Raw genomic sequence first — 92,816 nt, 5'->3', positions numbered from 1 at the left:
CGTCCCCCCCCCCCCCCCCCCCCCCCCCCCCCCCCCCCCCCCCCCCCCCCCCCCCCCCCCCCCCCCCCCCCCCCCCCCCCCCCCCCCCCCCCCCCCCCCCCCCCCCCCCCCCCCCCCCACCGCTGTGGAGCTCCCGCCGCTGTGGAGGCCCGGCCCGTACGCCTCCCCCTCAGCCGCCTGCGGGCCCCGCCGCACTGGCCGTACCGGACAGTGCCTCCAGGTCGCTCTTGCGCACCCGGACCAGTACCACGGCGGTGACCAGGGCGAGCAGGGCCATGGCGACGGCCGGTATGAAGGCCGTCGAGATCCCCTGGGACAGCACTTCGGGTCCCCAGGGAGCGGGCAGCTCACCGGTCTTGGCGAACGCGGCCTTCTGCTGCGGCGACGCGTGCGCCATGAAGTCCGCCATCTGTTCCTTGGCCTCGTTCCGGCTCGCCGTGCCGAACACCGTGGTCAGGATGGAGAGGCCGAGTGAACCGCCTACCTGCTGTGTCGCGTTGAGCAGGCCCGATGCCGCGCCCGCCTCGTGTGGGGCCACTCCGGAGACGGCCGTCAATGTAAGGGTCACGAAGTTCAGACCCATGCCGAAGCCGAACACCAGCATCGGGCCGAGCACTCCGCTCACGTACGAACTGTCCGGGCCGATGAGGGTCAGCCAGCCGAGTCCGAGGGCCACGAGGGCCGAACCGGTCACCATGAACGGCTTGGGGCCGAGGACCGGAAGGAGCCGTTGGGAGATGCCCGCGCCCGCCACGATCGCGACCGTGATCGGCAGGAAGGCGAGGCCCGCTTCGATCGGTGTGTAGCCCAGTACGTTCTGGACGAAGAGCACGATGAAGAAGAACATGCCGAACATCGCCGCGGCCAGGCTCAGCATGATCACGTACGAGCCCGAGCGGTTGCGGTCCGCGAACATCTTCAGCGGAGTGATCGGTTCCTTCGCCCGGCTCTCGATCAGGGCGAAGGCCAGGAGCAGGACGATCGCCGCGCCGAACGACGCCAGGGTGAGGTTGTCGCGCCAGCCCTCCTCGGCCGCCCGGATGAATCCGTAGACCAGGGAGGCCATGCCGAGGGTCGACGTGAGGGCGCCCGCGATGTCGAAACGGCCCGGATGGCGCTCGGACTCGTTGATGTAGAGCGGGGCGAGGAAGGCGATCAGGATGCCGATGGGTACGTTCACGAACAGCACCCAGCGCCAGTCGAGCCACTCCGTGAGCATGCCGCCGGTCAGCAGACCGATGGCGCCGCCGCCCGCGGAGACGGCCGCGAAGACACCGAACGCGCGGTTGCGCTCGGGGCCTTCGGGGAAGGTCGTGGTGATGAGTGCCAGGGAGGTGGGCGATGCGATCGCGCCGCCCACGCCCTGCAAGGCCCGCGCGGCGAGCAACTGCCAGGGTTCCTGGGAGAATCCGCCCAGGAGCGAGGCGAGGGTGAAGACCAGGATGCCGGTCATGAAGACCCGGCGGCGGCCGAGGATGTCACCGGCGCGGCCGCCGAGGAGCAGCAGTCCACCGAAAGTGAGCGTGTACGCGCTGACGACCCAAGTGAGGTCAGTGGTGGTGAATTTGAGCGCGTCCTGAATGTGCGGGAGCGCGATGTTCACAATCGTCGCGTCGAGGACCACCATGAGTTGGCAGGCCGCGATGACGGCTAGCGCGATTCCGGGCCGGCCTGCTCGGCGGGCGGCGCCGGGCTTCTGATCTTGAGCTAACTGAGAGGTTGTCACTATGGGTCCCCCACAAGAGCATTAGTGAACGCTCCCGTTCACTGTCCCGTCCACGGTAGTGACTCCCCATCAGTGAACGCAACCGTTCACTGACACTGCCTCGAATTGCGCAACGGAGAGATATCGATGGTTACTTCGCGCTGGAGCGCCGCCTCCGCTCAGACGGCATCCTCGCGCCGACGGGGCCCTGTGCTGGAGCGGGCGATCCTCGAGGCCGCGCTCGAGCAGCTCAGTACCGTCGGCTGGAACGGCCTGACGATGGAGGGGGTGGCGGCAGGCGCGCAGACCGGCAAAGCCGCGGTCTACCGCCGGTGGCCCTCCAAGGAGGACCTCGTCGTGGACGCGCTGCAGGCCGGCCTCCCGAAACTCGACTCCGCGCCGGACTGCGGCGGAGTCAGGGAAGACCTCCTCCAGCTGTGCAGGCAGATGCGTGCGGCGATGTTCTCGCGGCCCGGTTTCGCTCTCCGGTCCGTGCTTCACGAATGCGACACGGTGACGGCCGAGCGGTTCCATGGAGTGATTTTCGCGGGGGTCGTCGAGCCGAGCGTGGAGTTGATCAAAGAGGTCGTACGTCGTGGAGTCGAGCGCGGAGAGGTGCGCGCCGAGGCCGTGGACCCGTACGTGTGCGACGTCATTCCGGCGATGATGATGTACCGCTCCAAGGTGTGCGGGAGCGAATGGGGCGACGAGGAATTCGCCGAACTGATCGACCAGGTCATGGTTCCGCTGCTCCGTCGGTAGACCTGGGTGTCGCGGGTGATGTCCGGCGGCGTACGCTGTCTGGCGCCATGCCGTACGAACCTCCCACCCACACCGTCGAGCGCTCCCTTCGCGCTACCACCGGAGCGAAGATCGTTGCCGGCGTCGACGAAGTCGGGCGCGGCGCGTGGGCGGGACCGGTGACCGTCTGTGCGGCGATCACGGGACTGCGCAGGCCGCCCGAAGGGCTCACCGATTCCAAGCTGATCAGTCCCAAGCGGCGCACGACGCTCGCCGGGGAACTGGAGAGCTGGGTCACGGCGTATGCCCTGGGGCACTCCTCGCCCGAGGAGATCGACGACATGGGGATGACCGCCGCCCTGCGGCTCGCCGCCGGGCGCGCCCTGGAGGCGTTGCCGGTGCGTCCGGAAGCGGTGATCCTCGATGGGAAGCACGACTATCTCGGGATTCCCTGGCGGGTTCGTACGGTGATCAAAGGCGATCAATCCTGTGTGGCCGTCGCCGCGGCGTCGGTGATCGCCAAGGTTCGGCGCGACAAAATGATGGCCGAACTGGGTATCGAACATGCAGACTTCGGTTTTGCGGCCAACGCCGGCTATCCGTCGCCGGTGCACAAGGCCGCGCTGGCGGAGCGGGGGCCCACCCCGTACCACCGGATGTCGTGGGCGTATCTTGATGCGCTGCCCCAGTGGCGGCACCTCAAGAAGGCCCGCAGCTGGGCGGATGGAAGCGTTCCGGAAATCGAGGGCCAGCTTGGCTTCGACTTCTGACACTTCCGGCAGTTCTACTCGCACTCATGTGCCACCCGCCGGTGCCACTCGCACCGGCGTCTGATAAATAACAACGCATGCCTCTCAGTCCCGAGGAGCCTCAGATTCACGAGAGTGCCCAGGGTCCCCGCGTGACCCCGGCCAGTGGCCGCATCACGCCGACCCCCCGCCCCGTACCCGGCCCGCGTCCCGCGGCTGTGCCGCGTCCCGGCCGACCGGGCCCCGCCCGGCCGACGCCGCCGGCGCAGCGCACGTCGCAGGAACCGGCCGCCAAGCCCGGGCCGTCCGCCCCGGCTGCTTCCGGACCTTCCGCCGTTTCCGCCGGTTCCCCTGCGGGCTCCGCGACGGATGCCGGTGCTTCGGTTCCGCAGATCCAATTGATCCCGGCTTCCGCCGAGGGGGCGCTCGACGCCGCCGAGGAAGCAGTCGACCTGCTGCTCGACTCCGGCCGTGCTCCGGGTGAGGTCCTGGTGATCACCACCGGCGACCCGCACCCGTGGGCCACGCACGAGCTGTCGTTCGGCGAGGCCTCCTACTGGGCTCAGCACGACGCGGGTGACGACGTCTTCTACGCCGACGCCGCCGCCCTGGGCCGTGCCGTGTCCCGCCCCGTGGTCGTCGTCGCCATCAACGGCGGCAGCGAGGAGATCGCGGTCGGCGCGCTGCCGACGGCGCTCACCCGGGCCGGAACCCTGCTGATCGTCTGCGGTGACCCGCAGCGGATCAACGCGATGCTGGGCGCGGGCGTCTGACATTCACTGTCTGACACCTGCGCGCCGGGTCCCGGCTTCGACTGCCTGTCTCCGAAGTCGGGTGGTCGGTGTCCGTCTGTGGCATGGCCGGGTGAGCTTCGAGCCGTGTGCGTCGCGTACCGCGTGACGCGGGCGGCGAGCGCTCCGGTCCATGCCTGTGGCCCGCCCGGCGCGGCGGGTCGAAGGACGCCTCAGCGTGCCGCCGCCCGGCGCAGGACGTCGGACGCGGGGCCGCCGGTGCGGGGTGGCGGCGGATCGGTCTCGGCGAAAGCCTCCGGGAGCGAGCCGGAACTCGGCCGACGGCCGCCACGGCCCTCGCCGAGCACCTGCCAGCCATCACGGGTCAGCGTGATGTAGGCACCGCACCGCAGCCCGTGCAGTGTGCAGGCGTCCCGCAGACCCCACATCCACGCCCCGTCCTCCTGCGTCCAACGCGCGTCACCGTCACGGCAGTAGAGCAGGACGGCGGTGCGCACCGGGGTGCGGCGCCGCAGGTCGTGCGGGATGACCCGACGCAGCTGCGCGAGCAGCGCGTTACGGAACACCCAGCCGTCCGCCGCGCTCGGCCGTCGGGGGAACGAAGCGCTCGCCCGGAGCCGTTCCTCCGGATCGAGGACAGCGACGACGGCTGTCCCGGGCATCGGGCGATGCCGGGCGTGCAGGCCGCTGACGACCTCACGCGGATTGCGCAGCAGGGGAATTCCCGCGGCTGACCACTCCGCGGGCTCTAGCATCCGGGCCAGTCGGTTGGTGGAATCGGCGGACATCTCAGCCGACGTCGAAGACTCCGACATCGATGCCGCAGCGAACGGAGCGAATCCGAAGGTCACGGTCCTCCCTTCGGCTACGCGCCCATAGGGCGGGTCGGACTGGGGAGCGCACCGCGGCACAGCCCTGCCGGACCACGGGGAGGCGCGCGGGGAGCAGCACCAATTCTTCCCGTCGTACTGCCTTGCGGCAACGAGCAATCGGGTCCGCCGACCAGTATCTGATGATGCGCCGCCTATATCCCTGCCCAAGGCGGCCCACATCGACGCTTGCGTCAGCCTTGTACGGCCAGGACCAGCGGCAACACCCCCTTGGCACCGGCCCGGCGGAGCATGCGCGCGGCCACCGCCAGGGTCCAGCCGCTGTCCGTCAGATCGTCGACGAGCAGAACGGGACCGCCCGCTTCCTGGAGTGCCGCCGCGAGCTCGGGGGGCACGGTCAGCGCCCCGTCGAGGGCGCGCAGGCGCTGCGCGCTGTTGCTCCTGGGCACATGTGCCGTATCGGCTCCGGCGGCGTACTCGATGGAGCCGAGGAGCGGGAGACGGCCGATCTCGGCGATCCGTGCGCCAAGTGACTGGATCAGCTGGGGCCTCGTGTGCGAGGACATGGCCACGACACCGGCAGGCCGCGCCTGGGCGTCGGCGTTGCCCGATGCCCAGCCGCCGGGGCCCTTCGCCCAGTCGGCGAGCACGCCGACCACGGCCGTCGCCACGTCGTCGGGCACCGGTCCGTCAGGGGCCTGCGGGGCGAGCATCGGCCGGAGCCTGTTGCCCCATCCGATGTCAGAGAGCCGTCCCAAGGCCTTGCCCTGGGAGGCCTGTTCGCCCACGGGGATACGCCCCTTGAGGTCGACGCCGACGGCGGCGAGCCCGGTCGGCCACATCTTCCGGGGTTCCACGTCAACACCCGCACGGACCAGTTCGCCCCGAGCCGTGTCCAGTGCCCCGGAGGACACGGCATCGGTGAAGCGCGCGCCCGCGCAGTTGTCGCAGCGCCCACAGGGTGTCGCTGCCTCGTCGTCCAGCTGCCGCCGCAGGAACTCCATCCGGCAGCCGGGAGTCGTGGCGTAATCACGCATCGCCTGCTGCTCCGTCTGCCGCTGCTTGGCGACCCAGGCATAGCGCTCGGCGTCGTACGCCCAGGGCATCCCAGTGGAGGTCCAGCCGCCCTTGACGCGCCGGACGGCGCCGTCCACGTCGAGGACCTTGAGCATCGTCTCGAGCCGTGACCGGCGCAGCTCGACCAGCGGCTCCAAGGCGGGCAGCGACAGCGGCCTTCCCGCCTGCGCGAGGACGTCCAGCGTGCGCCGGACCTGCTCCTCGGGAGGGAAGGCGAGCGAGGCGAAGTAGTTCCAGATCGCTTCGTCCTCCTTGCCCGGAAGCAGGAGCACCTCCGCGTGATCGACACCACGGCCCGCGCGGCCGACCTGCTGGTAATAGGCGATCGGGGACGAGGGGGAGCCGAGATGCACCACGAAGCCGAGATCCGGCTTGTCGAAGCCCATGCCCAGGGCGGAGGTGGCTACCAGGGCCTTCACCCGGTTGGCGAGGAGGTCTTCCTCGGCCTGCTGCCGGTCCGCGTTCTCCGTCTTACCGGTGTACGAGGTGACGGTGTGCCCGCACTGGCGCAAGAAGGCGGTGATCTCCTCGGCGGCGGCGACGGTGAGCGTATAGATGATTCCCGAGCCCGGCAGCTCGTCCAGGTGGTCGGCGAGCCAGGCCAGCCGGTGCGCGGCGTTGGGAAGTTGGAGCACGCTCAAGCTCAGGCTCTCGCGGTCGAGAGGCCCGCGCAGCACGAGCGCGTCCGAGCTGCCGCCGGTGCCCAGCTGCTCGGCCACATCGGCCGTCACCCGTGCGTTGGCCGTCGCGGTGGTGGCCAGCACGGGGACGCCCGGCGGCAGATCGGCGAGCATGGTGCGCAACCGTCGGTAGTCGGGCCGGAAGTCGTGGCCCCAGTCCGAGATGCAGTGCGCCTCGTCGACCACGAGCAGGCCGGTCGCCGCGGCGAGCTTGGGCAGGACCTGATCGCGGAAGTCCGGGTTGTTCAGCCGCTCCGGGCTGACGAGGAGAACGTCCACGTCGCCGGAGGCCACCTCGGCCTGGATGGTCTCCCACTCCTCCGTGTTGGAGGAGTTGATCGTGCGGGCGGTGATTCCGGCTCGCGCGGCCGACTCCACCTGATTGCGCATGAGCGCGAGCAAGGGGGAGACGATCACGGTGGGGCCGCTGCCACGCTCCCGCAGCAGCGCGGTCGCGACGAAGTACACGGCGGACTTTCCCCATCCCGTGCGCTGTACGACCAGGGCCCGGCGCTTGTCGGCGACCAGCGCCTCGATCGCGCGCCACTGATCCTCGCGCAGTCGTGGACCGTCCGACGGCGCCGCCTCGCCGTCTTCGGGGGCGGGGCCGCCGACGAGGCGGGCGAGTACGGCATCGGCCGCCGTGCGCAGATCTTCGTTGGTCATGCCCCCATGCAACCCGATGGGTCTGACATTAGGCGAACGAGTCCACCGGCCTGTGGATAACTCTTGGCGTGCCCCTGATCGCAGTTATCCACAGGCCAAACCGGAATCTGGCGATCCGCGGGAGAGTCGGCGCATGGCGAACCACAGCGAACAGAACGACCCGATCGATTCCATCGACTCCACCGATTCCATCGATTCCACCCGCTCCACTGATTCCGGCGACGAGACCCTGGTCACCCTGCGCACCCCGGCCGAACTCGCGGATGCCCTTCCGTACTTGCTCGGGTTCCGGCCCGAGGAGAGCGTCGTCCTCATCGCTCTGCACGGCGAGCGGGGGCGGTTGGGTGGCCGTGTGCGCCTCGGTATCCCCGGGCGCGCTGAGGACTGGCCACCCATCGCGGAGCAGCTCGCCCAGTGTCTGGTGGGCGGCTGCGAGCGGCGCGGGGCCCGGCCTGACGGCATTGTCGCCTTCCTGTGCGCGGAGCCTGTGGGTGCCGAATCCGGACGGCAGGTCATGGAGCGCCTGCGACCGCTTGCGCAAGTGCTCCGCACCGCCTGCGGAAGCCTCGACGTCCCCGTGTTCGAGGTCGTGTGCATCTCGGCGGACAGTTTCTGGACCTACTGCTGCCCGAACAAGGAGTGCTGCCCGCCGGAAGGCGTATCGCTGATGCGGCCGGGCACGTCGGTCCTGGCCGCGGCCACGGCCTACGCCGGCGTCCAAGTGGGTGTCACACCAAGGGAGATGCGGGCGCGCCTCACCCCCTGGGAATCCGTCGCCGCGGCGGACCAGGAGGCCGCTCTCGACGCGGCGGGCCTGGCGATCGTGCGCCGGATCCTGGACGAGGACGGGCACGCCGAGGTCGCCGCTGACACGCTCGACCTGGCCCGCCGGATCATGGCGCGTATGGCTGCGGCACCGACGGTCGTCGACAGGCTGGAGGCGGATCTCCAGGACGACGAACTTCTCGCCCACGACGAAGCCGCGGCGCTGATCCTCGGGCTGCAGGACCGTACGACTCGTGATCAGGCGGCGGAATGGATGGAGGGCGACGCCGCGGCGACGGCACTCCGTCTCTGGAGGGTCCTGGCCCGCCGCTGCGTCGGCGCCTACGCAGAGCACGCCGCGGCTCCCCTGTCCCTCGCTGGCTGGGTCGCCTGGTCCCTCGGTGATGCCACGGAGGGGCAGGAAGCCCTGGCCATGGCGCTGTGTGCCGACCCCAGCTACACCTTCGCGCAACTCCTGCACCATGCCTGCGCCGGAGATCTGGACCCTGAGCCGATCCGCCGCTGCTTGCGAAGGGAACGAACTGACCGTGGCGCGTCGGGTGTGCAGACCGAACTGCCCGTACCAGTGGAGACCTTGGACTCCGCGGGAGGGCCGCCGGTGGGTGCCGCCTCCCGACGCCGCAGCCGCCCCTCACGGCCGAAGAGCGGCACTGGTGCACGGGCCGCCGAGAGGCCGAGCACAGGGCCGCGGAACCGCCGTCACACCACCCGGCGCGCGGCGAGGAACGACACATGAACGCGGGAGTTCGTCGCCTGAGGGCAGCCCTGAGGGCAGTCCTGAAGGCAGCCCTCAGGGCAGGCTTCAGGGAGGGCGAGCGGGATGGGGCGAGATGGGTACCGGCGTGGGTGCCTCGCGGGGGAGACCGGGGCCGACCGAGTGGCTTCGTGTTCCGTGGGCGTGACCTGGGGCGGGGGCGGTCCGTTCACCTGAGTGGCGGTACCTGTGCCTGGGTCGAGCCGCCGTACGACCTCCGAATCCCCGTAGCGCGGACAGCGCGGAAGAAGCCGCCTCATGTCCCTGCCCGCCCCGTCTCCTGTCTCCGGCAGAGAGGGTCCCCAGCGACCCGCGCCGACTCCATCGCGCCTGCCCGGCGGGCAGGCCCCGGCTGCCGCGCCGCGTCGCCCCGCCCAGCTGCCGCCCGCGCACGACGCGCTGATCTGTGTGGCCATGCCCGCGCTCGCGATCTCTACGGATCAGGGGCAGCTGACCGGCCGCGGACTCGAGGGGTTCTACCGCGCGGGGCGCAGGCTGTTGTCCCGCTGCCAAGTGCGGGTGGCGGGGCGCGAGCCGGTGGTCGTGCAGGCCCGGATGCTCTCGGCCGACCGTGTCCGCTTCGTCGCGACACTGCGTACGTCCGCGGACGGCGGTCCGGATCCGGATGTGATCGTCGAGCGGACCCGGTACGCGGACGGTACGGAGCGGATCGTCCTGACCAGCGGCACGGGCCGTCTCCTGCGGCTGCCCGTGGAGGTGTCCCTCGGCACGGATCTGGCGGAGCTCGGAGCGATCGCGTCCGGCAACACCGGTCCCGAACTGCCCGCCAGCGTCCACGACTCCGGCATGCGCTGGTCCTCCCCGGCCGGCCACTGTGCGGTTACCGCGCATCCGGCGCCCGCGGACGCGCTGGCCTCCGCGGGGCTGTTGCGCTGGGAGGTGGAGCTGCCACCGGGCGGCACCTGGAGTCTGGAGCTACGGGTGCGTACGGAGGGCGCGGGTCCGGTGCGGGCGGTCGGACACGGCGCCTCGCGCTCCCTCACCACGGCACGGGCAGCGGGCGACGATCCCAGGGCCCGGGCTCTGCTGGAACGATCAGTGGAGGATCTCCAGGCGTTGCTGATGCGGGACCCCGAGCACCCGACCGATGTCCATCTGGCCGCGGGGGCACCATGGCGCTGTGGTCTCGCTCCGGCCGAGGCGCTCGCGGCCGCCCGGATGACCTTGCCGATCGGCACCCGGATCGCGTTGGGGACGCTGCGTACGCTCGCCCGCCGTCAGCTCGCGGGCAAGGGGCCGCGGGCGGGCATGATCCCCGGACCGGTGCGCAACAAGGGTCTGCATCTGCCGCCCGGGTGCACGGGGATCGAGGCGACACTGCTCTTCCCGGTGCTGCTGGCGGAGGCGTGGCGTTGGGGACTTTCGGCGCAGGAGACGGAGGAGTTGCTGCCGACGGCCGAGCGCTGCCTGCGATGGCTGCTTGCGGCGGTCGGCGACGGAGTACGGCTGCCGGACCCGTATCCGGGTGGCCCCGCGCGATGCGAGACCCAGGCCCATGCCCACCGAGCCGCGCTGCTCGGAGCCGACCTGCTCGACGCGCACGGCCGTGCGGGCGGCACCGACCTGCGGCAGTGGGCGGAGCGACTGCGAGGCGCCTTCCGGGAGAACTTCTGGGTGGAGGACCGGACGGGCGGCCGACCCGCCGCGGCCTGCATGCCCGACGGCCGCCCCGTTTCCCTCCTCACCGGTGGTGCCGCCCACCTCCTCGACACCGGCCTGCTCGGGTCCGGTGCGCTGGCACCGGGGCTGCTCGACAAGGTGCAGACCGAGCAGCTTGCCCGGCTGCTGGGCAGCCCCGACATGGACTCGGGGTGGGGGCTGCGGAGTTTGGGCGTCAAGGAACCCGCGTACAACCCTTTCGGGCATCGTGGCGGAGCGGTCCGTATCCATGAGACGTCGGTCGCCGTCGCGGGTCTGGCCGCCGCCGGATACGAGAAGGAGGCGAGTGGACTACTGCGGGGGGTGATGGCGGCGGCCGAGACGTTCGGCTACCGGCTGCCTGAGATGTACGCGGGGGAGCAGCGCACGGAGGGCGGCGCTCCGTTGCCGCATCCCGCTGCCTGCAGTCCGTCGGCTGTCTCCGCGGCCGCCGGGGTACAGCTCCTCACGGCGCTCGCCGGGATCCGGCCCGACGCCCCGTCGGGCACGGTGACGCTGAGGCCCGTTAGCAGCGCACCTTTGGGGGAGCTGGGGCTGACGGCGCTGTGTGTCGCGGGTGCCCCGTTCGCGGTGCGCGTCAGCAGGCTCGGTCTCGCCATGGTCGAGGAGGCCGCCGACGGACTGCAGTTGGGGGTCTGACCCGCGGGGGGGAGGCCTGCGGCGGGTGTGGGGTGCACACATCTGACGCAGGACTCGGTGACTTCTGACGCAGGACCCGGTGACTCCAGCCGGGCGGGGAGGGAGGAACAGCCCCGCGCGCACGGCGAGGGTCGAACAGCGCCGCGCGCACGTTGCAAGAGAGGAACAGCGCCGCGCGCGCGTCAGGAAGGGCGGCCGATCTCCCAGGCCGCCTCGATCATGCGGAAGATCTCGTCCACCGCGGCCTCCGGATCGTCCGCCTCACGGGCCAGCGCATAGGCGTCGATCACGAACCTCGCGATCGTCCGGCAGGCCGTTGCGGTCTGTGACAGGTCGAGATCGGCGGCGATGGCCGTTGCCAGCGACTCCGCATGGCGCAGCTGCATCGACTCGTCGTACTTACGCAGGGCAGGTGATGCGTCGATCATCCGGAAGATCGGGGCGGCGTCGTTCGCCGTGCAATGTCGCACCAAGGCCTGGATCTCGCGGTGCAGCGCAGCGATGAGCGGTTCATGCGGCGCCCGGCCGGTGACTGCCTGAGTGAGGCGTTTCTCGAAGTCTTCGTCCTGCTCGAACACCAGGGCCTCTTTCGAGGCGAAGTGGGAGAAGAGCGTGGTGACGGCCACGTCGGCCTCGGCGGCCACGTCACGGATGCCCACCGCGTCGTACCCCCGTTCCAGGAAAAGCTGCAGGGCGGTGTCAGCGATCTTCTGGCGGGTCGCGGCCTTCTTACGCTCTCGGCGTCCGGACGGCACTGTCATGCGCTGATGCTATCAGGTACGAAACACTAACCGTTTTTAAAGACTAACGGTTAGTGCTACGGTCGTCGGTATGAAGAGAGTGAGCTTCGCCGAGTTCGGTGGTCCGGACGTTCTGCAACTCCTGGAAGCCGAGGAGCCCCACCCGGGCCCCGGCCAGATACGTATCGCCGTGCGGGCGGCAGGTGTGAACCCCGTTGACTGGAGGGTCCGTGAAGGTCAGGTCCTGGGGGCCCATCCGATCGAGTTGCCCGCCGGAGTCGGTCTTGACGCCTCCGGGGTGGTGGACGAGGTCGGCGAGGGCGTCGAAGGGGTCGAGATCGGCGATCACGTGTTCGGTGAAGGTGGCAGCACCTATGCCGAGTTCGCCGTGCTGTCGGCCTGGGCGCGTATGCCCGAGGGGCTGACGTTCGAAGAGGCGGCCGGTTACCCCTCCGTAGTGGAGACCGCGCTGCGCATCATCCGCGAGGTCGGTGTGCAGCCCGGGCAGACGCTGCTGGTCAGCGGCGCGTCGGGGGGAGTCGGGTCGGCGGTGCTGCAGATCGCCCGCGACCGCGGCATCGCGGTGATCGGCACGGCCGGGACCGCGAACCAGGACTATCTGCGTGGCCTGGGAGCCGTCGCCACGACGTACGGCGAGGGCTGGGTCGAGCGGGTGCGGCAGCTCGGCCGTGTCGACGCGGCTCTCGACCTGGCCGGCTCGGGCGTGATCCGCGAACTCGTCGAGCTGACCGGGGATCCGCAGAAGGTGATCTCCATCGCCGATCTCGGTGCGCCGGAGTTCGGTGTCCGATTCTCCGGCGTGGCCGGGAGCGTGCCGGCGGCGCTCGCCGAGGCCGCCGGTCTCATCTCGCGGGGGAAGCTCCATATCCCGGTCGAGAAGTCGTACACGCTCGCCGAGGCCGCTCAGGCGCACATCGACAGCCAGGCCGGTCACACGCGTGGGCGCCGGGTCGTGGTCATCTGAGCCGTTGCCTGCGGGGCTGCACTGCCCGGCCCTGCCCGGCGAGGCCCGGCAAGCTGATTTCCTGGTAGCTCCGATTCGGCGAAGTCTCTCAACCGCGTTTCATTGAAACGGACTTCGCCGAGTCGACCCGTCCGCATGCCGAATCGGCGGCGTGGGGCTCTTGTGCGCGCTCCGGCCTTTTCCCGGGCGCTCCGCCGCGTTCGAGTGGTGCTCATGGTCGCGCGGAAATGTTCTTGAGGCCGCAGAAGCTGGAACCAGGATCGGATGCCGGAGGAGCTGTTTATCGTCAGGCAGACGACTATGATCGCGGCATGTCGCCCTACGACCCGTCGGCCTTCCCGCCCTTCGCTGTCACCGTCGATCTGGTCGTGCTGACCGTGCGCAGCCACGCGCTCTGCGCGCTTGCCGTGCGGCGGGGTGAGTCGCCGTTCCAGGCCCGCTGGGCGCTCCCCGGCGGATTCGTGCGCGACGACGAGGACCTGTCGGCGGCCGCCGCGCGGGAGCTGGTCGAAGAGACGGGGCTGTGTGCCCACGATCGGGACACTCCGGTCCAGGCGAACGGCGCGCACCTGGAGCAGCTCGCCACGTACGGCGATCCCAAGCGCGATCCGCGGATGCGGGTCGTGAGCGTCGCCCATCTCGCGCTCGCCCCCGATCTGCCCGCACCACGAGCCGGTGGTGATGCGAAAAGCGCACGCTGGGCGCCGGTCGAGGCACTGCTCCATCAGGGCGGATACGGCCGTGAGGGCGAGCAGGCGGCGCCGCTGGCCTTCGATCACGCGCAGATCCTGGCGGACGGCGTGGAGCGCGCCCGTTCGAAGATCGAGTACTCGTCCCTCGCGACGGCCTTCTGCCCGCCCGAGTTCACCGTCGGAGAGCTGCGCCGGGTGTACGAGGCCGTGTGGGGCGTCGTGCTCGACCCGCGCAACTTCCACCGCAAGGTGACCGGGACGCCTGGCTTCCTCGTTCCCACCGGCGGTACGACCACCCGTCAGGGCGGCCGCCCCGCCCAGCTCTTCCGCGCGGGCGGCGCGACGCTGCTCAACCCGCCGATGCTGCGCCCCGAAGTCTGAGGTCCGAGCCGCGCGGCACGCGCTGGTCACCCGTCGGTCTGACCGCGCGATGGTCGCGTGATGGACACCCGCGACCCACGCCCTGACCGAAATGACGGAAATATCGCGTTATCTTGCTGAAGTACCCACGGGGTTCGTCCGTCCCCGACCCGGCGGACGAACCTTGGCCGCCGAGCGGTCGCACATCCCGCGAGAGAAGCGATGATCCAGGCCATCGGACTGACCAGCAATCTCCGCCAGGAGCAGCCACCCGCCGTCGACGACGTGTCCTTCGAGGCGCGAACGGGCCGTGTCACGGCGCTGCTCGGCGCACAGGGCGCCGGCAAGACGACGGCGCTGAGACTCATGCTCGAAATCCAACAGGGCCGAGGGGTCACCTACTTCAGAGGGCGTCCGCTGCACCGCATCGCCCACCCCTCCCGCGAGGTGGGCGTCCTTCTGGGCGAGGTGCCGGGGCATCCCGGCCGCACGGTCCGCGGCCAGCTGCGCATGCTGTGCGCTGCCGCCGGTGTTCCCGTCCAGCGCGCCGACGACGTACTCGAAGTCGTCGGTCTCGTCAGCCTCCGTGATCAGCGGCTCGGCACGCTCTCGCGCGGCATGGACCGGCGTCTCGGCCTGGCCTGCGCGCTGCTCGCCGACCCGCACACGCTCGTCCTCGACGGTCCCGCCGACGGGCTTTCGGCCCGGGAGGGCGGGTGGCTGCACGACGTGCTGCGCGCGCACGCCTCCCAGGGGGGAACGGTCCTGTTCTCCACGGCCGACCCCAAGGAGGCAGCACGGAGCGCCGACCGGGTCGTCACGCTGGAAGCGGGCCGTCTGGTCGCCGACCAGGAAGCCGGGGATTTCGCCCGCACCCGGCTGCGCCCCCGTGTCGCGGTGCGCAGTCCACACGCGGCGCGCCTGGGCGCCCTGCTGTCCAAGGAGGCCCGCGCGGGGCGGCGCTCCATCGAGGTGGTGAAGGAGGACGGCAACAGGCTTTCGGTGTACGGCAGCAATTGCGCCGATGTCGGAGAGACGGCGTTCCGCCACGGAATCCTCGTCCACCAACTCGCCGATGAGATCGGGGATGCGGGGCCTGCCGCTGTGGCGCCGACGCCGTCGGCCACGCCCGCGACCGAACGGAGAGTCGAAGTCTCCGGTGGGGCTGCTGCGGCTGCTGGCGGCACGGGCGTGGATACGGGGCAGATGTCACGCGGGGGCGCGGCAGGAAGCCTGGCAGGGAAGCCCCCGGCGGGGGACAGGCCGGCCGAGGCGGCTGACGTGCTACCCGGGGCCGGTGCCGGGTCCGAGACCGGCCCCGGCCCCGGCCCCGGCCCCGGATCCGGCACCGAGACCGTGTCCACGACCAAGATCCTCATCCCGCTCGCCACCACGGAGCCACCCGCCACCACCGATCCCCGTGCCACCACTGCCCCACAGGCCCCCGTGGCCCCGTCCTCCTTGCCGCCCCCCATCTCGATCCGCCCCGCCCGCGGCCCCCTTCGTCCCTTGCGCTACGAGCTGCACCGCGTCGCCGGTGTCGGCACCGGGTACCTCACCGCGGCCGTCGTGCTGGCCGTCTCCGCCGTCCTCTGCGTCTTCCTCGCAAGGAGCGGTCACACGCCGCAACCGCTCCTGCTGGCCGCCTGGCCCCAGGAACTCCCCTTGCCGCCCGCAGCGCTTGGCGCCGGACTGCTCGGCGCGCTCGCCTTCGGTGAGGAGTTCCGTCATCCCGCCCTCGCCGTCGACCGGGGCACCGTCCCCCGCCGCTTGGGGCTGCTCTGTGCCAAGTTGATCGTCGCGGCGGCCACGGCTCTCCTGCTGAGCCTGCTCGTCCTGGCTTCCGACACCGCGCTGCTCCACTTGGTATACGGCGACGAGCTCGCGAAAGTTCCCGCTGACTGGCTTTCCCTGAGCGCGAGTTGGATCGCTCTGGTGGTGGGCTGCGCCTGGGCGGGGGTGCTCGCCGGCGGAGTCTTCCGGTCCACGACGGCAGGCCTCGCCGCTGTTCTCGCGGTGCCGATCGTCGTCGTACCGCTCGTACAAAAAGCCTTGGAGGGACCGTCTGTGCGATCGGCGGCGGGGCTGCCGGGGAGGCTGCGCGACCTCGCGCTGGTGCAGTGGCCGTTCGGTGTCGAGCGATATCTGGCCGGCGGAGTCCGGATGGTCGCCCAACCTGTTGGCAGCGCACTGATGTTGTCACTGACCGCTCTGCTCTGCGCATATCTGCTCACGGGGATGCGCAGCAGAGCTCGATAATGATCACCCGGCGCTTCCGTTCCCGTGCTGCGCACAACTCCTGGGAGAACGGCCATTTCTTTCCGACAAGGCGTCAAGTGCGGCGGGGTAAGCGATCACCCTTTCGTGTGCTTTTCACCAAAGACCTCAAGGGACTTGGGAGCCACGCCGACAAAGGATCCGTGAGTACCCTTGCGCACACCATGATGACCGCCGCCCGCTCCGCAGACTCCGGTCTCGCCGGCCCGGGCGAACTCGACCGCTACCCCTACGCGGAGGCCCCTGGTGCCGACCGCGTCGTCGCGCCCCCGTGGGAGGGCGCCGACCACGACCTCGGCCGCGTGGGCCGACGCACCGCAGGAAACCGTGGCCGTGGACTGCACGGCCAACTCGTCCAGCAGCTCGGTCAGATGATCGTCTCCGGCGACCTGGGCGCCGACCGTCCGCTGGTCCCCGAGGAGATCGGCCAGCGTTTCGAGGTCTCCCGCACCGTCGTGCGGGAATCGCTGCGCGTACTTGAAGCCAAGGGCCTGGTCAGTGCGAGGCCGAATGTCGGCACGCGCGTGCGCCCCGTCAGCGACTGGAACCTGCTGGACCCGGACATCATCGAGTGGCGCGCGTTCGGGCCGCAGCGCGACGACCAGCGCCGCGAACTGGGCGAGCTTCGCTGGACGATCGAGCCCCTCGCCGCCCGGCTCGCCGCGGGCCACGGCCGCGAGGAGGTGCAGCAGCGGCTCGCCGACATGGTCGAGATCATGGGCCATGCCCTGAGCCAGGGCGACGGGATCACCTTCTCCCGCGCCGACGCGGAGTTCCACTCGCTGCTCATCCAGCTCGCGAGCAACCGCATGCTGGAGCACCTGTCCGGCATCGTCTCGGCCGCACTCCAGGTCTCCGGTGGCCCGATCACCGGCTGCGACCGTCCCACCGAGGCATCGCTGGCCCACCACTCGCGCATCGTCGACGCTCTGGGGGCGGGCGACGGACCGGGCGCCGAAGCGGCCATGCGGCAGTTGCTCACCGTCCACCCGGAGGTGGAGCGCGTCGTGCCCGCCCCCCGCGAGCACTGACCGGCCGGGTCTGCGTCCGTACGGCCGGCTCATGCGCCTCGCGGCCCGACCTCATCACTCCGTCGGCGCGGTACCGTCGCCGGGCCTCTGTGGGGCCCTCGGGGATCAGGCAGAGACCCGGCGACGCGGTCGTTGCCGTCAGGGCGGTCACCAGAGCCTAGATTTGGACACTTCTGACCGCATCTGGACGCTTTTGGGTGCTTACGGGGTGTGACTCGGGCCACGTAGATTGGGCGTAACGCTCCTCGGGGCAGCGCGATGACCTAAGAGGTGATAGCCGAGGAGGGAATACAGCAGTCGTTCGCGACGCTGTGTAGCTCCCCGGCCCCGCCTGCGCCGTCGGCCCATCCCCAGTCGTCGGTCGTCGGTCCTGGTCCACAATGGACGGGGCCGGAAGCCGTTTTCCAACGTTCCGAGAGGTTGTTCGTGTCGGCCAGCACATCCCGTACGCTCCCGCCGGAGATCGCCGAATCCGTTTCTGTCATGGCGCTCATCGAGCGGGGAAAGGCTGATGGGCAGATCGCCGGCGATGACGTGCGTCGTGCCTTCGAAGCTGACCAGATTCCGGCCACTCAGTGGAAGAACGTTCTGCGCAGCCTCAACCAGATCCTCGAGGAAGAGGGTGTGACGCTGATGGTCAGTGCCGCGGAGCCGAAGCGCCCCCGCAAGAGCGTCGCAGCGAAGAGCCCGGTCAAGCGCACCGCGACCAAGACCGTCGCGGCCAAGACGACCACGGCTAAGCAGGCCACCGCGACCGCCGCCCCCGAGGCGTCGGCCGTAGATGTCGCAGCTGAGGACTCGCCCGCGAAGAAGGTCGCCGCCAAGAAGACGACGGCAAAGAAGGCCGTCGCCAAGAAGACCGTCGCCAAGAAGGCGACGGCGAAGAAGAGTGCGTCCAAGCAAGACGACGAGATCCTGGACGACGAGGCCACCGAGGAGACGCCCGCCAAGGGCAAGCCCGGTGAGGGCGAGTCCACGGAGGAGGGTCCCCAGGCAGGCTTCGTGCTCTCCGACGAGGACGAGGACGACGCCCCGGCCCAGCAGGTCGCCGCGGCCGGTGCCACCGCCGACCCCGTCAAGGACTACCTGAAGCAGATCGGCAAGGTCCCGCTCCTCAACGCGGAGCAGGAGGTCGAGCTCGCCAAGCGCATCGAGGCCGGCCTGTTCGCCGAGGACAAGCTGGCGAACGCTGACAAGCTCGCACCGAAGCTCAAGCGCGAGCTGGAGATCATCGCCGAGGACGGGCGCCGCGCCAAGAACCACCTCCTGGAGGCCAACCTCCGCCTGGTGGTCTCCCTGGCCAAGCGCTACACCGGCCGCGGCATGCTCTTCCTGGACCTCATCCAGGAGGGCAACCTCGGTCTGATCCGCGCGGTCGAGAAGTTCGACTACACCAAGGGCTACAAGTTCTCCACGTACGCCACCTGGTGGATCCGTCAGGCGATCACTCGCGCCATGGCCGACCAGGCCCGCACCATCCGTATCCCGGTGCACATGGTCGAGGTCATCAACAAGCTCGCGCGCGTGCAGCGCCAGATGCTCCAGGATCTGGGCCGCGAGCCCACCCCGGAGGAGCTGGCCAAGGAACTCGACATGACCCCGGAGAAGGTCATCGAGGTCCAGAAGTACGGCCGTGAGCCGATCTCCCTCCACACCCCCCTGGGTGAGGACGGCGACAGCGAGTTCGGTGACCTCATCGAGGACTCCGAGGCGGTCGTTCCGGCCGACGCGGTCAGCTTCACGCTCCTTCAGGAGCAGCTGCACTCCGTGCTCGACACCCTGTCCGAGCGTGAGGCGGGCGTGGTCTCCATGCGCTTCGGTCTCACCGACGGCCAGCCGAAGACCCTCGACGAGATCGGCAAGGTCTACGGAGTGACGCGTGAGCGCATCCGTCAGATCGAGTCGAAGACGATGTCGAAGCTGCGTCACCCGTCGCGTTCGCAGGTTCTGCGCGACTACCTCGACTAGTCACCAGCGCTCCACAAGAAGGACCCGAAACCTCGTGCGAGGCTTCGGGTCCTTCTGTTTGTCCGATGAGTTCGCCCTGGCTCGGACGTGCGTGGCGCGGGTGCGGGGTGTGCCGCACTGGATCACTGTGGGTGTGCCATGGCAACCCAAAGTGAGGAGATCGCATGCCTCGTCCTTTCGCCCGAACATTTACGGCGGCATTGGCCCTTGTCGCACCGGTGGCGGTGCTGCCGCTGGCCTCTCCGGCCCCCGCGGCGGCCGACAGCATCGTCATCGGGGGCAGCCCGGTCCGGGTGGCCGACAACCCCTGGGTGGTGGCGCTGTCCAGTCGTGACCGGTTCGGGGGTACGCGCTCGGGGCAGTTCTGCGGAGGTGTGGTGGTCGGTCCCACGACCGTCCTCACCGCGGCGCACTGCATGGGCGAGGAAGTCCTCGGAGTGCCGCTGCGCAAGATGAGCGACCTGAAGGTGATCGCGGGCCGTGACGACCTGAGTACGTCGGCCGGCCGCGAGATCCCGGTGCGCGAGGCGTCGGTCAACCCGGAGTACGACAGCTCCTCGAACTCCGGAGACGTCGCGGTCCTGTCTCTCGCGAGCCCGCTTCCGAAGAGTTACGCGATCAGCATGGCCGGGGAGGGTGACTCGGCGTACGAGCCCGGCACGCGCGCGGCTGTCTTCGGGTGGGGTGACACGACGGGGGCGGGTGATTACGCGCGTACGTTGCGCTCCGCGCCCGTACGGGTACTGCCTGACTCGACGTGCGGGAAGGCCTACCCGGGCAGCTCCGACGGTACGTACGCGGCCGCGTCCATGCTGTGTGCCGGGGAAGTCGAGGGCGGGCGTGACGCCTGCCAGGGGGACAGCGGCGGCCCGCTTGTCGCACACGGGCGGCTCATCGGCCTCGTGTCGTGGGGCAGCGGCTGCGGGCGGGCTGGGAGCCCGGGGGTCTACACGCGGATCTCGGGCGTCGCGCGGGACATGCCCCTGCAGGGCTGAGACTGCGGAATTCGCAACGCGGGGAGAGTGGAACGCCGCGTGGGACCGCCGAGAAGGTGCCTGGGCGGCCGTGTGACGAGAGCGGGCGGCCGCCCCTGGGGTTGGCAGGGTCGGCCGCCCGGTCACCGGCCTGGAGTGCGCCGGATGGCTCGTCGTGGGGGCGAGGTGTCAGCGATCCTCGTCATTGGTTTCCGGGACGGCCGTAAGCCGCTCCGTCTCGTCCTGTATCTCAGCGGCGATCTTCTTGAGTTCCGGCTCGAACTTGCGGCCATGGTGGGCGCAGAAGAGCAGTTCACCGCCGCTCAACAGGACGACGCGCAGGTATGCCTGGGCGCCGCAGCGGTCGCAGCGATCAGCGGCCGTCAGGGGGCTCGCGGGGGTCAGAACAGTAGTCACGTCGCCTCTTCTCTAGCTCGACGAGCTGTCGTACCAGGGTCAACATCCAACCAGGCCGAAAACGTTCCCGCTCGTGGCTTTTCCTCGAAGTTTTTTCCGAGGCGGCTGTCTGCTGCCGGTTGGCGGCGAATGTGCCGTATTACGTCTCTTACGTGTCGTACGGTTTCGCGCTGTCTGTCAGGTCGGTCGTCCACCGGCTGGGTTGCCGGTTGTTCATGAGGACGTGCCCGGAGCCTAAATGGTTCATGCCTGGAAGGGAACGTGACGTGCGCTTCACTCCATTGAGGGATCGAACAAGCGTGCGGCACTGGACTAGTGTGAGTTGAGACGAGGGTGGCGTTACAACGGCTCTACCAGGCCTCGGTACCCTCTGAGCGGCAACCGAAGTCGGGGCCGTACCCCAAAGGACCCCATTTGAAATTCAGCGAGGAGCGAACCGCGTGACCGCCGAGACGTCCGTGCCGTCCACAGCGTTGCTGACCGGAGCAGACCGGGACGGTTCCAACTACACCGCGCGGCACCTGCTCGTCCTGGAGGGGCTCGAGGCCGTTCGCAAGCGTCCGGGCATGTACATCGGGTCGACGGACAGCCGTGGCCTGCTGCACTGCCTCTGGGAGATCATCGACAACTCCGTCGATGAGGCCCTGGGCGGCTACTGCGACCACATCGAAGTCATCCTCCACGACGACGCCTCCGTAGAGGTCCGGGACAACGGCCGAGGCATCCCGGTGGATGTCGAGCCCAAGACCGGCCTCTCCGGAGTCGAGGTCGTCATGACGAAGCTCCATGCGGGCGGCAAGTTCGGCGGTGGCTCCTACGCCGCCTCCGGCGGCCTGCACGGTGTGGGTGCCTCCGTGGTGAACGCCCTGTCCGCGCGCCTCGACGTCGAGGTGGACCGCGCTGGGCACACCCACGCGATCAGCTTCCGCCGCGGTGTCCCCGGCGCCTTCGCCAAGCCCGGCCCCGATGCCGACTTCGACTCGTCGGCCAAGCTGCGCAAGGCGAAGAAGATCCCCAAGAACCGCACCGGCACGCGCGTGCGCTACTGGGCCGACCGGCAGATCTTCCTGAAGGACGCCAAGCTCAACCTGGACACGCTGCACCAGCGCGCCCGGCAGACCGCCTTCCTGGTGCCCGGCCTGACCATCGTCGTACGCGACGAGTACGGCCTCGGCGACGGCGGCAGCAAGGGCGAGGAGTCCTTCCGCTTCGACGGCGGCATCAGCGAGTTCTGTGAGTACCTCGCCCAGGACAAGGCCGTCTGCGACGTCCTTCGCCTCACCGGGCAGGGCAGCTTCAAGGAGACCGTCCCGGTCCTCGACGACCATGGTCAGATGACCCCCACCGAGGTCACGCGTGATCTCACCGTGGACGTCGCCATGCGCTGGGGCACGGGTTACGACACGACGCTGCGGTCCTTCGTCAACATCATCGCCACCCCCAAGGGCGGCACCCATGTATCGGGCTTCGAGCGCTCCCTCACCAAGACGATGAACGAGGCGCTGCGCACCCAGAAGGTGCTGCGCGTCGCCGAGGACGACATCGTCAAGGACGACGCCCTGGAGGGGCTGACCGCGGTCGTCACGGTCCGTCTGGCCGAGCCGCAGTTCGAGGGCCAGACCAAGGAGGTGCTCGGCACCTCGGCGGCCAACCGCATCGTCGCCAACGTCATCGCCAAGGAGCTCAAGGCGTTCCTGACGTCCACCAAGCGCGACGCCAAGGCGCAGGCGCGCGCCGTGATGGAGAAGGCCGTCGCCGCGGCCCGCACGCGCATCGCGGCCCGTCAGCACAAGGACGCCCAGCGCCGCAAGACGGCCCTGGAATCCTCCTCGCTGCCCGCGAAGCTCGCCGACTGCCGCAGCGACGACGTGGAGCGCAGCGAGCTCTTCATCGTCGAGGGCGACTCGGCGCTCGGCACCGCCAAGCTGGCGCGGAACTCCGAGTTCCAGGCCCTCCTGCCCATCCGCGGCAAGATTCTCAACGTTCAGAAGGCGTCCGTGACGGACATGCTGAAGAACGCCGAGTGCGGCGCGATCATCCAGGTCATAGGGGCAGGGTCCGGCCGGACCTTCGACATCGACGCGGCGCGCTACGGAAAGATCATTCTCCTCGTCGACGCCGATGTCGACGGCGCGCACATCCGGATTCTGCTGCTCACCCTCTTCCAGCGCTACATGCGCCCGATGGTGGAGGCGGGCCGGGTCTTCGCGGCCGTGCCGCCCCTGCACCGCATCGAGCTGGTGCAGCCGAAGAAGGGCCAGGACAAGTACGTCTACACGTACTCGGACAACGAGCTGCGCGAGACGCTGCTGGAGTACCAGCGCAAGGGGATCCGCTTCAAGGACTCCATCCAGCGCTACAAGGGCCTCGGCGAGATGGACGCGGACCAGCTCGCGGAGACCACCATGGACCCCCGCTACCGCACCCTGCGGCGGGTCAACATCGGCGACCTGGACGCCGCCGAGCAGGTCTTCGATCTGCTGATGGGCAACGACGTGGCGCCCCGCAAGGAGTTCATCACGAGCTCGGCGGCGACGCTGGACCGCTCGCGCATCGACGCGTAGCGCTCGCGTGAAACGGGTGCGTCCCGCCCGTGCGAACGCACTCCACCCGTGGGTGGAGCCCTCGGCTCCACCCACGTTCCACCCCTGCTCCGATGTCCTGACCAGGTCTTTTCCGTAGCGTCGAAGGCGTCGATCCTCCTCGGATCGGCTCCGAACTCTTTCGCCCCACGGAGGCCGTCATGTCTGGGCTCGCCAATGTTTTGGTGGTCTGCGCCGTCGTCGCGTTGGTGATCGTGCGCCAGTTCAAGGCGCAGCAGATCACCGCGGACAGGCGCTGGTGGGTCATACCTGCCGTGCTGGTCTTCATGGCCGTGCGCAAGCCCGACGTGCTGGATCCCCATCACCACGCGCTGTCCGTCGCCCTGCTCGGTGCGGAGCTGGTGGTCGCTCTGGCCATGGGCTTCGGCTGGGCGCGGACCACGTATGTGTGGACGGCGCCGGACGGTGCCGTGTGGGGCAAGGGCACCAAGGCCACCGCCCTCGTCTGGGGGGTCGGGATCGGGCTGCGGCTCGGCCTGTTCGGTCTCGGCGCGCTGCTGGGCGTGCGGCAGGGCAGTGCCGCTCTGATGCTGGCGCTCGCGGCCACGCTGCTTGTGCGGAGCGGCATGCTGGTGCAGCGGGCCGGCCTGTTCCGCCCGTCGTACGGTGTTGCGGACGCGGCATACGAGCCGATGCGGAAGGACCCCGTGTGATCTCGGACCGGTGGATGAGATGGCCCTCCCGGGAAGGGCTCACCCGGGGAGGGCAGAGCGTCGCCCGGCTGTGGTTCGTCAGAGTCCTGCGGGTGGTGATCGCCGTCGGCCTGCTGTGGAACGCGTTCCATCACGACAGGGGCTGGCGCCTGGTGGCCGGGGTCGGCCTGGTCCTGCTCTGCTGCGGGCTTGCCTGGGCGTTCTTCCGCACCTCCTTCGATCGTCGGTTGTGGCCCTCGGTCACTCTGCTGCTCCTGCTGATGGGGGCCGGGTATGCCGCGCAGGCGGGCGACTGGAGGGTGCTTGCGCTCGTCCTCTGGTGCAGTACGGGGGTCCTGGCCCTGGAGCGGCTGCCGCTTCTGGCGGCCGCGGGTTGCGCGCTTGTCGCGCTGGCCGGGTTCGCGGCGTACAACAACGACAACTGGCTCGTCACGAGCCTCATCGTCATCGGGCTCGCGCTGGCCGGGTACACCCTGCGGCTCGACGCCGACGCGCGGGGCAATGCCCAGAGGCTGCTGGCCCAGGAGCGGGCCGCTCGCACGGCGGAGGCCGAGACGGCCGCGCTCGCCGAGCGGGCCCGCATCGCCCGGGAGATCCACGACGTGCTCGCGCACAGCCTCTCCGCGCAGATGGTCCACCTGGAGGCGGCGCGTCTGCTGATCGAGGGGGATGCGACACGCGATCAGATTCTCGATCGCGTGGTGGCGGCGCGGTCCATGGCCCGCGAAGGGCTCGCGGAGACCCGGCAGGCGCTCTCCGCGCTGCGCGGCGAGATGACGCCCGTCGAGGATTTCCTTCACGAACTGGTCGCCTCGGACAAGGCCTCGGTGTCCGTGACGGGGGCGCGGCGCCCTCTGCCCGCCGAGGCGTCCCAGACGGTGCGCCGTGTCGCGCAGGAGGCCCTGACGAACGTCCGCAAGCACGCGCCGGGCGCCACCGTGTTCGTACGCCTGGCGTACGGGGAGGGTGAAGTGACCCTGGACGTAGAGGATTCGGGCGGGCCGCCGGGCGAGCTCGCCGCTTCCGGAGCCGGGTACGGTCTGCTCGGAATGCGGGAGCGAGCCGAGCTGCTGGGCGGGTCCCTGACGGCCGGGCCTGGCGAGGAGGGCTTCATCGTGACGCTGAAGGTGCCCACATGACGGCGGAGGGCGGCGCCAAGGCGCCGGCGCGGGTGATCGTGGTCGACGACCAGACAGTGGTGCGCGAGGGGATCGTGATGCTGCTGGGGCTGCTGCCCGGCATCGAGGTCGTCGGTTCCGGGGGAGACGGCGAGGAGGCCGTCCGGCTCGTCGCCGAACTCGCGCCGGACGTCGTCCTGATGGACCTGCGCATGCCCAGGGTCGACGGCGCGGAGGCCACCCGCCGTATCCGCGCCGAGTACCCGGGGACACAGGTCGTCGTGCTGACCACCTTCGCCGACGACGACTCGCTCTTCCCGGCGCTGAGAGCCGGCGCACGGGGCTATCTCACCAAGGACGCCGGTGGGGACGAGATCGTGCGGGCCGTCGAGGACGTGCTCTCCGGCAACGGGGGTCTCTCGCCACAGATCCAACGGCGGTTGCTGGAGCGGCTCTCGGAGTCCGAGCAGCCCGCGCCCGCGGTGGAGCCGCCCGACGGTCTCACCACGCGCGAGACCGAAGTGCTCGTCCTGATCGCCGAGGGAATGACGAATCAGGAGATCGCCCGAGAGATGTGTGTCTCCACCGCGACGGTGAAGACGCACATCAACAACCTCTTCGCCAAGACGGGGCTCAAGGACCGAGCGCAAGCTGTTCGTTACGCCTACGGGCACGGTCTCGCCAAGCCGCCGAGCGCCAGGTCCACGTGAGTGCGGTCTTTGACGAGGTCCGTCACCTGATGGGGTGAAGTGAAGGGAGAGAAGAGTCAGGGATCTTCCCGTTCTGTCCATCCTTGGGCACGCGGCCGAACCAGGCTGCGGACAAGGAGAGTTCGGTGGAGAAGCACGACGGGCGCGATGCCGGGCAGGCGCGGACCGGTGATCCCAGGGATCCCTGGTACGACGCGCTTGCGTCCGGCTGGGGCGAGTTGGACGGCACAGGGGCTCCGGCGCCTGTGGCGCCGCCCCGATCCGCGCCGGAGCGGGGCGCGAGTGCGGCCGACATCTATCTGGAGGTCCAGCGCAGTGCTGCCTTCCAGGAGGTGCGCGGCCGGTATCGGCGGTTCGTCATCCCTGGTGTGGCCGTCTTCTTCACCTGGTACGTCGCGTATGTCGTGACGGCGACGACGGCGCCCGGGTTCATGGCACGGCCCGTCACCGGATCCGTGAACGTCGCGATGCTCGCGGGTCTCGGACAGTTCCTCACGACCTTCCTGCTGACCTGGGCGTATTCCCGGCATGCCCGGCTGAGGAGGGATCGCGTGGCGCTCGATCTGCGCTGGGCCGTGTTCGAGCAGAAGCGGGAGCAGGACCAGAAGAGGGTCCAGGCCCAGCGGGAACACGACCAGTTGAGCGAGCAGGAGTCGGGCCGGGGGAGCGAGCGATGACCGGGGACCATCAGACGCTGGCGCTTCTGCTGTTCGGTGTGTTCGTGGCCGTCACGCTCGCCATCACGACGTGGGTGAGCCGGAACCGGCACGGCTCGGCGGAGGAGTTCTACGCGGGTGGGCGACTCTTCTCGCCCATGGAGAACGGATTCGCCATCGCGGGCGACTACATGTCGGCCGCGTCCTTCCTCGGCATCTCCGGACTGATCGCCCTCTTCGGGTACGACGGGCTGCTCTACTCGGTGGGCTTTCTCGTGGCCTGGCTGGTCGTGCTGTTCCTGGTGGCCGAACTGGTGCGCAACTGCGGTCGGTTCACGCTCGCCGATGTCGTCGCCGCCCGGATGAGGGAGCGGCCCGTGCGTATCGCGGCGGGAACTTCCTCGGTGACCGTGTCCGTTCTCTACCTGGTGGCGCAGATGGTGGGGGCGGGCTCACTGGTCGCGCTGCTGCTCGGCGGGACGAGCGGGGCGGCGCAGGCCTGGACCGTGATCGGCGTCGGCGCGCTCATGGTCGTCTACGTGTCGTTGGGAGGGATGCGGGCCACCACCTGGATCCAGATCGTCAAGGCGGTCCTGCTGATGTGCGGCACGATCGCGCTGACCGTGCTCGTTCTGGTGCGTTTCCACGGCGACTTCGACCAGTTGCTGCGGACGGCGGCCGACCGCAGTGGACACGGCAGCAAGTTCCTCGCACCCGGCTTGAAGTACGGCGGGGACTGGACCTCGCGCCTGGACTTCATCAGCCTCGGGCTCGCGCTCGTCCTCGGCACGGCCGGTCTTCCGCACATCCTCTCCCGCTTCTACACGGTGCCGACCGCGCGCGCCGCCCGTCGCTCCGTCGTCTGGTCCATCGGTCTCATCGGAAGCTTCTACCTGATGACGATCGTCCTTGGCTTCGGCGCCGCCGCGATCGTGGGGCCTGGAGCCGTACGGGGATCGAACACCGCGGGGAACACGGCGGTTCCGCTCCTCGCGCTCGATCTCGGGGGCGGCGCGAACTCCACAGGCGGAACGGTTCTGTTCGCGATCGTCGCCGCGATCGCCTTTGCCACGATCCTCGCCGTCGTCGCCGGGATCACGCTCGCCTCATCGGCGTCCGTGGCCCACGATCTGTACGCGTCGCTACGACGGGGGCATGCGAAGCCGCGCAGTGAGGTGGCGGTGGCGCGCCTCGCCGCGGCCGGGATCGGCGTGGTGGCGATCGGCCTGGGGCTGCTCGCCCGAGATCTCAACGTGGCGTTCCTGGTCGGACTCGCCTTCGCGGTCGCCGCGTCCGCGAATCTGCCCGTGCTGCTCTACTCGCTGTTCTGGCGGAACTTCACCACACGGGGAGCGGTCTGGTCGGTCTACGGGGGCCTGGTGCCCTCCCTGGTGCTTGTCGTGCTGTCACCCGTGGTCTCCGGAGGGCCCGGATCCCTCTTCCCGGGGGTGGACTTCCAGTACTTCCCGCTGGAGAACCCGGGGCTCGTCTCCATCCCGCTGGGCTTCCTCGCCGGATGGCTGGGCACCGTCACCTCGCCGGAGCCGGCGGACGAGGCCAAGCACGCGGAGACCGAGGTGCGGTCGCTCACCGGGGCGGGAGCGGTGTAGCTGCCCTTTGCGAGCGCCCTCCACGAGCGCCTGGCTATGAAGCGCTGGGCGCCCATTCGTAGCGGTGTTCCGGGCGGCCCGTGTCGCCGTACTTGAGGCTGAGCCTGACCCGGCCCGAGCGCTCCAGGAGCTTCAGATAGCGCTGGGCCGTCTGGCGGCTCAGCCGGGTGCGGTCCGCCAACTCCTGGGCGGACAGCGGCCCCTCGGCCCCCATCAAGGCCCTGCGGACCAGCTCGGCCGTGGTGGGGGAGTGCCCTTTGGGCAGTTCCGGCGCCGGAGTCGCCGAGAGGGCGCCGAAGATCCGGTCGACCTCGGCCTGCTCGGCCTCGCCCCCGCCGTCCAGGGTGCGGCGCAAGGTCGCGTACGCGTCGAGCTTGGCCCGGAGTCCCGCGTAGGAGAACGGCTTGACCAGGTACTGCAGGGCGCCGTGCCGCATCGCGGCCTGGACGGTGGCGACATCGCGCGCGGCGGTCACCATGATCACGTCTGTCTGGTGGCCGCGCTCACGCAGCGTACGGACCACCGCGAGACCCGTCTCGTCCGGCAGATAGTGGTCGAGGAGCACCAGATCGACGGGGAGCTCCTCGACGAGCCGCAGTGCCTCGGCGGCGCTGTGCGCCTTCCCGGCCACCCGGAAGCCGGGGACCTTGGCCACGTAGGCGGCGTTGACGTCCGCGACCCTGACGTCGTCGTCCACGACAAGCACCTCGATCATCGTGTCTCCTCCGTGGGGGCAAGGTCGGACTGTGCGAGCGCTTCGGGCAGTACGACGGTGAACTCGGCGCCCCCGTCGGGCGAGGCACCGGCCCGGGCGCTGCCGCCCTGCCGCTCGGCAAGCCTGCGGACCAGAGCGAGCCCGATGCCGCGCTTGCCGTGCGCCGGGGGCTCCTTGGTGGACCAGCCCTCCGTGAAGATCGTCTCGCGTTGTTCGGACGGTACGCCGGGGCCCGTATCGCGCACCTGGAGGACGACGGCGCGTCCCTCGGTGCGCACATCGACCTCCACGCGCGCGTGGAGGGTGCCCGCAGCCGCGTCGAGCGCGTTGTCGACGAGGTTGCCGACGATGGTGACCAGACCGCCCGGGTCGATCAGACGGTCGGGCAGCGCGGTGTCGCGCGGGACGGCGAGGACGACGCCTCGCTCCGCGGCGACCGTGGCCTTGCCCACCAGGAGTGCGGCGAGCAGCGGATCGCCGATCTTCTCCGTGATCTGCTCGGCGGTCACCCGGTGCGCGCCCGCCACCTCACCGACGAACTCCGCGGCCTCCTCGTACATCTCAAGCTCCAGGAGGCCGAGCAGCGTGTGCATGCGGTTGGCGTGTTCGTGGTCCTGGGCGCGCAGTGCGTCGATGAGGCCGCGGGTGGAGTCCAGCTCGCGGCCCAACTGCTCCAGTTCGGTGCGGTCGCGCAGGGTGGCGACGGCGCCTCCGTCGTCCGTGGGCATGCGGTTGGCGACCAGGACACGCTGGCCGCGGACGGTCAGGAGGTCGGTGCCCGTGACCCGCCCGGCGAGCACGTCGGTCGTACGGCCCGGGCCGAGCGCGGTGTCGAGCGGCTGCCCGATGGCTTCCGCGCCGAGGCCGAGGAGGCGCTGGGCCTCGTCGTTGAGGAGGCGGATCCGGCCGCCGCGGTCCAGCGCGACGACGCCCTCGCGGATGCTGTGCAGCATGGCCTCGCGTTCCGCAAGGAGCGCCGAGATATCGGAGAATGCCAGGTCACGCGTCTGCCGCTGCACCCTGCGTGAGATCAGATAGGCGGCGAGGGCGCCGACGGCGAGCGCCCCGCCCGCGTACGCGAAGAGACCGGGGATCGCGTGGATGAGGCGGGCCCGGACGCTGTCGTACTCGATGCCTACGGAGACGGCGCCCACGATGCCCCCGTCGATGTCCCGCAGCGGCACCTTGCCGCGCGCCGAGCGGCCCAGGGTGCCGTCGTCGATCTCCATGACCTCGTCCCCGGCGAGCGCGTCGCTCGGGTCGGTCGAGACGACCTGTCCGATCTGGGCGTGGTCGGTGTGGGACCAGCGAACGCCGTCCTTGTTCATGATCACGACGTATTCGGCCCCGCTGGCGCGCCGGATCCGTTCCGCTTCCGTCTGCACGGGGCCGTCGACCGTCGGTTGCGAGGAGCGCAGGTCATCGGCGATCTTCGGCTGGGCGGCCGTGGTCTGCGCGATGGCGAGTGCGCGGCGCATCGCCTGGTCGTCCAGCTGGTCGCTGAGCGGCGCGAGGAAGAGCCCCGTGGCGAGCACGGCGACCCCGGCGGCGATCGCCAGCTGCATCAGCAGCACCTGCGAGAAGACGCGCCGCGGCAGGCCGAGGCGGAGTCGTCGGGCAGGAGAGGTGGGGCTCATGTGTACGAACGGTACGGCGACCTGAGCGCTACTCCGAAGTCACTGTGGCGGGGATCTCCTGTACGGAGTCGTACGCCATCGGCCGCACCGCCACGACATCCATGCGCGCCGGGGCCGCCAGTGCCGCGCCGCAGCTCTCGGGCCGTGGCGGCTGCGAGGCTCCCTGGGCGACCGTGACGCGCCAGTGCCGTCCGTCGGTGTGGGCCACCGTCACGTCCCAGCGTGGGGCCGTGCCGTCCGTGTGGACGACGCTCAGGGCCCCCGCGGCGGTCTCGCCCGTCCCGGTGCGCACCGCGAGCTCGGCGGCCTGTGCGGGGCGCTCCCAGGCGGAGCTGCCCCGGCAGCCTTCGGTGACGACGTGGCCCGTGCGCACCCCTTCGAGGATCTCCTTGACTGCGGCCTGTCCGGAGCGGCCGTACGCGTAGCCGTAGGGCAGGACCAGCAAGGTGGGGGAGAAGCGGTGACCACCCAGATGAGTGACCTCCCAGGTGCCTTGTTCACCGGACGCGGCGAGCTCGGCGGCAAGTGGCCTGCCGAGAAGGGCGCAGCAGCGGTCACGCTTGCCGTTCGTGCAGACAAGGGCGAGCGGGGCGCCCGTGTGCGGGGTGCCGAATCCGCCGTGGTCGCCCGCGCCGAGGGCTGTGAAGTCGAGGTCGAGCAACTCCTGCGGCCTGTCCGTGACATGGCCGCGCAGCCAGGTGTTGCCGGGCACGGTGTGGGCCGCGTACACCCGGCGGAGCGCCGGGGCGTGGCGGTCCGCGTGGCGTCCGGGGCGGCGGATGAGTGCGACGCGTACGCCGGTCCCCTCGGCGGCGGCCTCGAGGGCGCCGCCGATCTCCGGATCCAGATGGCTCGCGGTGAGCGCTTTGGCGCCCCACGGGCCCGGCTGCTCAAGAAGCAGCCAGGTCCTGGCGGTGGCCGCGGTCCCCGCGAGAGGCTCGTCCAGATCCCGCGAAGCGGTGGCGCACTTACTCACAGAGGGGAGCCTAACCCGCGCCGGGTCTGTGGTGGTTCATCCGCCGTCGGGCGCGGGCATCGGCTGGGGCGGGCGCGGCCCGACGTACTGCCCGCTGGGGCGCATGCGCAGCGGGCGTTCCTCGTACTCCTCCAGGGCATGGGCGATCCAGCCCGCCGTGCGCGCCACGGCGAAGATCGTCTCGCCTGCCTCCGCGGGCATCCCGGACGAGGCGGTCAGGACGGCCAAGGCCAGGTCGACATTGGCGTGCAGGTCGGTGTGGCGGGCCGTGGTGGCCACCACGTCGCGGGCCGCCGCCAGGGCGGGGCCCGCCTCGGGGACGACCTCCAGGAGGGCGAACAGGGCCTCCGCGCGCGGGTCTTCGCCGGGGTAGAGCCGGTGGCCGAGGCCCGGGACGCGGCGGCCCGCGCGGAGTTCGTCGGCCACCACGGGGGCCGCGCTGCCCCGGTCGAGGACGTCCAGGAGCATGCGGTGCGCGAGGCCGCTCGCCGCGCCGTGCAGAGGGCCCTCCAGGACACCGAGGCCGGCGGACACCGCCGCGTACGGGTGGGCGCGGGCGGAGGCGGCGACGCGGACGGCGAGCGTGGACGCGGCGAGGTCGTGGTCGATGAGGAGGGCGAGCGCGGTGTCCAGGGCGTGCAGGGAGGCGTCGTCCGGCTGTCGGCCGGTCAGCCGGGCCCAGAGCCGGTGGGCCAGGGGGCCCTCGTCCCGGTGGGTGCGGCCGGCCGGTGGGAGCGCGGTGACGAGGGTGGGGATGAGGGTGCGGGCGGTGCCGATGACGGCTTCTTCGGAGAGGTCGAAGCGGAGGGGGTCCGCCGCCGCGGCCGAGATGGCGGCCACGCGCAGGTGGTCGGTCGGGCCGCTGTGCTCGGGCAGCGCGTCGATGGCACGGCGTGCGGCGCCGACGGTCTCGGCGGGGGCGGTGAAGCGGATTCCGGGGCGCATGACGCCGGTCCACAGCCACTCGGCGACCTCTTCGTACGAGTGCGCCAGGGCCAGGTCCAGCGCGTCGACGCCGCGGTAGTAGTAGCGGTCCTTGTCGATGAGGGTGATGCGGGTGCGGACGGAGAGCTCGCCGCTCACGGAGGCGGCTGCCGGCTCCCGACGGTTCTTGCGGGCGAGCGACTCGACCTCCGCGGCGTCGAAGCTGCTGCCCCGTGCGCCGGGACCGCGGCGGCTGGTGAGCTGCCCGCGGCTCACGTAGGCGTACACGGTCTCGGGCTTCACGCCGAGCAGTTCGGCGGCTTCCCGGGTGCTCAGGCGGCGGCCCTCGCGGGTGGCTGCCGACGTGGCGTGGCCCGACGCCTCGCTGTCCGTGCGGGTCACTTCTCGATCCGTCATGGGTGACACCGTATCCAGATTGACTCGACATTGATTCAATCAATATTGACAGGGGTTGAGTCAAGCATGGACAGTCAGATCAAGTCCAGGGAGGAAGTCGAGGAAAAACATGCCGATCAATGTCTCCACCCCCACCCCCACCGCCCCCGCGGAGGTCCCCCGCGGGCTCGCGGGCGTCGTCGTGACCGAGACCCGGCTCGGCGACGTCAGGGGGTACGAGGGCTTCTACCACTACCGCCAGTACTCGGCCGTCGAGCTCGCGCGGACCCGCGGCTTCGAGGACGTCTGGCACCTGATGTTCCACGGCGCGCTGCCGGACGCCGAGCAGCGGAGCGCCTTCGCCGCGCGGACCGCGAACCTGCGTCGACTGCCCGACGAGGTAAGCGCCGCGCTGCCCGCCATAGCCCGCGCCAGCGCCCTGTCGGGTCCGCTCTCAGGGCTGCGCACGGCCCTGTCGCTCTTCGGTGCCGCGAAGGGCTTCCGCCCCGTGTACGACATCGACGAGGACCGGCGCCGCGACGACGCCCTCGCCGCGTCCGCCGTGGTGCCGACGCTGCTCACGGCCCTGTACCGGCTCGGCCAGGGACTCGACCCCGTCGAACCGCGCGACGACCTGTCGTACGCGGCCAACTACCTCTACATGCTGACGGGTTCGGAGCCGGACCCCGATCGGGCGCGGGCGATCGAGCAGTACTTGATCTCGACCATTGATCACGGATTCAACGCGTCAACGTTCACGGCCCGGGTGATCACCTCGACCGGCGCGGATGTCGCGGCTTGTCTGGTGGGCGCTGTGGGTGCGCTGTCGGGGCCGCTGCACGGCGGGGCGCCCAGCCGTGCGCTCGACACGCTCGATGCCATCGGCACGCCCGACCGCATCGACGGCTGGATCCGAGAGCGGGTCCTCGCGGGGGACCGCATCATGGGCTTCGGTCACCCCGTCTACCGCACGGAGGACCCGCGTTCGCGGATGCTGCGGGGCATCGCCCAGCAATTCGGTGGCCGGATGGTGGAGTTCGCGGTCGAGGTCGAGCGCCAGGTCGAGGCGATCCTCGCCGAACTGAAGCCGGGGCGCGAGCTGCACACGAACGTGGAGTTCTACGCGGGCGTCGTCATGGAGCTGTGCGGCCTGCCACGCGAGATGTTCACGCCCACGTTCGCGGCGGCGCGGGTGGTGGGCTGGGGCGCGAACATCTTGGAGCAGGCGGAGGACTCGAAGATCATTCGGCCTGCGGCGCGGTATGTGGGGGAGCGTGCGCCACAAGCGGTGCCGACAGCCCTCTAGACGGAGGCGGCCTGCGTCTTCTAGTGCCGCTTCAAGCGGCGTTCGCCCTGTCGACGACGGCGAGTGGGCGCCGGTCGTCGGCATGGTGGTTTCACCAGTTGGTGTAGCGGCGGATCGTGCTGCCCTGTTCGGATCGTGCCGCCCTGTTCCTTGTGTGTGGCGTGGTCGGTGCCGTCGAGGATGAAGTGGAGGCAGGCGGTGCCGCCGTTGCCGGTGTCGCGGCGGCAGCACCGCCGGGGGAGCTGCTCGCAGTTCCCCGCAGTCCCCCGCAGTTCCTCGCACGTCCTCGCAGTCACTTGCTGTCTATGCGGCCGATCGCCGTTCCGGCCTCGGCGAGGGCGGAGGCTGCCTTGTCCCAGATGGTGTCGGACGGGTTCAGCGCGCTGCGCAGATAGGCGGTGGTCAAGCGCTGGAGGACAGCGACGCGCTCCGGGTTCTCGTCGGTGGTCTCCGCGGCTTCCCAGTTCGGGATGCCACCCAGGGAATGTTCCGCACCGAACAGGGTGAGCAGGTCGGTGGCTCCGGGGCTGTGCGTGTAGGCGTCGGTGAACCAGTCCGGGCCGCGGCTGGACATCATGGACTGGTCGTGGTCGCCGGCGACCACGAGCGTCGGCGTGGTCAGCTCGGCGAAGGACGGGTTCATGAACGGGAAGTGCTCCTTGGCGAACGGGTGCAGTTCCTCGCCGCCGATCCCGGTCGCGGCCAGCAGCACACCGGCCTTGACCCGCCGGTCTGCGTAGTCCCTGCCCGCCTGCCCGGATCCGTCGAGGGTGCGGGCACCGAGCAGCATCTGAACCGTCTGCCCGCCCCAGGAGTGCCCGGCGACGACGACCTGGTCCCGGTCCACCCGCCCGGCAAGCCCCGGTACGGCCGCTTCCACGGTGTCGAACTGGTCGAGAACGCGTTCCAGGTCCGCGTACCGTTCGGTCCAGATCTGTCCGAACGCCGGGTCGTCGAATCCGATGCCGTTCCGCCGGGAGTCCAGGTGGGTCGGCTGCACCACGACGAAGCCCTGCGATGCCCAGAACGCTGTCAGCGGAGCGTATCCGTCCAGCGACCAGCCGTTGCCGTGCGAGAACAGCAGTACCGGCAGGCTCTCACCGGCCACCGGTGCGGAGACCCGCACCGCGAGCGGAACGGCCCGGCCGGGGGCGTCCAGCGCGACAGGGGCGACGGACACGACTCGCTCGCCGGTGCCGACGACCTCGTCCAGGGCGTGCACGATCGGAGTATCGGTTGTTGCGGGAGCGCTGCTCATGAGAGTCCTCTGTCCTTTGCGTTCCGGGTTCCCGCCGCCCACAATGAAAGCGGAGCGACGCTCCGAACAATACGGAGCGCTGCTCCGCTTTGCAATCGCCGCGACGAAAGTGCCTTCGATGACCGACCCGAACACCTCTGCCGCAGCGCCGCGCGGCAAGCGGACCGACGCTCGCCGCAACGAGCGCGTCCTGCTCGATGCGGCGGCAGCCGTATTTGTCACGCACGGGGTCGACGCGCCGGTGCGGTTGATCGCGGCGGAGGCGGGCGTGGGGATGGGGACGATCTACCGGCACTTCCCGACCCGCCCCGCTCTGATCGCGGCGGTCTATCGCCATCAGGTCGAAGCGCTGGCCGAGGCCGGGCCCGCCCTGCTGCAGGAGGCGGCGGAGCCGAGCGCGGCGTTGCGGCGGTGGGTGGCAGGGTTCGTGGACTTCCTCGTCACCAAGCACGGGCTGGCCGGCGCCATGGGGGCCGATGCCGACGGCGCGGACGCCCTGCACCGGTACTTCCTCGACCAGCTGGTGCCCGTCTGCGACACCCTCCTGCAGGCGGCGCTCGGCGACACCGGCACGAAACAGATCTCCGGGTTCATGCTCATGCGCGGCATCGGCAACCTCTGCATCGGCGCCGGTAACGACGTCCGCTACGACGCCGGCCGGTTGGTCGACCTGCTCGTCACCGGCCTTCTCACCACCGAGCAGCAGGGCGGCCGTTCACGCTCCGCAGGGGACGCCGCTCACTGACTTCGCGCTGTGATGGAGCAGGCTCCGTCCCGTCGGCGTGATGAAGCAGGCTCCGTCCCGTCGGCCGTTACCGAGCGGAGCCGTCACGGCGGCCGTGGTTGGCGGGTGGTGCGGCCGGTGGGTGTCGGGGTCGGCCGGGTGGGCGAAGCGGCACCAGACGGGGGCGGCACGGATGACGTCAGGCGTCCGGGATGTCGCCCTTGGCGCGGACCAGCGTCTCGCGGCTCACGATCACGATGCGTTCGTAGTCCGCCCGCGATGCGTCGGACGGAAGTTCCTTCTCGAGCGCCGCTGTTGCTTCTGTCCCGATGACAGCGAAGTTTCCGTCGCTGAGTTCGAATACATCGGGGCACGACTGTCCTGAGGCGCTTCCCCGCTGCTGGGGAGAGACTCCGATGCGACGCACGATCTTCAACGGTTATCCAGTCTGGGAGCGTTTGAGGGAGCCGCGTCCGGGGTAGAACGCGCGCGCCCACATTAGAGACTGGCGATGCCTTAGACAAGCCGGGTCAACTCGGCACGCGACGTCATCGAAGGGTTCAACTAGGCTTATTCGTAAGGAGGTTCACCGACGACCCACCATTCGTCGGTGTCGGCGTCCTCGAGATCCTGGATGAGCTTGTCGACCATTCGGCCCAGGCGGGCCTCGTCCGAAGCGTCAAGGAGGCTGGCCCGGTGCGGCCCGGTGGCCTTCCAGTAGCTGCGGAAGATCGGGTTCTGGCAGATCAGGCGCAGATGCCCGTGCACCTCTTCCCAGCTGAAGTTGCCGACGCGCCAGAACAGCAGTGCGTTGGTGTACACCGCGTTCGCGAACAGGTACTGCCGCAGGGTCCGGGCATCGAGAGGCATGTCGAAGGTGTCCAGGACAGCCGCCAGGTCGGGGTCGTCCATCGCCTTGCTGAGCATGTCGAACTGAAGTCTCTGCTGCGTGATCAGGTTGGCGTTGCGCTGGTGCTCGGACTGCTCCGTGCACGTGAGTCGCAGCCGCAGCGTCCCGTGCTTGCGTTGCTGAGCGGTCAGGGCCGCCAGAGCCCCGACGGCGAAAGCAAGGCCCGCGGTAGCTGCGGACCCCAACCCCCGTGTCCCAAACTTCTGTGTGGCCATGTCAACCCCCGAATCGGCGACCGTCCGCCGGTCGTCGGATGCGGGTCGACAGGGTGAGGACCGGCGAGCGATGGGCGGCGCGCTTGCCGCCTCCCAGGATGCCGAGCGGCTCTGATCGGCAGGGAGGCGGAGAGGAGGCGCACGGAAGGCAGCAGTGTTCGCATGTCCCGACGCCGTGCCCGATGTGTGCCCCGCCTGCGCCGCTAACAATCGTTCACTTCGCGGCCCCGCTACGCGCTCGTATGCTGGGGCGGCAGTCGTTCGTCGTACGCGAGCCTGGCACGCGCCGGTGCGCGCGTGAGTGTGAAAGGGGTCGCACGTTGACTCAGCCGGGTGCTCGGCCAGGTGCTCAACCGGGTGCGGGGCAGATCCCCGTCGTCGTCCTCACCGGTTTCCTGGGCTCCGGCAAGACGACGCTGCTCAATCATCTGCTCCACCGTAGTGGTGGCAGCCGGATCGGTGCGATCGTCAATGACTTCGGGTCCATCGAGATCGACGCCATGGCCGTCGCCGGGCAGCTGGGTGACTCCACCGTCTCGCTCGGCAACGGCTGCCTGTGCTGCGCCGTCGACGCCAGTGAACTCGACGAGTATCTGGAGCGGCTCGCCCGGCCCTCCGCCCGGATCGACGTCATCGTCATCGAGGCCAGCGGGCTCGCCGAACCGCAGGAACTCGTGCGCATGGTGCTCGCCAGCGAGAATCCGCACATCGTGTACGGAGGGCTCGTCGAGGTCGTCGACGCCGCCGAGTTCGACTCGACCCGGCAGCGACATCCCGAGGTCGACCGGCATCTGGGGATCGCTGATCTTGTCGTCGTCAACAAGGTCGACCGCGTCCCCGAGGCGGAGCGTGAGCGGATCCTCGGCGTCGTCCGGGGCTTCACCGATCGCGCGGCCGTGGTCGCGGCCTCGTACGGACGTGTCGACGTGGAGCTGCTCCTCGACCGGAAGCCGGTGGGGGAGCGGATCGGGCAGCTGTCCTTCGACGACCTGCATCAGCACGAGGGCGGCGGGCAGGACGAGGGCTGCGGGCAGCACCAGGACGGCGGGCAGGACGGGCACCACGATCACTTGCACTCCGCCTACGAAAGCCTCGCCTTCTCCTGCGAAGTGCCCATGAGCCCACGCCCGTTCATGGCCCTCCTCGACAGCCGGCCCGAAGGGCTCTACCGCATCAAGGGGTACGTCGACTTCGGCGCCGCCGACCCGCGCAACAAGTACGCCGTGCACGCCGTGGGGCGGTTTCTGCGCTTCTACCCCGAGCCGTGGGCGCCGGGCGAGGCCCGTCTGACCCAGCTCGTCCTCATCGGGACGGGCATCGACGTACCCGCTCTGGAGAAGGAGCTCGACGCCTGTCGTGCGTACGCCCCGCACGCTGATGCCGATGAGCACAGCATGTGGGGCGTACTGCGATACGTACAGGAACTCGATCCGGTGGAGTAAGCGGAGCTAAGCGGAGTGGAGTAAGCGGAGCAGTGGAACAGAGTCGGCTACGCCGGGCCCGCTACCGCCGCCACCGGCTTCGCCAAGGAGACCCCCGAGCCGTCGCGGCGCGGGTCGATCTCCGGCAGCTCGGCCGGCAGACCAGTGCGCTGGGCCGCGAGCGGCGGTGTCGGGCCCGCCCACGCGAAGCTCAGACAGTCCTCGCCCTTCAGGAAGCGCTGGACGCGCACGCCACCCGTGGCCCGGCCCTTGCGGGGGTACTGGTCGAACGGCGTCACCTTGGCCGTCGTCTGCACCGAGTCGTCGAGCGTGCCGCGTGAGCCCGCCACCGTGAAGACCACGGCGTCCACGGCCGGGTCCACCGCCACGAAGGAGATGACCTTGACGCCGTCCGCGAGCTTGATGCCTGTCATGCCGCCCGCCGCACGGCCCTGCGGGCGCACCTGCGCGGCTTGGTACCGCAGGAGCTGGGCGTCGTCCGTGATGAAGACGAGGTCCTCCTCGCCCGTGCGCAGCTCGGCCGCGCCGACGATCCGGTCACCGTCCTTGAGGGTGATGACCTCCAGCTCCTCCTTGTGGGACGGATAGTCCGGGACCACACGCTTGACCACGCCCTGTTCGGTGCCCAGGGCGAGGCCCGGTGAGGACTCGTCCAGGGTCATCAGGCAGATCAGGCTCTCGTCGCCCTCCAGGGAGAGCAGCTCCGAAACCGGCGCGCCTCCGGAGAGGTTGGGTGCCGCATGCGTCTCCGGAAGCTGCGGGAGGTCGACTACGGAGAGACGCAACAGCCGTCCCTCGGACGTCACCGCGCCCACCTCGCCCCGCGCGGTCGCGGGGACGGCGGAGACGATCACGTCGTGCTTGACGCGCTTGGTGTCGCTCTCGGCGAACGGTTCGCCGTTGGCCGTGCGGGCAAGGAGGCCGGTCGAGGAGAGGAGCACGCGGCACGGGTCGTCCGCCACCTGCAGCGAGACCGTGGGCGCCGGGGTGCTCGCCGACTCCAGGAGGACCGTGCGCCGGTCCGTGCCGAACTTCTTTGCCACAGCGGCCAGTTCGGCGGAGACCAGCTTGCGCAGCTCCGCGTCCGACTCCAGGATCCGGGTCAGCTCGTCGATCTCGGCCTTGAGCTTGTCGCGCTCGGACTCCAGCTCGATGCGGTCGAACTTGGTCAGGCGGCGCAGCGGAGTGTCCAGGATGTACTGCGTCTGGATCTCGCTCAGCGAGAAGCGCTCCATCAGGCGCTCCTTGGCCTGTGCGGAGTTGTCGCTGGAGCGGATGAGGCGGATGACCTCGTCGATGTCCAGGAGGGCGACAAGGAGCCCCTCGACCAGGTGCAGCCTGGCCTGCTTCTTGCCGCGGCGGAACTCGCTGCGGCGGCGCACGACGGTGAAGCGGTGGTCGAGATAGACCTCGAGGAGTTCCTTGAGGCCGAGCGTGAGGGGCTGGCCGTCCACCAGGGCCACGTTGTTGATGCCGAAGGACTCCTCCATCGGCGTCAGTTTGTAGAGCTGTTCCAGGACGGCCTCGGGGACGAAGCCGTTCTTGATCTCGATGACCAGGCGCAGGCCGTGCGAGCGGTCCGTGAGGTCCTTGACGTCGGCGATGCCCTGGAGCTTCTTCGACCCGACCAGGTCCTTGATCTTCGAGATGACCTTCTCGGGGCCCACGGAGAAGGGCAGTTCGGTCACGACCAGGCCCTTGCGGCGGGGCGTCACGTTCTCGACGGCCACCGTCGCGCGGATCTTGAAGGTGCCGCGCCCTGATTCGTACGCGTCCCTGACCCCGGACAGGCCGACGATGCGGCCACCCGTGGGCAGGTCGGGACCCGGCACGAAACGCATCAGCGTCTCCAGGTCGGCCCCGGGGTGCTTGATCAGGTGACGGGCCGCGGCGATGACCTCGCCGAGGTTGTGCGGCGGCATGTTCGTCGCCATGCCGACGGCGATGCCCGACGCGCCGTTGACCAGAAGGTTCGGATAGGCCGCCGGAAGGGTGACCGGCTCCTGCTCCTGGCCGTCGTAGTTCGACTCGAAATCGACTGTGTTCTCTTCGATCGACTCCGTCATCAAGGACGTCGCGTCGGCCATCTTGCACTCGGTGTACCGCATGGCGGCCGGCGGGTCGTCGTTGCCGAGCGAGCCGAAGTTGCCGTGCCCGTCCACCAGGGGCAGACGCATGGAGAAGGGCTGGGCCATGCGCACCAGGGCGTCGTAGATCGACGCGTCGCCGTGCGGGTGCAACTTACCCATGACCTCGCCGACGACGCGGGCGCACTTCACATAGCCGCGGTCGGGGCGCAGGCCCATCTCGTTCATTTGATACACGATCCGGCGGTGCACCGGCTTCATGCCGTCGCGGGCGTCCGGCAGGGCGCGCGAGTAGATGACCGAATACGCGTACTCGAGGAAGGAGCCCTGCATCTCGTCGACGACGTCGATGTCGAGGATCTTCTCCTCGAACGACTCGTCGGGCTGCGGGGTCTTCGTGCTGCGGCGGGCCATCGCTGCTGCGGCTCCTTCACGGTGTCTGCCAGGGCATCAACGGGATCTGACGCCGACCATTGTGCTCTGTCCCACTGACAACGCCGACCACGACCCGGTCTTCGACCGCGACTACGCCGAGCGCGGAGCGGGAACTTCACCGGTTGTCAGCACGCTTGCATACAGTGGCACGACTGGCAGAATTTCCAGCTTTCGCGATCGAAGGGACGTACATGCCCATGGGTCACACGGCCACAGCCGAGGCCGGCTCCGGCGGCCTGACAGCGACCGAGCACCGGCTGGCCAACGGCCTGCGCGTGGTGCTCTCCGAGGACCACCTGACCCCGGTCGCCGCGGTCTGCCTCTGGTACGACGTCGGCTCGCGCCACGAGGTCAAGGGGCGTACGGGCCTCGCCCACCTCTTCGAGCACCTGATGTTCCAGGGCTCGAAGCAGGTGCACGGCAACGGCCACTTCGAGCTGGTGCAGGGTGCGGGCGGGTCGCTCAACGGCACCACGAGCTTCGAGCGCACCAACTATTTCGAGACCATGCCCACACACCAGCTCGAGCTGGCCCTGTGGCTGGAAGCCGACCGGATGGGCTCGCTGCTCTCCGCGCTCGACGAAGAATCCATGGAGAACCAGCGGGACGTCGTCAAGAACGAGCGCCGCCAGCGCTACGACAACGTTCCCTACGGCACGGCGTTCGAGAAGCTGACCGCCCTCTCGTACCCCGAGGGCCACCCCTACCACCACACCCCGATCGGCTCCATGGCCGACCTGGACGCGGCGACGCTCGAGGACGCGCGGAACTTCTTCCGTACGTACTACGCGCCCAACAACGCCGTCCTGTCGGTCGTCGGCGACATCGACCCGCAGGAGACCCTCGCCTGGGTCGAGCAGTACTTCGGGTCCATCCCCTCGCACGACGGCAAGCAGCCGCCGCGCGACGGCTCGCTGCCCGACACGATCGGCAAGGAGCTGCGCGAGGTCGTCGAGGAAGAGGTACCGGCCCGCGCCCTGATGGCCGCCTACCGCCTCCCGGAGGACGGCACGCGCGCGTGCGACGCGGCCGACCTGGCGCTCACGGTCCTGGGCAGCGGCGAGTCGTCGCGGCTCTACAACCGCCTCGTGCGCCGCGACCGCACCGCGGTGGCGGCAGGGTTCGGCCTGCTGCGTCTCGCCGGAGCCCCCTCGCTCGGCTGGCTCGACGTGAAGACGTCCGGCGACGTCGAGGTCCCCGTCATCGAGGCGGCCGTCGACGAGGAGCTCGCCCGCTTCGCGGAAGAGGGCCCCACCGACGAGGAGATGGAGCGCGCCCAGGCACAACTGGAGCGCGAGTGGCTCGACAGGCTCTCCACGGTGGCGGGACGCGCGGACGAACTGTGCCGGTACGCGGTCCTGTTCGGCGACCCGCAGCTCGCCCTGACCGCCGTCAAGCGCGTCCTCGACGTCACGGCGGAAGAGGTCAAGGCGGCCGCGGCGGCCCGCCTGCGCCCCGACAACCGCGCGGTGCTCGTGTACGAGCCCACCGAGGGCTCAGCGGCCCCCGAAGGCGCCGAAGCCACCGACGAGGACGAAGAGGAGGCGGCGAAGTGACCGAGGCCGCGACGATGCAGTTCCACCCCCAGCCCCAGGCGGGCACCGCACGGCCGTGGGCCTTCCCCGCGCCCGAGCGCGCCACCCTGGACAACGGCCTCACCGTCCTGCGCTGCCACCGCCCCGGCCAGCAGGTCGTCGCCGTGGAGATCCACCTCGAGGCGCCGCTCGACGCCGAGCCCGCGGGCCTCGACGGCGTCGCCACGATCATGGCGAGGGCCTTCAACGAAGGCACCGACAAGCACTCCGCCGAGGACTTCGCCGCGGAACTCGACCGCTGCGGCGCCTCCATGGACGCGCACGCCGACCACCCCGGCGTGCGCGTCTCCCTCGAAGTCCCGGTCTCCCGCCTCCCGAAGGCGCTCGGCCTGCTCTCCGACGCCCTGCGCGCCCCCGCCTTCGCGGACAGCGAGATCGAACGCCTCGTACGCAACCGCCTGGACGAGATCCCGCACGAGGCCGCCAACCCGGCGCGCCGCGCCGCCAAGGAGCTCTCCCGGCAGCTGTTCCCCGCGACGTCGCGCATGTCGCGCCCCCGCCAGGGCACCGAGGAGACGGTCACGGCCATCGACTCGGCGGCGGTGCGTGCCTTCTACGAGAAGCACGTGCGTCCCGCCACGGCCACCGCGGTCGTCGTGGGCGACCTGACCGGCGTCGACCTGGACGCCGTCCTCGCCGACACCATCGGCGCCTGGACGGGCGGCACCGCCGAGCCGCGGCCGGTGCCCCCGGTGACCGCCGACGACACCGGGCGCGTCGTCATCGTGGACCGCCCCGGAGCCGTCCAGACGCAGCTGCTCATCGGCCGCGTGGGACCGGACCGGCACGACCGCGTCTGGCCCGCGCAGGTGCTCGGCACGTACTGCCTCGGCGGCACCCTCACCTCGCGACTCGACCGCGTCCTGCGCGAGGAGAAGGGATACACCTACGGCGTACGGTCGTTCGCCCAGGTCCTGCGCTCCGCCCCGGACGGCACGGGTGCCGCGATGCTGGCCATCAGCGGCTCGGTGGACACCGAGTCCACGGGACCGGCCCTCGACGACCTGTGGAAGGTGCTGCGCACCCTCGCCGCCGAGGGTCTGACGGACGCCGAGCGCGATGTCGCCGTGCAGAACCTGGTGGGCGTCGCCCCGCTCAAGTACGAGATGGCCGCGTCCGTCGCCGCCACCCTCGCCGATCAGGTCGAGCAGCACCTTCCGGACGACTTCCAGGCGCAGCTGTACCGCCAGTTGGCCGCGACCGGCACCGTGGAGGCCACCGCCGCCGTGGTGAGCGCCTTCCCCCAGGACCGCCTGGTGACGGTGCTCGTCGGTGACGCCGCGCAGATCGAGGAGCCCGTCAGGGCGCTCGGCATCGGTGAAGTGAGTGTGGTCACGAGCTGAGTGACAGTCAGGACATATCGGGACCCCAGTGGCTGGAATTTGCCACTGGGGTCCTCATATGTCCGAATTAGTATGGAGGTTACGTGTCTGCCCTGTGGCGTGCGCTACAAAAGCTCTGATCCGTTTGTCGTTTGAAAGCGCCCCGCTTAGCGTCGATCCGGCTGTTCGTCATGCAGTACGCCGCACCCGCGGCACCGGACAGTCATCGCCGAGTCCCCGTACGGCGCGAGCCAGGGGAGCCGGGGACCCACATGTCCCCTTGGGGTGAATCGGGAACCTTGCCGTGAGGCGAGGGACTCGTAGGAGACCTTCCTGCTCCGAACCCGTCAGCTAACCCGGTAGGCGAGAAGGAAGGAAAGGATCAGCCGCTACATGGCGTTCACCCGTGCCACCGGGAAGCACCGTCGCCCGAGCCGCATCACGCGTACGACCGCGAACGTGGCGGGCGTCGCCGCCCTCACCACCACTGGTGTCATAGGAGGCCTGGCCGCTCCGGCCCTTGCCGCCGACGACGCCGTGGCTCTCGAGCACACCGGCCTCACCCAGGCGATCTCCGTCGGCGACTCGCTCGCCGCCAGCGTCGACGCGCAGGCCGCCGCCCAGCAGCAGGCAGCCGACGACGCGGCAGCGGCCAAGAAGGCCGAAGAAGCCGCCAAGAAGAAGGCTGAAGAGGCCAAGCGCAAGGCCGAGGCCGAGGCGAAGGCCAAGGCCAAGAAGGAGCGCGAAGCCAAGGAGCGGGCCGCTCGCGAGGCCGAGCGCAAGCGCCTCAACAGCTACGTCTCCCCGATCACCGGCTCGTACGTCTCCACGGGCTACCAGACCGGCGGCGGCATGTGGTCCTCCGGCAGCCACACCGGCATCGACTTCCACGCCGCGTCCGGCACCTCGGTCCACGCGGTCGGCTCCGGCACCGTCGTCGAGGCAGGCTGGGGCGGCGCCTACGGCAACAACGTGGTCATCAAGATGAACGACGGCACGTACACCCAGTACGGCCACATGTCGTCCCTCGGCGTCACCGTCGGCCAGGCCGTCACCCCGGGCCAGCAGATCGGCCTCTCGGGCTCCACCGGCAACTCCAGCGGCCCGCACCTCCACTTCGAGGCCCGCACCGGCGAGGACTACGGCACGGACATCGACCCGATCGCGTACCTCCGCTCGCACGACGTCGGCGTCTGATCAACCGAAGGCTGATCCACCGCACGCTGATCCACCGAAAGCCCCGGCTCATCGAGAGCCGGGGCTTTCGCCGTACCGCCGTACCTGTACCCGCGCGTACCCGTACCCGTACCCGCGCCGATCGCCTTTGGCCAAAATATATCCATGGATTTCGGCCTGCCATCGGAAATTCGGCCGCTCTGCAATAGGGTCACTGAAAAGGCGTCGATCGACCGCGTTTCGCGGGGATTAAGGCGGAGGTCAGGTCATGCGCATTCCCGCGCACTCGGTATGCACGGCCATCCGGGACGACATCGTCTCCGGTGTCTACGAACGGGGTGGCCGGCTCACCGAGGAACTGCTCGCACGCCGCTATGGAGTCTCCCGCGTCCCCGTGCGCGAGGCCCTGCGCACCCTGGAGGCCGAGGGGTTCGTCGTCACGCGCAGGCACGCGGGCGCGTGCGTCGCGGAGCCCACCGAGCAGGAGGCGGCCGACCTCCTGGAGATACGCATGCTCCTGGAGCCGCTCGGCGCGGCCCGCGCCGCTCAGCGCCGCACGGAGGCGCACCTGAAGGTCCTGCGCGGCCTCGTCAGGCTCGGTCAGGAGCGTTCGAGGGGCGGTCAGAGCGACGACCTGCGCTCCCTGGGAGGCTGGTTCCACGAGACGCTCGCCCAGTCGTCCGGCAGCCCGGGCCTCACGGCGCTGCTCACCCAGCTCCGGCACAAGATCGCCTGGATGTACGTCGTCGAGACATCGGCCGCTCCCGCGGAGTCCTGGGCGGAGCACGCCGCGATCGTCGACGCGGTCGCCCGCGGGGACGCGGAACGGGCCAGGTCGCTCGCGGCGGCCCACGCGGAACGGGCGACGGCCGCGCACCGGCTGCGCTTTCCCCCGCAAGGTCATCGAATCGCGGGACGTGATCGTGTGAGGGATTCGCAACATGCCGTAAACACGGTGGGCCTCCGGCATTAACAGAGGCGCCGTATACAAAGAAGTGCTATTCGGCGGGGGATTATTTCGGCTGCCCGAATGCGGCACGTTCAGGGAATGCGGCTCTGATATTCGGTAGCTGGAAACAGAAGCGCCGAAGGGCCCGCCCCCTATTCAGGGCGGGCCCTTCGGCGTATGAGTACCAGTCTTTACTGGCTAGACGGTCTCGGGGAGCTCTTCGAGACCGTCCGCGACCAGCTTCGCCAGACGGTCGAGAGCGGCGTCCGCGCCCTCGGCGTCGGAGGCGAGCACGATCTCCTCGCCGCCCTGCGCGCCCAGACCGAGCACCGCGAGCATGGAGGCGGCGTTCACGGGGTTGCCGTCAGCCTTGGCGATCGTCACGGGGACGCCGGCGGCGGTGGCCGCGCGGACGAAGATGGAGGCGGGTCGGGCGTGAAGGCCCTCGGCCCAGCCGACGTTGACGCGGCGCTCAGCCATGTGTTGCTGCCCTTCCAGGTGTCTCACACTTGTCTAGACCAGTGTCTCATGCGATCACGCGTGCTCCGCCGGCCGTCGGCCCGTACGGTGCCGACCGACGTTCCCTGCTCCGTCGACCGTACGTCCTCGTGCCGCGGGCCCACGTCCCGCCCTTCGACGACTCCTAGCCTGCCCCGGCCGAGGCGCCCCCGCGACCCGTACCCTGGGCCCCATGCAGACCCCGTCGGAACGGCAGGCATATCCCTCCCACTGGGAAGCCGATGTCGTCCTGCGTGACGGAGGCACCGCCCGGATCAGGCCCATCACGGCCGAGGACGCGGACCGCCTGGTCAGTTTCTACGAGCAGGTCTCGGACGAGTCGAAGTACTACCGCTTCTTCGCCCCCTACCCGCGCCTGTCCGCCAAGGACGTCCACCGCTTCACCCATCACGACCAGGTGGACCGGGTGGGTCTGGCGGCCACGGTGGGCGGCGAGTTCATCGCCACCGTGCGCTTCGACCGCATCGACTCCCGCGGCATGTCCGCGAGCGCGCCCGCCGACGAGGCCGAGGTCGCCTTCCTCGTGCAGGACGCCCACCAGGGCAGGGGCGTCGCCTCCACCCTCCTCGAACACATCGCGGCCGTCGCCAGGGAGCGCGGCATCCGCCGCTTCGCCGCCGAGGTGCTTCCCGCCAACACCAAGATGATCAAGGTGTTCACGGACGCGGGCTACCAGCAGAAACGCAGCTTCGAGGACGGCGTCGTACGACTCGAATTCGATCTGGAGCCGACCGACCGCTCGCTCGCCGTGCAGCGCGCCCGTGAGCAGCGGGCCGAGGCGCGGTCGGTGCAGCGGCTGCTCACACCGGGGTCGGTCGCCGTGATCGGCGTCGGGCGCACGCCGGGCGGCGTGGGGCGCAGCGTCCTTCGCAATCTGCGCGAGGCGGGCTTCACGGGGCGCCTGTACGCGGTGAACAGCGCGTTCGGGGACGGTGAGGAGGGCGGCGAGGGCGGCGAGGTCGACGGGGTGCCTGCCTACCGCTCCGTGCGGGACATCGACGAGCCCGTCGAGCTCGCCGTCGTCACGGTGCCCGCCGAGCGGGTGCCGCAGGCCGTCGCCGAGTGCGGTGAGCGCGGGGTGCTCGGGCTCGTCGTGATCTCCGCCGGGTACGCGGAGAGCGGTCCCGAAGGGCGTGAGCGGCAGCGCGAACTGGTGCGTCAGGCGCGGTCGTACGGCACGCGCATCCTCGGCCCGAACGCCTTCGGGGTCATCAATACGTCGCCTGACGTACGGCTCAACGCCTCGCTCGCCCCGCATCCGCCCGAGCGCGGCAGGATCGGCCTCTTCACCCAGTCCGGTGCGATCGGCATCGCGCTCCTTTCGGGCCTGCACCGGCGCGGCGCGGGCCTTTCGACCTTCGTGAGCGCGGGCAACCGCGCGGACGTGTCCGGCAACGACGTGCTCCAGTACTGGTACGAGGACCCCGACACCGATGTCGCCCTGATGTACCTCGAATCCATCGGCAATCCGCGCAAGTTCACGCGGCTCGCCCGTCGTGCGGCGACGGCGAAGCCGCTGGTCGTGGTGCAGGGGGCGCGGCACAGCGGGATCGCGCCCACGGGGCACGCCGTGCAGGCCACGCGGCTTCCGCATGCCACGGTGTCGGCGCTGCTGCGCCAGGCGGGGGTCATCCGGGTCGACACCGTCACCGAGATGGTGGATGCCGGGCTGCTGCTCGCGGGGCAGCCGTTGCCGGGCGGGCCGCGGGTGGCGATTCTCGGCAACTCCGAGTCGCTGGGGCTTCTCACGTACGACGCGTGTGTCGCCGACGGGCTTCGGCCGCTGCCTCCGCGGGATCTGACCACGGGGGCGACCCCGGACGACTTCCGGGGCGCTCTCGCCGAGGCGCTGTCGGACGATGCCTGCGACGCCGTGATCGTCACGGCGATCCCTTGGGTGGGGGAGGACGGGGCCACGGCGTCCCCTGAGGGGGAGGAGCTGGCCGCCGCGCTGCGGGCCGCTGCTGCCGGGTGCCCGGCGAAGCCCGTCGCCGTGGTCCACGTGGAACTCGGCGGGCTCGCCGAAGCGCTCTCGGCCGCCGCGAGCACCCGGCCGGACGCCCCCCGCCCCGCGGGACGCCCGCACACCGCCTCGGAGGCACCCACCGCGGCGGCCACGGCACATGCCGCCCCCGAGCCCGAAGCCACCCTCAGCCCGGCGCGGACGTACCGCATCCCCGCCTACCCCGCCGCCGAGCGCGCCGTCCGTGCCCTTGCCGAAGCCGTCAACTACGCCCAGTGGCGGCGGGACGCCAAGGAGCCCGGGAAGGTTCATGAGTACGAGGACATCGACGAGAGCGGCGTCGCCCGGCGGATCGACGAGCTTCTCGTGGAGCAGGGTGACCCCCGTGGCGTCACCCTCGCCGAGGGCGACGCCCGCGAACTGCTCGGGCGGTACGGCATCGATGTACGCGAGGCCCTGCCCGCGCCCGACCCGGACGCGGCCGTGGCGGCCGCCCGTGCGCTCGGCTACCCCGTGGCCCTCAAGACCACGGCCCCGCACCTGCGCCACCGCGCCGACCTCGGCGGCGTGCGGCTCGATCTGGCGGACGAGGAGCAACTGCGCCGCGCCTACACCGAACTGACCGACGCCTTCGGCAAGCCCGTCGAGCTGCGCCCCGTCGTACAGCCGATGGCGCCCCGCGGTGTCGACACCGTCGTCCGCGCCGTCATCGACCCGGCGGCCGGGGCGGTGCTCTCGTTCGGGCTCGCGGGCGCCCCGTCCGAGCTGCTCGGCGACACCGGACACCGGCTGATCCCGGTCACCGAGCGCGACGCGGTCTCCCTGGTCAGGTCCATCCGGACCGCCCCGCTCCTCTTCGGCTGGCGCGGCTCGGCGCCCGTGGACACCCCGGCTCTCGAAGAGCTGCTCCAGCGGGTCTCGCGCCTCGTGGACGATCACCCCGAGGTGGTCGCCGTGTCCCTGGAACCCGTGGTCGTCGCCCAGCGCGGCCTCTCCGTGCTCGGCGCCTCCGTGCGGCTGGCGCCCCCGCCCGCGCGCAGCGACCTCGGCCCGCGGGCCCTGCCCGGGTACTGAGGCGGCCGGTGGGGAACCGTGGGCCCTCCGCCGGGTCGTAGGATGGACGGTATGGCAAAGACCGGTACGACGACCCAGGGGCTGCGCGCGGCGATCGAGCGCAGCGGCTACTACCCGGCCCTCGTGGCCGAGGCGGTGGAGGCCGCGATCGGCGGCGATCCCATCGGGTCGTACCTGGTCCACCAGGAGACCACGTTCGACGCGAACGAAGTCCGCAGGCATGTGACGGTCCTCGTCCTGACCGGCACCCGCTTCATCGTGAGCCACACGGACGAGCAGGGGGCGGACAGCACATCGCCGACGCCGTACGCGACGACCTCCACGGAGTCCGTGAAGATCGGCCGGATCTCGTCGGTCGTCGTCAGCCGCGTCGTCGCCAACCCCGAGAAGTACGTCCCCGGCTCGCTGCCCCGCGAGGTCGTCCTGACCATCGGCTGGGGCGCCGTGTCGCGCATCGACCTGGAGCCCGCCGCCTGCGGCGACCCCAACTGCGAGGCGGACCACGGCTACACCGGCAGCTCCACCGCCGACGACCTCAGCCTCCGTGTCAGCGAGGCGGGCGACGGCCCGGACGCCGTGCGCCAGACCCTGGCGTTCGCGCAGGCCCTTTCCGAGGCGACCGCGGAGACCGCCCGCTGATGTCCCTGCCCGCCTGGGACGACGTAGAGCCGCTCTCCCTCGACTCCGCACCCCTGCCCGAGTACGGCGCTGGCTCGCTCGCCGACCTGCTGCCCACGCTCGTCTCCCACCAGGGCGTCGAGGGCTTCGCGCCCGTCATCCCGGAACTCGCGCCCGCCGACCGGAACTGCGTCTTCCTGATCGACGGCCTCGGCTGGGAGCAGCTCCGCGCCCATCCGGCCGAGGCGCCCTTTCTGACCTCGCTCATCAGTTCATCGCGAGGTGGCACGGGCCGTCCGATCACCGCGGGCTTCCCCGCCACCACGGCGACCTCCCTCGCCTCGGTCGGCACGGGCCTGCCGCCCGCGTCGCACGGCCTGCCCGGCTACACGGTCCGCAACCCCGCCACCGGCGAGCTGATGAACCAGCTCCGCTGGAACCCGTGGACGGACCCGCGCAAGTGGCAGCCGTACCCCACCGTCTTCCAGCAGGCCCACGCCGCGGGCGTGCACACCGCCCAGGTGTCGTCCCCGACTTTCCAGAACACTCCGCTCACCAAGATCGCCCTGAGCGGCGGCAGCTTCCGCGGCAAGCTCTCCGGCGAGGACCGCATGGACCTCGCGGCCGAGCAACTCGGCGCGGGGGACCGGTCGTTGGTCTACACGTACTACGCGGAGGTGGACGGCAAGGGGCATCGCTTCGGCGTGGACTCCGACGCCTGGCGCGGCCAGCTGATGTACGTCGACCGCCTGGTCCAGCGACTTGCCGAGCAACTCCCGCCGCGCAGCGCCCTGTACGTCACCGCCGACCACGGCATGCTCGACATCCCCTTCGACGAGCGGTCCCGTATCGACTTCGACGAGGACTGGGAGCTGAGCGCGGGCGTCGCCCTCCTCGGCGGCGAGGGCCGTGCGCGCCATGTGTACGCGGTGCCCGGTGCCGAGAACGACGTCCTGACCGTATGGCGCGAGGTGCTCGGCGAGCAGTTCTGGGTGGCGAGCCGGGACGAGGCCATCGCCGCGGGCTGGTTCGGTCCTTCCGGCACCGTCGACGAGCGGGTGTACGCACGCATCGGCGACGTCGTCGCGGCCGCCCACGACGACGTGGCGATCATCGCCACCCGGAAGGAACCGAAGGAGTCGGCCCTGGTCGGCATGCACGGCTCCATGACCCCCGTCGAGCAGCTCGTGCCGCTCATCGAAGTACGCCCCTGACCGGACTCCCCGGTGCGCACCGTCCCCTCGTACGTACGCCTCGAAAGGCCTCAACTCCCCATGCCCGAGCTGGTGTTCTTCTCCGGAACCATGGACTGCGGAAAGAGCACCCTGGCTCTGCAGATCGAGCACAACCGCTCGGCCCGCGGCCTGAAGGGGATGATCTTCACCCGTGACGACCGCGCGGGCGAGGGCAAGCTCTCCTCGCGGCTCGGACTCGTCACGGACGCGATCGAGGCCGCGGACGACTTCGACTTCTACGCCCACCTCGTCGACCACCTCTCACGGGGCGGCCGCGCGGACTATGTGATCGCGGACGAGGCGCAGTTCCTCGCCCCGGGGCAGATCGACCAGCTGGCCCGCGTCGTCGACGACCTGGGGCTCGACGTTTTCGCCTTCGGCATCACCACGGACTTCCGCTCCAAGCTCTTCCCCGGCTCGCAGCGCCTGGTCGAACTCGCCGACCGCGTCGAGGTGTTGCAGGTCGAGGCCCTGTGCTGGTGCGGCGCCCGCGCCACCCACAACGCCCGCACCATAGGGGGCGAGATGGTCGTCGAAGGCGCCCAGGTCGTCATCGGCGACGTCAACCACACGGCGGACGAGGTGGGTTACGAGGTGCTGTGCCGTCGTCACCATCGCAAGCGGACGACGAGCGCCACCTCTCACGCGGCGGCCCTGTCGCCGGACGTCCTGCCGGTCACTCCCGGTTGATCGCTTCGGGGCCCGTGTGGCGAGAACCGGCGCATCGGTGAGTGGGCCCTGTCGCCGCCCTTCGCCGTACAAGCGCATGCGCACACGCATGAATTCATCATGTTGAAGGCATGACGGCGAGGATTCCCCGGTCGGCGGGCAGTGGCCGAGACTCGAAGGTGCCAAGGATTCGGTCACCCGCCCAAAGGACTGCCATGGACATCGTTCCCGAGCTCTCGCCGTTCTTCCGCGGTCCTCAGCACTTGGTGCACAAGCCGGACAGCCCTGAGGCCTTCCTCCTCGATGTGGGCTCGCCCGTGCGACAGAGCTTCACGTACGCCACCGAACTGCCCGAGGACCACCCGCTGTTCGGCGACATGGCAGCCCCCTTCCACGATCTGCTCTTCCCCGTCGAGGCACTGCGGCACGCCGCGCTGTTCGCGGCCCGGCAGTACTTCCGGGTACCGCCGCAGCGGGTCACCGCGGTCTCCGCCAGCGGCACGGAGATCACCGACGTGGCTCCGTGGCGGCGGTCCGACGGGCCCGCGTGGATCGCGCTCGAACTCGCCCTCACCCCGGTCAACGTGATCACAGGAGTACCCCGTGGCCTGGAGTGCGAGGCCACCGTGTCGATCGGTGGCCGGCGCTGTGGCACGGCAGGGGCCGAGCTCGTCTTCCTCTCGCCCGGAGTGCACCGCGGTCACCGCGAGGCGGGGCGGCGGCAGAGCGAGCAGAGCCTCCTCGCCGGATGCGGGCAGATCGCGGTGTCCGGGGTGCCCGCGCCCGAACACGTGGGGCGCCGCAGCGCCCGCAACGTACTCGTGGGGCTGCCGGTCGAGGGCGATGACGAGCAGCTCGTCTTCCCCGTGGACCTGGAGGCGGCGGGCCAGGTGCTCGGCGACGAGGTGCCCGCGGCGCTGTTCCTGGAGGCCTCGCGGCAGGCGGCCCTGATGGCCGCCGCCGAACTGCACGGTTTCGTCACGTCGCACGCGCTGCTCACCCGCTGGCACGGTGCCTTCCGCGGCTTCGCCGAGCCCGCGCTCCCCCTGCGCTGTGCGGTGCGCGCGGAGAAGCCGGACGCCCGGGGCGCCGTACGGAATGCCGCCGGGTTACCCACGGCCCGGTTGCGTCTGGAGTTTCTGCAGGGCGACCGCGAAGTGGCCCAGGTGTCCGTGTCCGTACTGCAGGACTGCTAGGCACGCCATGCGATTCAGAGTGCTCGGACCGGTACGGATGGCGCCGCGGGCGCCGACCGCGGCCAAGCCGCGGGTGGTGCTCGCCACCCTGCTGATGCAGGGCAACAGCGTGGTCTCGACCCATACCCTCATCGATGAACTGTGGAGCACCGAGCCGCCCCGCACGGCCGCCACCACCCTGCAGGTCTACGTCTCCCACCTGCGCAAGGCACTCGTAGAAGGCGTCGCCGGTGTGAGGGACGAGGCGCAGCCGCTGCTCACCGTGCCGCCCGGCTATCTGATCCGGGTCGCCGCCGACGACCTCGACCTGCTGGTCTTCGAGACGTTGCGGGACGAAGGGCGGGCGGCCTACGCGCGCAAGGACTACGCGGAGGCGTCCCGGCGGCTCTCGCGGGCGCTTGCCCTGTGGACGGGCCCCGCGCTCTCCGGCATTCCGCACGGGCCGACCCTGGAGACCTCCGCGATCCGGCTCAACGAGCTGCGCCTGGAGGTCCTGGAACAGCGCGTCTCCGCGGATCTGCGCATGGGCCGCCACCAGGAGCTGATCGGTGAGCTCATGGCGCTCGCCCACGACCACCCCCTGCGCGAGACCGTGCACTGTCATCTGATGGTCGCGCTGTACCGCTCGGGGCGGCAGTCGGACGCCCTGCACGTGTACCACCGGGCCCGCCGGGGGCTCGTCGACGAACTCGGGGTGGAACCCGGCCCCGTGATGAGCCGCCTCCTGGAGCGGATTCTCGCCTCCGACTCCTCACTGACCTGGCAGGGGAACACCCCCGGTACCGCCGACGCTCCCCCCAGGACCCCGCCGGGCCCGGAGGGGCCCGTGGTGCGGCTGCCAGGACCGGTGGACCACTTCACCGGGCGCGAGGCCCAACTCGCCCTGGGCAGGCGGTTCCTGGAAGGCGCCGGGCCGCTGCCGGGGCGGGTGCTCGCGATGTCCGGGCGGGCCGGGGCCGGGAAGACCGCGCTCGCCGGACGCCTCGCGCACGACGCGGGCGACCTCTTCCCCGACGGCCGCGTACTGCTGTTGCTGCGTGACGCCGGGGGGCGCGCCCTGACCCCGCATGCCGCCCTGACGGCGCTGCTGCGCCGGCTGGGCGGCGGCAGGGGAGACGCGGGGCCCGTGGTGGGCGACGGGTCCGGGGCGTCCGCTGCCGCCCCGGAGGCCGAATCCGCCGATCTCGTCTACGAGTCGACCAAGGGCCGGAAGATGCTCTTCGTGCTCGACGACGCGGTGTCCGAGGCGCAGGTGCGGCCGGTACTCGCCGCGCTGCCCGACAGCACGGTCCTGCTGACCGGTCGGCAGGCGCTCGGCGCCCTCGACGGCGTACAGCACCTCGTCCTCGACGTGTTCGGCCGCCAGGAGGCGGAGGAGCTCCTGGTGCGGTGCGGCGGTCCCGCGATGAGCGAGGACCCGGCCGCGGTCGGCGAGACCGCCCGGCTGTGCGGCAATCTGCCGCTCGCGCTGCGGGTGGCCGCCGCGGGACTCGCCGCGCGCCCGCACTGGAGCGCCGCGGACCTCGTCGGGCGGCTCGCCGACGAGCGGACCAGGCTCACCTCGCTGGAGCTCGGCGACCTCGACGTGCGCAGCAGTCTGCTGACCGCCTACCGGGACGTGGGGCTACAGGGGCGGCAGGCCTTCCGGCTGCTCGGGCTCGCCCCGCTGCCCGACTTCCCGCTGTGGAGCGCGGCGGCGCTGCTCGACACGGATCTCCCGGAGGCCGAGCGGCACACCGAGGAGCTGGTGCGCGCCCAACTCCTTGAGGCCAGGCCCCGCCCCGGGCAGCTGGCGACGGTCCGCTACAGCTTCCACCCCCTGCTGCGGTCCCTGTCCCTGGAACTCCTCGACAAGCGGCCGGTGTCGGCGACCGACCGGCTCGGCCGTGCGTTCCTGGCCCTCGCGCGCCGCGCCGACGCCCTGCTCGCGCCCGGTCGCGACCCTCTCGGGGACATCCTGGAACCGTCGGCCGGTATCCACCCCGACGCACTGATCGGATCGGCGCCCCTCCAGTGGTTCCGGGAGGAGGCGGCGGGCCTCCTGGAGACCGTGCGGCAGGCGCACGCGGCCGGGCTCTGGCAGCTCTGCTTCGCCCTGGCGTCGGCGTCGGCGGGCTACTACGAGGCAGCGGCGCTGTGGGACGACTGGGAGCAGGGACACCAACTCGCCCTGGACGCGGCCCGGCAGGCCGGTGACCCCCAGGCGGAGGCCGCTGTGCTGCGCTCCCTCGGCGATCTGGCGTGGCAGCGGCAGGAGACGGCGACGGCCATCGACCGTTACCGCCTCGCCTGGCACCTCTTCACGCGCTGCGGGGACCGCGCGTCCGCCGCCCGCTGTCTGTCCGGCGAGGCGGACGTCATGCTCGGACAGGGCCGTGGGGCGCGCGCCGAGCGCTGCTACGTGCGCGCGCTGTCGGCCGGGCAGGCGGAGAACGACCCCCGGGGCACCGCCGACGCCCTGCGCGGCCTGGCCCTCGTGGCGCTGCGGGAAGGGCGCACCGCCGAGGCCCGCAGCCGGCTCGCCGAGTGCGCGGCGCAGGCCCGGCGTGCGGGGGACCGGCGCTGGGAGGAGTACGCCACGCGCACGCTGGGTGCCGTGGACGGGGCGGCGGCCGTAGGCCGTGAGGGAGACATCGCGGGCCGGCCGCTGGAGGTCAGGCCGGGCGTGTGGCTGCTTTCGGCGCTCGGTCCTGTCCTGCCCAGGGCGACCTGACCTGTGGGTTGCCGGTGCCGGCGTACCGTGGCGCCCGCAGCCTGAAGGGACGGTTGTGCGGCGTCAAAGCGCCCTGCGACAAGGCGTGTTGACCTAGTAGCGTTACGTGGTGACCCACCCGTGAGTGGCTCCCCCGGGACGCCACGGAAGGAGCGCAGACACAGTGCGCCGTATCGCGTCCGAAGTCCAGATCAGCGCCCGTCCCGACGAGGTGTGGGACGTCCTCACCGATTTCGAGCGGTTCCACGAATGGAACCCGTTCCTGGTGCGGGCCGCGGGCCGCGCCGAGCCGGGCCAACGCCTCATGCTGCGTTTCCGGTTGCCGCACGGCGGCCGCGAGATGGTGTTCAAGCCGACCGTCCTGACGAGCGAGCCGGGCCGACTGCTGCGCTGGCGGGGCAGACTCGGCCTGCCCGGCGTTTTCGACGGGCTGCACACCTTCGAGCTGACGCCGAGCGGGGGCGGCACCCATGTGCTGCAGAGCGAGACGTTCACCGGCGCGCTCGTCCCCGTCACCGGATCCGTCATCCGGCAGAGCGAGGCGGGGTTCGGGATGCTGACCGACGCCCTGAAGGGGCGGGTGGAGGAGCGGGCCGCCGCGAACTGAGGGCCGCGGCGGACTGACAGCCGAGAGCCGAGAGCCGAGAGCCGAGAGCCGAGAGCCGAGACGCGCGAGCCTGGCGGGGAAGCCCGCCGCCGGCCCCCCGGGGGAAGTGGGGCCGGCGGCAGGCTGGCCCCGGGACCGCGCCGAACGGGTGCGGCGCATGTCCATCACTCTGCCCGGGCGCTCTAAAGGCGCACTTGGGCCCGGTTCGACGGACGATCTGCAAGGGCCTCTTTAGCCGCTGCCGGGAGAGTCGAGCGACCGTGACTCCTCCGGAAAGGCAGCGTTGACGATGACAACTGAGCTGACCGCACAAGTGTGCGTGGTCGGAGGGGGGCCCGCGGGCCTCACCCTGGCCGTGGAGCTCGCCAAGCGCTCGGTCTCCGTCGTGGTCCTGGAGCAGAGCGGCCACTTCGACCGGTCGTTCCGTGGCGAGTCGGTCTCTCCCGACTCGGTGTGGCTCCTCGACCGCCTCGGTGTCCTGGGGCGGCTCGACGGCGCCTACCAGCAGATGCACCGCATGGAGATAGTGGACTCCGGCAGCGCCGTGCTGCGAGCCGACTTCACCCGCTTCCCTTATCCGCACCCCTACCCGGTCGAGATGCCGCAGCCCGCGCTCCTGTCGGCACTCGCAGGGCTCGGCGAGGAGTACTCCGACGACTTCACGCTGCTCCGCAAGGCCACGGCGGTGGGCCTGGTGCGCGAGGGCCAGGGGCCGGTGACCGGGGTGCGGGCGCGCACTCCGGAGGGCGAGGTCACGGTGCACGCGGCCCTGACGGTGGCGGCGGACGGCCGGTTCAGCAAGGTGCGGGAGATGTCGGGGCTTCCCTACACCCGCATGCCGCTGGAGCGGGACGTGGTGTGGCTGAAGCTGCCGTTCCCGAAGGAATGGGACGACCGCACGTACCGCATTCGCATCGAGGGCGATCAGCACGGCCTGTTCATCCCCACCCACCCCGACAGCGTGCGGGTGGGCTTCAACATCCCCAAGGGTGGCCTCAAGGAGCTGCGCGCCAAGGGGCTGCCCGCCCTGTACGAGCGCCTGGACCGGCTCGCCCCCGAGCTGTCCGGCACGGTGCGCTCGGAGATCCGCAGCTGGTCGGACACGTCGATGCTGGACATCTTCACCACCCTGGTGCCGCGCTGGTCCTGCCCAGGGCTGGTACTGACCGGCGACGCCGCGCACACCCTGACGCCGATTCTCGGGCAGGGCGTCAACCACGCCATCATCGACGCGGTGACGCTGGCTCCACTGGTGCAGCGGGCGTTCGCGGCCGGCGGCTCGGTCGAAGAACTGGCCCGCGCGGGCGAGGAGTTCCAGCGGGCCCGGGAGACGTCGGTGAGCAAATCGCGGGGGCTTCAGCTGCGCCAGGAGCGGCTCTTCGCGCTGCACGGCGCCGGTGGCATCCTCCGGCGCACCCTGTACCGGGCCGTGGACCGCAGCCAGCGGCTGAAGCAGCGGGTGCTCGCGGGCGCGTACTTCCAGTTGCAGCAGAAGGGCCCGCACGCGGTGCCCACGCACCAACCGGCGTCGCGTGTGTGACGGCACGCGCTGCTCCACGGCGAAGGCCCTGACTCCGGGCGGGAGTCAGGGCCTTCGCCGTGCCCGTGCGGGGCGCGCGGCGCGGGAGTGTCACCAGGCGACGGGCAGCCGGGTCAGTCCGTGCACCATCATCCCGGTCGTCATGCGCAGGTCGGCGACGTCTTCGGCGAGCTTCAGGGCGGGGAAGCGGCGCAGCAACGAGCCGATGACGATCTGCAGTTCGGCGCGGGCGAGCGCCGCGCCGAGGCAGTGGTGCGGTCCGTGGCCGAAGGCGACGTGCTGGGTCGCCGAGGGGCGTCGGGGGTCGAAGTCGGCGGGCGAGCCCTCGGGGAAGCGCGCCGCGTCCTGATTGGCCGAGCAGATCGCCGCGAGCACGGCGCTGCCCTTGGGGATGAGCGTGCCGCTGAGCTCGACGTCCTCCAGGGTGATGCGCAGCGGCCCGCCGTCGCCGATCGGGTTGATCCGCATCAGCTCCTCGACGGCGTGGTCGATCATGTCGGGGTTCTCACGCAGCGCGGCCAGGTGCTCGGGGTGGCGCAGCAGGGTCAGCACACAGGTGCCGATCATGGAGACGGTCGTCTCGTGCCCGGCGACGAGCAGCGTGATGCACATGGTGATCAGCTCGTGCTCGGTGAGCCGGCCCTCCTCGTCGTGAGCGGTGACGAGCGCTCCGATGAGGTCGTCGGTGGGCTCGTCCCGCTTGCGCTGGATGAGAGCCGCCAGATACGCGATCATCGACGCGCGCTGGGCGGCGGTCTCCTCGGGGGTGTGCGAGGTGAGCGACACGAAGGCGTCGGACCAGGCGCGGAAGCGGCCCCGGTCCTCGAAGGGCACGCCGAGCAGCTCGCAGATGACCATCACCGGCAGCGGGAAGGCCAGTTCGGTGTTGAGGTCGACGGGCGGCGCGAGACGCTCCATCGAGTCGAGCAGTCCGTCGGTGAGTTCCTGGATGCGCGGGCGCAGTTGCTGCACGCGACGCCCGGTGAACTCCCGCAGGACCAGCTTGCGCAGCCGGGTGTGCTCGGGCGGGTCCATCGTGAACAGGCCGCCGGCCAGCGGGGGCGTGCTGGACAGCTGGGGGGCGCCGGGCTCGACGGTGGCGGCGCGGCTGAAGCGGGGGTCGGCGAGTACGGTGCGCACGTCGTCGTAGCGGGTGACCACATGCCCCGGGTCACCGCTCGGCAGACGTACGTGAGCGACCGGGCACCGCTCCCTCAGTTCCTCGTACACCGGCGGGACTTCGATGGCGGACGGCCGGTGGAACGGGTAGCTCAGAGTCGGCTCGGCGGCGCTCGCGCCGCTGGGGGCCGACTGCTCTTCGATGTCCATGGGTGCTGCCTCCATGAAGGGGGTCAGGGCTCGCGAGATCGTCGCAACGCGGGCTTGTGGCACGGCAAAGGCCGTGCTGGCGGGGGTGCGGGGGCGGTTCAGCGCTGCCAGCCGTCGGTCGTGCGCAGCCCGTATCCCAGGGCTCGGTCGAGGGCGATGTGCAGCAGCCAGGCGAGGCCGAAGGTGAAGGGTGCGGCATTCTGGCCGGGGCCGTCCGCGAGCAGGGCCACCACCGTCATGAGGACCAGCGGCCCGACCGGCCGGTGGACGAGGTTGTACGTGCCCACGGTGGCGCGCGGCAGCTGACCGTGCCGATGCGGTCCCGAGGCGCCGACGAAGAACGACAGGTCGGGTGCGATGAAGCCGAGCAGGCCGAGCGGGATGACCCAGCCCGTGTGCTTGACCATCTCGAACACGACCCAGACGAGCAGGAACACGCCGAGCAGCGCCCAGGCGGTGCGGACCGCCACCGACGTCGAACTGCGGGTGGCGTCCCGGGTGGCGGAAGACGTCATGAGCTCACTCCTAGTGGGGGAACGGGCGTGCGTGCGGGTGCGGGTGCGTGCGGGCTTACGGCATGCGTCGGCGTCACCATCGCGGACCGCCCTAAAGGCTCGGATGGGCCCCGGCCGCGAGCCGCCGCGGCCCTCGGATTTGGCCGCCCTTTAGCCGTCGACCGCACGCTGCGTGATGTGTCGGCCGGGATCCGCTCCGCAGTGGATCCGGCGCCCTCCCGGCCGGGCAGTGACCCGGCCCGCGCATGTCCATGCTGTGCGGGCCCGGCTCGGCCCGTCCGGTCGGCCGCCGGCCGAGCGCCGCGCGGCGGACCCCGCCGGCACACCCACGCAGAACGGACCCGAGGCGGAGCAAGATGACGCGATACCTGGCCCGGAGCAGCATTGACGAGAGCTCGAGCGCGGACATACGGCTGTTCTGTTTCCCCTACGCGGGCGGCGGCGCCTCGGCGTACGGGCGCTGGCAGCGCACCCTGGACGCCCACGGCGCGGGGGTGCGGGTCATGCCCATCCAGCTCCCCGGCCGTGAAGGGCGCATCGACGAACCGCGGTTCACCGATCTGCAGGCCCTGATCGACGACATGGACGCCCAGCTCGACGACGAGCTGGAGCAGCCCCACATCTTCTACGGGCACAGCATGGGCGCGTTGATCGCCTACTCGCTTGCCTGGCGGCGGCAGCAGCGCGGCGCACCGCTGCCGCTCGCCGTCGTACTGAGCGCCTACCGGGCACCGCACCTGCCCGCGCCGCAGATCGCCCGCCCGGAGGCGAGCGACGAGGAGCTGATCGAGAGCCTGGCCGCGCTCGGCGGAATACCCCAAGTGCTCCTGAACCACCCGGACTTCCTCGCCGCCCTCCTTCCGGTGGCCCGCGACGACCTGCTGCTGTGCACGGGTGACGCGGCCTCGTGCCTCTCCGAGCCGCTGCGGGTGCCGCTGCACCTGTTCGCAGGCCGCAGGGACCGGCTGGTTTCGGTGCCCGAGGTGGTCTCGTGGCGGCGGCACGCGGGGCGGGGCTGCGAGGTGCGGACCATGCCGGGCGGGCACTTCTTCGTCCGGGCTCACGAGGAGGCGTTCCTGGGTGAACTGGCCCCGCTGGTACGTCAGTACGCGCGGGTGCCCGTCGCCGCCTGACGGCGCGGCCCCGACTCGGCACCAAGGCGGCCGGACCATGAATTCCTCATGGTCCGGCCCTCGCGCACGCACGGTCCGGCCCGTGTCCGGATCACTGTCCCGGTACGCCCCCGCGTGCCACCGTGAGGGGTCGCCGGAGCGGGCCGCGACCCGATCAGGAGGTGCGCTGTGATGCCGAAGACCCAGCCGTGGCCGCTCGTGCTCGACGACGTGTACGGCCCCCATGACGTGCGCGCCCTGCGACCCGCGCGACTGCCCGCACTGGCCGAGGAGGTCCGGGAGTCGCTTGCCGCCCACCCCGGTGCGGACACCGGCGTCGAGCTGGGCATCGCGCTGCACCGGGTCTTCGACTCCGCGCGGGATCAGGTGGTCTGGGGAAGCCCTCAGCTGTCGTACGCCCATGAACTGCTGTGTGAACGCCGTGAGTTCATGGGGCGTTCCGGCGCCGCCGGGTCGGACAACCCCCTGGGTGTACGGGCCCTTTCGTACGCCGAAGGGCTCGCTCGCGCCTTCCTGCTCGGCGGGCGCACCGACCGGCACGCGATCGCCGTCGTGGACGGCGCGACCCTCGCGACCGACGCGGCCCGTGAGGCCCTGGACTCCCTCGCCCGCACCCCCGAACTGCGGATCGTCGTCGTGGTCCACGGGGAAGTCGCCGAGGGAGGAGGGCCGCACCGGGGTGCGCGTGGCGGGATCACCGGCCGGATCGTCGGGGGCGCTCTGCGCCGTGCTCCCCTCGTCGGGGCGAGCCTGTACGACGCGTTCACCGGGCCGGGTCTCGAACACACCGGGCCGGTCGACGGCCGCAGCCCCGCGCGGCTGGAATCCGCGCTGCGCGCCGCCAGGGACGCGGGCCGCCCGGCGGTCGTGCACTGTGTGACCCCGGGGCGGGCCAGGGCCGGGCGGCTCGGTGTGCTGCCCTCGCGGTCGTGGGCGGCCGTCTTCGCCGAGGAGCTGGCCGAGGCCGGGGTGGAGCAGCCGGACGTCGTCGCGGTGAGCGCCGCCCACCGGCTTCCCCATGTCCTCGCGGAGTTCGCCGCGATCCACCCGGAGCGTGCCTTCGCCACGGGCGGCACCCGGGAGCACGCCGTCCACTGCGCGGCGGGCCTGGCCGCCGGGGGGCTGCACCCCGTGCTCGCCGTTCCTGACGGGGTGCCGATGCCCTCGGTCGGGCGCGGGCACGGGACCACCTTCGTGCTCGACGGGGCGCCGTCCCCGGCCGGGCTGCCGGACGGTGTGCGCTGTGCGGTGCCGCGCGACGGGGCGCGGTTGCGGGCGCGGCTGCGGGAGGCCCTCGGCACCGCGGACGCGCCCACCGCGGTGTGCTTCCCCGAAGGGCCCGTCTGCCCGGACATCGAGGCCGTGGCCCATGACCGGGGACTCGACGTGCTGTGCCGTGCGCCGCAGCAGGTCCCCGACGACGTACTCATCGTGTCGGTCGGATCCATGGCCCGGATCTGCCTGGAGGCGGCCCGGCTGCTCGACGACCGGGGCGTGGGGGTGACCGTCGTGGACCCGGGGTGGACCACACCGCTCCCCGCGCGGCTCGGTGAACTCGCCGCCGAGCACGCCCTTTCGGTGACGGTGCGGGACGGTGCGCTGTCCTTCGCCGGGGTCGGTGAGTCGGGCGGTGAGGCGCGCGGTGAGTCGGTGGGTGAGGCAGTGGGTGGGGCGGTCGGCGGCGCCTCGCTGACCGGCGCCGCCGTCGCCGAGAGCGTCGCGCTGCGGCTCGGTGAACTCCACGACGCCTGCGGCTGACCCCCGCCCCGTACGCCGCTGTGGCCCGCAACCCGGATGACCGGGCGGCGGGCCACAGCGGCGTACGGGGACGGACTCAGCCCACGGTCTGCGCGGGAGTCTGGACCGCCGGAGCCCCGGTGACGTCCTCGGCGCCGGTCGTGCCCTCGGCGGCACCCCCGGCCGTGCTCTGCGGGCCGGCCGAGGCGAGGGGCCCGCGGCGGAAGCCGAAGAGCCCGGTGAGCACGGACAGGACCAGGAACACGAGGAGGACCGTGAACGCGGACTGCAGCCCGTTCACCAGCGCGACATCAGGGTTCGCGCCGTGCGCCGCCTCCGAGGCCGTCTTGTTGTTGAGCACCGTCACGGCGACGGCGATACCGAACGCGGCGCCGATCTGCGTCGAGGCGTTGAGCAGCGCGGAAGTGGTCCCCGCGTCCTCGTCGGTCGCCTCCGACGTGCCCACGACCGGGGTCGGGATGAGGCAGAAGACCAGGCCGACGCCGAACAGGGTGGTGGCCGGAAGGAGGAAGCTCCAGTAGCCGGTGTGCACGGGAAGGCCGATCAGCATGACGACGCAGCCCGCGAGCGCGACCGTACCGGCCAGGTACATGTTCCGCGGCCCCGTCCTGCCGATCAGCGTGGAGGCGAGGGGAGCGAGGACCATCAGCGCGATGCTCACCGGCAGATACGCCAGACCGGTCCGCAGCGGGCTGTAACCGAGGACGCCCTGCATCCACAGCGGAAGGAGGAAGAAGATCGGCATCATGATCGCCGCGGTGAGGAACTCACCGAGGCCGCCCGCCACCACCGAACGCGAGCGGAAAAGACGCAGCGGCACGAGCGGCGCCTTGCTGCGCCCCTCCACCACGACGAACGCGATCAGCAGCGAGGCCGCGACGGCGAAGGCCCCGAGGGTGCGCCAGTCCGTCCAGCCGTGGTCGCCGGAGGTCACGATGGCGTACACGAGCAGCAGCAGACCGCCGGTCGCCGTGACCGCTCCGGCCAGGTCCTTGGCGGGCCGCTCGCCCGACGGCCTGAGCGCCTTGACGAGGACGAGGGCGGCCGCCCCGACGGCCAGGCCGACCGGCACATTGATCCAGAACGCCCAGCGCCAGTCGACGTTGACGATGGCTCCGCCCATGATGGTCCCGGTGCTCGCGCCGATCCCGATCACCGCGCCCCACACGCCGAACGCCTTCGCCCGCTCCTTGGTGTCGGGGAACACCGTCACCAGGATGGACAGCGAGGCGGGCGACAGAGCCGCGGCGCCGATGCCCTGCAGTGCACGCGCGGTGAGCAGCGCGCCCTCCGAATCGGCGAGTCCGGCGCCCAGCGAGGCGAGCGTGAACAGCGCGAGACCGGCCAGGAAGACAAGGCGGCGGCCGAGTACGTCGGCGAGCCGGCCGCCGAGCAGCAGGAGGCCTCCGAAGAGGAGGACGTAGATGTTCATGACCCACTGCAGGCCGGTGGTCGACAGGCCGATGGACTCCTTGAGCCTGGGGCCCATCACATTGACGACGGACGAGTCGATGGCGATGACGAACTGGGCAAGGGAGATGACTCCGAGCACCCACCAGCGCCGGGGGTCTGGCGGGGCGGTGGCGGCAGGTGCGGACGCCCCCGCGTGAGCGGTGCCCCGCTCGGGAGCCGAGTCGGTCTTCATGAGGTCTCCTCGCATGCCGGGCCGGGGTGGCCGGGGGCGACTAGATGTTCCGGGTGGGCCGTGCGTGCAGGTTCCGGGTGGTCGTGCGTGCAGGTACGTCAGCGTGCGCGCGAGCGCTTGCGGCTCGCTGAAGCGACGCCTCCGCCACCCGCCCGGCGGCCCGGGTGCAACCGGCCCTTTAGGTCTCCCGCACACGGTGACTGGCCACGAGCGGCGGCGGTGTCCCTCCGTGTGGCTGCTGCACGAGCGACAGGAGAAGCGGAACGTGACCACAGCAGTGACGACCCCTGAGGCGGAGCGGCTGGGCCCGCTCGACCGGCTCCGCGCCCTGCACCAGGAAGGACGGATCGCGGCCGAGTACCCGGCGGTGCCCGCCCTCCTCGCCGAACTCACCGGCCATGACGCGGACTTCGCGGCTCTTGCCCGCGCCGGACGGCTGCTCGCCCGGGTCTCGCCGGAGAGCATCGGAGAGCTGCACCCTGGCGCCGCACCGGCGACCGTGGCGCTCACCGGACACGGCATGCTGGACGCGCTGCCCCCGGCGCTCACCGCTCAGTTCGCCCGGCACGGCATACCGGTGCGGATCTCTGACGCGGAGTACGACTCCTGGCTGCGGGACCTCCAGGACACGTCGAGCCCGCTGTACGAGCCCGGCACGGAACTCGCCCTGTGCGTCCTGGACGCGCAGGTCGTCTTCGACGAGCTCCCGCTGCCCTGGCAGATCGCGGACCTGGCCGCGGTCCTCGACAGCAAGCTGAAGCAGCTCACCGGGCTCGTCGGGCGCTACACCGAGCACGGCCCCGGCACCCTGGTCCTCAACACCCTGCCCCTCCTGAGTGGCCACACGCACCAGCTCGTCGACCACGCCTCGCGCGCCGAGCTCTCGCTGCGCTGGCGCGAGTTCAACGCGGGGCTGCTGCGTCTGGCGGCCGGACACCCGCGCCTGCACGTGGTCGACCTGGACCCGCTGATCGCCGACGGCGGCCCGGTGCGCGACAGCAGGCTCGCCGCGTACGCGAAGGTCCACCTGGGCGAGGAGCTCCTGGGGCGGTACGCGCGGGAGATCGGGCACCTCGCCCGGACGCTGCGCGGGCGCGCCAAGAAGGTCCTCGTCGTCGACCTCGACAACACCCTGTGGGACGGCATTCTCGGCGACGACGGCGCGGACGGCATCGCCGCGGCGACGACCTACCGCGGCGAGGCGTTCGGCAAGTTCCAGCGCGCCGTCAAACAGATCGGCGCCCAGGGCGTGCTGCTCGCGGTATGCAGCAAGAACGACCGGGAGCCCGTCGTCGACGTGCTGCGCGACCACCCCGACATGACGCTGCGCGAGGCCGACTTCACGCGGATCAACGCCAACTGGGATCCCAAGGACGGGAATCTGCGGGACATCGCCACACGCCTCAACCTCGGCGTGGACAGCTTCGTGTTCGCCGACGACTCGCCCTTCGAGTGCGGCCTCGTGGCGGCCGGCCTGCCGGAGGTCGCCGTGGTCCGGCTCGACGAGGAGCCCGCGCTGCACGTGGACCGGCTGCTCGCCGACGGCTGGTTCGACGTGCGCTCCCTGACCGCCGAGGACCGGCTGCGATCGGGGCAGTACCGCTCCGAGGCCGACCGGCAGGACCTCCAGGAGAGCTCGGGCTCGATGGAGGACTATCTGCGGGCCCTGGACATCCGCCTGGAGATGTCGCCCGTACGCGACCACGAAGTGGCCCGCGTCTCCCAGATCACCCTGCGCACCAACCAGTTCAACCTCACCACCCGCAGGCTGCAGGAGGCCGACGTACAGGAGCGGCGTACCGACCCGGACCATCTCGTCCTGGCGTTGCGCGCCCGCGACAAGTTCGGTGACAACGGCGTGATCGGGGCCGTCTTCGCGCACCGCGACGGCGACGCCCTGCACCTGGACAACATGCTCCTCAGCTGCCGGGTCTTCGCCCGGGGCATCGAACAGGCGGCGGTGTCCGCGCTCCTCGCGCACGCCCGTGACACCGGGGCGGCGGCCGTGCACGCGAGCTACCGCCCCACCGCGAAGAACCACCGGGTGCGCGGCTTCTACCCCTCGCTCGGCTTCGAGACCACCGCTGAAACAGCCGACGGCGGGCTCGAGTTCGTCCACCGGCTCGGCGACGTCCCACCGGTACCCGGACATCTGGCCCTGGACGCCGACTTCGCCTGACGCCGCCACCCGGCGTGCCTGCGTCGAGGCCGTACAAGCGCGCCGAGCCCCCGCACAAGCGGCACCCAAGCCGTTCGCCGCAGCATCGAACTGTCCGAAAAGACCAACGCCCGGCGCTGTGCCGTCGGATCGTCGAAAGGTCAGGGAACGACGTTGACAGCCTTCCGAACCTTTACGGAACTGGTCCTGGCGCGCACCGACGCGCTCGGCTCCAAGGACGCCTTCATCTTTCTGCCGGACGACGCCAAGGGTTCGGCCCCCCAGCATCTGACGTATCGCCAACTCGACCTGGAAGCCCGGAAGATAGGGGCCTGGCTGCAGCAGAACGGGGCCTCGGGGCACCAGGTGCTTCTGCTGTTCCCCTCGGGCCTCGAATTCGTCAAGGGCTTCATCGGCTGCCTGTACGCGGGGGCCGTCGCGGTGCCCGCGCCGCTCCCCACCGAGCAGGGCAACCACTTCACCCGGGTCTCGGGGATCCTGCGCGACGCGGAGGCGCGCGCGGTCCTCACCGACTCGGTCAACGCCCCCGACATCACGGCCTGGCTGGCGGCCGAGAACATGACCGACGTGCGGTGCCTGGCCACCGACGCCCCCGACCACGGTGACGCGGCGGCCTGGACCGCGCCGTCCCTGACCCCGGAGGACCTCGCGTTCCTCCAGTACACCTCGGGCTCGACCAGCGACCCCAAGGGCGTCATGGTCTCGCACCGCAACCTGCTCGCCAACGAGCAGGCCATCAGGAACTCGGCCGGCGGCGACTCCGAGACCCGCTACGGCGGTTGGCTGCCCTTCTACCACGACATGGGCCTGATCGGGCACATCCTGCAACCCCTGTTCCTGGGCGCATCGGCCGCCCTGATGTCGCCCGTGTCGTTCCTGAAGCGGCCGCACCGCTGGCTTCAGATGATCGGCGACCACAAGGTCACCATCGGCGGCGGACCCAACTTCGCCTACGACCTGTGCCTGCGCCGCGTCACCGACGAGCAGCTCGCCACCCTCGACCTGTCCAGCTGGCGGGTGGCCTGCAACGGGGCCGAGCCCGTCAGGGCCGAGACGATACGGGCCTTCACCGAGCGCTTCGCCCCCGCGGGCTTCAGGCCCGAGACGTTCTTCCCCTGCTACGGCATGGCCGAGACGACGCTCCTCGTCTCCGGCACCCCGCAGGCCAATCGGCCCGTCGTCCTCGGCGTCGACTCCGAGGCCCTGGAGTCCGGCGAGCTCGCCGACCCGCGCGAGGACACGCCCAGCCGCACCCTGGTCAGCAGCGGCGTCATCAACCCCGACGACTTCGACGTACGCATCGTCGACGCGGAGACCTTCAAGGAGCGCGACGAGGGGTCCGTCGGTGAGATCTGGGTGCGTGGCGAGAGCGTCGCGGAGGGCTACTGGAAGCGCCCGCTGACCAACAAGGAGATCTTCGACGCGGCCATATCCAACGGCAACGGCGGTACGGACGCCGGGGGTTGGCTGCGCACCGGCGACCTGGGCGTGATCGAGGACGGCCAGCTCTACGTGACGGGCCGACTCAAGGAACTGGTCATCTTCGCGGGCCGCAACCTCTACCCGCAGGACATCGAGCGGGCGGTGCAGGGCACCGACAAGGCCCTCGGCATCGGCGCGGGCTCGGTCTTCGCCGTGGAGACCGACCGCGAGCACCTGATCATCGTGCAGGAGGTGCGCACCAGCAAGGTCGCCACCGACCTGCGCACCCTGGCCACCAGCGTCCAGGGCTTCATCGGACGGGAGTTCAACATCCCCGCGGGCAACGTGCTCTTGGTGCGCCCCGGCACGATCCGCAAGACCACCAGCGGCAAGATCCAGCGCACCCTGATGAAGCAGCTGTTCCTCAAGGGGCAGATCACCCCGCTGTACGAGGTTCTCGAGCCCGCGGTCCGTGAGCTCGTCGCCGACGCCATCGACCGCCCGCTGGTTCCGGGAGCCTGACATGGAGCATCCGCCGTACCGGCTGGCCGAGGAGTTCGACGCCTTCCTCGGGGACCCGAACGACCCGCGCACCACCTTCTCGTACGAGCGCTGCACCGAGCTCGACGAGAAGGAGGAGTTTCCCGCGGACATCTGCCGTCTCCTTCAGGAGTGGGGCCTCTCCGACTACTACGTGCCGGTCCAGCACGGCGGACAGCTCGACGACTACGAGCAGTTGCTCCAGCTCCTGCGGGCCGTCGCGAGGCGCGACCTGACGACCGCGATCGGCCACGGCAAGACCTACCTGGGCGGCGTCTGCGTCTGGGTGGCGGGCAGTGCCGAGCAGGCCGAGCGGCTCGGCGCCGACATCCGGGCCGGGGTGCCGGTCTCGCTCGGTCTCACCGAGCGGGCGCACGGCAGCGACCTGCTCGCGTGCGAGGTGAGCGGCCGCCCGGCCGAAACGCCGGGCGACGGCGACGGCTGGCTGGTGAGCGGCGAGAAGTGGCTCATCAACAACGCCACGCGCGGCTCGCTCCTGTCACTGCTCACCCGCACCGACCCGGCGGGCGGCCCGCGCGGCTTCAGCGTCCTGCTCGTCGACAAGCGGGAGCTGGCCGAGGCCACCTACCGGCATCTGCCCAAGGTGGACACCCACGGCATCCGCGGCGCCGACATCTCGGGCATCGCCTTCGACGGCGCCCGGGTGCCGCGCCGGGCCCTGGTCGGCGCGGAGGGCGGCGGCGTCGAGACGGTCATCAAGGCGCTGCAGCTCACCCGCACCATGTGCGCCGCCCTCTCGCTCGGCGCGGGCGACCACGGGCTGCGCATCGCCCTGGACTTCGCCGAGGAGCGCGAGCTCTACGGGCGGCGGCTCATCGAGCTGCCGAAGGCCCGCAGGACCCTGGGCACCGCCGCGGCCGACGTACTGCTGCACGAGGCGCTCGCCCTGGTGGCCTCGCGCGCCGTGCACACCCAGACCGCGGAGATGAGCCTGACGGCCGCGGTCACCAAGTACCTGCTGCCCTCCGGCACCGAGGGCGTGCTCACCGAACTGACCCGGCTGCTGGGCGCCCGCGCCTTCCTCAAGGACGTGTACGCGCACGGCCGGTTCCAGAAGCTCGACCGGGACCACCGCATCGTGGGCCTGTTCGACGGCAACACGCTGGTGAACCTCAACTCCGTGGTGAACCAGTTCCGTTCGCTGGTACGCGGTCACCGCCGCGGCACCGGCGACACGGCGGGAGCCGCGGCCGCCCAGGACCTGAGCGTGCCGCTGCCTCCGCTCGACCCGGGACGCCTCTGCGTGGTCGCACGGCGCGGAAGCGGGATCATCGCGGGTCTGGCCGGCAACCTCGCCGAGCTGACCAGGCGGGCGCAGTCCCGTCCCCAGCTGTGGCCGGCCGTCGCGGCGGCCAGGCGGCTGCTCGCCGTCACCGACACGGTGCACGCCGAGATGGAGACCCACCAGGGCGTCGTCACCGACGTCCCCCCGGCCGCCTTCGAGACCGCCCGCCGCTACACCCTGTGCTACGCGGGCGCGGCCGTCCTCGGCCTGTGGACCGAGAACGTGGACCGGCTCACCGAGGGCGCCGGCGCCGCGCTGTGGCGGGACGCGCTGTGGCTGCGGGCCGCGCTCGACCGGGTCCTCACCCGCCTCGGCGAGTGCGACTCCCCGGGCACGGCCGACGACTCGGAGCCGGAGACCTACGAGGCGCTGCTCGCCGAGCTGCGGTCCGCGCGCGCCCAGGGCCGCCTGTTCTCGCTCATCGAGCAGCGTGAACCGGCCTCGCCCACCCCCGAGAACACCGCTGCGAACGCCGCTGCCACCCACGGCGAGAACGAGAGGACGTCATGCTGACCGGTTCCCTGCCCCAGGGGGCACCCGGAGCCCCCGCCACCGACCAGGAGACCAGGGTCGTCGCCCGCGTCGCCGAGTTGGAGAAACGTCTCGGCGACCCGAACGACGAGACGAACCCCGTCTCGTACGCCCGGCTCCTGGAGGCCGACGAGGCCGGCGAGATCTCCGCGGCCGGTGAGCGCGTCCTCGACGAGGCGGTGCTCAACGCCGACTTCGTGCCGCGGGAGCACGGCGGCCGCCTGGAGCGGATCGACACCCTGGTACGGGTGATGCGCCAGGTGTTCCGCCGCGACGTCACCCTGGGCCTCGGTTACGGCGTGACCTCGTTCATGGCGGGCGTCAACGTGTGGACGGCCGGCTCCGCCGAGCAGCGCGAACGCCTCGCCCGGCTCATGCTCGACGGGGGCAAGGTCTCGGTCGCGTACCACGAACTGGCGCACGGCAACGACTTCGTACGCAACGAGTTCGAGGCCAAGGAAGGGCCGGGCGGAGGCTATCTGCTCGCCGGTGAGAAGCAGGTCATCAACAACGCCGACCGGGCCGCGGCCTGGGTCCTCTTCAGCCGCACGAGCCCGGCCCCCGGCAGCCGCAGCCACTCGGTCGTGTTCGCCGAGCGGGCGGGCCTCGACGCCGAGAGCTACCGGGTACTGCCGCGGTACGACGCGGTCGGCGTACGCGGCTGCCACCTGTCGGGGCTGCACTTCGACGACACCCCGGTGCCCGCGGACGCGCTCGTCGGCGAGAGGGGCAAGGGCGTCGAACTCGCCCTGCGCGCCTTCCAGATCACCCGCAGCGCGGTGCCCGGCATGGCGCTCGGCGCGGCCGACACCAGCCTGCGCACCGTCGTCTCGTTCGCGCTCGGCCGTGAGCTGTACCGCAAGTCCGTGATGAACATCCCGCACGCCAAGGCGACCCTGTCCGGGGCCTTCCTCGACCTGCTCGCCTGCGACAGCCTCTCGCTGGCCGCGACCCGCGCGGTGCATCTGCTGCCCGACGAGACCAGCGTCTACGCGGCCGCCACCAAGTACCTGGTGCCGAAGATCCTCACCGAGACGATGCACGACCTGTCGATCGTCCTCGGGGCCCGCTTCTACGTCCGCGAGGGCGAGTTCGGCATCTTCCAGAAGCACATCAGGGACCTGCCGGTCCTCAGCCTCGGCCACGCGGGTTCCGCCGCCTGCCAGGCCACGATCATCCCCCAGCTGGCCCGCCTCGCCCGGCGGTCCTGGTTCGTGGGGGAACCGGCGCCGGCGTCGCTGTTCCGGCTGCGCGAGGACCTGCCGGAGATTCCCTTCGAGAAGCTCAAGCTCGCCAGCGGCCGCGACGCGCTGAGCGCCACCCTCGTCGCCGCCGTGGAGGAACTGCCCAGTTCCACGCCCGAGGAGCGGGCGGTCCACGGGACCGCCCTGAAGATGATGGACGAGCTGCGCCAGTTGCAGGAGGCGAGCCTCGCGCTCGCCCCGGAGAACCGCACCGCCCTGGCGAGCCCCGCCACCTTCGCCCTCGCCGACCGGTACGCGGTGCTCCTCGCCGCCGCTTCCGCGATCGGCGTCTGGCAGCAGGCCCGCTCCGGCGACGACATGTTCCTGGCCGACCCGTCCTGGCTCGCCGCCGTGCTGCACCGCCTGGCGCGCCGTCTCGGCCAGCAGCCCCCGGACCTGCCGCCGGCCGTCGACGCCCGGCTGCACGAGGAAGTACTGCACCGGTTCCACCAGCGCAGGAGCTTCGACCTCTACAACACGCCGCTGGCCGGCTGACCCCGAGCAACTCATCGCCGAACCAAGGAGTGCACCATGCCCACTTCCCTCGCCGGACACACCCGTGAGTCGCTCACCAGCTGGTTGACCGAGCGCATCGCCCTGTACCTCAAGCGACAGCCGTCCGAGATCGACGCGGCCGTGCCGCTCGCCGAGTACGGCCTCGACTCGGTGGCCGCCTTCGGCCTGTGCGGCGACATCGAGGAGGACTTCGACTTCGTCCTCGAACCCACCGCCGCCTGGGACTACCCGACGGTGCACGCGCTCGCCGACCACCTCCTCGCGGAGTTCGCGGCCGTGGAAGGCGGCTCCAGCTGATGGAACCCATCGCCATCGTCGGCATCGATTGCAGGTTCCCGGGGGCGCCGGACACCCGCGCCTACTGGGACCTGCTGTTGCGCTCGGGAGACGGTGTGGGGGAGGTGCCCCGGCTGCGGTGGGAGGCCAAGGAGTTCCACTCGGCCGCCGGTACACCGGGGCACACGAACACCACCGAGGGCGGCTTCGTCAGCGACCCCGACGCGTTCGACAACGAGTTCTTCACCATCTCGCCGCGCGAGGCGGCAGCCATGGACCCGCAGCAGCGGCTGCTCCTGCAGTGCGCCTGGCGTGCCGTCGAGGACGCGGGGGTCGCCCCGCACCGCCTCGCCGGATCGGCCACCGGCGTCTTCGTCGGCATCATGGGCAACGAGTGGGCGCAGCTCCACCTGACCGACTACGACAACGTCACCGCGCAGATCGGCTCCGGCAACGGCTACTGCATGACCGCCAACCGGGTCTCCTACCACCTGGACCTCAAGGGACCCTCGCTCGCCGTCGACACCGCCTGCTCGTCGTCGCTCGTGGCCGTGCACCTGGCGGTCAACTCCTTGTTGTCCGAGGAGAGCGACGTCGCGCTCGCGGGGGGTGTCAACGTCGCGCTCACCCCGGCCCTCTCGATCTTCTACACGCAGGCGGGCCTTTCGGCGCCGGACGGCCGCTGCAAGCCGTTCAGCGCGGACGCCGACGGCATCGGTCGCGGTGAGGGCGTCGGCGTCGTCGTGCTGCGCAGGCTCAAGGACGCGGTCGCCGACGGACAGCGCGTGTACGCGGTGATCCGGGGCACCGCCGTCAATCAGGACGGGCGCTCCAACGGCATCACGGCGCCCAACCGCTGGGCGCAGCAGGACGTGCTCGCCGCGGCCTACCGCAGGGCCGGGGTGGAGGCGTCCGACGTCACCTTCACGGAAGGGCACGGCACCGGCACGACACTCGGCGACATGATGGAGATCAAGGCCCTGGGCCACCATCACGCCGGGCGCGAGGGCAAGCCGATGGCGCTCGGCTCGGTGAAGGGCAACCTGGGGCACACCGAGGGTGCCGCGGGCATCGCGGGTCTCATCAAGGTCGCCCTCGCCCTGCACCACCGGGTCGTGCCCGCGAGCAGGTTCGCCGCCAAGGAGAACCCCGGCCTGAAGCTGCGCGAGCGCGGGCTCCGGCTCCTGAAGGCCCCGCTCCGGCTGCCCGCGACGGGCGTCGTCGCCGGACTCAGCAGCTTCGGTATGGGCGGCACGAACGCACACGCCGTCCTGGAGAGCGCGCCCGCCGCCGCGGGCAGGCCGGCGCAGCCGTCGGGCGCACCCGGCGGGCTCGCCGCCGCCGTGTTCACCCTCACCGCGCCGGGCGTGAACTCGCTGCGGCGCAACCTGCTCGCCCAGGCGGACGCCGCCGCGGCACGGCGGGTGCCGGTGGGGGCGCTCGGCTGGACCAGCAACCACGTCAAGGGCGGCCACCGCTACCGGTTCGCCGTCTCCGCCGTGGACACGCCGCAGCTGGTGACCCGGCTGCGGGAGGCCGCCGCGGACGACGACCTGCTCGCCCGCCTCACCGCGGCGCCCGCGGGCCGCCCGAAGACGGCGTTCCTGTACACCGGGCAGGGCTCCCAGTACCCGGCGATGACGGCGGGCCTCTACCGGGACTCGGCCCTGTACCGGTCCTTCCTCGACGAGGCCGACGCCGCGCTCCTGCCGCACACGGGCAGCTCCGTACGCGATCTGCTCCTCGGCAGATCCGATGACATCGACGCCGTCCACCGGACCCGGTGGACCCAGCCCGCCCTGTTCGCCGTCGAGTACGCCATCGGGCGCACCCTCGACGCGCTGGGCGTGCGGCCCGACATGCTCCTCGGGCACAGCGTCGGCGAGTACGCGGCGGCCGTCCTCGCCCGGGCTCTGCCGTTGGACGGCGCGGCGCGGCTGATCGCGGCGCGGGGCGCGCTGATGCAGGAACTCCCCGATGGCGGCGGCATGTTGTCGGTGCGGGCCGCGCGCGAATCGGTCGAGGAGCGGGTGGCCGCGGAGCCGTCGGTGGGCATCGCCGCGGTCAACGGCCCGCAGGCCACCGTCCTCTCCGGCGATCTTGCCGCCCTGGAACGCATCGAGGCCGAACTGACCGCGGACGGCGTGCGCACCCGCAGGCTCCAGGTCTCGCACGCCTTCCACTCGCCGCTCATGGAGCCGGTCGTCGAACGCTTCGCGGCGCTGGCCGACGAGGTCGGCGGCGGGGTGCCCGAGATTCCGGTGTACTCGACGGTGCGCGGTCGCGTCCTCGACGGGGAGGCGATGGACGCGGCGTACTGGACGGAACACATCGGCGCCCCGGTGCTGTTCGCCGACGCGGCGGCCGCCCTGCTCGCCGACGGGGCGAGCCACCTGGTGGAGACTGGACCGCGTCCCGTCCTGTCCCGGATGGTCCGCGCCCTCGGCGGTGCGCGGCCCGGCTCGGAGCCCACCCACGTCACGCCGGTGCCCGCCGAGGACTCGGGCGGTCAGGACCTGGCCGACGCCCTGGCCGCGCTCTACCGCGGCGGCCTCGACCCGGACTGGGACGCCGTGTACGAGGAGCGGGACCGCGTACCGCAGCAGCTGGCGTCGTACGCCTTCTCCGATCAGCACCGCTACTGGGCGGCGCGGGTCCCCTCGCGCGGCGCCGCACCCCGATCCGTCGCGCCGGCCCCGGAGGTCACCGAGCCGGAGCGTGGCCGGGGGACCCAGGAGCCCCAGTCCGGCGCCGTCGCCGTACTCAATGTCAGCCGCGGCAAGGCCGATGGCCCGGTGGCGCTTGCCGCCCTGGAGGCCGTCGGGCAGGTCGGCGGATACAGCTCCGACGAACTCACCCCGGAACTGCGGCTCTACGAAGACCTCGGTTTCGACTCCGTGATGGTCATGGAGCTCAAGACCCGGCTGGATGAACGGCTCACCGGGCTCGACTCGGTGAGCGTCCAGGATCTGCTGCCGCGGCTCGCCACCATCGGCGACCTCGTCAGCTTCCTCCACGAGATCGACGCCGCCGCACCCGGCCACGAAGAGAGGACGGCATGAGCCAGGAACCGCAGACCGAGGCCACCCCGACCGCCTATATCGCGTCCATCGGCACCGCCCTGCCCGGCGACCCGGTGGACAACGCGTCGCTTGCCAAGATGCTCGGCGTCAACGAGGAGTGGATCGAGGTCTTCATCGGCACCAAGACCCGGCACTTCGCCCGCGACCTGGCCACCGGCGAGGTCCGCTGGTCCCTCGCCGACCTGTGCGCCCGCGCCGCCGAGAAGGCCCTGTACGCGGACGGCGTCGACGCCTCCGACATCGATTTCATCGTGCTCGGCACCGCGACGCCCGACACCCTGATGCCGGCCACGGTCAACGACGTCGCCGACCAGCTCGGCCTCGACCAAGTGCCCACCTTCCAGCTGCAGTCGGGCTGCGCGGGCGCCGTGCAGGCGCTCAGTCTGGCCCAGACCATGATCGCCTCGGGGCAGTACCGCACCGGTCTGGTCATCGGTGGCGACGTGTGCAGCAAACACCTCGACGTGCGGCGCGACTTCTCCGACGCGGCCCCCAGCGACCTGGTCAACTTCGTGCTGTTCGGGGACGGGGCCGGCGCCGCCGTGCTCACCTCTGAGCCCGCCGGGCAGCGGATCGCGGTGCGCCATGTCCTCAACCGGTTCACGGGCCTCGGCCGCAAGGCCGGGCAGGTGATCGAGTGGTTCGGGCTCGCCGACCGCCACGACGACCGGCAGGCGCTCACCGAGGACTACAAGGCCATCGAGGAGGGCGTGCCCGTGATGGCCGTGGAGATCCTCTGGGAACTCCTCGGTGAACTCGACTGGGAGGCGGATGACCTGGACTACCTGCTGCCGCCCCAGCTGTCGGGCCGTATGACGCGCCGTATCACCGAAGAGCTCGGTCTGCCGACCGCGCGCGAGGTGTCCTGCGTCGCCGACACCGGCAACAACGGCAACGCCCTGCCCTTCCTGCAGATGGAGAAGCTCCTCGGCGAGATGTCCCCGGGCGAGAAGGCCCTGGCGGTCGCCGTCGAGTCAAGCAAATGGATCAAGGCCGGATTCGCCCTGGAGAAGATATGACCAGCCCTGCGAGCACCTTCACCCTCGACGCGTTCACCCGACTCGTCCGCGACGAGATCGGCATGCCCCTGGAGCCGGAGCAGGTGACGGCGGACTTCGACGAACTCCCCGAATGGGACTCCCTCTACCTGCTCAAACTGGTGACCGCCCTGGAAGTGGCCACCGGACACGGCGTCCCCGTCGGCAAGATCCTCGAGGCCCGCAGCCTGAAGGAGATCTACGACCTGGCGGTGCCGGCATGAGCAAGGCCACGGCGCTCGGGGCGCGCACCGTCGTGGAGCGGCGCCGTCGGCACACCCTGTTCTTCCTGGAGTGGGCGGCCGGCCAGCGCCCGGTGCACCTGGACACCGACATCGACATGACGCGGATCCAGGAGCACAGGGCCGAAGCCCGGGCCCGCGGCCTGCGCTACTCGTACGTGACGTATCTGCTGTTCGCGGCGGGCCGCGCCCTGGAGCGGCACCCCGAGGCCAACGCGGTGATGGCACCGGGCTGGCCGGGGATGCTGCGCGCGCCCCGCATCGTCCGGTTCGAGGGGGTGACCGCGAAACTCGCCCTCGACCGGAAGGTGGAGGGCGAGCGGACCGTCCTGTCCGCCCTGGTACCGAACCTGGAGCGGGCCGGGCTGCGTGAGATACAGCAGCAGGTCGACCGCTACCGGGGGCAGGACGCCGCCGAACTGCCCGAGTTCAAGGGCGTCCGGATGCTCGGACGCCTCCCGCTGCCCCTGGCCCGCACCGCGTTCCGGGCGGCACTGCGCGACCCGGGGAAGCGGCCCGCCGTCTTCGGCACCGTCTCGGTGAGCTCACTCGGGCACGGCTCGGTGGACGGCTTCCACTCGGCGGGCGGCACCGCCGTCACCCTGTGCGCGGGGCGGGTGGCGCAGCGGCCCGTGATCCGCGCGGACGGTTCCGTGGCCGCCGCCCCCGTGCTCCGGCTCGGCCTGACCTTCGACCACCGGGTGATCGACGGCGGGACGGCAGCCGATCTGCTGACCGATCTCCACCACACCATGGAGGCCTTTGATGACGGCTCCAGCGGGCAGACCAGCCCACCGGACCATCGGGGAGCCGATCGTGATCACGGGACCCGGCGGGGACTGGAGCAGAGTCCGCGCTGACCTGGACCGGCACGCCTGCACGATCCTCTACGCCCGCCTGGGCGACTGGCGACCTGAGGAGGCGAGGGGGCCGCGCCTGCGGGCCCTGCTCGGCCGGGACTGGGCGCGCTTCCTGGAGCTGACGCACCCGGACGTGCGGACCAGGTTCGCCTCGTCCCGGGTGCTGCTCAAGTTCGCGGCCGCGGCGGCGCTCAATGTCCCGCCGCAGGCGGTCGAGTTGGGCTACACGCACACCGGACGGCCCTATCTGCGCGGCTACGACGGCGTGCACATCAGCCTCAGTCACACCGACGATCTGCTCCTCGTGGGCCTGGCCACCGGCGGCGTCATCGGCGTCGACGCGGAGAGCGCCGACCGCAAGCTGTACGGGCCGGGGCTCGACCGGCACATGTGCACCCCGCACGAGGCCGCGGAGATCGAGGCGATGGAGCCGGAGAAACGCGACCCGGCGCTTGTCCGCCTCTGGACACTGAAGGAGGCGTACAGCAAGGCGATCGGCCTCGGCATGCAGTTCCGCTTCACCAACTTCGGCTTCCGGACCGACGGCACGTCCACCGATGTGCTGCGCCCCGACGGCAGCCCCGGCTCGGACGGCGAGTGGACGTTCCGTACGTACGAGATCGACGGCATGTACACCGTCAGCGTGGCCGTCGGCGACGCGGGGTTCGGCCCCACGGACGACACGGCGGCAGGCACCGCCCTCGACGCGGGAATCATGGACGCGCTCACCGAGGTGCTCGGCGAGGACGAGACGAAGGAGGACGCGGCCGGCGACTGGTGGTGACGGGGCCCGGCCGCGTACAAGCGGGCCCCAAGCACCCGCGGGAACACTGGCGGCAGACCCGACAAGCCGCGCAGGTGACCGCGAGAGGAGACGCTCCATGAAGGCCGATCTCCGGGTGAGGGAACCCCACCCCCAGACGACGGCGGCGCACGCGCCGACCGCCGGTGCCCCGGCTCAACCGCCCCCCGTCCCGGCGGACCGCTGGACCGCTGGACCTGGCGCACCACCACCGGGCGGGCGCTCAGCGCGGTCACCGGAGCCGCCGCGTTCGGCACCGGGCTCGCGCTCGGCGGGGCGGTGGGATGGACCTTCTGGACCGCGCTCGTCGCCCCTGACGTCGCCCTCTTCCACCGGGGCGCGACGCCGCCGGCGGGACCCGGCCACCTCTCGCCCGACTCGGTCCGCTTCTACAACACCCTGCACGACCCGCGCCTGGCGGGCGCCGCCGTCGCGGCGGGTGTTCTCACGGCGAACAGGGCGCTGCTGCTCGCGGGGCTCGGCTGGACCACACACATCGCGGTGGACCGTGCCTTCGGCTTCGGCTTCCGGCGCCCTGACGGTGCCATCCACTGACGGAACGGGGAGTCATGGACCATCTTCAAGAGCTCAAGGAATTCGCCAGCCTGCACGCCCGCGGCCAGGGCATGGCGCCCGACCACGCCACCGGGGTGCTGGCACGGATCGACAACGACACGGCGGGCGACCCGGCGTCCTGGGCCGCCGTGTGGACGGCGGAGGGCACGGCAGCGGCGGGCCGCGGCGACCTCCTGGACGCCTGCAGGCACTACGCCCTCGCCCGCTTCCCGTACCACGCGGACGACGACAGGGTCCTCGCCCAGCGGCTGTGCGTGGACACCTTCGACCGCTGGCGCAAGGGCCAACAGGGCATCGAACGCCTTGAGTTCAAGCACCCGGACGGCACGTTCAGCTGCTGGGCTTCCGGGCTCGACGCGCCACGCCCGCGACCGCTCCTGGTGGTGATGGGCGGCATCGTCAGCGTGAAGGAGCAGTGGGCGCCGTTCCTGCCGGTGCTGCGCAAGCTGGGCTTCGCGACCGTCGTCACCGAGCTGCCCGGCGTCGGCGAGAACACCCTTCCGTACGCCCCCGACTCGTGGCGGATGCTGACGTTCCTGATGGACCGGCTCTCCGGCCGTGCGGCGGTGGACGACACCTCGATGCTCGCGCTCAGCTTCAGCGGCCATCTCGCACTGCGGGCGGCCGCACGGGATCGCCGGGTGCGCCAGGTCCTCACCGTGGGCGCCCCCGTGTCCGAGTTCTTCTCCGACCCGGAGTGGTGGCCGCGGGTGCCCGGCATCACCGCGGACACCCTGCGCCGCCTCACCGGCGTCGCCACCACCGCCGAACTCCGCGCACTCCTGCCGCGGTTCGCCCTCACCCCGCAGGAGCTGCACGCCGTGCGGGTCCCCGTCCGGTACGTGGCGAGCAGCCGGGACGAGATCATCCCCGCCGGGGAACAGGCGCTCCTGGGCCGGTTCGCCGAGGACGCCCGTTTCAAGGTCTTCGACGACGTGCACGGCTCTCCCGCACATCTGGGCGCGATGCGGCGCTGGCTGTTCTCCTCACTCCTGCGCCGACGCCTCGCCCAGCGCGTCCGCGCCACCATCCGGCCCGGCCGGTCCGTCGGTTCCTCCCGGTCCACCGGGTCCTCTCGATCCACCGGGTCCCCCCGACCCACCGAGTCCCCCCGATCCGATCGGCCCACCCGAGGAGGGGTCCCGTCATGACGGACTCGTCGAAGCCCTCGCGTACGTCCCGAACGGTCCGGCCCTGGCAGAGCCTCGCCTCGCTCGGGGTGACCGAAAGCGATCTGACCACCGTCCACCACCGGCCCGCCGCGGCGTTCCGGCCGCCCGGCGAACGACCGGGCGAGCGGCGTCACCGCGCCCCCGAGGGAGGCAGCACACCATGACCTCGCACAGCGGCTCCGAGCAGCGCGGCAACAGCTCGGCCATCCGGATGCGGTATCGCACTGTGCACGGCCACCGGCGGGCCTTCCGGATGGCCGGCAAGGGCCGGGCGATCCTGCTGATCCACGGCATCGGCGACTCCTCCGACACCTGGCGCGACATCATGCCGGGACTCGCGCGGAACTACCGGGTCCTGGCCCCCGACCTGCTCGGCCACGGCGCCTCCGACAAGCCCCGTGCCGACTACTCCCTGGCCGCGTACGCCAACGGGATGCGGGACCTGCTCGGCGTGCTCGGCATCGAACGGGTCACCCTGGTGGGGCACTCGCTCGGCGGCGCGGTCGCCATGCAGTTCGCCTACCAGTTCCCCGAGCGGTGCGAGCGGCTGGTGCTCGTCGGCACCGGCGGGATCAGCCGCCAGGTGACGCCGCTGCTGCGCGCGGCGACGCTGCCCGGCGCCGAACTGCTCCTGATGGCCCTGGGCCTCCCGACCATGCGCACCCAACTCGGCATCGCGGTCAAGGCGTTGAGGCTCCTCGACACGGGCCTCGGGGTGGACGCCCCCGACCTGCTGCGCGTGGTGGACGCGCTGCCCGACGGCACCTCGCGCAGCGCCTTCATCAGGACGCTGCGGGCCGTCGTCGACTGGCGCGGCCAGGTCGGCACGATGCTCGACCGCTGCTATCTGGCCGGGGGAATGCCCACGATGCTGGTGTGGGGAGGCCGCGACCAGGTGGTGCCCGCCACGCACGCCGGACTCGGCCACGTGGCCATGCCCGGCAGCCGCCTTGAGATCTTCGAGGAGGCAGGCCACTTCCCGTTCCGTACGGACCCGCAGCGCTTCGAGAACGTCCTGCGGGACTTCATCGCCACCACGGAACCGGCTCAGTACAGCGCCGAGCAGTGGCGACGGATGCTGCGCAGCCGCCACCCCTCGGTGCGCGGTACGCGGCAGCAGACCCCGGGCACCTTCCCGCGCTCCGCCTGACCGCACCCCCTCCGGCTGCCCTACAGCCCCACTGCCCCACAGCCCCACTGCTCCACTGCTCCACGCCGAGCGGCCCTTCCCCCGTGATCCATCGGGGTGAAGGGCCGCTCGCGTCGTACCGTGCAAGGGGTGCGGTCAGCGCGTCAGTTGGGCGCCTTGACGGGCTCCGCCGAGACGACGGGGTGGTCGGCGGGCAGCGGCCCCGCGGCGCCTGCTCCGCCGCTCACCTCGCCCGAGACGAAGATTTCCTGGTCGGCGGTGGCGTATCCGGCCCACTCAGACGGCATCGAGTCCTCGTAGAAGATGGCCTCGACCGGGCATACAGGTTCGCAGGCACCGCAGTCGACGCATTCATCGGGGTTGATGTACATCTTGCGGGGGCCCTCGTAGATGCAGTCGACGGGGCATTCGTCGACGCAGGCCTTGTCCTTGAGATCGACGCAGGGCTGGGCGATGACATAGGTCATGAGGATCGCTCCACGGTCCAGGTGTCGTTGCCGGCGAGGAGTGTGGCGAGGTCGCCCTTGCCGTTGTGTTCGATGGCGGTGTCGAGTTGGTCGGACATGAGGGTGTCGTAGACCGGGCGTTCGACGCTGCGGAAGACGCCGATGGGGGTGTGGTGCAGGGTGTCGGGGTCCGCCAGGCGGGAGAGCGCGAAGGCCAGGGTGGGGGAGGTCGAGTGCGCGTCGTGGATCAGGATCTGGGACTCGGTCTCGGCGGTGACGGGGACGACTTTGAGGTCGCCGGTGGCCGGGTCGCGTACGACGCCCTTGGAGCCGGAGCCGTTCTCCAGGGGTGCTCCGAAGCGGATGGGCCGGCCGTGTTCCAGGCGGATGACGGCTTCTTCGGCCTGTTGTTTGTCCTTGAGGACTTCGAAGGCGCCGTCGTTGAAGATGTTGCAGTTCTGGTAGATCTCCACCAGGGCGGTGCCGGGGTGTTCGGCGGCCTCGCGCAGGACGCTGGTGAGGTGTTTGCGGTCGGAGTCCACGGTCCGCGCCACGAAGCTCGCTTCCGCGCCGATGGCCAGGGAGACGGGGTTGAAGGGGGCGTCGAGGGAGCCCATCGGCGTCGATTTGGTGATTTTGCCGACTTCGGAGGTGGGGGAGTACTGGCCTTTGGTGAGGCCGTAGATGCGGTTGTTGAAGAGGAGGATTTTGAGGTTGACGTTGCGGCGCAGGGCGTGGATGAGGTGGTTGCCGCCGATGGACAGGGCGTCGCCGTCGCCGGTGACGACCCAGACGGACAGGTCCCGCCTGGAGGAGGCGAGTCCGGTGGCGATGGCGGGGGCGCGGCCGTGGATGGAGTGCATCCCGTAGGTGTTCATGTAGTAGGGGAAGCGGGAGCTGCAGCCGATGCCGGAGACGAAGACGATGTTCTCCTTGGCCAGGCCGAGTTCGGGCATGAAGCCCTGTACGGCGGCCAGGACGGCGTAGTCGCCGCAGCCGGGGCACCAGCGCACCTCCTGGTCGGACTTGAAGTCCTTGGCCGACAGGGGTACTTCGGACTTGGGGATGAGGGTGAGTGCCTCAGTGGGCATGGAGGGCCTCCTGGAGTACGGCGGCGAGCTGCTCGGCCTTGAACGGCATCCCGTTGACCTGCGTGTGGGAGACCACATCGACCAGGTAGGTCCCGCGCAGGAGCAGGGCGAGCTGCCCGAGGTTCATCTCGGGAATCACCACGCGGTCGTACGAACGCAGTGCCTCGCCCAGATTTGCCGGGAAGGGGTTGAGGTGGCGCAGGTGGGCCTGGGCGATGGGCTGTCCCTGGCGGCGCAGTCGGCGTACCGCCGCGGTGATGGGGCCGTACGTCGAGCCCCAGCCCAGGACGAGCAGCGTGGCGTCGCCGCCCGGGTCGTCGACCTCCAGATCCGGGACGTCGATATTGTCGATCTTGGCCTGGCGGGTGCGGACCATGAAGTCGTGGTTGGCCGGGTCGTAGGAGATGTTGCCCGTGCCGTCCTGCTTCTCGATCCCGCCGATACGGTGTTCCAGGCCGGGCGTGCCGGGGATCGCCCAGGGGCGGGCCAGGGTCCGCGGATCACGCTTGTAGGGCCAGAACACCTCACTCCCGTCGTCCAGGACGTGGTTGGGCCCTTGCGGGAACTGCACCAGCATTTCGGGCAGTGCGTCGACCTGAGGTACGCGCCAGGGCTCGGAGCCGTTGGCCAGATAGCCGTCGCTCAAGAGGAAGACGGGGGTGCGGTAGGTGACCGCGATGCGGGCCGCCTCGATCGCGGCGTCGAAGCAGTCGGCCGGGGTTCGGGGCGCCACGATCGGTACCGGCGCCTCGCCGTTGCGCCCGTACATCGCCTGCAAAAGATCCGCCTGCTCGGTCTTGGTCGGCAACCCCGTGCTCGGCCCGCCCCGCTGGACGTCCACGATCAGCAGCGGCAGTTCGAGCGACACCGCGAGCCCGATCGTCTCCGACTTCAAAGCCACCCCGGGCCCTGAGTTGGACGTGACGGCCAACGAACCGCCGAACGCGGCGCCGAGAGCCGCACCGATCGCGGCGATCTCGTCCTCGGCCTGGAAGGTCCGCACCCCGAAGTTCTTGTGCCTGGACAGCTCGTGCAGGATGTCGGAGGCCGGAGTGATCGGATACGCACCCAGGAACAGAGGCAGCCCCGTCTGCCGGCCGGCCGCGATCAGCCCGTAGGACAGTGCGAGATTCCCGGAGATGTTGCGGTAGGTCCCGGCCGGGAACGCCTCGGTGGCCGGGGCGACCTCGTAGGAGACCGCGAAGTCCTCCGTCGTCTCACCGAAGTTCCAACCCGCCCTGAACGCCGCGATGTTCGCCTCCGCGATGTCCGGCTTCTTGGCGAACTTCGACCGCAGGAACTTCTCCGTCCCCTCGGTCGGCCGGTGATACATCCACGACAGCAACCCAAGCGCGAACATGTTCTTGCACCGGTCCGCGTCCTTGCGCGAAAGACCGTGGGACTTCAGTGCCTCGACCGTGAGTGTCGTCAGTGGAACGGGATGCACCTGGTAGGCGTCAAGTGTGTTGCCCTCCAGGGGGTTTGAGGCGTAGCCGACCTTCTGCAGCGCTCGCGAGGTGAACTCGTCGGTGTTGACGATGATCTCCGCGCCGCGCGGCACATCGGCGATGTTCGCCTTCAGGGCGGCCGGGTTCATCGCGACAAGCACGTTCGGCGCGTCGCCCGGCGTGAGGATGTCGTGATCGGCGAAGTGCAGCTGGAAGCTGGAGACTCCGAGCAACGTCCCCGCGGGGGCACGGATTTCGGCGGGGAAGTTCGGCAGCGTCGACAGGTCGTTCCCGAAGGACGCCGTCTCCGAGGTGAACCGGTCGCCGGCGAGCTGCATACCGTCACCCGAGTCACCCGCGAAACGGATGATCACCCGGTCCAGACGGCGGACGTCCTTGCTCCCGGAGCGTGGGGACTCGTTGCTCTCCACTGTATGAACGGCCACCGGCCGTCCCCCTTCCCGTAGACGTGGATCAGACGTGGACGCAGTGAGCTGACTGTCGCGAACGGTAGGGAGAGGTCCTTGTGACCGGGCAAAGCGGCAAGCGGACGGGGAAAATCCGGGGGAGACCGGAACGTGCCGATCACCTATGAGATCTTCATGTGCGAGCCATGAAACCGTGGCTGTCTCCGCGATGTCCGGCTGCCGGATACTCGGTGGCCGACCACCCATTGGAAGGGGGCTCGCCGTGCCGAATCCTGTCGGTAGGCAGCCGCTGCACCTGTGGTCGCTGAGCGAGGATGTCGTCGTGGAGACCACCGGTGACGCGGTGGTGCTCACGGGCCGGTTCGGCACGGAGGAGCTCATCGACCCCGACCCGATCGTCCGCGAGGCGCTGCGCCGCATGGAGCTGGGCCCTGTTCTGCCCGCCAACGCCAAGGCGAACCCGGAGGGCAGCGTCTACCTGCTGCTCCTGCCCACGCTGAGTCGGCTCTCCCACCTGACGGTGCGCACCCTGGGACTCGACGACCTGAAGGGGCCGCTCCTCTCGGTGTCACCCGAGTCCCGGCTCGCGACGTTCTCACCCGACGAGCTCGAGGCCGAGGACGAGATCCGGCTGCCCCGGGACGTCAGGGTGACGCTGGACGCCGCGGGGGTCGCGCTCGAGTCTGCCGCCTCACTGCACCGGGTGGTGCTGCACCGCCCGGAAGCGGTCTGGGTGGTCGGCATGCTCGCTTGGCCCGTCACCCCGGACGCCGCCACCGAGGCCCTGCCGCTGCACCCCGAGGTGACGGACGGCATCCTGCGCTACCTGGTGGCGGCGGGCATGGCGAAGCCGGTGCACCCACCGGCCTCCGGAGCGGATTCCTAGACATTCCTGGACCGGGACACTCCGTCCGGCAACGCTCAGACCCGCGGCACTCAGTACAGCCAGCCGGAATCGCGGGCGATGCGGATCGCGTCGACGCGGTTGCGGGCGTTGAGCTTGGAGACGACCGTCGTCAGGTAGTTGCGGACCGTGCCGGTCGTCAGGTGCATCCGGGTGGCGATCTCGGGCGCCTCCGCCCCCTGCGAGGCCAGCTTGAGCACCTCGTTCTCCCGCTCCGTCAGCGGGTTCTCGGCGCCGCCCCAGGCGGCCAGCGCCAGCTGTGCGTCGACGGCACGCTGGCCCGCGGCGACCCGCCGCACCGCCTCCGCCAACTCCTTGGGCGGGGCGTCCTTGAGGAGATAGCCGGACACATGCGCGGCGAGCGCCCGGCGCAGCGTGCCCGGTCGGCCGAGGCTGGTGAGGATGAGCGTGCGGCACTCGGGCATCCGCTCCCGCAGATGGGTCGCGGCCGTCAGGCCGTCGAGGCCCGGCAGGTCGATGTCGATGATCGCCACGTCGGGCTTGGCCTCAAGGGCCATGGCGACGATCTGGTCCCCCCGCTCGACTTCGGCGACCACGTCGAGATCGGCTTCGAGATTGAGCAGCGCGACCAGCGCGCCGCGGACCATGTGCATGTCCTCAGCCAGCAGTATCCGAATCACGGCCCCCCCGTAATAAGCGAATTCCGGCCGGATTCTATCAACTGGGCGGTCAGATCCGACTATGCGGTGGAGCCCTGAGCGTTCAACGGCCGGGAAAGGTGTCCTGTCGGGCTGTCTGTCCTGTCGTGTCCTGTCGGGCTATTCCTGCTGATCCTGCTCGGCCGGGACCACGACCAGCAGGCGGAACCGGCTGCCGTCGACCCGCCCGGCCTTCACCTCTCCACCGATCGCCCGCACCCGCACCTCCAGGTTCATCAGGCCGCTGCCGCCGTGCGGAGAGTGCTCGTGATGATCCGGGTCGGCCCCGTCGTTGGCGACCAACAGCTCGACATTGCCGTCCAGTTGAACGGCTTCGATGCTGCAGTTGTCCGCCTTGCTGTGCCTCAGTACATTCGTCACCGCTTCCCTGAGCACCGCCGCGAGGACCGAGGACGTCTGCGTACTGACGCTGCCGAGCGAGACCTGTACTTTCGTCCCGATGTCGGCCGCGTTCAGCACCGAGCGGGCCGAACTGATCTCTTGTTCAAGGGACATGTCCTGAAACCCTCGGGCCACTCGGCGCACATCGGCCAGCGCGTCGCGCGCCACGGACAGGACGTCCTGGACTTCTTCTCTGGCGCGCTGCGGATGCTGCGGAATGAGCCGGTGGATGAGCTCGCTCTTCAGCGTGATGGCGGAGAGACTGAAACCGAGCAGGTCGTGCAAGTCCCGTGCGAAGCGCAGCCGTTCCTCGGTCACGGCCATGTGGGTCAGCTCGTCGCGGGCCGTGTGCACCTCCTTGACCAGCTCGCTCAGCCGGGAGAGCCCGTACGTGACCAGGCCGGTCAGCAGCGTCGACTGGCAGAGGTACACGACGACGAGCACCGACCGGCCTTCCAGGGCGGCGGGCAGCGAGAGGCTCGCCCCGACCACCGCGTAGAGACTCCAGGCGATGCGAGCGGGCAGCAGGAGCAGCAGCGACCCGGCGAGGAACCCCGCCATGGCGCCCCACTCGGCGCTGAAGATGAAGAAGGGCAGGTAGGTGAGGAGCGCCTGCACGGTCAGGGTGAGGCAGCGCTGCCACAGGGGCGCCCGGTTGGCACCGGGCGCCGAGTGTCTGAGCTGCAGGGCGAGAATGGCGGCGAGCGACACCAGGGCGACGCCCTCCTGAGGGCCCGGCATGTCCGCGCCCAGGATGTTGAGCATGGTGACGACGGTGTAGCTGAGCAGTGCCATCACCAGGATGACGTGGGCCACCCGGGGGGCCGGCAGATCCCGGCTGTATTTCTCCGGCAGCGGCGACCGTCTCTCCGGCAGTGGTGTCCGTCTCTCCAGTAGTGGTGTCCGTTGCTCCGGCAGTGGTGACCCGGTCGCGGTCCCGGGTTCCCCACTGCCCCTGTCGCGCTCACCGTTGCTTCTGTCAGCGATGTCGAACCGATCCTGGTTGACCACCGTTCGCGACCTCTTCTCGCAACTGTGCGCGTCTGTCTGCGGATGATATGTGAAGGCCATGACAACCGCGTAAGAGTTCGCATGAGTACTCAAAAGTCGCTTTTCAAGGCGGAGTTCGCTGACCGGAGTTCCGGTGGAAGTGCCTGGTCAGACGAAGAGCGGAACGGGATTCAACTCTTTGTACGAGGTCGGTGAGTCGAGTCGGCCCAGGGCCACGGGTACGTCGAAGAGCCGTCCGGGAGCGAACCGTGCCCAGAAATGACGCATGCCCGGTACCACTACCTTCACGACCGGAACTTCAAGGTCCGGCCTGCTCTGGTCGAGCACGAGGAGCTCCATCCCTCGCTCCCGCACCAGTGCGGTGATCGCTGTCACGTCGTCGAGGAGATCGGCGCGGTGGACGTAACTCCAGTGCTCCGCCGCGCGCGCGGGCAGTCGGCGATCGGGCCGCAGATAGGGCTGGTTGGCGATCGTGGCCCGGCGCCACCAGCCGAGCGGCTCGGGATCCGTGAGCGCGTAGCCGGTGCCGTCCGCCCGTGCGTCGCACACGGTGGGCAGCAGCTGGCCGAGCTCCGACAGGGCCCGGCGCATCGCCACCCGAGGGTCGAAGTGCGCCCCGAACCCGAAGATCACGTCCTCGGCGGGCTTGTCGGTGCGCCGGGACAGGGCGGCGAAGACCGGGATGCCGAGGTCCGACGTGAGGTCGAGCACCCAGAGCTCGCGACGCAGGCCGGCGCAGGCCGTGCGGATCCGATCGGCGTACGGCTCGGCGAACGCGTCGATGTCGACCGCCGGTTGCCGGGTGCGGTTGTACCACCACAGGGCCACCGCGTCCCGCTCGACCAGCTCCAAGAAGCCCTGGATCAGGGCGTCTTCGCGGCTGCTGCCCGCCGCGTTGCCGTTGGAGTCGGCGTACAGACCGTCCGAAGTCGGCTCGCCATGGGTGAAGTAGAGCATCGAGGTGGGCAGCAGGCGGCGGGTGCCCGAGGTCAGGGACCACACGGGTGTCCACTCCGTCGGCTGGTCCTCGTCGAAGGGCCGCGGCACGTACTGGAAGCTGGAGAACCGTGCGTTCCAGCGCTCCCGGTCGCGGAACTGCCGCTCGTCGTAGAGCTGGCAGGCGTTCGGGTGCACGGCTTCGGAGCCGAGGCCGCGGTAGGTGTCGCGCACCACAGGCTCATCGCCGTGCCGGGTTCCGCTGTAGCGCTCCACGGCCTCGCACAGGGCGCTGACCCGCGCTTCCGTCTCGGTGAGCCCTTTTCCGCCGCTCAGCGCGCGCAGCCCGGCCCGCAGCCCGCCGAGCGTGTGTGCGCTCATGGCCAGGTTGGGCCCGGATATGCAGGAGTTGAGCCCCTCCGGGGTGCGTGGCGCGCGGCTGATCTCTTTGATGATGCCGGTCACCGGGTCGATGAGGTGGCTGTGCCTGGCCAGCATCTGCTCGGGGGTCAGCGCGCGGTGCCCGCCGCCCGCCGCCGATGGGGCCTTGGGGCGCGAGGCGGGGACGAAGGGCCGTTCGACCCACGCGGCCACGGTGCCGGGGTCGCCGCAGACGGGGCACTGCGTACGCCGGTCCACCCGGTGGCTGCGGCCCCGCATCCGCAGGGTGTCCCAGGAGTGGAGCTGCCCCTGGGAGTCGTCCCGGACCCCGGCGAGCCACTTCGCGGCCTCCAGGACAGCCAGGTTCAGGGCGATGGCGCGGCCCGCGGTGAGCGAGGCGGCGGGCCTGGTCGGCGGCCCGTCGATGCCGAGCGCGCGCCGCACCGGGCCCTCGGCGCGCCGGTGCCCGGAGAGCCGGGACCCCAGGCAGGTCCAGCAGGGCCCGCCGTCCGGCCGGAAGACCGGGCCGACCCAGGGCTCCGCGCCACAGGCCCGGGCGATCAGCCACGGTGTGCCCTGGGCGCGGTGCGCGGTGTCCAGGTCGCGCAGGCGCGGGGCGAGGTAGTCGTCGCACAGGACCAGAGTGAGGTCGGCGGCGGCGCCCTCAGGGGCGAGGGCGAGTCCGGAGGCCCGGCAGGCCGTGCGGACCGCTTCTGGATCGATGTCGTCGAGCACTTCAAGGCGGAGCGACGCGCTCCGCAGCCGGGCGGCCGCCGCCCCGCCGTCGAGTCCGGCCAGATCCCAGTAGGCCTCGGCCGCCGCGCTTGCCGTGCCATCCGCCGGAGCGGACGGCACGGCAAGCGGGTGGAGGCGTAGCAGCCCGGCCGTCGTGAGGTCGTCGAGCGACCGTATGACGGACTCGGAGTCGAGTCCCGGTGCGGCGTCGCGCAGGACGCCTGCCAGATCGCGGGTGCCGTCGAGCAACGGCACCAGAAGCTCGGCGTGTTCGCCGCGCAGAGCGGTCACACCGAGCCGCGACACCAGATACGTGGCTTCTCCCGGTACGACGACCGGGCGCAGATGAAGCTTGAATCCGACGCCCGTCCGGTCGCTCCCCAGCGACGGACGGGCCTTCCACCCCCCGGTGAGATTCATGCCGTGAGCCACCCGCGCACTTCGGGGTGACGGTTCTCGGCCGGCTCGGTCCCGGGCGCCTCGGGAGCGGGGGTCTTCGGAGCGGGCGGTTCGGCGATGGTGCAGATGGAGGCCAGGGCGACGCCCGGCCCCAACGCGTCGCTCAGGTTCTCGATCACCAGGCGCGGGCGCTGCGGCCTGGTGCTCGGGGCGGCGTGCTGCTGTACGGGCTCGAAACGGTGCTGCATGACAAGGGTCATGAACGTATTGCCCTTTCGTGCCGATCCGGACTTGCTCTGTGGCACGTCATACTCGTGTGCGACAGAGGCCGGAAACAGTGGCCCTCTCACGGTTGAGGGGTGAAGTTCTCACAGTGAGATTCTGGCCAACACGTGGCGCTAAATATCCCTTGTCAGGCACCCGACCGTACGAGTGTCGGGACTCCGGCCGTACGAGTGTCAGGAACCCGATCGTACGAGCGCGAAGACCGCGCCCTCCGGGTCGGCGACCGTGGCCACCCGCCCATGGATGCCCGCCCGAGCGGCCTCGATGACGTGCCCGCCGAGTTCCGTGACCCGCTCCACCGAAGCGTCCACGTCGGCGACTTCGAAGTACGTCATCCAGTGCGGACCCCGGTCCCGCGGCAGGTCCTGACCCACGCCGCGCACCGCGGCCACCGGCCGGCCGTCGACCTGGAACGTCACGTAGTCGGACTCGGACTCGGACGGGACGACCGCCTCTTCGGTGTACCCGAAGACCGCTTCGTAGAACTTGACGACGTCCGCAGTCTCCGCCGTCACCAGTTCGTTCCAGGCGGGCGCTCCGGCGTGCCCGACCAGTTCGCCGCCCAGGTGCTCCGCCGCCTGCCAGATGCCGAAGACCGCGCCAGCGGGGTCCACCGCGATGGCGAGGCGCCCGGCCGTACCCGCGTCCAGCGGGCCGACGCCGATCGTGCCGCAGCAGTGCCGCACGGCATCGGCGGTCGCGTTCACGTCCTCCGACGCCAGGTACGGCGTCCAGGCGATCGGCAGATGGTGGTCGGGAGGCAGCTGGCCGATCCCGGCGACCTCGTGACCGTCGAGCAGCGCCCGTACGTAGGGCCCGAGCTGCTCCGGGCCAGGCCGGAACTCCCAGCCGAACAACGCTCCGTAGAACTCCTGGGTCGTGGCCAGGCCATGCGCCATCAGGCTCACCCAGGTGGGTGTGCCGGGCGCGCGACCGATGGCCTCCGAGCCGTCACGCCGGCCCGTCGACCCCCGTACCTCCGTCATCGTTACTCTCTCCTCGGCCTGTCATGGTGGCCGCTCGGCTCCGCTTTCGAACACGCGTACCCATATCGCGCGTTTGCCCGCCCGTGCAGATGCTTGCACCACCTGCGGCACCGCGCGCCCTGGCCGCGCCGCGTTGCCCGGCTCCGCTCAGAGGATGCCCGGTTTGCCGTTTCTCATCCGTTAACGCGCGATTGCTCGGTGATGTCGTCAAGAAGCACGTGGTGTCGTTCAAGAAGTAAGTGGTGTCGTCAAGAAGTACACGGCGTGCCCGGCCGTGTACGCAATGGGTTCGGTGGTCTCCGGCGGAGCAGGCTAGCCGGACCTGGCAGAAGCGGCCACCTCGTACGCAAGGATGGGCCCATGAATGCCATCATCTCCGCATCCGAACTCGCGAGCGACTTGGCGGGCGACAACCCGCCGGTACTCCTGGACATCCGCTGGCAGCTGAGCACCGCGAAGGCAGCGGGCGCCCCCGCCTTCGACGGGCGGGCCGAGTACGAGAAGGGGCACATCCCGGGCGCCGTCTTCGTCGACCTGGACGCCGATCTCGCGGGCGAGGCGGGCTCGGCCGGACGGCATCCCCTGCCGGATGTGGATCGCTTCGGAGCGGTGATGCGGGCGGCCGGGGTCTTCGCGGACCGGGACGTGGTCGTGTACGACGGCGGGCAGGGCTGGGCCGCCGCACGCGCCTGGTGGCTGCTGCGCTGGACGGGGCATTCCTCGGTGCGCGTGCTCGACGGCGGGCTCTCGGCGTGGAGCGGTCCGCTGGCGGCGGGGGACGAGCGCCCGGCGGCCGAGGGCTCGTTCGTCCCCGAGACGAACACCAAGGACCTCCTCGACGCGGACGCCGCGGCGGCCCTCGCCCGCTCCGGGCTGCTCCTGGACGCCCGCGCGGCCGAGCGCTACCGCGGTGACGTCGAGCCGATCGACCGCGTCGGCGGCCACATCCCGGGCGCGGTCTCCGCGCCGACCACGGAGAACGTCACGGCGGACGGCACCTTCCGGCCGGCCGCCGAGCTCGCGGACCGCTTCAACTCCCTGGGCGCGTCCGACACGGCCGAGGTCGGCGTCTACTGCGGCTCCGGTGTGTCCGGGGCCCATGAGGTGCTCGCGCTCGCGGTGGCGGGGATCCCGGCGTCGCTGTACGTCGGCTCGTGGTCCCAGTGGTCGTCGGACGAGTCACGTCCGGTGGCCAAGGGCCCGGACCCGCAGTAGCGGGCGGCTCATACGTCGTCGGGGGGGGGGGGGGGGGGGGGGGGGGGGGGGGGGGGAGGGGGGGAGGGGGGGGGGGGGGGGGGGGGTTTCTTGTTTTTTTTTGTTTTTTTCGAGGAGGGT

General features: G+C 70.9%; 75 protein-coding genes and 1 riboswitch. Of the genes, 50 read left to right on the top strand and 25 right to left on the bottom strand.

Going from position 1 to position 92,816, the window contains the following annotated elements:
• Nucleotides 1-169: 169 nt before the first annotated feature.
• Nucleotides 170-1,726: an MFS transporter gene (locus ACZ5CR_RS02610; RefSeq protein WP_468852836.1), complete on the bottom strand. Its 1,557-nt coding sequence runs from the start codon at nucleotides 1,724-1,726 to the stop codon at nucleotides 170-172.
• A 126-nt stretch (nucleotides 1,727-1,852) separates the two neighbouring features.
• On the opposite strand from ACZ5CR_RS02610, the gene ACZ5CR_RS02605 reads away from it, so the two are divergent.
• The 3 genes from ACZ5CR_RS02605 to ACZ5CR_RS02595 all read left to right on the top strand — a co-directional run bounded on the left by ACZ5CR_RS02605 (nucleotide 1,853) and on the right by ACZ5CR_RS02595 (nucleotide 3,968).
• Nucleotides 1,853-2,467 carry a TetR/AcrR family transcriptional regulator gene (locus ACZ5CR_RS02605; protein WP_468852834.1) on the top strand — a complete coding sequence of 205 codons (615 nt, stop codon included), beginning with the start codon at nucleotides 1,853-1,855 and terminating at the stop codon, nucleotides 2,465-2,467.
• A gap of 47 nt (nucleotides 2,468-2,514) precedes the next feature.
• A complete protein-coding gene (locus ACZ5CR_RS02600) occupies nucleotides 2,515-3,216 on the top strand; it encodes a ribonuclease HII (RefSeq protein WP_468852832.1) in 702 nt (233 codons plus the stop codon).
• A gap of 77 nt (nucleotides 3,217-3,293) precedes the next feature.
• Nucleotides 3,294-3,968, top strand: a complete 675-nt coding sequence (locus ACZ5CR_RS02595) for a hypothetical protein (protein ID WP_468852831.1) — start codon at nucleotides 3,294-3,296, stop codon at nucleotides 3,966-3,968.
• Between the two features lie 191 nt (nucleotides 3,969-4,159).
• Here ACZ5CR_RS02595 and ACZ5CR_RS02590 read toward each other — a convergent pair whose 3' ends face one another.
• A complete protein-coding gene (locus ACZ5CR_RS02590) occupies nucleotides 4,160-4,798 on the bottom strand; it encodes a hypothetical protein (protein WP_468852829.1) in 639 nt (212 codons plus the stop codon).
• Nucleotides 4,799-5,010: 212 nt separating this feature from the next.
• A complete protein-coding gene (locus tag ACZ5CR_RS02585) occupies nucleotides 5,011-7,200 on the bottom strand; it encodes a RecQ family ATP-dependent DNA helicase (protein WP_468852828.1) in 2,190 nt (729 codons plus the stop codon).
• A 133-nt stretch (nucleotides 7,201-7,333) separates the two neighbouring features.
• Between ACZ5CR_RS02585 and ACZ5CR_RS02580 the strand changes: the two genes are divergently transcribed.
• Together ACZ5CR_RS02580 and ACZ5CR_RS02575 are read left to right on the top strand one after the other, a co-directional pair.
• On the top strand, nucleotides 7,334-8,722 hold the full coding sequence (locus tag ACZ5CR_RS02580; RefSeq protein WP_468852826.1) for a DUF4192 domain-containing protein: 1,389 nt from the start codon (nucleotides 7,334-7,336) through the stop codon (nucleotides 8,720-8,722).
• A gap of 276 nt (nucleotides 8,723-8,998) precedes the next feature.
• Nucleotides 8,999-11,059: a glycogen debranching N-terminal domain-containing protein gene (locus ACZ5CR_RS02575; RefSeq protein ID WP_468852824.1), complete on the top strand. Its 2,061-nt coding sequence runs from the start codon at nucleotides 8,999-9,001 to the stop codon at nucleotides 11,057-11,059.
• 182 nt (nucleotides 11,060-11,241) lie between these two features.
• Here ACZ5CR_RS02575 and ACZ5CR_RS02570 read toward each other — a convergent pair whose 3' ends face one another.
• Nucleotides 11,242-11,820: a TetR/AcrR family transcriptional regulator gene (locus ACZ5CR_RS02570; protein WP_468852822.1), complete on the bottom strand. Its 579-nt coding sequence runs from the start codon at nucleotides 11,818-11,820 to the stop codon at nucleotides 11,242-11,244.
• A gap of 70 nt (nucleotides 11,821-11,890) precedes the next feature.
• Between ACZ5CR_RS02570 and ACZ5CR_RS02565 the strand changes: the two genes are divergently transcribed.
• The 6 genes from ACZ5CR_RS02565 to ACZ5CR_RS02540 all read left to right on the top strand — a co-directional run bounded on the left by ACZ5CR_RS02565 (nucleotide 11,891) and on the right by ACZ5CR_RS02540 (nucleotide 20,107).
• Nucleotides 11,891-12,784, top strand: a complete 894-nt coding sequence (locus ACZ5CR_RS02565; protein ID WP_468852821.1) for an NADP-dependent oxidoreductase — start codon at nucleotides 11,891-11,893, stop codon at nucleotides 12,782-12,784.
• 311 nt (nucleotides 12,785-13,095) lie between these two features.
• Entirely contained in the window at nucleotides 13,096-13,857 is a 762-nt protein-coding gene (locus ACZ5CR_RS02560; protein WP_468852819.1) for an NUDIX hydrolase, read from the top strand.
• A gap of 201 nt (nucleotides 13,858-14,058) precedes the next feature.
• On the top strand, nucleotides 14,059-16,095 hold the full coding sequence (locus tag ACZ5CR_RS02555; RefSeq protein WP_468852818.1) for an ABC transporter ATP-binding protein: 2,037 nt from the start codon (nucleotides 14,059-14,061) through the stop codon (nucleotides 16,093-16,095).
• Nucleotides 16,096-16,256: 161 nt separating this feature from the next.
• A complete protein-coding gene (locus ACZ5CR_RS02550; protein ID WP_468852816.1) occupies nucleotides 16,257-17,144 on the top strand; it encodes a FadR/GntR family transcriptional regulator in 888 nt (295 codons plus the stop codon).
• A gap of 420 nt (nucleotides 17,145-17,564) precedes the next feature.
• Entirely contained in the window at nucleotides 17,565-19,112 is a 1,548-nt protein-coding gene (locus ACZ5CR_RS02545) for an RNA polymerase sigma factor (RefSeq protein ID WP_389913006.1), read from the top strand.
• 164 nt (nucleotides 19,113-19,276) lie between these two features.
• Nucleotides 19,277-20,107, top strand: a complete 831-nt coding sequence (locus ACZ5CR_RS02540) for a S1 family peptidase (RefSeq protein ID WP_468852814.1) — start codon at nucleotides 19,277-19,279, stop codon at nucleotides 20,105-20,107.
• Between the two features lie 168 nt (nucleotides 20,108-20,275).
• Here the strand turns inward: ACZ5CR_RS02540 and ACZ5CR_RS02535 are convergent, their stop codons facing one another.
• Entirely contained in the window at nucleotides 20,276-20,503 is a 228-nt protein-coding gene (locus tag ACZ5CR_RS02535) for a DUF7455 domain-containing protein (protein ID WP_160507629.1), read from the bottom strand.
• A gap of 440 nt (nucleotides 20,504-20,943) precedes the next feature.
• Here ACZ5CR_RS02535 and ACZ5CR_RS02530 point away from each other — a divergent pair, with 440 nt between their 5' ends.
• The 6 genes from ACZ5CR_RS02530 (at nucleotide 20,944) to ACZ5CR_RS02505 (ending at nucleotide 27,853) form a co-directional block, all read left to right on the top strand.
• The gene (locus tag ACZ5CR_RS02530) at nucleotides 20,944-23,067 is read left to right on the top strand and encodes a DNA gyrase/topoisomerase IV subunit B (protein WP_468852812.1); all 2,124 of its coding nucleotides are present in this window, start codon (nucleotides 20,944-20,946) and stop codon (nucleotides 23,065-23,067) included.
• Nucleotides 23,068-23,246: 179 nt separating this feature from the next.
• Nucleotides 23,247-23,759, top strand: coding sequence for a DUF1453 domain-containing protein (locus tag ACZ5CR_RS02525; RefSeq protein ID WP_468852810.1), 513 nt, complete (start codon nucleotides 23,247-23,249; stop codon nucleotides 23,757-23,759).
• Nucleotides 23,756-24,898 (top strand): sensor histidine kinase, encoded by a 1,143-nt coding sequence (locus tag ACZ5CR_RS02520; protein ID WP_468852808.1) that lies wholly within the window; start codon nucleotides 23,756-23,758, stop codon nucleotides 24,896-24,898. Before ACZ5CR_RS02525 ends, ACZ5CR_RS02520 begins: the two co-directional genes overlap by 4 nt.
• Nucleotides 24,895-25,587 (top strand): response regulator transcription factor, encoded by a 693-nt coding sequence (locus tag ACZ5CR_RS02515; protein WP_468852806.1) that lies wholly within the window; start codon nucleotides 24,895-24,897, stop codon nucleotides 25,585-25,587. The genes ACZ5CR_RS02520 and ACZ5CR_RS02515 overlap by 4 nt, the downstream gene beginning before the upstream one ends.
• A 125-nt stretch (nucleotides 25,588-25,712) precedes the next feature.
• The gene (locus ACZ5CR_RS02510; protein WP_468852805.1) at nucleotides 25,713-26,264 is read left to right on the top strand and encodes a DUF485 domain-containing protein; all 552 of its coding nucleotides are present in this window, start codon (nucleotides 25,713-25,715) and stop codon (nucleotides 26,262-26,264) included.
• Entirely contained in the window at nucleotides 26,261-27,853 is a 1,593-nt protein-coding gene (locus tag ACZ5CR_RS02505; protein WP_468852803.1) for a solute symporter family protein, read from the top strand. The genes ACZ5CR_RS02510 and ACZ5CR_RS02505 overlap by 4 nt, the downstream gene beginning before the upstream one ends.
• Nucleotides 27,854-27,887: 34 nt before the next feature.
• Here ACZ5CR_RS02505 and ACZ5CR_RS02500 read toward each other — a convergent pair whose 3' ends face one another.
• The 4 genes from ACZ5CR_RS02500 to ACZ5CR_RS02485 are packed head-to-tail and all read right to left on the bottom strand — an operon-like array spanning nucleotide 27,888 to nucleotide 32,522.
• Nucleotides 27,888-28,568 carry a response regulator gene (locus tag ACZ5CR_RS02500; protein WP_383274338.1) on the bottom strand — a complete coding sequence of 227 codons (681 nt, stop codon included), beginning with the start codon at nucleotides 28,566-28,568 and terminating at the stop codon, nucleotides 27,888-27,890.
• Nucleotides 28,565-30,205: a sensor histidine kinase gene (locus tag ACZ5CR_RS02495; protein ID WP_468852802.1), complete on the bottom strand. Its 1,641-nt coding sequence runs from the start codon at nucleotides 30,203-30,205 to the stop codon at nucleotides 28,565-28,567. The genes ACZ5CR_RS02500 and ACZ5CR_RS02495 overlap by 4 nt, the downstream gene beginning before the upstream one ends.
• Before the next feature lie 28 nt (nucleotides 30,206-30,233).
• Nucleotides 30,234-31,181, bottom strand: coding sequence for a sucrase ferredoxin (locus tag ACZ5CR_RS02490; protein ID WP_468852799.1), 948 nt, complete (start codon nucleotides 31,179-31,181; stop codon nucleotides 30,234-30,236).
• A gap of 36 nt (nucleotides 31,182-31,217) precedes the next feature.
• On the bottom strand, nucleotides 31,218-32,522 hold the full coding sequence (locus tag ACZ5CR_RS02485) for a citrate synthase family protein (RefSeq protein ID WP_468852798.1): 1,305 nt from the start codon (nucleotides 32,520-32,522) through the stop codon (nucleotides 31,218-31,220).
• 109 nt (nucleotides 32,523-32,631) lie between these two features.
• On the opposite strand from ACZ5CR_RS02485, the gene ACZ5CR_RS02480 reads away from it, so the two are divergent.
• Nucleotides 32,632-33,807, top strand: a complete 1,176-nt coding sequence (locus ACZ5CR_RS02480) for a citrate synthase/methylcitrate synthase (RefSeq protein ID WP_468852796.1) — start codon at nucleotides 32,632-32,634, stop codon at nucleotides 33,805-33,807.
• A 292-nt stretch (nucleotides 33,808-34,099) separates the two neighbouring features.
• Here ACZ5CR_RS02480 and ACZ5CR_RS02475 read toward each other — a convergent pair whose 3' ends face one another.
• Nucleotides 34,100-35,065, bottom strand: a complete 966-nt coding sequence (locus tag ACZ5CR_RS02475) for an alpha/beta hydrolase family protein (protein WP_468852794.1) — start codon at nucleotides 35,063-35,065, stop codon at nucleotides 34,100-34,102.
• Nucleotides 35,066-35,183: 118 nt separating this feature from the next.
• On the opposite strand from ACZ5CR_RS02475, the gene ACZ5CR_RS02470 reads away from it, so the two are divergent.
• Complete coding sequence (locus ACZ5CR_RS02470) at nucleotides 35,184-35,810, top strand: TetR/AcrR family transcriptional regulator (protein WP_468852792.1); 627 nt, start codon at nucleotides 35,184-35,186, stop codon at nucleotides 35,808-35,810.
• A 178-nt stretch (nucleotides 35,811-35,988) separates the two neighbouring features.
• Here ACZ5CR_RS02470 and ACZ5CR_RS02465 read toward each other — a convergent pair whose 3' ends face one another.
• Both ACZ5CR_RS02465 and ACZ5CR_RS02460 read right to left on the bottom strand, forming a co-directional pair.
• The gene (locus ACZ5CR_RS02465) at nucleotides 35,989-36,225 is read right to left on the bottom strand and encodes a hypothetical protein (RefSeq protein WP_389912963.1); all 237 of its coding nucleotides are present in this window, start codon (nucleotides 36,223-36,225) and stop codon (nucleotides 35,989-35,991) included.
• A 134-nt stretch (nucleotides 36,226-36,359) separates the two neighbouring features.
• On the bottom strand, nucleotides 36,360-36,884 hold the full coding sequence (locus ACZ5CR_RS02460) for a DUF6082 family protein (protein WP_468852791.1): 525 nt from the start codon (nucleotides 36,882-36,884) through the stop codon (nucleotides 36,360-36,362).
• Nucleotides 36,885-37,234: 350 nt separating this feature from the next.
• Here ACZ5CR_RS02460 and ACZ5CR_RS02455 point away from each other — a divergent pair, with 350 nt between their 5' ends.
• On the top strand, nucleotides 37,235-38,356 hold the full coding sequence (locus ACZ5CR_RS02455; protein ID WP_468852790.1) for a CobW family GTP-binding protein: 1,122 nt from the start codon (nucleotides 37,235-37,237) through the stop codon (nucleotides 38,354-38,356).
• A gap of 47 nt (nucleotides 38,357-38,403) precedes the next feature.
• On the opposite strand, the gene ACZ5CR_RS02450 is transcribed toward ACZ5CR_RS02455, so the two are convergent.
• Nucleotides 38,404-40,857, bottom strand: coding sequence for a DNA gyrase/topoisomerase IV subunit A (locus ACZ5CR_RS02450; protein ID WP_468852788.1), 2,454 nt, complete (start codon nucleotides 40,855-40,857; stop codon nucleotides 38,404-38,406).
• A 212-nt stretch (nucleotides 40,858-41,069) separates the two neighbouring features.
• Between ACZ5CR_RS02450 and ACZ5CR_RS02445 the strand changes: the two genes are divergently transcribed.
• The 4 genes from ACZ5CR_RS02445 to ACZ5CR_RS02430 all read left to right on the top strand — a co-directional run bounded on the left by ACZ5CR_RS02445 (nucleotide 41,070) and on the right by ACZ5CR_RS02430 (nucleotide 45,944).
• Nucleotides 41,070-42,434: a M16 family metallopeptidase gene (locus ACZ5CR_RS02445; protein ID WP_468852786.1), complete on the top strand. Its 1,365-nt coding sequence runs from the start codon at nucleotides 41,070-41,072 to the stop codon at nucleotides 42,432-42,434.
• Nucleotides 42,431-43,816 (top strand): M16 family metallopeptidase, encoded by a 1,386-nt coding sequence (locus ACZ5CR_RS02440; RefSeq protein WP_468852784.1) that lies wholly within the window; start codon nucleotides 42,431-42,433, stop codon nucleotides 43,814-43,816. Before ACZ5CR_RS02445 ends, ACZ5CR_RS02440 begins: the two co-directional genes overlap by 4 nt.
• Before the next feature lie 196 nt (nucleotides 43,817-44,012).
• A riboswitch (cyclic di-AMP (ydaO/yuaA leader) is annotated at nucleotides 44,013-44,176 on the top strand.
• A 12-nt stretch (nucleotides 44,177-44,188) separates the two neighbouring features.
• Entirely contained in the window at nucleotides 44,189-44,992 is an 804-nt protein-coding gene (locus ACZ5CR_RS02435) for a M23 family metallopeptidase (RefSeq protein WP_468852781.1), read from the top strand.
• Nucleotides 44,993-45,239: 247 nt separating this feature from the next.
• The gene (locus ACZ5CR_RS02430) at nucleotides 45,240-45,944 is read left to right on the top strand and encodes a GntR family transcriptional regulator (RefSeq protein WP_468852780.1); all 705 of its coding nucleotides are present in this window, start codon (nucleotides 45,240-45,242) and stop codon (nucleotides 45,942-45,944) included.
• Between the two features lie 174 nt (nucleotides 45,945-46,118).
• Here the strand turns inward: ACZ5CR_RS02430 and ACZ5CR_RS02425 are convergent, their stop codons facing one another.
• Nucleotides 46,119-46,400 (bottom strand): HPr family phosphocarrier protein, encoded by a 282-nt coding sequence (locus ACZ5CR_RS02425; protein WP_190085156.1) that lies wholly within the window; start codon nucleotides 46,398-46,400, stop codon nucleotides 46,119-46,121.
• 211 nt (nucleotides 46,401-46,611) lie between these two features.
• On the opposite strand from ACZ5CR_RS02425, the gene ACZ5CR_RS02420 reads away from it, so the two are divergent.
• The 8 genes from ACZ5CR_RS02420 (at nucleotide 46,612) to ACZ5CR_RS02385 (ending at nucleotide 58,054) form a co-directional block, all read left to right on the top strand.
• Nucleotides 46,612-49,476: a bifunctional acetate--CoA ligase family protein/GNAT family N-acetyltransferase gene (locus ACZ5CR_RS02420; protein ID WP_468852778.1), complete on the top strand. Its 2,865-nt coding sequence runs from the start codon at nucleotides 46,612-46,614 to the stop codon at nucleotides 49,474-49,476.
• Between the two features lie 51 nt (nucleotides 49,477-49,527).
• Nucleotides 49,528-50,115 (top strand): DUF5998 family protein, encoded by a 588-nt coding sequence (locus ACZ5CR_RS02415; protein ID WP_468852776.1) that lies wholly within the window; start codon nucleotides 49,528-49,530, stop codon nucleotides 50,113-50,115.
• Nucleotides 50,115-51,308, top strand: coding sequence for an alkaline phosphatase family protein (locus tag ACZ5CR_RS02410; RefSeq protein WP_468852774.1), 1,194 nt, complete (start codon nucleotides 50,115-50,117; stop codon nucleotides 51,306-51,308). The genes ACZ5CR_RS02415 and ACZ5CR_RS02410 overlap by 1 nt, the downstream gene beginning before the upstream one ends.
• Before the next feature lie 60 nt (nucleotides 51,309-51,368).
• Complete coding sequence (locus ACZ5CR_RS02405) at nucleotides 51,369-52,019, top strand: thymidine kinase (protein WP_468852987.1); 651 nt, start codon at nucleotides 51,369-51,371, stop codon at nucleotides 52,017-52,019.
• 194 nt (nucleotides 52,020-52,213) lie between these two features.
• Nucleotides 52,214-53,194: an AfsA-related hotdog domain-containing protein gene (locus ACZ5CR_RS02400; protein WP_468852771.1), complete on the top strand. Its 981-nt coding sequence runs from the start codon at nucleotides 52,214-52,216 to the stop codon at nucleotides 53,192-53,194.
• Between the two features lie 7 nt (nucleotides 53,195-53,201).
• On the top strand, nucleotides 53,202-55,907 hold the full coding sequence (locus ACZ5CR_RS02395) for an AfsR/SARP family transcriptional regulator (protein ID WP_468852769.1): 2,706 nt from the start codon (nucleotides 53,202-53,204) through the stop codon (nucleotides 55,905-55,907).
• 163 nt (nucleotides 55,908-56,070) lie between these two features.
• On the top strand, nucleotides 56,071-56,514 hold the full coding sequence (locus tag ACZ5CR_RS02390; RefSeq protein WP_468852768.1) for an SRPBCC family protein: 444 nt from the start codon (nucleotides 56,071-56,073) through the stop codon (nucleotides 56,512-56,514).
• Nucleotides 56,515-56,803: 289 nt separating this feature from the next.
• A complete protein-coding gene (locus ACZ5CR_RS02385; protein ID WP_468852766.1) occupies nucleotides 56,804-58,054 on the top strand; it encodes an FAD-dependent oxidoreductase in 1,251 nt (416 codons plus the stop codon).
• 90 nt (nucleotides 58,055-58,144) lie between these two features.
• On the opposite strand, the gene ACZ5CR_RS02380 is transcribed toward ACZ5CR_RS02385, so the two are convergent.
• Nucleotides 58,145-59,383 carry a cytochrome P450 gene (locus ACZ5CR_RS02380; protein ID WP_468852764.1) on the bottom strand — a complete coding sequence of 413 codons (1,239 nt, stop codon included), beginning with the start codon at nucleotides 59,381-59,383 and terminating at the stop codon, nucleotides 58,145-58,147.
• A gap of 98 nt (nucleotides 59,384-59,481) precedes the next feature.
• Nucleotides 59,482-59,898: a DUF4260 family protein gene (locus tag ACZ5CR_RS02375; protein ID WP_468852762.1), complete on the bottom strand. Its 417-nt coding sequence runs from the start codon at nucleotides 59,896-59,898 to the stop codon at nucleotides 59,482-59,484.
• A gap of 356 nt (nucleotides 59,899-60,254) precedes the next feature.
• Here ACZ5CR_RS02375 and ACZ5CR_RS02370 point away from each other — a divergent pair, with 356 nt between their 5' ends.
• Both ACZ5CR_RS02370 and ACZ5CR_RS02365 read left to right on the top strand, forming a co-directional pair.
• Nucleotides 60,255-61,031 carry a thioesterase II family protein gene (locus ACZ5CR_RS02370; RefSeq protein ID WP_468852760.1) on the top strand — a complete coding sequence of 259 codons (777 nt, stop codon included), beginning with the start codon at nucleotides 60,255-60,257 and terminating at the stop codon, nucleotides 61,029-61,031.
• 171 nt (nucleotides 61,032-61,202) lie between these two features.
• Nucleotides 61,203-62,789, top strand: a complete 1,587-nt coding sequence (locus tag ACZ5CR_RS02365; RefSeq protein ID WP_468852758.1) for a 1-deoxy-D-xylulose-5-phosphate synthase N-terminal domain-containing protein — start codon at nucleotides 61,203-61,205, stop codon at nucleotides 62,787-62,789.
• A gap of 76 nt (nucleotides 62,790-62,865) precedes the next feature.
• Here the strand turns inward: ACZ5CR_RS02365 and ACZ5CR_RS02360 are convergent, their stop codons facing one another.
• Nucleotides 62,866-64,434, bottom strand: coding sequence for a DHA2 family efflux MFS transporter permease subunit (locus ACZ5CR_RS02360; protein ID WP_468852756.1), 1,569 nt, complete (start codon nucleotides 64,432-64,434; stop codon nucleotides 62,866-62,868).
• 265 nt (nucleotides 64,435-64,699) lie between these two features.
• Here ACZ5CR_RS02360 and ACZ5CR_RS02355 point away from each other — a divergent pair, with 265 nt between their 5' ends.
• The 14 genes from ACZ5CR_RS02355 (at nucleotide 64,700) to ACZ5CR_RS02290 (ending at nucleotide 81,370) form a co-directional block, all read left to right on the top strand.
• Nucleotides 64,700-66,613, top strand: a complete 1,914-nt coding sequence (locus tag ACZ5CR_RS02355; RefSeq protein ID WP_468852753.1) for an HAD-IIIC family phosphatase — start codon at nucleotides 64,700-64,702, stop codon at nucleotides 66,611-66,613.
• 153 nt (nucleotides 66,614-66,766) lie between these two features.
• A complete protein-coding gene (locus tag ACZ5CR_RS02350; protein ID WP_468852752.1) occupies nucleotides 66,767-68,557 on the top strand; it encodes a fatty acyl-AMP ligase in 1,791 nt (596 codons plus the stop codon).
• A gap of 1 nt (nucleotide 68,558) precedes the next feature.
• Nucleotides 68,559-70,394, top strand: coding sequence for an acyl-CoA dehydrogenase family protein (locus ACZ5CR_RS02345; RefSeq protein ID WP_468852750.1), 1,836 nt, complete (start codon nucleotides 68,559-68,561; stop codon nucleotides 70,392-70,394).
• A complete protein-coding gene (locus ACZ5CR_RS02340) occupies nucleotides 70,388-72,151 on the top strand; it encodes an acyl-CoA dehydrogenase (RefSeq protein ID WP_468852749.1) in 1,764 nt (587 codons plus the stop codon). Before ACZ5CR_RS02345 ends, ACZ5CR_RS02340 begins: the two co-directional genes overlap by 7 nt.
• Nucleotides 72,152-72,187: 36 nt before the next feature.
• Nucleotides 72,188-72,469, top strand: a complete 282-nt coding sequence (locus ACZ5CR_RS02335) for an acyl carrier protein (protein WP_468852747.1) — start codon at nucleotides 72,188-72,190, stop codon at nucleotides 72,467-72,469.
• On the top strand, nucleotides 72,469-75,510 hold the full coding sequence (locus ACZ5CR_RS02330) for a type I polyketide synthase (RefSeq protein WP_468852744.1): 3,042 nt from the start codon (nucleotides 72,469-72,471) through the stop codon (nucleotides 75,508-75,510). The genes ACZ5CR_RS02335 and ACZ5CR_RS02330 overlap by 1 nt, the downstream gene beginning before the upstream one ends.
• Nucleotides 75,507-76,550 carry a 3-oxoacyl-ACP synthase III family protein gene (locus ACZ5CR_RS02325; protein ID WP_468852743.1) on the top strand — a complete coding sequence of 348 codons (1,044 nt, stop codon included), beginning with the start codon at nucleotides 75,507-75,509 and terminating at the stop codon, nucleotides 76,548-76,550. The genes ACZ5CR_RS02330 and ACZ5CR_RS02325 overlap by 4 nt, the downstream gene beginning before the upstream one ends.
• Nucleotides 76,547-76,792: a phosphopantetheine-binding protein gene (locus ACZ5CR_RS02320; RefSeq protein WP_468852741.1), complete on the top strand. Its 246-nt coding sequence runs from the start codon at nucleotides 76,547-76,549 to the stop codon at nucleotides 76,790-76,792. Before ACZ5CR_RS02325 ends, ACZ5CR_RS02320 begins: the two co-directional genes overlap by 4 nt.
• On the top strand, nucleotides 76,789-77,670 hold the full coding sequence (locus ACZ5CR_RS02315; protein ID WP_468852740.1) for a 2-oxo acid dehydrogenase subunit E2: 882 nt from the start codon (nucleotides 76,789-76,791) through the stop codon (nucleotides 77,668-77,670). Before ACZ5CR_RS02320 ends, ACZ5CR_RS02315 begins: the two co-directional genes overlap by 4 nt.
• Nucleotides 77,627-78,454: a 4'-phosphopantetheinyl transferase family protein gene (locus ACZ5CR_RS02310; RefSeq protein WP_468852737.1), complete on the top strand. Its 828-nt coding sequence runs from the start codon at nucleotides 77,627-77,629 to the stop codon at nucleotides 78,452-78,454. The genes ACZ5CR_RS02315 and ACZ5CR_RS02310 overlap by 44 nt, the downstream gene beginning before the upstream one ends.
• A 297-nt stretch (nucleotides 78,455-78,751) precedes the next feature.
• The gene (locus ACZ5CR_RS02305) at nucleotides 78,752-79,027 is read left to right on the top strand and encodes a DUF4260 family protein (protein WP_468852735.1); all 276 of its coding nucleotides are present in this window, start codon (nucleotides 78,752-78,754) and stop codon (nucleotides 79,025-79,027) included.
• A gap of 14 nt (nucleotides 79,028-79,041) precedes the next feature.
• Nucleotides 79,042-80,199: an alpha/beta hydrolase gene (locus ACZ5CR_RS02300; RefSeq protein ID WP_468852733.1), complete on the top strand. Its 1,158-nt coding sequence runs from the start codon at nucleotides 79,042-79,044 to the stop codon at nucleotides 80,197-80,199.
• Complete coding sequence (locus tag ACZ5CR_RS02295) at nucleotides 80,196-80,384, top strand: hypothetical protein (protein WP_389912871.1); 189 nt, start codon at nucleotides 80,196-80,198, stop codon at nucleotides 80,382-80,384. The genes ACZ5CR_RS02300 and ACZ5CR_RS02295 overlap by 4 nt, the downstream gene beginning before the upstream one ends.
• Nucleotides 80,381-81,370, top strand: a complete 990-nt coding sequence (locus ACZ5CR_RS02290) for an alpha/beta fold hydrolase (RefSeq protein WP_468852731.1) — start codon at nucleotides 80,381-80,383, stop codon at nucleotides 81,368-81,370. Before ACZ5CR_RS02295 ends, ACZ5CR_RS02290 begins: the two co-directional genes overlap by 4 nt.
• Nucleotides 81,371-81,513: 143 nt before the next feature.
• On the opposite strand, the gene fdxA is transcribed toward ACZ5CR_RS02290, so the two are convergent.
• Genes fdxA through ACZ5CR_RS02275 form a run of 3 tightly spaced genes read right to left on the bottom strand, consistent with a single transcriptional unit; the run spans nucleotide 81,514 to nucleotide 84,801 of the window.
• Nucleotides 81,514-81,837, bottom strand: a complete 324-nt coding sequence (gene fdxA / locus ACZ5CR_RS02285; RefSeq protein WP_468852729.1) for a ferredoxin — start codon at nucleotides 81,835-81,837, stop codon at nucleotides 81,514-81,516.
• The gene (locus tag ACZ5CR_RS02280; protein WP_468852725.1) at nucleotides 81,834-82,907 is read right to left on the bottom strand and encodes a 2-oxoacid:ferredoxin oxidoreductase subunit beta; all 1,074 of its coding nucleotides are present in this window, start codon (nucleotides 82,905-82,907) and stop codon (nucleotides 81,834-81,836) included. Before ACZ5CR_RS02280 ends, fdxA begins: the two co-directional genes overlap by 4 nt.
• The gene (locus ACZ5CR_RS02275) at nucleotides 82,897-84,801 is read right to left on the bottom strand and encodes a 2-oxoacid:acceptor oxidoreductase subunit alpha (protein ID WP_468852724.1); all 1,905 of its coding nucleotides are present in this window, start codon (nucleotides 84,799-84,801) and stop codon (nucleotides 82,897-82,899) included. Before ACZ5CR_RS02275 ends, ACZ5CR_RS02280 begins: the two co-directional genes overlap by 11 nt.
• Nucleotides 84,802-85,045: 244 nt before the next feature.
• Here ACZ5CR_RS02275 and ACZ5CR_RS02270 point away from each other — a divergent pair, with 244 nt between their 5' ends.
• Nucleotides 85,046-85,669, top strand: coding sequence for an NADH oxidase (locus tag ACZ5CR_RS02270; RefSeq protein WP_389912858.1), 624 nt, complete (start codon nucleotides 85,046-85,048; stop codon nucleotides 85,667-85,669).
• Nucleotides 85,670-85,719: 50 nt separating this feature from the next.
• Here the strand turns inward: ACZ5CR_RS02270 and ACZ5CR_RS02265 are convergent, their stop codons facing one another.
• The 5 genes from ACZ5CR_RS02265 to ACZ5CR_RS02245 form a co-directional block, all read right to left on the bottom strand.
• The gene (locus ACZ5CR_RS02265; RefSeq protein ID WP_468852722.1) at nucleotides 85,720-86,328 is read right to left on the bottom strand and encodes a response regulator transcription factor; all 609 of its coding nucleotides are present in this window, start codon (nucleotides 86,326-86,328) and stop codon (nucleotides 85,720-85,722) included.
• Between the two features lie 138 nt (nucleotides 86,329-86,466).
• Nucleotides 86,467-87,543, bottom strand: a complete 1,077-nt coding sequence (locus ACZ5CR_RS02260) for a sensor histidine kinase (RefSeq protein WP_468852720.1) — start codon at nucleotides 87,541-87,543, stop codon at nucleotides 86,467-86,469.
• Between the two features lie 363 nt (nucleotides 87,544-87,906).
• Complete coding sequence (locus ACZ5CR_RS02255) at nucleotides 87,907-90,231, bottom strand: TOMM precursor leader peptide-binding protein (protein WP_468852718.1); 2,325 nt, start codon at nucleotides 90,229-90,231, stop codon at nucleotides 87,907-87,909.
• Nucleotides 90,228-90,470 (bottom strand): hypothetical protein, encoded by a 243-nt coding sequence (locus ACZ5CR_RS02250; protein ID WP_468852715.1) that lies wholly within the window; start codon nucleotides 90,468-90,470, stop codon nucleotides 90,228-90,230. The genes ACZ5CR_RS02255 and ACZ5CR_RS02250 overlap by 4 nt, the downstream gene beginning before the upstream one ends.
• 198 nt (nucleotides 90,471-90,668) lie before the next feature.
• Nucleotides 90,669-91,481: a VOC family protein gene (locus ACZ5CR_RS02245; RefSeq protein ID WP_468852713.1), complete on the bottom strand. Its 813-nt coding sequence runs from the start codon at nucleotides 91,479-91,481 to the stop codon at nucleotides 90,669-90,671.
• A gap of 360 nt (nucleotides 91,482-91,841) precedes the next feature.
• Here ACZ5CR_RS02245 and ACZ5CR_RS02240 point away from each other — a divergent pair, with 360 nt between their 5' ends.
• Nucleotides 91,842-92,696 carry a sulfurtransferase gene (locus tag ACZ5CR_RS02240; RefSeq protein ID WP_468852711.1) on the top strand — a complete coding sequence of 285 codons (855 nt, stop codon included), beginning with the start codon at nucleotides 91,842-91,844 and terminating at the stop codon, nucleotides 92,694-92,696.
• Nucleotides 92,697-92,816: the final 120 nt, after the last annotated feature.

The organism is Streptomyces sp. NPDC031274 (assembly GCF_055570235.1).
The sequence above is the reverse complement of the archived record's forward strand: the minus strand, read 5'-3'. Positions and strand labels throughout refer to the sequence as shown.

What these genes read in the sequence shown, in the direction of transcription:
- ACZ5CR_RS02245 (WP_468852713.1), bottom strand. Translation starts at nt 91,481, where the DNA reads ATGACGGAGGTACGGGGGTCGACGGGCCGGCGTGACGGCTCGGAGGCC.
- ACZ5CR_RS02340 (WP_468852749.1), top strand. Translation starts at nt 70,388, where the DNA reads ATGCTGACCGGTTCCCTGCCCCAGGGGGCACCCGGAGCCCCCGCCACC.
- ACZ5CR_RS02370 (WP_468852760.1), top strand. Translation starts at nt 60,255, where the DNA reads ATGACGCGATACCTGGCCCGGAGCAGCATTGACGAGAGCTCGAGCGCG.
- ACZ5CR_RS02475 (WP_468852794.1), bottom strand. Translation starts at nt 35,065, where the DNA reads ATGAGCAGCGCTCCCGCAACAACCGATACTCCGATCGTGCACGCCCTG.
- ACZ5CR_RS02600 (WP_468852832.1), top strand. Translation starts at nt 2,515, where the DNA reads ATGCCGTACGAACCTCCCACCCACACCGTCGAGCGCTCCCTTCGCGCT.
- ACZ5CR_RS02335 (WP_468852747.1), top strand. Translation starts at nt 72,188, where the DNA reads ATGCCCACTTCCCTCGCCGGACACACCCGTGAGTCGCTCACCAGCTGG.
- ACZ5CR_RS02240 (WP_468852711.1), top strand. Translation starts at nt 91,842, where the DNA reads ATGAATGCCATCATCTCCGCATCCGAACTCGCGAGCGACTTGGCGGGC.
- ACZ5CR_RS02255 (WP_468852718.1), bottom strand. Translation starts at nt 90,231, where the DNA reads ATGAATCTCACCGGGGGGTGGAAGGCCCGTCCGTCGCTGGGGAGCGAC.
- ACZ5CR_RS02360 (WP_468852756.1), bottom strand. Translation starts at nt 64,434, where the DNA reads ATGAAGACCGACTCGGCTCCCGAGCGGGGCACCGCTCACGCGGGGGCG.
- ACZ5CR_RS02445 (WP_468852786.1), top strand. Translation starts at nt 41,070, where the DNA reads ATGCCCATGGGTCACACGGCCACAGCCGAGGCCGGCTCCGGCGGCCTG.
- ACZ5CR_RS02515 (WP_468852806.1), top strand. Translation starts at nt 24,895, where the DNA reads ATGACGGCGGAGGGCGGCGCCAAGGCGCCGGCGCGGGTGATCGTGGTC.
- ACZ5CR_RS02420 (WP_468852778.1), top strand. Translation starts at nt 46,612, where the DNA reads ATGCAGACCCCGTCGGAACGGCAGGCATATCCCTCCCACTGGGAAGCC.
- ACZ5CR_RS02290 (WP_468852731.1), top strand. Translation starts at nt 80,381, where the DNA reads ATGACCTCGCACAGCGGCTCCGAGCAGCGCGGCAACAGCTCGGCCATC.
- ACZ5CR_RS02480 (WP_468852796.1), top strand. Translation starts at nt 32,632, where the DNA reads ATGCCGATCAATGTCTCCACCCCCACCCCCACCGCCCCCGCGGAGGTC.
- ACZ5CR_RS02375 (WP_468852762.1), bottom strand. Translation starts at nt 59,898, where the DNA reads ATGACGTCTTCCGCCACCCGGGACGCCACCCGCAGTTCGACGTCGGTG.
- ACZ5CR_RS02505 (WP_468852803.1), top strand. Translation starts at nt 26,261, where the DNA reads ATGACCGGGGACCATCAGACGCTGGCGCTTCTGCTGTTCGGTGTGTTC.
- ACZ5CR_RS02555 (WP_468852818.1), top strand. Translation starts at nt 14,059, where the DNA reads ATGATCCAGGCCATCGGACTGACCAGCAATCTCCGCCAGGAGCAGCCA.
- ACZ5CR_RS02380 (WP_468852764.1), bottom strand. Translation starts at nt 59,383, where the DNA reads ATGGACATCGAAGAGCAGTCGGCCCCCAGCGGCGCGAGCGCCGCCGAG.
- ACZ5CR_RS02295 (WP_389912871.1), top strand. Translation starts at nt 80,196, where the DNA reads ATGACGGACTCGTCGAAGCCCTCGCGTACGTCCCGAACGGTCCGGCCC.
- ACZ5CR_RS02525 (WP_468852810.1), top strand. Translation starts at nt 23,247, where the DNA reads ATGTCTGGGCTCGCCAATGTTTTGGTGGTCTGCGCCGTCGTCGCGTTG.
- ACZ5CR_RS02540 (WP_468852814.1), top strand. Translation starts at nt 19,277, where the DNA reads ATGCCTCGTCCTTTCGCCCGAACATTTACGGCGGCATTGGCCCTTGTC.
- ACZ5CR_RS02425 (WP_190085156.1), bottom strand. Translation starts at nt 46,400, where the DNA reads ATGGCTGAGCGCCGCGTCAACGTCGGCTGGGCCGAGGGCCTTCACGCC.
- fdxA (WP_468852729.1), bottom strand. Translation starts at nt 81,837, where the DNA reads ATGACCTATGTCATCGCCCAGCCCTGCGTCGATCTCAAGGACAAGGCC.
- ACZ5CR_RS02570 (WP_468852822.1), bottom strand. Translation starts at nt 11,820, where the DNA reads ATGACAGTGCCGTCCGGACGCCGAGAGCGTAAGAAGGCCGCGACCCGC.
- ACZ5CR_RS02365 (WP_468852758.1), top strand. Translation starts at nt 61,203, where the DNA reads ATGCCGAAGACCCAGCCGTGGCCGCTCGTGCTCGACGACGTGTACGGC.
- ACZ5CR_RS02415 (WP_468852776.1), top strand. Translation starts at nt 49,528, where the DNA reads ATGGCAAAGACCGGTACGACGACCCAGGGGCTGCGCGCGGCGATCGAG.
- ACZ5CR_RS02605 (WP_468852834.1), top strand. Translation starts at nt 1,853, where the DNA reads ATGGTTACTTCGCGCTGGAGCGCCGCCTCCGCTCAGACGGCATCCTCG.
- ACZ5CR_RS02280 (WP_468852725.1), bottom strand. Translation starts at nt 82,907, where the DNA reads ATGCCCACTGAGGCACTCACCCTCATCCCCAAGTCCGAAGTACCCCTG.
- ACZ5CR_RS02260 (WP_468852720.1), bottom strand. Translation starts at nt 87,543, where the DNA reads ATGGCACTGCTCAGCTACACCGTCGTCACCATGCTCAACATCCTGGGC.
- ACZ5CR_RS02250 (WP_468852715.1), bottom strand. Translation starts at nt 90,470, where the DNA reads ATGACCCTTGTCATGCAGCACCGTTTCGAGCCCGTACAGCAGCACGCC.
- ACZ5CR_RS02435 (WP_468852781.1), top strand. Translation starts at nt 44,189, where the DNA reads ATGGCGTTCACCCGTGCCACCGGGAAGCACCGTCGCCCGAGCCGCATC.
- ACZ5CR_RS02565 (WP_468852821.1), top strand. Translation starts at nt 11,891, where the DNA reads ATGAAGAGAGTGAGCTTCGCCGAGTTCGGTGGTCCGGACGTTCTGCAA.
- ACZ5CR_RS02400 (WP_468852771.1), top strand. Translation starts at nt 52,214, where the DNA reads ATGGACATCGTTCCCGAGCTCTCGCCGTTCTTCCGCGGTCCTCAGCAC.
- ACZ5CR_RS02580 (WP_468852826.1), top strand. Translation starts at nt 7,334, where the DNA reads ATGGCGAACCACAGCGAACAGAACGACCCGATCGATTCCATCGACTCC.
- ACZ5CR_RS02300 (WP_468852733.1), top strand. Translation starts at nt 79,042, where the DNA reads ATGGACCATCTTCAAGAGCTCAAGGAATTCGCCAGCCTGCACGCCCGC.
- ACZ5CR_RS02330 (WP_468852744.1), top strand. Translation starts at nt 72,469, where the DNA reads ATGGAACCCATCGCCATCGTCGGCATCGATTGCAGGTTCCCGGGGGCG.
- ACZ5CR_RS02320 (WP_468852741.1), top strand. Translation starts at nt 76,547, where the DNA reads ATGACCAGCCCTGCGAGCACCTTCACCCTCGACGCGTTCACCCGACTC.
- ACZ5CR_RS02325 (WP_468852743.1), top strand. Translation starts at nt 75,507, where the DNA reads ATGAGCCAGGAACCGCAGACCGAGGCCACCCCGACCGCCTATATCGCG.
- ACZ5CR_RS02595 (WP_468852831.1), top strand. Translation starts at nt 3,294, where the DNA reads ATGCCTCTCAGTCCCGAGGAGCCTCAGATTCACGAGAGTGCCCAGGGT.
- ACZ5CR_RS02345 (WP_468852750.1), top strand. Translation starts at nt 68,559, where the DNA reads ATGGAGCATCCGCCGTACCGGCTGGCCGAGGAGTTCGACGCCTTCCTC.
- ACZ5CR_RS02315 (WP_468852740.1), top strand. Translation starts at nt 76,789, where the DNA reads ATGAGCAAGGCCACGGCGCTCGGGGCGCGCACCGTCGTGGAGCGGCGC.
- ACZ5CR_RS02410 (WP_468852774.1), top strand. Translation starts at nt 50,115, where the DNA reads ATGTCCCTGCCCGCCTGGGACGACGTAGAGCCGCTCTCCCTCGACTCC.
- ACZ5CR_RS02495 (WP_468852802.1), bottom strand. Translation starts at nt 30,205, where the DNA reads ATGAGCCCCACCTCTCCTGCCCGACGACTCCGCCTCGGCCTGCCGCGG.
- ACZ5CR_RS02450 (WP_468852788.1), bottom strand. Translation starts at nt 40,857, where the DNA reads ATGGCCCGCCGCAGCACGAAGACCCCGCAGCCCGACGAGTCGTTCGAG.
- ACZ5CR_RS02430 (WP_468852780.1), top strand. Translation starts at nt 45,240, where the DNA reads ATGCGCATTCCCGCGCACTCGGTATGCACGGCCATCCGGGACGACATC.
- ACZ5CR_RS02560 (WP_468852819.1), top strand. Translation starts at nt 13,096, where the DNA reads ATGTCGCCCTACGACCCGTCGGCCTTCCCGCCCTTCGCTGTCACCGTC.
- ACZ5CR_RS02500 (WP_383274338.1), bottom strand. Translation starts at nt 28,568, where the DNA reads ATGATCGAGGTGCTTGTCGTGGACGACGACGTCAGGGTCGCGGACGTC.
- ACZ5CR_RS02470 (WP_468852792.1), top strand. Translation starts at nt 35,184, where the DNA reads ATGACCGACCCGAACACCTCTGCCGCAGCGCCGCGCGGCAAGCGGACC.
- ACZ5CR_RS02585 (WP_468852828.1), bottom strand. Translation starts at nt 7,200, where the DNA reads ATGACCAACGAAGATCTGCGCACGGCGGCCGATGCCGTACTCGCCCGC.
- ACZ5CR_RS02575 (WP_468852824.1), top strand. Translation starts at nt 8,999, where the DNA reads ATGTCCCTGCCCGCCCCGTCTCCTGTCTCCGGCAGAGAGGGTCCCCAG.
- ACZ5CR_RS02485 (WP_468852798.1), bottom strand. Translation starts at nt 32,522, where the DNA reads ATGACGGATCGAGAAGTGACCCGCACGGACAGCGAGGCGTCGGGCCAC.
- ACZ5CR_RS02385 (WP_468852766.1), top strand. Translation starts at nt 56,804, where the DNA reads ATGACAACTGAGCTGACCGCACAAGTGTGCGTGGTCGGAGGGGGGCCC.
- ACZ5CR_RS02395 (WP_468852769.1), top strand. Translation starts at nt 53,202, where the DNA reads ATGCGATTCAGAGTGCTCGGACCGGTACGGATGGCGCCGCGGGCGCCG.
- ACZ5CR_RS02405 (WP_468852987.1), top strand. Translation starts at nt 51,369, where the DNA reads ATGCCCGAGCTGGTGTTCTTCTCCGGAACCATGGACTGCGGAAAGAGC.